The 115,343-nt window shown below is 35.3% G+C and carries 108 protein-coding genes and 1 other RNA gene (1 of these 109 running past the window's edge); 25 read left to right on the forward strand and 84 right to left on the reverse strand.

Annotated elements, in window-relative coordinates; translation table 11 throughout:
• Nucleotides 1-262: 262 nt before the first annotated feature.
• The 3 genes from ODR02_RS18895 to ODR02_RS18905 form a co-directional block, all read right to left on the reverse strand.
• Complete coding sequence (locus tag ODR02_RS18895; RefSeq protein ID WP_209784324.1) at nt 263-790, reverse strand: DUF1697 domain-containing protein; 528 nt, start codon at nt 788-790, stop codon at nt 263-265.
• Nucleotides 791-920: 130 nt separating this feature from the next.
• Complete coding sequence (locus ODR02_RS18900; protein WP_209784323.1) at nt 921-2,414, reverse strand: hypothetical protein; 1,494 nt, start codon at nt 2,412-2,414, stop codon at nt 921-923.
• Between the two features lie 88 nt (nt 2,415-2,502).
• Complete coding sequence (locus ODR02_RS18905) at nt 2,503-5,988, reverse strand: glycosyltransferase family 117 protein (RefSeq protein ID WP_309513168.1); 3,486 nt, start codon at nt 5,986-5,988, stop codon at nt 2,503-2,505.
• Nucleotides 5,989-6,210: 222 nt separating this feature from the next.
• Between ODR02_RS18905 and ODR02_RS18910 the strand changes: the two genes are divergently transcribed.
• The 5 genes from ODR02_RS18910 to ODR02_RS18930 all read left to right on the forward strand — a co-directional run bounded on the left by ODR02_RS18910 (nt 6,211) and on the right by ODR02_RS18930 (nt 12,871).
• On the forward strand, nt 6,211-7,248 hold the full coding sequence (locus ODR02_RS18910; protein WP_209784321.1) for a PLP-dependent cysteine synthase family protein: 1,038 nt from the start codon (nt 6,211-6,213) through the stop codon (nt 7,246-7,248).
• Between the two features lie 84 nt (nt 7,249-7,332).
• Nucleotides 7,333-8,604, forward strand: a complete 1,272-nt coding sequence (locus ODR02_RS18915) for an aminotransferase class I/II-fold pyridoxal phosphate-dependent enzyme (RefSeq protein WP_309513245.1) — start codon at nt 7,333-7,335, stop codon at nt 8,602-8,604.
• A gap of 65 nt (nt 8,605-8,669) precedes the next feature.
• Complete coding sequence (locus ODR02_RS18920) at nt 8,670-9,548, forward strand: DMT family transporter (protein WP_209784320.1); 879 nt, start codon at nt 8,670-8,672, stop codon at nt 9,546-9,548.
• Nucleotides 9,549-9,793: 245 nt separating this feature from the next.
• Nucleotides 9,794-10,555, forward strand: coding sequence for a polymer-forming cytoskeletal protein (locus ODR02_RS18925; protein WP_209784319.1), 762 nt, complete (start codon nt 9,794-9,796; stop codon nt 10,553-10,555).
• Between the two features lie 126 nt (nt 10,556-10,681).
• Nucleotides 10,682-12,871, forward strand: a complete 2,190-nt coding sequence (locus ODR02_RS18930) for a B12-binding domain-containing radical SAM protein (protein WP_209784318.1) — start codon at nt 10,682-10,684, stop codon at nt 12,869-12,871.
• Between the two features lie 358 nt (nt 12,872-13,229).
• On the opposite strand, the gene ODR02_RS18935 is transcribed toward ODR02_RS18930, so the two are convergent.
• From ODR02_RS18935 to atpD, 3 genes are all read right to left on the reverse strand, one after another.
• On the reverse strand, nt 13,230-14,048 hold the full coding sequence (locus tag ODR02_RS18935; protein WP_209784317.1) for a hypothetical protein: 819 nt from the start codon (nt 14,046-14,048) through the stop codon (nt 13,230-13,232).
• A 79-nt stretch (nt 14,049-14,127) separates the two neighbouring features.
• The gene (locus ODR02_RS18940; protein ID WP_103292663.1) at nt 14,128-14,409 is read right to left on the reverse strand and encodes a FoF1 ATP synthase subunit delta/epsilon; all 282 of its coding nucleotides are present in this window, start codon (nt 14,407-14,409) and stop codon (nt 14,128-14,130) included.
• 88 nt (nt 14,410-14,497) lie between these two features.
• On the reverse strand, nt 14,498-16,006 hold the full coding sequence (atpD, locus tag ODR02_RS18945; protein ID WP_105682200.1) for a F0F1 ATP synthase subunit beta: 1,509 nt from the start codon (nt 16,004-16,006) through the stop codon (nt 14,498-14,500).
• A gap of 288 nt (nt 16,007-16,294) precedes the next feature.
• Between atpD and ODR02_RS18950 the strand changes: the two genes are divergently transcribed.
• A complete protein-coding gene (locus ODR02_RS18950) occupies nt 16,295-17,215 on the forward strand; it encodes a bifunctional riboflavin kinase/FAD synthetase (protein WP_209784316.1) in 921 nt (306 codons plus the stop codon).
• Between the two features lie 40 nt (nt 17,216-17,255).
• On the opposite strand, the gene ODR02_RS18955 is transcribed toward ODR02_RS18950, so the two are convergent.
• Both ODR02_RS18955 and ODR02_RS18960 read right to left on the reverse strand, forming a co-directional pair.
• Nucleotides 17,256-17,747, reverse strand: coding sequence for a hypothetical protein (locus tag ODR02_RS18955; RefSeq protein WP_245169688.1), 492 nt, complete (start codon nt 17,745-17,747; stop codon nt 17,256-17,258).
• An 81-nt stretch (nt 17,748-17,828) separates the two neighbouring features.
• Nucleotides 17,829-18,182, reverse strand: a complete 354-nt coding sequence (locus ODR02_RS18960) for an MmcQ/YjbR family DNA-binding protein (RefSeq protein WP_209784315.1) — start codon at nt 18,180-18,182, stop codon at nt 17,829-17,831.
• A 119-nt stretch (nt 18,183-18,301) separates the two neighbouring features.
• On the opposite strand from ODR02_RS18960, the gene ODR02_RS18965 reads away from it, so the two are divergent.
• Nucleotides 18,302-18,958 (forward strand): NAD(P)H-binding protein, encoded by a 657-nt coding sequence (locus ODR02_RS18965; protein ID WP_309513169.1) that lies wholly within the window; start codon nt 18,302-18,304, stop codon nt 18,956-18,958.
• 4 nt (nt 18,959-18,962) lie between these two features.
• On the opposite strand, the gene ODR02_RS18970 is transcribed toward ODR02_RS18965, so the two are convergent.
• From ODR02_RS18970 to ODR02_RS19035, 14 genes are all read right to left on the reverse strand, one after another.
• The gene (locus tag ODR02_RS18970) at nt 18,963-19,868 is read right to left on the reverse strand and encodes an ADP-ribosylglycohydrolase family protein (protein WP_309513170.1); all 906 of its coding nucleotides are present in this window, start codon (nt 19,866-19,868) and stop codon (nt 18,963-18,965) included.
• Nucleotides 19,869-19,879: 11 nt separating this feature from the next.
• Nucleotides 19,880-20,455 (reverse strand): glutathione peroxidase, encoded by a 576-nt coding sequence (locus ODR02_RS18975; RefSeq protein WP_309513171.1) that lies wholly within the window; start codon nt 20,453-20,455, stop codon nt 19,880-19,882.
• Between the two features lie 34 nt (nt 20,456-20,489).
• Nucleotides 20,490-21,152, reverse strand: coding sequence for a histidine kinase (locus ODR02_RS18980; protein WP_209784312.1), 663 nt, complete (start codon nt 21,150-21,152; stop codon nt 20,490-20,492).
• Nucleotides 21,153-21,243: 91 nt separating this feature from the next.
• Nucleotides 21,244-21,966, reverse strand: a complete 723-nt coding sequence (gene kdsB, locus ODR02_RS18985; RefSeq protein ID WP_209784311.1) for a 3-deoxy-manno-octulosonate cytidylyltransferase — start codon at nt 21,964-21,966, stop codon at nt 21,244-21,246.
• Between the two features lie 141 nt (nt 21,967-22,107).
• Complete coding sequence (locus ODR02_RS18990; RefSeq protein ID WP_209784310.1) at nt 22,108-23,094, reverse strand: phosphatase PAP2 family protein; 987 nt, start codon at nt 23,092-23,094, stop codon at nt 22,108-22,110.
• Between the two features lie 326 nt (nt 23,095-23,420).
• A complete protein-coding gene (locus ODR02_RS18995) occupies nt 23,421-24,206 on the reverse strand; it encodes a GLPGLI family protein (RefSeq protein ID WP_209784309.1) in 786 nt (261 codons plus the stop codon).
• Between the two features lie 21 nt (nt 24,207-24,227).
• The gene (locus ODR02_RS19000) at nt 24,228-24,500 is read right to left on the reverse strand and encodes a hypothetical protein (RefSeq protein WP_209784308.1); all 273 of its coding nucleotides are present in this window, start codon (nt 24,498-24,500) and stop codon (nt 24,228-24,230) included.
• A gap of 405 nt (nt 24,501-24,905) precedes the next feature.
• Complete coding sequence (locus tag ODR02_RS19005) at nt 24,906-26,159, reverse strand: pyridoxal phosphate-dependent aminotransferase (RefSeq protein ID WP_309513172.1); 1,254 nt, start codon at nt 26,157-26,159, stop codon at nt 24,906-24,908.
• 22 nt (nt 26,160-26,181) lie between these two features.
• Nucleotides 26,182-27,093: a hypothetical protein gene (locus tag ODR02_RS19010; RefSeq protein ID WP_309513173.1), complete on the reverse strand. Its 912-nt coding sequence runs from the start codon at nt 27,091-27,093 to the stop codon at nt 26,182-26,184.
• Between the two features lie 16 nt (nt 27,094-27,109).
• Nucleotides 27,110-28,825, reverse strand: a complete 1,716-nt coding sequence (locus tag ODR02_RS19015) for a phospho-sugar mutase (protein ID WP_209784305.1) — start codon at nt 28,823-28,825, stop codon at nt 27,110-27,112.
• Between the two features lie 195 nt (nt 28,826-29,020).
• The gene (locus ODR02_RS19020) at nt 29,021-29,722 is read right to left on the reverse strand and encodes a GIN domain-containing protein (RefSeq protein WP_209784304.1); all 702 of its coding nucleotides are present in this window, start codon (nt 29,720-29,722) and stop codon (nt 29,021-29,023) included.
• Between the two features lie 190 nt (nt 29,723-29,912).
• Nucleotides 29,913-30,302 carry a hypothetical protein gene (locus ODR02_RS19025; RefSeq protein WP_309513174.1) on the reverse strand — a complete coding sequence of 130 codons (390 nt, stop codon included), beginning with the start codon at nt 30,300-30,302 and terminating at the stop codon, nt 29,913-29,915.
• Between the two features lie 285 nt (nt 30,303-30,587).
• A complete protein-coding gene (locus ODR02_RS19030) occupies nt 30,588-31,538 on the reverse strand; it encodes a glycosyltransferase family 2 protein (protein WP_209784302.1) in 951 nt (316 codons plus the stop codon).
• 16 nt (nt 31,539-31,554) lie between these two features.
• Nucleotides 31,555-32,157 (reverse strand): DUF4199 domain-containing protein, encoded by a 603-nt coding sequence (locus tag ODR02_RS19035; RefSeq protein ID WP_209784301.1) that lies wholly within the window; start codon nt 32,155-32,157, stop codon nt 31,555-31,557.
• 131 nt (nt 32,158-32,288) lie between these two features.
• On the opposite strand from ODR02_RS19035, the gene ffs reads away from it, so the two are divergent.
• Nucleotides 32,289-32,386: signal recognition particle sRNA small type (ffs, locus tag ODR02_RS19040), an RNA gene on the forward strand.
• Nucleotides 32,387-32,503: 117 nt separating this feature from the next.
• Here ffs and ODR02_RS19045 read toward each other — a convergent pair.
• The 6 genes from ODR02_RS19045 to gyrA all read right to left on the reverse strand — a co-directional run bounded on the left by ODR02_RS19045 (nt 32,504) and on the right by gyrA (nt 39,489).
• Nucleotides 32,504-33,190, reverse strand: a complete 687-nt coding sequence (locus ODR02_RS19045) for a metal-dependent hydrolase (RefSeq protein ID WP_309513175.1) — start codon at nt 33,188-33,190, stop codon at nt 32,504-32,506.
• Nucleotides 33,191-33,308: 118 nt separating this feature from the next.
• Entirely contained in the window at nt 33,309-33,755 is a 447-nt protein-coding gene (locus ODR02_RS19050; RefSeq protein ID WP_309513176.1) for an SRPBCC family protein, read from the reverse strand.
• 17 nt (nt 33,756-33,772) lie between these two features.
• Nucleotides 33,773-34,702 carry a 1,4-dihydroxy-2-naphthoate octaprenyltransferase gene (gene menA / locus ODR02_RS19055; RefSeq protein WP_209784298.1) on the reverse strand — a complete coding sequence of 310 codons (930 nt, stop codon included), beginning with the start codon at nt 34,700-34,702 and terminating at the stop codon, nt 33,773-33,775.
• Nucleotides 34,703-34,789: 87 nt separating this feature from the next.
• Nucleotides 34,790-35,626 (reverse strand): 1,4-dihydroxy-2-naphthoyl-CoA synthase, encoded by an 837-nt coding sequence (locus ODR02_RS19060; protein ID WP_047385243.1) that lies wholly within the window; start codon nt 35,624-35,626, stop codon nt 34,790-34,792.
• Nucleotides 35,627-35,845: 219 nt separating this feature from the next.
• Nucleotides 35,846-36,877, reverse strand: a complete 1,032-nt coding sequence (locus tag ODR02_RS19065; RefSeq protein WP_209784297.1) for a tetratricopeptide repeat protein — start codon at nt 36,875-36,877, stop codon at nt 35,846-35,848.
• A gap of 29 nt (nt 36,878-36,906) precedes the next feature.
• The gene (gene gyrA, locus ODR02_RS19070) at nt 36,907-39,489 is read right to left on the reverse strand and encodes a DNA gyrase subunit A (RefSeq protein WP_209784296.1); all 2,583 of its coding nucleotides are present in this window, start codon (nt 39,487-39,489) and stop codon (nt 36,907-36,909) included.
• Nucleotides 39,490-39,637: 148 nt separating this feature from the next.
• Here gyrA and ODR02_RS19075 point away from each other — a divergent pair, with 148 nt between their 5' ends.
• On the forward strand, nt 39,638-39,952 hold the full coding sequence (locus tag ODR02_RS19075) for a DUF4286 family protein (protein WP_209784295.1): 315 nt from the start codon (nt 39,638-39,640) through the stop codon (nt 39,950-39,952).
• Nucleotides 39,953-39,995: 43 nt separating this feature from the next.
• On the opposite strand, the gene ODR02_RS19080 is transcribed toward ODR02_RS19075, so the two are convergent.
• The 4 genes from ODR02_RS19080 to ODR02_RS19095 form a co-directional block, all read right to left on the reverse strand.
• Nucleotides 39,996-40,256 carry a hypothetical protein gene (locus ODR02_RS19080; protein ID WP_105682762.1) on the reverse strand — a complete coding sequence of 87 codons (261 nt, stop codon included), beginning with the start codon at nt 40,254-40,256 and terminating at the stop codon, nt 39,996-39,998.
• A gap of 77 nt (nt 40,257-40,333) precedes the next feature.
• Nucleotides 40,334-40,513 (reverse strand): quinol oxidase subunit 4, encoded by a 180-nt coding sequence (locus tag ODR02_RS19085; RefSeq protein WP_209784294.1) that lies wholly within the window; start codon nt 40,511-40,513, stop codon nt 40,334-40,336.
• A gap of 252 nt (nt 40,514-40,765) precedes the next feature.
• Nucleotides 40,766-41,257, reverse strand: a complete 492-nt coding sequence (locus ODR02_RS19090; RefSeq protein WP_309513177.1) for a GNAT family N-acetyltransferase — start codon at nt 41,255-41,257, stop codon at nt 40,766-40,768.
• A 5-nt stretch (nt 41,258-41,262) separates the two neighbouring features.
• Complete coding sequence (locus ODR02_RS19095; RefSeq protein ID WP_034697682.1) at nt 41,263-41,775, reverse strand: DUF421 domain-containing protein; 513 nt, start codon at nt 41,773-41,775, stop codon at nt 41,263-41,265.
• Nucleotides 41,776-41,893: 118 nt separating this feature from the next.
• Between ODR02_RS19095 and ODR02_RS19100 the strand changes: the two genes are divergently transcribed.
• Nucleotides 41,894-42,439 (forward strand): DUF3828 domain-containing protein, encoded by a 546-nt coding sequence (locus ODR02_RS19100; RefSeq protein ID WP_209784292.1) that lies wholly within the window; start codon nt 41,894-41,896, stop codon nt 42,437-42,439.
• A gap of 33 nt (nt 42,440-42,472) precedes the next feature.
• Here ODR02_RS19100 and ODR02_RS19105 read toward each other — a convergent pair whose 3' ends face one another.
• From ODR02_RS19105 to ODR02_RS19140, 8 genes are all read right to left on the reverse strand, one after another.
• Complete coding sequence (locus ODR02_RS19105; protein ID WP_105682170.1) at nt 42,473-42,607, reverse strand: bacteriocin-like protein; 135 nt, start codon at nt 42,605-42,607, stop codon at nt 42,473-42,475.
• 115 nt (nt 42,608-42,722) lie between these two features.
• On the reverse strand, nt 42,723-43,127 hold the full coding sequence (locus ODR02_RS19110; protein ID WP_105682169.1) for a hypothetical protein: 405 nt from the start codon (nt 43,125-43,127) through the stop codon (nt 42,723-42,725).
• A gap of 194 nt (nt 43,128-43,321) precedes the next feature.
• On the reverse strand, nt 43,322-44,263 hold the full coding sequence (locus ODR02_RS19115) for a hypothetical protein (protein WP_209784291.1): 942 nt from the start codon (nt 44,261-44,263) through the stop codon (nt 43,322-43,324).
• A complete protein-coding gene (locus ODR02_RS19120; protein WP_209784290.1) occupies nt 44,260-46,476 on the reverse strand; it encodes a hypothetical protein in 2,217 nt (738 codons plus the stop codon). Before ODR02_RS19120 ends, ODR02_RS19115 begins: the two co-directional genes overlap by 4 nt.
• Before the next feature lie 77 nt (nt 46,477-46,553).
• The gene (gene uvrA / locus ODR02_RS19125) at nt 46,554-49,385 is read right to left on the reverse strand and encodes an excinuclease ABC subunit UvrA (RefSeq protein WP_309513178.1); all 2,832 of its coding nucleotides are present in this window, start codon (nt 49,383-49,385) and stop codon (nt 46,554-46,556) included.
• Nucleotides 49,386-49,724: 339 nt separating this feature from the next.
• Entirely contained in the window at nt 49,725-51,608 is a 1,884-nt protein-coding gene (locus tag ODR02_RS19130) for a type VI secretion system baseplate subunit TssF (protein WP_209784288.1), read from the reverse strand.
• 24 nt (nt 51,609-51,632) lie between these two features.
• Nucleotides 51,633-52,073: a GPW/gp25 family protein gene (locus ODR02_RS19135; protein WP_105682166.1), complete on the reverse strand. Its 441-nt coding sequence runs from the start codon at nt 52,071-52,073 to the stop codon at nt 51,633-51,635.
• Nucleotides 52,074-52,234: 161 nt separating this feature from the next.
• Nucleotides 52,235-53,647, reverse strand: coding sequence for an APC family permease (locus ODR02_RS19140; RefSeq protein WP_209784287.1), 1,413 nt, complete (start codon nt 53,645-53,647; stop codon nt 52,235-52,237).
• Between the two features lie 142 nt (nt 53,648-53,789).
• Between ODR02_RS19140 and ODR02_RS19145 the strand changes: the two genes are divergently transcribed.
• Nucleotides 53,790-54,287 (forward strand): DUF4920 domain-containing protein, encoded by a 498-nt coding sequence (locus ODR02_RS19145; RefSeq protein ID WP_309513179.1) that lies wholly within the window; start codon nt 53,790-53,792, stop codon nt 54,285-54,287.
• Nucleotides 54,288-54,460: 173 nt separating this feature from the next.
• Here the strand turns inward: ODR02_RS19145 and ODR02_RS19150 are convergent, their stop codons facing one another.
• Entirely contained in the window at nt 54,461-55,570 is a 1,110-nt protein-coding gene (locus ODR02_RS19150; RefSeq protein WP_209784285.1) for a M14 family zinc carboxypeptidase, read from the reverse strand.
• A 970-nt stretch (nt 55,571-56,540) separates the two neighbouring features.
• On the opposite strand from ODR02_RS19150, the gene ODR02_RS19155 reads away from it, so the two are divergent.
• A complete protein-coding gene (locus tag ODR02_RS19155) occupies nt 56,541-57,077 on the forward strand; it encodes a helix-turn-helix domain-containing protein (protein ID WP_309513180.1) in 537 nt (178 codons plus the stop codon).
• A gap of 448 nt (nt 57,078-57,525) precedes the next feature.
• Here the strand turns inward: ODR02_RS19155 and ODR02_RS19160 are convergent, their stop codons facing one another.
• From ODR02_RS19160 to ODR02_RS19320, 33 genes are all read right to left on the reverse strand, one after another.
• Complete coding sequence (locus ODR02_RS19160) at nt 57,526-58,692, reverse strand: proline dehydrogenase family protein (protein WP_209784283.1); 1,167 nt, start codon at nt 58,690-58,692, stop codon at nt 57,526-57,528.
• Nucleotides 58,693-58,756: 64 nt separating this feature from the next.
• The gene (locus ODR02_RS19165) at nt 58,757-59,686 is read right to left on the reverse strand and encodes a UbiA family prenyltransferase (RefSeq protein WP_209784282.1); all 930 of its coding nucleotides are present in this window, start codon (nt 59,684-59,686) and stop codon (nt 58,757-58,759) included.
• A 10-nt stretch (nt 59,687-59,696) separates the two neighbouring features.
• Nucleotides 59,697-60,623, reverse strand: coding sequence for a mevalonate kinase family protein (locus tag ODR02_RS19170; RefSeq protein ID WP_209784281.1), 927 nt, complete (start codon nt 60,621-60,623; stop codon nt 59,697-59,699).
• Nucleotides 60,624-60,785: 162 nt separating this feature from the next.
• Complete coding sequence (locus tag ODR02_RS19175; RefSeq protein WP_309513181.1) at nt 60,786-62,951, reverse strand: M12 family metallo-peptidase; 2,166 nt, start codon at nt 62,949-62,951, stop codon at nt 60,786-60,788.
• 119 nt (nt 62,952-63,070) lie between these two features.
• Nucleotides 63,071-65,236, reverse strand: coding sequence for a M12 family metallo-peptidase (locus ODR02_RS19180; RefSeq protein ID WP_309513182.1), 2,166 nt, complete (start codon nt 65,234-65,236; stop codon nt 63,071-63,073).
• 126 nt (nt 65,237-65,362) lie between these two features.
• A complete protein-coding gene (locus tag ODR02_RS19185; protein WP_331835781.1) occupies nt 65,363-67,525 on the reverse strand; it encodes a M12 family metallo-peptidase in 2,163 nt (720 codons plus the stop codon).
• A gap of 177 nt (nt 67,526-67,702) precedes the next feature.
• Nucleotides 67,703-69,193, reverse strand: coding sequence for an MFS transporter (locus ODR02_RS19190; protein ID WP_105682157.1), 1,491 nt, complete (start codon nt 69,191-69,193; stop codon nt 67,703-67,705).
• A gap of 378 nt (nt 69,194-69,571) precedes the next feature.
• On the reverse strand, nt 69,572-70,750 hold the full coding sequence (locus tag ODR02_RS19195; protein ID WP_105682156.1) for an acetyl-CoA C-acyltransferase: 1,179 nt from the start codon (nt 70,748-70,750) through the stop codon (nt 69,572-69,574).
• Nucleotides 70,751-70,809: 59 nt separating this feature from the next.
• Nucleotides 70,810-71,220: a hypothetical protein gene (locus tag ODR02_RS19200; RefSeq protein ID WP_309513184.1), complete on the reverse strand. Its 411-nt coding sequence runs from the start codon at nt 71,218-71,220 to the stop codon at nt 70,810-70,812.
• A 2-nt stretch (nt 71,221-71,222) separates the two neighbouring features.
• Nucleotides 71,223-71,627: a hypothetical protein gene (locus ODR02_RS19205; protein WP_309513185.1), complete on the reverse strand. Its 405-nt coding sequence runs from the start codon at nt 71,625-71,627 to the stop codon at nt 71,223-71,225.
• 298 nt (nt 71,628-71,925) lie between these two features.
• Complete coding sequence (locus ODR02_RS19210; protein ID WP_309513186.1) at nt 71,926-73,308, reverse strand: nucleoside permease; 1,383 nt, start codon at nt 73,306-73,308, stop codon at nt 71,926-71,928.
• A 22-nt stretch (nt 73,309-73,330) separates the two neighbouring features.
• Nucleotides 73,331-73,930 (reverse strand): bifunctional nuclease family protein, encoded by a 600-nt coding sequence (locus tag ODR02_RS19215; protein ID WP_105682152.1) that lies wholly within the window; start codon nt 73,928-73,930, stop codon nt 73,331-73,333.
• Between the two features lie 189 nt (nt 73,931-74,119).
• On the reverse strand, nt 74,120-75,067 hold the full coding sequence (locus tag ODR02_RS19220) for an electron transfer flavoprotein subunit alpha/FixB family protein (protein WP_105682151.1): 948 nt from the start codon (nt 75,065-75,067) through the stop codon (nt 74,120-74,122).
• A 41-nt stretch (nt 75,068-75,108) separates the two neighbouring features.
• Nucleotides 75,109-75,855, reverse strand: coding sequence for an electron transfer flavoprotein subunit beta/FixA family protein (locus ODR02_RS19225; protein WP_105682150.1), 747 nt, complete (start codon nt 75,853-75,855; stop codon nt 75,109-75,111).
• A gap of 149 nt (nt 75,856-76,004) precedes the next feature.
• Complete coding sequence (locus ODR02_RS19230; protein WP_309513187.1) at nt 76,005-76,712, reverse strand: SDR family oxidoreductase; 708 nt, start codon at nt 76,710-76,712, stop codon at nt 76,005-76,007.
• 79 nt (nt 76,713-76,791) lie between these two features.
• Nucleotides 76,792-77,715 (reverse strand): T9SS type A sorting domain-containing protein, encoded by a 924-nt coding sequence (locus ODR02_RS19235; protein WP_309513188.1) that lies wholly within the window; start codon nt 77,713-77,715, stop codon nt 76,792-76,794.
• A 210-nt stretch (nt 77,716-77,925) separates the two neighbouring features.
• A complete protein-coding gene (locus tag ODR02_RS19240) occupies nt 77,926-78,846 on the reverse strand; it encodes a T9SS type A sorting domain-containing protein (RefSeq protein ID WP_309513189.1) in 921 nt (306 codons plus the stop codon).
• 207 nt (nt 78,847-79,053) lie between these two features.
• On the reverse strand, nt 79,054-80,433 hold the full coding sequence (locus ODR02_RS19245; protein ID WP_209784270.1) for a dipeptidase: 1,380 nt from the start codon (nt 80,431-80,433) through the stop codon (nt 79,054-79,056).
• Nucleotides 80,434-80,590: 157 nt separating this feature from the next.
• The gene (locus tag ODR02_RS19250) at nt 80,591-80,863 is read right to left on the reverse strand and encodes a hypothetical protein (RefSeq protein WP_309513190.1); all 273 of its coding nucleotides are present in this window, start codon (nt 80,861-80,863) and stop codon (nt 80,591-80,593) included.
• 140 nt (nt 80,864-81,003) lie between these two features.
• Nucleotides 81,004-82,152, reverse strand: a complete 1,149-nt coding sequence (locus ODR02_RS19255; protein ID WP_309513191.1) for a class I SAM-dependent methyltransferase — start codon at nt 82,150-82,152, stop codon at nt 81,004-81,006.
• A 33-nt stretch (nt 82,153-82,185) separates the two neighbouring features.
• Entirely contained in the window at nt 82,186-82,566 is a 381-nt protein-coding gene (locus tag ODR02_RS19260) for a GxxExxY protein (RefSeq protein ID WP_309513192.1), read from the reverse strand.
• 75 nt (nt 82,567-82,641) lie between these two features.
• Nucleotides 82,642-83,805 carry a methylmalonyl-CoA mutase family protein gene (locus tag ODR02_RS19265; protein WP_309513193.1) on the reverse strand — a complete coding sequence of 388 codons (1,164 nt, stop codon included), beginning with the start codon at nt 83,803-83,805 and terminating at the stop codon, nt 82,642-82,644.
• Nucleotides 83,806-83,913: 108 nt separating this feature from the next.
• Nucleotides 83,914-84,270, reverse strand: a complete 357-nt coding sequence (locus tag ODR02_RS19270) for an FtsB family cell division protein (protein ID WP_034697620.1) — start codon at nt 84,268-84,270, stop codon at nt 83,914-83,916.
• 4 nt (nt 84,271-84,274) lie between these two features.
• Nucleotides 84,275-84,889, reverse strand: a complete 615-nt coding sequence (gene udk / locus ODR02_RS19275) for a uridine kinase (RefSeq protein ID WP_034697618.1) — start codon at nt 84,887-84,889, stop codon at nt 84,275-84,277.
• 208 nt (nt 84,890-85,097) lie between these two features.
• A complete protein-coding gene (locus tag ODR02_RS19280) occupies nt 85,098-85,403 on the reverse strand; it encodes an ATP-dependent Clp protease adaptor ClpS (protein ID WP_105682141.1) in 306 nt (101 codons plus the stop codon).
• Between the two features lie 10 nt (nt 85,404-85,413).
• A complete protein-coding gene (locus tag ODR02_RS19285; RefSeq protein ID WP_209784264.1) occupies nt 85,414-86,772 on the reverse strand; it encodes a hemolysin family protein in 1,359 nt (452 codons plus the stop codon).
• Between the two features lie 264 nt (nt 86,773-87,036).
• Nucleotides 87,037-87,900 (reverse strand): ATP synthase F1 subunit gamma, encoded by an 864-nt coding sequence (gene atpG, locus ODR02_RS19290; protein ID WP_105682139.1) that lies wholly within the window; start codon nt 87,898-87,900, stop codon nt 87,037-87,039.
• A gap of 76 nt (nt 87,901-87,976) precedes the next feature.
• Nucleotides 87,977-89,554, reverse strand: a complete 1,578-nt coding sequence (gene atpA, locus ODR02_RS19295; RefSeq protein ID WP_209784263.1) for a F0F1 ATP synthase subunit alpha — start codon at nt 89,552-89,554, stop codon at nt 87,977-87,979.
• Nucleotides 89,555-89,570: 16 nt separating this feature from the next.
• Nucleotides 89,571-90,110 (reverse strand): ATP synthase F1 subunit delta, encoded by a 540-nt coding sequence (gene atpH / locus ODR02_RS19300; RefSeq protein ID WP_105682137.1) that lies wholly within the window; start codon nt 90,108-90,110, stop codon nt 89,571-89,573.
• 2 nt (nt 90,111-90,112) lie between these two features.
• Nucleotides 90,113-90,610 (reverse strand): F0F1 ATP synthase subunit B, encoded by a 498-nt coding sequence (locus ODR02_RS19305; protein WP_002979110.1) that lies wholly within the window; start codon nt 90,608-90,610, stop codon nt 90,113-90,115.
• Nucleotides 90,611-90,693: 83 nt separating this feature from the next.
• Nucleotides 90,694-90,888, reverse strand: a complete 195-nt coding sequence (atpE, locus tag ODR02_RS19310) for an ATP synthase F0 subunit C (protein WP_002979108.1) — start codon at nt 90,886-90,888, stop codon at nt 90,694-90,696.
• A gap of 47 nt (nt 90,889-90,935) precedes the next feature.
• A complete protein-coding gene (gene atpB / locus ODR02_RS19315) occupies nt 90,936-92,033 on the reverse strand; it encodes a F0F1 ATP synthase subunit A (protein WP_309513194.1) in 1,098 nt (365 codons plus the stop codon).
• Nucleotides 92,034-92,092: 59 nt separating this feature from the next.
• Complete coding sequence (locus ODR02_RS19320; RefSeq protein ID WP_047374405.1) at nt 92,093-92,464, reverse strand: hypothetical protein; 372 nt, start codon at nt 92,462-92,464, stop codon at nt 92,093-92,095.
• A 176-nt stretch (nt 92,465-92,640) separates the two neighbouring features.
• Here ODR02_RS19320 and ffh point away from each other — a divergent pair, with 176 nt between their 5' ends.
• Entirely contained in the window at nt 92,641-94,002 is a 1,362-nt protein-coding gene (gene ffh / locus ODR02_RS19325; protein ID WP_309513195.1) for a signal recognition particle protein, read from the forward strand.
• Nucleotides 94,003-94,071: 69 nt separating this feature from the next.
• Here ffh and ODR02_RS19330 read toward each other — a convergent pair whose 3' ends face one another.
• From ODR02_RS19330 to ODR02_RS19355, 6 genes are all read right to left on the reverse strand, one after another.
• Complete coding sequence (locus ODR02_RS19330; protein ID WP_309513196.1) at nt 94,072-94,734, reverse strand: porin family protein; 663 nt, start codon at nt 94,732-94,734, stop codon at nt 94,072-94,074.
• 72 nt (nt 94,735-94,806) lie between these two features.
• Nucleotides 94,807-95,469, reverse strand: coding sequence for an outer membrane beta-barrel protein (locus ODR02_RS19335; protein ID WP_209784260.1), 663 nt, complete (start codon nt 95,467-95,469; stop codon nt 94,807-94,809).
• A gap of 71 nt (nt 95,470-95,540) precedes the next feature.
• Nucleotides 95,541-96,197 carry an outer membrane beta-barrel protein gene (locus ODR02_RS19340; protein WP_105682132.1) on the reverse strand — a complete coding sequence of 219 codons (657 nt, stop codon included), beginning with the start codon at nt 96,195-96,197 and terminating at the stop codon, nt 95,541-95,543.
• A gap of 458 nt (nt 96,198-96,655) precedes the next feature.
• Nucleotides 96,656-97,156, reverse strand: coding sequence for a hypothetical protein (locus tag ODR02_RS19345; protein ID WP_079241869.1), 501 nt, complete (start codon nt 97,154-97,156; stop codon nt 96,656-96,658).
• A gap of 145 nt (nt 97,157-97,301) precedes the next feature.
• Nucleotides 97,302-97,964: a porin family protein gene (locus ODR02_RS19350; protein WP_309513197.1), complete on the reverse strand. Its 663-nt coding sequence runs from the start codon at nt 97,962-97,964 to the stop codon at nt 97,302-97,304.
• Between the two features lie 119 nt (nt 97,965-98,083).
• Entirely contained in the window at nt 98,084-99,043 is a 960-nt protein-coding gene (locus tag ODR02_RS19355; protein ID WP_309513198.1) for a PhoH family protein, read from the reverse strand.
• Between the two features lie 133 nt (nt 99,044-99,176).
• On the opposite strand from ODR02_RS19355, the gene ODR02_RS19360 reads away from it, so the two are divergent.
• The 7 genes from ODR02_RS19360 to rplI all read left to right on the forward strand — a co-directional run bounded on the left by ODR02_RS19360 (nt 99,177) and on the right by rplI (nt 105,084).
• A complete protein-coding gene (locus ODR02_RS19360; RefSeq protein WP_105682129.1) occupies nt 99,177-100,004 on the forward strand; it encodes an SAM hydrolase/SAM-dependent halogenase family protein in 828 nt (275 codons plus the stop codon).
• A 63-nt stretch (nt 100,005-100,067) separates the two neighbouring features.
• On the forward strand, nt 100,068-101,375 hold the full coding sequence (locus tag ODR02_RS19365) for a dihydrolipoamide acetyltransferase family protein (protein ID WP_309513199.1): 1,308 nt from the start codon (nt 100,068-100,070) through the stop codon (nt 101,373-101,375).
• Nucleotides 101,376-101,655: 280 nt separating this feature from the next.
• Nucleotides 101,656-102,252 (forward strand): hypothetical protein, encoded by a 597-nt coding sequence (locus ODR02_RS19370; RefSeq protein WP_331835782.1) that lies wholly within the window; start codon nt 101,656-101,658, stop codon nt 102,250-102,252.
• A gap of 42 nt (nt 102,253-102,294) precedes the next feature.
• Nucleotides 102,295-103,650: a chloride channel protein gene (locus tag ODR02_RS19375; protein ID WP_309513201.1), complete on the forward strand. Its 1,356-nt coding sequence runs from the start codon at nt 102,295-102,297 to the stop codon at nt 103,648-103,650.
• 143 nt (nt 103,651-103,793) lie between these two features.
• Nucleotides 103,794-104,135: a 30S ribosomal protein S6 gene (gene rpsF, locus ODR02_RS19380; RefSeq protein WP_105682125.1), complete on the forward strand. Its 342-nt coding sequence runs from the start codon at nt 103,794-103,796 to the stop codon at nt 104,133-104,135.
• A gap of 32 nt (nt 104,136-104,167) precedes the next feature.
• Nucleotides 104,168-104,470: a 30S ribosomal protein S18 gene (rpsR, locus tag ODR02_RS19385; protein ID WP_034706728.1), complete on the forward strand. Its 303-nt coding sequence runs from the start codon at nt 104,168-104,170 to the stop codon at nt 104,468-104,470.
• A 110-nt stretch (nt 104,471-104,580) separates the two neighbouring features.
• The gene (gene rplI / locus ODR02_RS19390) at nt 104,581-105,084 is read left to right on the forward strand and encodes a 50S ribosomal protein L9 (protein ID WP_209784254.1); all 504 of its coding nucleotides are present in this window, start codon (nt 104,581-104,583) and stop codon (nt 105,082-105,084) included.
• 268 nt (nt 105,085-105,352) lie between these two features.
• Here rplI and ODR02_RS19395 read toward each other — a convergent pair whose 3' ends face one another.
• Nucleotides 105,353-106,156 (reverse strand): helix-turn-helix domain-containing protein, encoded by an 804-nt coding sequence (locus ODR02_RS19395; RefSeq protein WP_209784253.1) that lies wholly within the window; start codon nt 106,154-106,156, stop codon nt 105,353-105,355.
• Nucleotides 106,157-106,370: 214 nt separating this feature from the next.
• On the opposite strand from ODR02_RS19395, the gene ODR02_RS19400 reads away from it, so the two are divergent.
• The 3 genes from ODR02_RS19400 (at nt 106,371) to ODR02_RS19410 (ending at nt 110,488) form a co-directional block, all read left to right on the forward strand.
• Nucleotides 106,371-107,627, forward strand: a complete 1,257-nt coding sequence (locus tag ODR02_RS19400; protein WP_309513202.1) for a TolC family protein — start codon at nt 106,371-106,373, stop codon at nt 107,625-107,627.
• Nucleotides 107,628-107,632: 5 nt separating this feature from the next.
• Nucleotides 107,633-108,679, forward strand: a complete 1,047-nt coding sequence (locus tag ODR02_RS19405; protein WP_309513203.1) for an HlyD family secretion protein — start codon at nt 107,633-107,635, stop codon at nt 108,677-108,679.
• Between the two features lie 246 nt (nt 108,680-108,925).
• Nucleotides 108,926-110,488, forward strand: a complete 1,563-nt coding sequence (locus ODR02_RS19410; protein WP_209784250.1) for a hypothetical protein — start codon at nt 108,926-108,928, stop codon at nt 110,486-110,488.
• A 2-nt stretch (nt 110,489-110,490) separates the two neighbouring features.
• On the opposite strand, the gene ODR02_RS19415 is transcribed toward ODR02_RS19410, so the two are convergent.
• Nucleotides 110,491-111,000, reverse strand: a complete 510-nt coding sequence (locus ODR02_RS19415) for a hypothetical protein (RefSeq protein ID WP_209784249.1) — start codon at nt 110,998-111,000, stop codon at nt 110,491-110,493.
• Nucleotides 111,001-111,016: 16 nt separating this feature from the next.
• Nucleotides 111,017-112,696 carry a hypothetical protein gene (locus ODR02_RS19420; protein ID WP_309513204.1) on the reverse strand — a complete coding sequence of 560 codons (1,680 nt, stop codon included), beginning with the start codon at nt 112,694-112,696 and terminating at the stop codon, nt 111,017-111,019.
• Nucleotides 112,697-112,884: 188 nt separating this feature from the next.
• Between ODR02_RS19420 and ODR02_RS19425 the strand changes: the two genes are divergently transcribed.
• Nucleotides 112,885-114,246, forward strand: a complete 1,362-nt coding sequence (locus ODR02_RS19425; protein ID WP_309513205.1) for an aldehyde dehydrogenase — start codon at nt 112,885-112,887, stop codon at nt 114,244-114,246.
• Nucleotides 114,247-114,559: 313 nt separating this feature from the next.
• On the opposite strand, the gene ODR02_RS19430 is transcribed toward ODR02_RS19425, so the two are convergent.
• A complete protein-coding gene (locus ODR02_RS19430; protein ID WP_209784246.1) occupies nt 114,560-115,126 on the reverse strand; it encodes a thioredoxin family protein in 567 nt (188 codons plus the stop codon).
• A gap of 81 nt (nt 115,127-115,207) precedes the next feature.
• Between ODR02_RS19430 and ODR02_RS19435 the strand changes: the two genes are divergently transcribed.
• Nucleotides 115,208-115,343, forward strand: the beginning of a protein-coding gene (locus ODR02_RS19435) for a lysophospholipid acyltransferase family protein (protein WP_209784245.1). 749 nt of this gene lie beyond the right edge of the window; only the first 136 of its 885 coding nucleotides appear in the window; it begins with the start codon at nt 115,208-115,210; the stop codon falls past the right edge of the window.

Raw genomic sequence — 115,343 nt, forward strand, 5'->3', positions numbered from 1 at the left:
AAGTTAAGATGGAAAACTTGAATACAATGTTTTCTTTAATGAATTGTTCATTAAATTTTTACTATAGAATAGATTCCTACGGAATCACAACCATGCATTTTATTCATTCCTTATAAAAAAGTCTGTGCAAATCTGTGCAATCTGTGGGCTAACCTATTACATTTAATCCATAAGAATTCAATAGGAACGGGCTTTAGCCCGTTTAATAAAAATAAAATACTCAATTGGCTTTAGCCAAAACCTAAAATAAGCAGAAAATATTTTAATTCATCTTTTTCAAAACCTTCTCAAACGTATTCACATTCCTGCTGGTAAACTGATCTTTAAGACTTTTTTTACCCAGTACTTTTCCAAAGGTAGAATCTAAGGTATTGCCCTTCGGCACCTGCCAGTAAAATATATCATTGATAATCTCTGCCTTTTCATTTTCTGCCTGTGCAGCTTTCTGAAACTCCTCCATCAGAACTTTTTCCACCCCTGGAATTCCTACAAAACCATAAATATGAAGTTCATCATTCTTTTCAAAAGGAATACTGTTCCAGAACACCTCAGTTTCTTCCTGAGATTTTACAAACAAAAAGGCTTCATAAGAAAAATGTTCTGACATTGCCTTTTCCAGAATCACTTTTAAATCCTGAGTCTTTTTATCGGAAGAAAATACAATATTTCCGGAAGCCAGTATTGAACTCACGTCTTTCATTCCGGCATCTTTAAAAACCTGGCAGACATCAGCCATTTTCATATTGGTTCCTTTTACGTTGACGCCGCGGAGAAAAGCACAGTATTTCATTTTTTTCAGGGATTAGGTTTTAGGTAATAGGTTGTCAGTTTGAGAGTTTGAGAGTTTGAGAGTTTGAGAGTGAAAAAGTTATAAGAACTTCTTATTTTTTTATCTTTAAATGCTTAAATTTTTCAATCTTTTAATCAATTCTAATGTACAAATTATAGTCTGTTCCTGAAGGTTTCAGGTGGTAAATTTTTTCTAAAATCTTATTGTCACTTTTCAGATGATCTTTCACTCTGAATTCTTTCAAAAGCCTATAATGGGTTTTATAATATTCTGAATTTGCCGTATTTCCTTCGTACAGATTCTGGTAAGAAAGAAGATATTTAGGCTTTCTTGTCTTTACGGTATTGATCCAGTAATTTACTTTGTCCTTTTTAATCTCTTCCTGAATTTGCTTATCTACCAATCCAACCTCATCAATCGTTTTTAATCCTGAAAAATAAGGAACATAACCAGCTGGTTCAAGCAAGATCCATTGATTTTTATCTTTTTCATATTGATGTAAAAATGTACCAATTGTTCTGCGGTAGTTCCATTCCCCGTTTCCTGTTGCAATACAGTGAACAGTCTGGAAAACAAGCATTGGGAAAATATAAAATATAATCAGTAATGACAGCCATAGATTTCTCTTTTCTTTCTGTTCCAATACAAAAATAAGAATAGGAACAAAAAGCAAAAGCTGCGGCACCCAGTAATACCAGTCGAACAAGCTTTTCTGAGAAATAAAGATCATTTGTTTTGCCCATCCGAAAAGAAAAATAATCCACAAAAAGTAGTTTCGCTTCTCTCGTTGTCTGATGAGATAAATAAAGCAAAGCAGTTCAAAAATCAAGACTACAATGGTGAGAGGATTAAAATCTCCCGGAACTTTCAGCATTCCCCAGAAGTTTCCGAAGCTTTTGAAAAAATATCCGATATGCTGCTGGATCGTAAAGTTCTCGCTATAAAGAAGTTTTTTTGCTGTAATGGTATTATTAACCAGTTCGCCAAAGTAAAACCAGTTGAAAGCAACCGTAGCTAAGACTCCAAGAGCTCCCCCAAAAATATAATTCCAACTGATCTTTTTATTCCAGAACAGATCTACAAGAAAGACAATTCCCAGGAATATTACCGTATCAATTCTTGTAAACATGATTAAAACGGGAAGAAGTGTCAGTACCCATTTTTTTCCTTTATGGAAACCATAATACAACAATGCCATCTCGAGGAAAAACAGAATTCCGTACTCCATTCCGAGAATTGAAATCTTAATAGATGGCGGCAAAATACCGATCAGAAATATAAAGATAGCTTTATGCCAGGGATTTTTAAGAACCAGATGAGAAAGCAATAAAGTTCCTATCGTAAACAGGATGGAATTGAAAATCAAAAGAGGTTCAATAAAGTTTTCTTTTCCAAAAACAAGGTTGAAAATATAAGATACAAAGACATACAGATGGGTTGTAGAAGCAGAAATCTTAGTATCTCCGTTGAAGCCGATTACTCCATAGTCCAACAGGTTCTGGGCAACCCTCCAGGTAATAAATGCATCTTCCTGAATATAGTGCGTTAATAAAAAAAGAAGTTTAAAAAGAACCGTAGCTATTACGGCATAGATTGGGAATTTGCTATTTTGTGTTTCGGACATTATGTATTTTTACTTTCACAAATATAACCTTAAAATTCAGGATTCCCAATAATAAAAAAACGGAACCGAAGTTCCGTTTTAAAGTATTTTATTTTGTTGCTTTGATAATCGCAGTGGTAATTTGATTTTCCTTTTCTTTTGAATAAGTGGAATCATAAGGCTCCATGACATCAAATAAGTACTGGTAGAATGGCGTGATCTGCTGAACATTTTCAGACTCTTTCATCGCCTTATCTCTGCCCATTTCCTGAAGATCTTTGATAAATACATTGAACTTCTTATCAATCGGCTCTATGGATTTTACCAGATAAGCATACGCTTTTTCTTTCTGTCCGATCTTAGTATAAGCATCTGTTACTGCTGAAACAACAAGAGAATATTCCATAGGTTTTGTTCTCATTTGTCTTCTCAGGTAGCTTTGGTCTGCTTTGGAAAGGCTTAAATAATAATCATACTCTTCAAAGATTCCTTTTTTAAGTACTTCAGCAATCTGAAGACCTTTCTGCTCCTGGCCTGCAATAATGTATCCCGATACAATTGAACTTAACGAACGAGGATCATTATATTTCTCTGCAGGAATTTCTTTTGCCGCAAGATCCAGAATTTCTATTGCTTTAGCTTTCTGTCCGCTTAATGCAAGTGCGGAAGCCGCTCTGCTTGCTGACATTCTGTAGCTGATGATATTGGAAGTAGCCGTTTCATCAAAATGGGCATTTAAGTTTTTGAAGTTCCCCCATCTGAAGCTTTTCACTACATTATAAAGAGAATTAGCATCTACTCTTCCCATATCACCATCTGCCGTTGGAGGCGTTTGGATAGGGATTAATCTGTAACTGAATCCGTCAAACTGAAGGTAATCGTTCAGATAGAAAATATTTTCGCTGTCATAAATACCTCCTGATGAGAAGTTGATTGGACGCTTCCAGTCGAAGTTCGCCAAAAGATCCATCAGGATAAGGTTGTTCTTATAAAGTGTGTTTCCTTTGTAAGTAATCATAATCTGATTGGCTACGTTTGGAAGATCTTCTTTATTGATGATTCCTGCTTTTAGAGCATTTTCTTTATTGACAGGAAGAATGAATTTGTTTACCGGAAGGATATTATATTTTTCAAATTTCTCTTCCCCGAAGTACATTTTTAATAATTCGTCTTTTTCAGGAGATTTGAATTTAATGAATTCGATCGCTTGTTTCAATGTTAAAGAATCCTGAGTAAGATATTTTCTGAAAGACTGGAATTCTGTTTCCGGAGCTCCCTGTTCTTTCAACATAGAGAAAACACCTTCCCAATCTTCCTTCTTCATCATATAGATCTGGTCATTTACTCCATCTCTGTAATCATCGTGTGTCAACTGACTAGGTATACCCATAGCGTTGTAAGTTCTTCTTTTTACCTGATCCAGATTCCATGGTGTTGAAGCAAGGGTAAAGTTTACCACTTTCACATCATCTCTGAACTGCTCTGTTTCCTGAATAGCCCAAACCGGATAAGTATCATTATCTCCGTACACGAAAAGGATATCGTTTTTCGGTAATGATTTTAAAACGGAATATGCATAATCGTAAGCTGTATATCTATTGCTTCTGTCATGAACATTGTAGTTCTGGAAGCCCATCATGAAAGGAACACCTAATAAAACCACTCCTAAAGCGATGTTCGCTCCGTTTGATTTTATTTTAGACTGTAAGAACCACAAGATTGCTCCGGCTCCCAAACCAATCCAGATGGCAAATGCATAGAATGAACCTACCATTGCATAATCTCTTTCTCTCGGTTCAAAAGGTTTTACCCCTGTATAGAAAACAATTCCTACACTTGTTAAAATAAATAAAGATAATAGTGCATAGAATCTTCCGAAGTCTCTGTTTAACTGGAAAAAGAATCCAATCAAACCTAGGATTAACGGAAGGAAGAAGAATTTTACAGTACTTTCATTCTTGAATTTAGCAGGCATTTTATCCTGATTTCCAACTACAGCATTATCGATGAAAGGAATTCCGGAAATCCAGTTTCCTTTTGTGCTCTCCATATTTCCTTCAAGATCATTCTGTCTTCCTACGAAGTTCCACATCAGATATCTTACAAAGTAGTATCCGTTCTGGAAAGTAATAAAGTAATCCATATTCTGAAGTAATGAAGGCTTCTGAACATTGATTAAGTTATAAGGTTTTACTTTCAGATAATCTGAAGCTGTAATGGATTTGTCTTCATATTTTGCTCTCAGCTCATCAAAGATCTGCTTAGCCTGTGGATTGTCTGCCACATCTTCGTTAGCATAATTGAAGGTAAAATCAGGAGCCCCATACATAGAAATATAGTTCGCCATTACATCCTTATCCTCATTAAACATTCTTGGCATTAAGCTTACCTGAGACTTATTGAATACGTAATTGAAGCGGTCTCCGGTTTTTCTGTACGTTCCGGTTTTTTCATCTTTTTCGTAGATCTCTCCGGTTTTTTGTGTTCTAAAACTTCCGTCTTCATTCTTTTCAATTCCGTTAGCATCAAGGAATGCCGTATAGTTTTGCCCGTAGATTGTAGGCCAGTCACCATACTGCTCTCTGTTATAATAATCCAGCATACCAATAGCCGTATCCGGATCATTAAGGTTCATCGGTGGATTTGCATTGGCTCTGATAGGAATAACCATCCAGCAAGAGAATCCGATCATCATGAAAACTACAGATAATGCAGCGGTCTGATAAATGTTTCTTTTGGCTTTTCTTGCATACTTAATTAAGAAATAGCAGATGGCTACCATCAGCACAAAAGCTACAATCGTTCCGGAGTGGAAAGGAAGTCCAAGACCATTCACGAAGAAAATTTCAAGTCTTCCGAACATGGTCATAATTAAAGGGAAGATAATTTTGAAAACAATAATCAAAATCCCCAGTGTAATAAGGTTTGCCCAGATAAAGTTTTTCCAGGTAAATTTGTAATTTCTTGCATAGTAAACCAAACACACTGCAGGAATCGCCAGCATACACATCATATGCACTCCCACAGAAAGTCCTAAAACAAAGAAAATAAGAATAATCCATCTTTCACTGTCTCCCGCTTTATACTCATTCTCCCATTTGGTAATCAACCAGACCAAAAGCGCGATAAACATTGAAGCCATAGAGTAAACCTCTCCTTCTACTGCCGAAAACCAGAATGTATCTGAGAACGTAAAGCAAAGTGCTCCTATTGCTCCGGCAAATAAAATAGAGATTTCCTGATGTTTTGTAATTTCTTCAAAATCTTTGTTTAGAAGTCTTCTCACAAAGTGTGTGATCGTCCAGAACAAAAATAAAATAGTCAGCGCACTGAACAATGCAGACATCGCATTGATCACGATAGAATAGTTTTCGCCTTTCCCTAATGCAAAAATGGCTGCCACGGCACCCACTATCTGGAATAAAGCAGCTCCGGGAGCGTGCGTTACTTCAAGTTTTACTGCAGAAGAAATGTACTCGCCACAATCCCAAAAACTGAAATTGGGTTCTATGGTGGACAAGTACGTGAAAAAAGCAATAACGAAAACCACCCATCCTGAAACGGTGTTCCATTGCCTAAAAGTCCAATTTTTCATAGTATTAAATCAATTATGCGAAAATAAGGCTTTTATCTTATTTTATGCGGGTTTTAACAAAATTTAAAAATTTTGGCGTAGTATTTGCGATTATACTGCTGTCAAAACTGAAAATACTAAAATTTTTTTTTACAAACTATGCCCTAGAAATCAAACAAAAGTTTAGTAATTATTTATTTTTTTGTATTTTTGCAGTCAGATTTTTATTGAAAATAACAAATAATGAGTAATGTTTACGATAATATTCTTGGCCTGATAGGACACACTCCGATGGTGAAGCTAAATACTGTTACAAAAGATATTCCAGCAACCGTTTACGCCAAGTTAGAATCATATAATCCTGGACATTCCACTAAAGACCGAATTGCACTTCATATTATAGAGAACGCAGAAAAGAAAGGCCTTTTAAAAGAAGATTCTGTAGTTGTAGAAACTACTTCCGGTAATACGGGGTTTTCTATTGCGATGGTATGTATCATTAAGGGATATAAATGTATTCTTGCAGTAAGTGATAAAACAAAACCGGAAAAAATTGCTTATCTGAAAGCGTTGGGTGCTGTAGTGTATATATGCCCGGCCAATGTACCGGCTGATGATCCGAGATCATACTATGAAGTAGCTAAAAGAATCGCTCAGGAAACTCCTAATTCTATTTACATCAATCAATATTTTAACGAGCTTAATATTGATGCACACTATCAGACAACAGGTCCTGAGATCTGGGAACAGACGAAAGGTAAGATCACTCACCTTTTTGCCTGCACCGGAACAGGGGGTACGCTGTCTGGTTCTGCCAAGTTTTTAAAAGAAAAGAACCCCGATATCAAAATCATCGGTGTAGATGCAGATGGTTCTATCCTTAAAAGCTATCATGAAACAGGAGAAATACACAAAGAAGATGTACATCCTTATCAGATTGAAGGAATGGGTAAAAACCTGATCCCTTCTGCCCTGCTTTTTGACAAGGTGGATGAGTTTGTAAGGGTAAATGATGAAATGTCCGCGTACAGAACCCGCGAAATTGCTTTGAAAGAAGCTATTATGGGTGGTTATACTACCGGAGCTGTAACACAGGGATTAATGCAGTATGCCCAGTCTCATGAGCTTACAGAAAATGACGTGGTTGTTTTAATATATCCTGACCATGGCTCCCGATACATCACTAAAGTGTACAGTGATAAATGGATGGCCGAACAGGGATTTGTCAACAACTGTGTTCACAACTATGACGAAGTTTTCAAAACTGAGTTTATCAAATAAGAACGAATAAAATCACGATACAAATAAAGCCTTTTGCGTATTCTGACAAAAAAGGCTTTTTTACTTAAAAATTACGATACAATGTTGGATATTTTTGAAAGAATAAAAGAAAATCCAGGACCACTTGGACAATTTGCAGATTATGGTGAAGGCTATTTTATTTTCCCAAGATTAGAGGGACCCATCGGCCCTAGAATGCAGTTTCAGGGTAGAGAAGTAATTTTCTGGAGTGCTAATGACTATTTAGGGCTGTGTAATCATCCTGAAGTTATTGAAGCAGATGCAAAAGCGGCTGCAGAATACGGAATGTTCTATCCAATGGGAGCAAGAGCAATGTCTGGAGAAACAGATCAGCACCTTCAGCTGGAAAGAGAATTGGCAGACTTCATACAAAAAGAATCAGCATACTTATTGAATTTCGGTTACCAGGGAATGGTTTCTACCATTGATGCGTTGGTAAGCAGAAATGATGTTATTGTTTATGATATGGATTCTCATGCCTGCATCGTAGATGGGGTAAGACTTCATGCCGGTAAAAGATTTACCTACAAGCATAACGATATGGAAAGTCTTGAGAAAAACCTTCAGAGAGCAACTAAGGTAGCTGAAGAAACCGGAGGAGGTATTCTTGTGATTACGGAAGGAGTTTTCGGAATGAGAGGTCAGCAGGGAAAAATCAAAGAAATTTGTGATCTTAAATCAAAATACCAGTTCAGATTATTGGTAGATGATGCTCATGGTTTCGGGACACTTGGTAAAACAGGTGCCGGTGTAGGTGAAGAGCAGGATTGTAACGATCAGATTGATGTATATTTCTCTACTTTTGCTAAATCAATGGCAGGTTTCGGAGCATTCCTTGCGGGTGACAAAGAAATCATCAGATATCTGAAATTCAACCTGAGATCACAAATCTTCGCAAAATCTCTTACAATGCCAATGGTAATCGGAGGATTGAAAAGACTGGAGCTATTGAGAACAAGACCTGAGATCAAAGCTAAACTTTGGGAGAATGTTTACAAACTTCAAAACGGACTTAAAGAAAGAGGATTCAACATTGGAGATACAAATACTTGTGTAACTCCGGTAATGATGCAGGGAACTCCGGTAGAGGCTACTCTATTGGTAAAAGATTTAAGAGAGAATTACGGTATTTTCACTTCTGTAGTGGTATATCCGGTCATTCCGAAGGGGATGATTCTTTTAAGACTGATTCCTACCGCTTCCCATACGGATTCAGAGATCAACGAAACTCTGGCAGCGTTTGAAGCAATTCATGACAAATTAGTAGGTGGCTACTACAAAGAGCAGGAACAAAAATTACTGCAGGAACAAGGATTAAGTTTTAAACCAATTTAATCTTAAAAATAAAAAAAAGCCACTGATTGATTCAGTGGCTTTTTTGTTTAATAACTATAAAGCAAATGAAACTTAGAGGTTACACGTTGGGAATTCTGTCGGCTGTTTCTTATGGTCTGATTCCGATTTTTATTCTGCCTGTCAAACAGGCGCACTTTTCTATGGATATAACCTTGTTTTACAGGTTTTTCTTTTCAGCTTTAATGGTGGGTGGTTATCTGATTTATTCCCGACAAAATTTCAGGCTCAATAAAAAGGAAACCCTTATATTGGCTATTCTGGGAATATGCTATGCGCTTTCTTCAGAATTTCTGTTTCTGGGTTATGATTTTCTGACTCCAGGGATAGCATCTACCGTACTGTTTATATATCCAGTCATTGTAGCCCTGATTATGTTTTTCTTTTATAAGGAAAGGCTTACCCGGCTCTCAGTATTTTCATTACTTCTTGCCTTTGCAGGAGTTATTGTTTTATGCTTAAAAGGAAACGGATTAGAAATTAATTTTGCAGGTTTAGGAATTGTAATGCTAAGTTCTCTTTTTTATGCACTTTATATGGTTATCGTGAATAAGTCAAATCTGAAAGTATCAGGATTTAAGCTTACTTTTTTTTCCATGTTTTTCACTTCCATGTTTTTCATGACAAAAGCAATGATCGGACACGAATCATTTGCTATTCCTTCAATGTCTGTCTTTTTAAGTTTCCTTATTTTTGCATTTCTCACTACAGTTATCTCCAGTCTTTGTCTGGTGTATGCCATTAAATATATAGGTTCTACACCTGTTGCAATCCTGGGTGCTTTGGAACCGGTAGTAGCAGTATTAATCAGTGTCTTGATATTTCATGAAAAATTCACCAATAACTTATTGATCGGGATAACACTAATCCTATTGGGAGTGACTTTAAATGTAATTACGGATCGTAAAAACCTGAACCACGCATAAATTATACTCCGGAATTCTTTAGTACCAGCATTTTTTTACTCGGCAGGAAATTTCAAAAATGATATAAATAAGATCATACAATCTGATTAAAAAGTAACCATTCATATCTATTGGTGTGATTGAAAAAAATATTCAATAATCCCTTCCGGCCTCTGGTATAACAAAATTTATCTGACTATATTGTAGCTGTCTATTGATAGGTGTTCCCCTTCTATAACAGATATATACATTTATTATAAAAGCCTATGAAAGAATTACAGAAACTTACTAAAGATCAATTATATAATAGAATTAAAGAGAAATCAGAAAACTTATACAACATCACCCATGAAGCTCTGGAAAATAATTTTTTCAATGAAAGCGCTTTAGATGAAGAAAGTCTTGCCGAATTTCTCGAAATGCTGGATGATGAAACCGCTGAAAAGTTAAAGGACGCTTCCCTTCACATCAATAATGAAGATGATGCTCCTGAAATTATTCTTATAGAGAATGAGAACAACCCATCTCTTGAACTGGTTACCCGTGAAGATGAAGGTTATAAAATCATTCTTATAGAAGGTAACCTTCACTTATCCAAAAAATTGTTTGTTGAAGATTACATTGTCCTTATTGTTACAGGGAATATACAGGCAGAAAATATTATTGTGAACGGTTCACTGTACTGTTCCGGAAATGTTACCTCCAAAGTAGTATTCGGAGCATCGGGCAATGATAATGAAACCTATATTGGAGGAAGTATTATGACCTCACTCATTGCTGAAAACGGGCATTATACAGTGGCTGAAGGAAATATATATTCCAGATACTTAATCAGTTTTCATAATGAGATAATCGGAAAGACCGGAAAATTTATCGAAAATATAAGTCTTGAGAAACCCAGCGAAATTGGATTATTAAAAGACGAAATCCTTGATGAAGACGGATATTTTGATGAAGATTCTTTTTTAAATTTTATTGACGGAAATTCTCCGGATGCTTTGTTTAATAAACCGACTCATTTGTTTTAGCAGAAACTCTTTGTCATTGAGAGGGTCATAAAGCAGAATCCTAAAGACTTTTTCTTCACTGTTTATAATCAGGAGAAAAAATTTTTTTCTAAAAAAACTTTAGAATAACTTTGCAAAAAATTTCTGTTGAAAGACCTGCTTCTTATTACTCCGCCTTTTACCCAACTTAATACTCCTTATCCTGCAACGGCTTATATTAAAGGATTTTTAAATACCAAAAATATTTCCAGCTATCAGGTAGATTTGGGGATCGATGTTATTTTGGATTTATTTTCAAAAGAAGGAATTCAGAAGGTTTTTAATAAAGAAATTGATCTTCAGAACACCTCTGAAAATTCTCAGAGAATCTATGCCCTAAGGGAAGAATATTTAAAGACTATTGATCAGGTCATCCCTTTTTTACAAGGAAAAACACCTACACTGGCAAGGCAGATCTGCAGCATGAACTTCCTTCCCGAAGCTTCCCGCTTCAACCAACTGGATGATATGGAGTTTGCTTTTGGAAATATGGGTCTTCAGGATAAAGCCAAACATCTGGCGACTTTGTATTTAGAAGATATTTCCGATTATATTGTAGAAAATATTGATGCTGATTTTGGTTTCAGCAGATATGCAGAACGCCTTGGAAAAAGTGCCAATTCTTTTGATGAATTATATTCAAAATTATCTGGTGAACCTACATTTATCGATGCATTTACCTTAAAAATTCTTCAGGAAAAAATAGAAACGGTTCAGCCAAAGCTGGTGTGTTTTTCAATACCATTTCCTGGTAATCTGTATGCCGGTTTCAAATGTGCCCAATGGATCAAAAAACATTATCCCCATATTAAAACGGCTATGGGAGGCGGATTTCCCAATACGGAATTAAGAGAAGTTAAAGATCAGAGAGTATTTGAGTTTTTTGACTTTATTACCTTAGACGATGGTGAACTTCCATTGGAACTTCTTTATCAAAATTTAGAAATTTCCGCTGAGAAAGGAGAATTTAAAAGAACTTTTCTTATCGAAAATAATGAAGTTGTTTATAAGAATAATTCCAAAAGGCACGATTTCAAACAATCTGAAATAGGAACGCCTGATTATACAAATTTAAAACTGGATCAATATATTTCTGTTATCGAAATCGCCAATCCCATGCATAGTTTATGGAGTGATGGCAGATGGAATAAACTGACAATGGCGCATGGATGCTATTGGGGAAAATGTACATTCTGTGATATTTCTTTAGACTATATCAAGATCTACGAACCTATTTCTGCTAAAATTCTGGTAGACAGAATTGAAGAATTGATCCGTACAACAGGGGAAACAGGATTCCATTTTGTGGATGAAGCAGCACCACCAGCTTTAATGAGAGAAGTAGCGCTGGAAATTCTCAGAAGAAATCTTGTTGTTACCTGGTGGACTAATATTCGTTTTGAAAAAAGTTTCACCCGTGATTTATGTTATCTTCTGAAGCTTTCGGGGTGCGTTGCTGTTTCCGGAGGACTTGAAGTGGCCAGTGACCGATTGCTGAAATTAATTGACAAAGGAGTTTCTGTGGAACAGGTTGCCAACGTAACAAGAAATTTTACAGAAGCCGGTGTTATGGTTCACGCTTATCTGATGTATGGCTACCCTACCCAAACGGTTCAGGAAACTATTGATTCTCTGGAAATGGTTCGGCAGATGTTTGAGATGGGAATTCTTCAAAGTGGTTTCTGGCATCAGTTTGCCATGACAGCCCATTCACCTGTTGGAATAAACCCGGAAGATTTTGGAGTGGTTCCGGTGAAGCAGGAAATTTTGTTTGCCAATAACGACATCGACTTTAAAGATAAAACAGGAATTGATCATAACAAATTTAGTTTCGGATTAAAAAAATCTCTGTTCAATTATATGCATGGAGTAAATTTTGAACTCCCTCTTCAGGAATGGTTTGATTTTAAAATTCCAAGAACATCTATCCATCCGGATTACATTCATGACTGTCTTTTGGAAGATGGGCAGTTTAGTCTGAAAGGAAATTCAAAAGTGGTCTTTTTAACCAAAAATGTAATCGCTGAGAATCGCGTAAAAAATAAAAAGAAATACTCTGGTACATATACGTTACTTACATTCCACTTAAAAACCAATATTGTGAAGGTTGAACTGGAACAGGAAAAGGCAGAATGGCTCATGAATGTGCTGGAAGAAAACGCTATTGAAAATTCAAAAAAACCTACTATTCAACAACTTAAGAATCAATTTGAGGAAAGTTTTGAAGATTTTGAGTTATTCTGGTTTTCAAAACCGATGCAGCAATTGAAGGAAAATGGAGTCATTTTAAGTTTATAAAAATTTTCATTTTTTTCTCAGGGATTTTTAAAATTGGTGAATTTTCCATGAATTCTTATTTTTCTGAATAAATAAGACGTGTTTTGATTACCCTATAATCTCTCACAGAGTTCACGGATTACACAGATCTTTGTTTTGATTTAAGAAAATAAAATCTTCTATTTTTCATACTGAAAGAATCAAATCCATATTTCTAACTACTATATATAAACCGACAAAATATTCCCCTCCTCCGGAGGGGTGGCGAAAATTCAAAGAATTTTTGACGGGGTGGTTTGTAAAGACTAAAGTGATATCTATAAGTTTTGGCTAAAACCCGTTTCTATTGATAATAAGCTATTCCTTTTTATCAGATAAACTAATTAGGCGTTTCTTTTGTTACAATACCTACAGATACTTTTTCCTGTATCTTAATAAAGTTTGGATCCATAATCGCCATACGTTCTGCCAATGCTTTATAGGTTGGAAATTTTAGAATAGAAGCTCTTCCTGACATTTCCTTGTAGAGGGTAAAAGATTTTCCTCCAGCTGTTTTCAGCTGTTTTGTAGTCGTGATATATCTTCCGATAAGCTTGCTTTTGGCATCATAGATCTCAATATCTATTGGAGTTTTATCCATGATCGTCTCTTCTGAACCGAAACTTACAGGTAAATTGGTAAAATATCCTACCGGAACACCATTACTAAGGATCTCTCCCACTTTATTAACCTCAATATTCATCTTATCGATCTTCTTTCGGATAGTATAAGCATCTTTCGTTTTAGAATCCAGCTTTCTCTTGGGTACATTCGAAAAAAGCTCATCAAGGTTTTTGACATTGATTCCTTTATTATCAATGATCTTAAGATCCTTCACTGACGTAAATACCGCAGATCTCTCTTCCCCGGAAAATGCAGAAGGTGATGAATAATCAATTTCGATGGTTTTGTCCCTGTTATATACCCTGTTGACACTGATATAGCTGTCGCGAACAGAATCAACGATACTTTTATCAATGAATTTTATAGTATACATCGGAGTTTCCTTCAGATCCATAAAAGTATATTCACTGGATTTGTTGGAAAGCTTAGCTACCGGAATACCGTCAAGATTAATAATTCCTCTCTTGGTTTTGATATTCTGGGCATGGAGGAAAACACCCAGAACTGTAAATAATATGATTATGCCTTTCTTCATACAATCAGACTTTTACAAATAAAAAAAAGTGTAACACAAAGTTACACTTTCTTGAAAATATATTTAGCTTTTCATTTAATTATTCACAAAGGATAATGCCTTTATTATGATTAAATTCTACAACACCGCTTTTGATAGCATAAGCAAAAACAGAGTCTTTTCCAGCTTCTTTAGTGAAATTTTTAGCAAAAGCCTCATCAATAGAATTAGCAAAAAGCTTTACATCACCTCCGATTAAAGAAGAAACAATTCCTGCGTGGTTTTTCATGATGTGAAATTCACCATTTTTTCCAGGCAATAATACTGAGTCTACTTCTCCTTCAAAAACTACGTATTCTGGTGTTAAAATTTTTATATTCATTTTAATTTAGATTTGAAGATTTCAGATTTCAGATTTCAGACAACCTTAAAGTCTCATGTCTGGTATCTTTTATCTTTATGTCTAATTATTAAGCGTTTTCAGCTAACATTTTTTGTCCTGCTTCGATAGCTTCCTCGATGGTTCCTTTCAAGTTGAAAGCTGCTTCTGGTAAGTGATCTAATTCACCATCCATAATCATGTTGAATCCTTTGATAGTATCTTTGATGTCTACCAATGATCCTGGGATACCTGTAAACTGTTCTGCTACGTGGAAAGGCTGAGATAAGAATCTCTGAACTTTTCTTGCACGGTAAACCACTGATTTATCTTCCTCAGAAAGTTCTTCCATACCAAGGATTGCGATGATATCCTGAAGTGCTTTATATCTTTGAAGGATTTCTTTTACTCTTTGAGCACAGTTGTAGTGATCGTGACCGATAACTTCCGGAGCAAGGATTCTTGAAGTAGAAGCTAATGGATCTACCGCTGGATAGATACCTAATGAAGCAATCTTTCTGTCAAGTACCGTAGTTGCATCCAAGTGAGCAAACGTAGTTGCAGGAGCCGGGTCAGTTAAGTCATCTGCAGGTACGTATACCGCTTGTACTGAAGTAATTGAACCATTTTTAGTTGAAGTAATTCTTTCCTGCATCGCACCCATTTCAGAAGCAAGAGTTGGTTGGTAACCTACCGCTGATGGCATACGACCAAGAAGTGCAGATACCTCAGAACCAGCCTGTGTAAAACGGAAGATGTTGTCTACGAAGAAAAGTACATCTCTACCTTGTCCGCTTTCTCCACCATCTCTGTAGTACTCAGCTAATGTAAGACCAGAAAGTGCTACTCTAGCTCTTGCACCTGGCGGCTCGTTCATCTGTCCGAAAACGAATGCAGCTTTTGAATCTTTCATAGCTTCTAAGTCTACTTTAGAAAGATCCCAACCTCCGTTTTCCATAGAGTGCATGAAATCATCACCATACTTGATAATACCTGATTCCAACATCTCTCTCAAAAGGTCATTTCCTTCTCTCGTTCTTTCACCTACTCCGGCGAATACAGAAAGACCTCCGTGTCCTTTTGCAATATTGTTAATCAACTCCTGGATCAATACTGTTTTACCTACTCCAGCACCACCGAACAATCCAATTTTACCTCCTTTTGCATAAGGCTCAACTAGATCGATTACTTTAATACCTGTAAATAAAACTTCTGCAGAAGTTGAAAGTTGATCAAATTTTGGAGCTGGTCTGTGAATTGGAAGACCACCATCCTTAGAAATATTTTGAAGTCCGTCGATAGCATCACCAACAACGTTGAATAGTCTTCCGTTTACAGCCTCTCCGATTGGCATCATAATAGGATTTCCATATCCAATTACGTCTTGACCTCTCTTAAGACCATCAGTAGCGTCCATTGCAATACATCTTACTGTATCTTCGCCAATATGTTGTTCTACCTCTAAAACTACTTTTTCACCGTTTTCTTTTGTAATTTCTAACGCGTCATAGATTGCTGGAACAGCTTCCACATCTGTGAAGACAACGTCGATTACCGGACCAATAATTTGAGAAATTTTACCTTTAATTTGGTTTGCCATTGCTAAATTTTTTCTTGGTGCAAATATAGTGATTCTTCATAAACCCGCAATTGGTAAAAAAAAGATTTTTATCATGCTTTTTAAGAGATGAATGAGTTTACGCTATACGATGTAAAATTCAATATTTATCATTATATTTAACAGCAAATTTGTAATTCAGCCGTTTGTCATTATTATAGTATAATATAATGTAGGATATTTTTCAAAATTTTTCATTTTCAAATTTTCAGATTCCCTCGGTTACATTAAAAATAAAGGTTTTATATTTGCAATCAAAATTTTTCCGTTTTGAAAGTTTTCAAGAATTTTACAGATTACTCCTCACAGAAGCCTCTAGCATTGTCTTTAGGTATGTTTGACGGGGTGCATCTAGGGCACAAGAGTATTATCGATGAACTGACTAAAATAGGTACAGAAAACAATCTGGAAACTGCTATCCTTACTTTTTGGCCGCATCCAAGATTTGTTTTTAATCCAAATGAAGATTTAAAGCTTCTGAATACGCTGGAAGAAAAAAAACAGCTGGTTGAGAAATATGGCATTGATAATTTGTTCCTGAAAGAATTTGATGAAGAATTCAGAAATCTTACCGGAGAAGAATTTGTACGTCAGATTTTAATTGATAAACTCAATGTAAAATACCTTATTATAGGATATGACCATTCTTTTGGAAAAAACAAAAGTGGAAATTTTGAGCTTCTTCAAAAACTGTCGAAAGAACTTGGTTTTGAGGTAGAACAAATGGAGGCAATCAATATTCATGAAAATAATATCAGTTCTACGAAAGTGCGTAATGCGCTTTTAACAGGAAATATTAAAGAGGCCAACGAAATGCTGGGGTACACCTACTCTGTTTCCGGAACTGTGGTTCACGGGAAGAAAATCGGAAGAACCATCGGATATCCAACCGCTAATATTGAAACAGAATCCATCAAGCTTTTACCTAAGAAAGGAGCTTATATTGTAGAAGTATTCGTAAAAGGCAACCAATATAAAGGAATGCTGAGTGTAGGAACCAATCCAACCGTAAACGGAGAAAAACTCACTGTGGAAGTTTATATCCTTGATTTTGATGATGATATCTATGATGAAAAGATTACAGTAAGCTTCAGAGATTTTCTTCATGATGAAATCAAATTCGAAGGTCTTGACAAGTTGATTGAAAGGCTGGATGAGGATAAAAGAATAACAGAGAAATTTAATTTTTAAGATATAAAAAAGGCTATTCAGTGATGAATAGCCTTTTTGCTTATTTTAATACTTTTAAGTAGATTTTCTGAGTCTCATTATTCAGTTTTACATTCGGGAACTGTTTGTCGTAATCAATAAAGATATCTCCTTTTTCATCTGCTTTTCCGTTTCCGTCAGAGTCCCAGCTTATAGTTACATAATATTTTGCAGGACCGGCAGGTTTTGGATTGATCTTGCTTTCAGCATCTTTTGGTACCGGAAGATCAATGGTAAATGGCACTGATTTCTGCTCAAATTCTTTTTCCGTAATTAAGCTGGCAGGTGCGTCAGCCAGTTTTTCATCCATTCCGTATAAACTTACTTTAAGTTTTGGATTTTTAATGGTAAAATTCTCTGTACCGGAAAATTCCAGTTTAATATTTTCGGAAGAAGTTTCAGAAGCTGAGACAGCCGAAGTTGGGTTGTCAGTAGTGCTTTTACTTTGTGGCTTGGTGCAGCTTGACAAGATTAATGTTCCTGCTGCGGCGAATAATAAAAGGTGATTTCTCATTTGTTCTTTATTTTATTACTATTAAATGTATATTTCACTGATAACAGATAACAAATTTCGTACCTCAATCTTTTTTATTTTTTATAAAGAATTCACTTCATTCTGAGCTTTCTTGGTCAGGGATTTAAAAACCAGATCATACGAGTGGTCAATCAGTTTAAAGATCAAATCTCTTTTTAATCCATCAACAGTTACAGAATTCCAGTGGGTCTTATTCATGTGATAAGCGCCTGTAATCTGAGGATATTGCTCACGAAGCTCTGCGCTCCACTCCGGATCTGTTTTTACATTAACACCTAACGGCTGTCTTTCAAGCCCCATCAGTAAAAACATTTTGGTGTCTACTTTCATCACAAGAGTTTCATTATCAAACGGAAAACTTTCCGTAACTCCTTTTTTGGCAAGACAGTAATCTAAAATTTCGTTGGCATCCATATTCAATATGAGTAATGAGTGGTAAATAATTAGTAATGATTAAATGATATAATTCTTTAATCTTTAATTCAAATTTAGTAAATTTAAGAAAGAAATAATCTCACAAAATCACAATTATTATGAAAGCTCTGGTAATAGGTGCTACAGGCGCTACAGGAAAAGATCTGGTGAATCAACTATTGAATGACAAAGAGTTTGATGAAGTGGATATTTTTGTCAGAAAACCTATCGATATTCAGAATGATAAGCTTAAAGTTCATGTTGTGAATTTTGAAAAACCCGAAGAATGGAAAGATATGGTGAAGGGAGATGTTGCATTTTCGTGTCTGGGAACTACTTTAAAGGATGCCGGAAGTAAGGAAGCTCAGAAGAAAGTAGATTTTGACTATCAGTATGAATTTGCGAAAGCAGCGAAAGAGAATGAAGTAGAAGATTATATTCTGGTATCAGCTTATGGAGCCAATCCACAATCCAAAATTTTCTATTCCAGGATGAAAGGTGAGCTGGAAGAAGCTGTAAAACAACTGCATTTCAATAAGATTACTATTTTTAAGCCAGGAATGCTTGAACGAAAAGACTCTGAAAGAACCGGAGAAGTATTGGGAAGCCGCATTATTAAATTTGCGAATAAATTGGGATTATTGGAAAGTCAGAAGCCTCTGCCGACTGATATTCTGGCAAAGGCCATGATTAATTCTTCGAAAATAAAAAGCAATGGTTATTCCAGCATCAAACTGGGAAATATTTTCTGTTTTGCTGAGAAAAGCAATGAATAATATTTTAACTGATTTTCTGTTTTGTTGTATCAATAACCTGCTTAATCCATTGGTAATCCGGTAATTTTTTTAGTTTCGAAATTAATTCATGAGGAATATTTTTAGTTCCAATCAATGTTCCCGCAATTTGTCCGGCAATTGAAGCATTGGTATCTGTATCTCCTCCAGAACTGATAATTTGTTTAAACATTTCTTCCATACCTAAATCAATAATTTTGGTTGAACAGTAAATTGCGAAAGGAACTGAATTAACAACATAACCATTATTGCCCAATTTTGATATTTCTGAAATTGAAGAATTATTTCCTACTGAATTAATTTCGATTAATCTGTCTTTTATATTTGTATCAGGAATTTCCGGAATAATAATATCAAAAAGATTATTGTTTCCATTCCAATCAGAATTTAGGATTGCTTTTATAGAAAGAAAAACAGCTAAAGCTCCAGAAAAGGCTTCATCATTTCTATGTGTAACCTTACATGCTTCGTAAATATTTTGTCTTGTAATATCTGAGAAAAAAGCAAAAGGAGCAATTCTCATTGCTCCTCCGTTTCCTGCGGCAAATTCTCCAATTCGTCCAGCCTGACTCCAATGAATACCAGCTTCAGTATCTAAAATTGCCTTAAGTGTGGAGGCGCCAATTCCTGTTAATTTACGGCTTCTATAATATTCTATAAATTTATTGATAAGATTTTCAGGGGTAAAGCTATTCTCAGACAAAACTTCACAAGTTGCCAAAGTCATTTGTGTATCATCCGTAATACTCCAGACTCTTTGCTTTATGCTCCTTTTTCCTAAATAATAAATATGTGAATCATCAGTTTCTACTTCATTTTCATAGCTGCTTCCCCATGCATCTCCAATTGCTCCGCTAATGATGCAAGCTTCAAACTGATCCAAAGAATCCATGTAATAATCTATTATTTCAGATACTTTGTAATCGCCACATCAGTAGGCTTTGTAGTACTAACAAAAGAATCAATCAGTTTTCCGTTTTCATCCACCAGAAATTTAGTGAAGTTCCAAAGGATACTTGTATTCTTTACACCGTTTAATTCCTGTTCTGTTAAATATTTAAAGATAGGCGCAGTATCATCTCCTTTTACAGAAACTTTAGCAGCCATTGGGAATGTTACTCCATAGTTTTTCTGGCAGAAAGTTCCGATTTCGGTGTTGGTTCCAGGCTCCTGTCCTCCGAAGTTATTAGCAGGGAAACCTACCACTACCAGTTTATCTTTATATTCTTCATACACCTTTTCAAGATCTGCATACTGTGGTGTAAATCCACATTCTGAAGCGGTATTGACGATCAGGATTTTCTTTCCTTTAAAATCTGCAAAATTGATCTCTTTACCATCAAGACTTTCTACTTTGAAGTCGTAAATTGTTTTTCCCATAAGTTCGTTGGTTTTGGCTTTTGAAATTTCACTTTTTTGATTGGTGCAGCTTTGCAGGCAAGCCATGAAAGAAAGCAGCATTAAAAAAATATTTTTCATTTTTTATTATTTTGTACCGCGAACTGCAGTTGTATTAAAACTTGAAAATATTAGCCGGAAATACTTTGTTGATGTCTATTCTGTTTAATAACATCACATAATCTCCGTCTTTTTTAGTACTGGAAGATTCTATTCTGAAAGGCATTGTAAGGCTTCCTACTTTTTTAAAATCAGAATAGACAAGCGTTTCATCTTTTTTCACTTCTTTTATCAGCATATAAGTCTTTGTATCAAAGTAATACATATTCTTATTAACATTCTTGGTAAGTTCCACTTTATGGCAGTAGATCTCTCCTACTTTTTCTTTTCCAAGGTATTTGGCATCAAATCCTTTATTTTCCCAGTCTATGAAGTCATTATCAAAACTTTCCGGCACATATTCAGGATATTCCTGAAGTTTGTTGGCAGCATAGTTCATGGCATATCCTTTGGAACCGTCAAAACCTTCAATAGCAGTTTCTTTTCCTCCGGTAGTAATCAATGTTTTAGTAAGATTTGGACGCTGTTGAAAAATTCTTATCGGATATTCATCTTTGATTCCCAATACTACTTTTCCCTGAAGCAATACTGAATTCAATAGTTTCCAATTGGTTAACCCTCCGGATAATTCAATGTTTTTATCTATAATTTCCTTTGCGGTCTGTCCGAATATCACATGTGAAAATATCAGTCCAAATACTAATAGTAACTTCTTCATTAATTTTATTTATAAATTCAAATATAGGGGGATTTATGTAAAATTGCAAAAAAGGCTGATGAGCAAATTTGCTCTGGTGCCTCTGATGGTTTTAAATTAACTTTCGGGCTTTTTCCAGATCTTCAGGGGTATCAATCCCTACTCCTACGAAATTGGTTTCTATCATTTTGATTTTCATTCCATATTCAAGATAGCGGATACATTCAATCTTTTCGGATATTTCCAAGGGTTTCATAGCCAGTTTTGAAAACTGCAGCAATGCTTCTTTTCTGAAAGCATATACTCCAATATGTTTAAAATAACTTACATCATAAGAAACCTCTCGGTGAAAAGGAATTACGGAGCGGCTGAAATACAAAGCGAAACCATTATTATCTGTAATAACTTTTACATTATTAGGGTTTTCAATTTCTTCTTTTTCATGCAGCTGTATTTTTAAAGAAGCTAAGGATATTTCCTGCTGAACATCATGTTTAAAAACTTCAATCAGCTGATGTAAAGGTTCCAGTTTAAGGAAAGGTTCATCTCCCTGAACATTGATCACGATATCACAGTCAATATGCTGTACTGCTTCAGCAATACGGTCACTTCCTGTTTCGTGCTGCCCTGTCATTACGGCTTTTCCTCCGTTTTTTACAATTTCATCAAAAATAATTTCGGAGTCTGTGGCCACAAATACCTCATCAAACAGCCCGGTTTCCACTACATTCTGATAGGTTGTGGTGATAACGGTTTTTTCTCCTAAAATCTGCATTAATTTACCCGGAAAACGGCTTGCTTCGTAACGGGCAGGGATAACAGCGATTATTTTCATTCAATACAATATTAAGTAATTCTTTTTAAATCAGCAGGTTTCATTCCGGCATGTACAAAAAGCCTGAATAATCCTTTTATCTTGAGATCAAATGTAGTGAAAAGTATCTTATTTAGTATACAAAACAGAGAGTTCAGCAGTTTAAAAAGAGAGTTTTACCCCTACCATATTGTATTCCCATTGCCGGGATGCGATAAAATTGAGATTATACTTGGTCTTACCTATAGTTCCTTCTGACGAAGTATATCTGCTTTTTGAGATTGTTTTACCAATAAAATATCCCATTAATAAGGCTAACGGATAGTCTGATGCCCAGTGAACCTTACTTTGCATCATTTGAAAGCATAATGCTCCGGCTAATGTATATCCTACCGGTTTGATCCATTTGGCATCCGGATAATTATCTGCTATCACAGTGATACCAGCCATAAAGGTTGTCAGGTGACCGGATGGCATTGCATCGTAATTCGAGGTATTTTTGCTGAATGCTGAAAAGCTTGGAAACGGATTCCATGCTCCTCCTTTATGTCCGTATTCTTCGGCAATAAATGGGCTTTCTCTTCCGGTGATTCTTTTAAGGGTCTGGGTGAACACTCCGGAAAGAATTAAACTTTCCATCAAACCGCTGGCGGTAGCCTGTGCTCTGTAATCATTTTTAATCAATCCATAGGTTCCGAAACCAATGCCTAACAATACTAATGTGGAACCGTTTCCGATCAGGTAGAGGGTAGATCCCACATCTTTTGGAATTTTAAATACTCCACCCACCTTGTTGTAGTTATTATCTTTATCCATTCCCCATTTTTCTGCCAGCTCCCTTGAATTATCAATCAGTTTCTGGTCAAACGGCAGGAGAATCACGGTAGCTGCTACTGCTCCTCCCAGATAATAAGCATGATCTTTGGCAACAAAATCTTTATTGGTATCGATAAAGTTTCTGGGTAGTTTGGTTACAAAATCTAATAATTTAGGTTTGGGATAGGTTCTGACAGATCCGTCTTTTAGGGTGTAAGTTTGTACTTTTGGCAATCCGAGTTCCTCTGGGAGTCCTTTTACCTTCAATGTATCAATCTCTTGTGAGCATACCAATATTGAAACTGGTAAGAGTAGAAATCTCAGTTTTTTCATCGTGTAATTTTCGACTTTATTATATTTAGGTGTGTAAAAGCCCCAAAGGTAATTCCTAGTTGAGTGTAGACAAAGTTATTATTTAACTTTTAATATTTATTTAATTTTTTATCGTTGTATTTTTATCAGTTTAAATATTTGATCAAAAAAATAATTCCGTACATCCAGGAAATATACAGAAAAGAATAAAAAAGTCCGAATCCAAGACTTTTTAATAAAGTCTCTTTACACTTTCCGGAATTTTTAAATATTAGGTAAAATCTTGTTTGATTGGTGAAATATAACTGATAAAAAATAAAGCTGTCTTTTTGGGGACAGCTTAACTTTTAATTTTCGATTGAATTATTATCTTTTTTAAAAGCTTCAATCATTTGATCTCTTCTTTCCTTTGTAAGCGTTTTACTTTGTGGATACGGATTATTTTTAAATTCTTCTCTTTTTTTAATATACTGTTCCTTTGTTACCGGAATTCCTTTCTGTAAAGGTTCAATTTCAACCGCTTTTTTTACAATTCCAACTGCTGTAAACGAATGAAATTTATTTTTATCACTAACTTCTAAAACCAAGCCTGTCAAACCTTTAAATCTATAGGGTCCCTCAGAAATTGGAATATCTTTTGTGTACCAAGCTGTGAAAACTCTATTACCGAATTTTGTGATAGCTTTATTACACTTATATCCAAGAATGGTTTTTACGTCTTTATAGTTAGTGTTCCAAGTCAAATAAGTATTTTCAAATGTAAAGAAATCGCGATTTATATTAGAAGTAAAATAAATTTTCGAATCTTCCCTATATACAGAATATCCAACTTTATATTTTGGTAATTCAGCAGCTTTAATTTCAACGTTACTTGATGTTTGGGCAGCAGCAGTTGCTTTTTTTACCGCCTCTCTCGCAGCTGCATATTGTTGGCTATAAAAAATAGAAGACTTGGAATTAAAATCTAAAAGCATGAGCTCTTTAAACCGATGATTTGGGTCTGTGTCTGTTGTGTCCCTTACAAAAGAATATTCATACTGAACTTCGAGTTCTGAAACAGACTTATTACTTTTTTCCTGGGAAAACAAACAAGTAAAAGAAAGTAGTACTATTATTAAAAAGTATTTACGCATCCTAAAGTTTAAATTATTCTATTACCACATTCCTGCCATAATAGGGTTAGTAAAAGGAGCAGAACATTCATCTTCCATTTGTTGCAAATCGGTCAAGTAACAATCTGGTGCGTCGTTTGCACCGACTTCAACAGTTTGTGTATATCCACAAGATGATGTAAGGGTAATTGGATGATAGAAAAACATTGCAGCAGAAGAAGCATTTACTTCTTTAGTTTCTGTTCTAACTTCGGTGCTCTTTGCACTTACTAATCCTGCAACACAAATTGTTGCTAATAAAATCATTTTTTTCATAATTGTTTTTTTAATGATTAGTTATTAATTAAAAAATCGACTTAAAAGTAAAAAAATAAATCAAACGACAAAGGATTTATTTTTTATGTTAAATCGCTAAACATCAATTACTTTCAACAATTATAAATAGTGATTTATTTTCGTTTACGTTAACCCTAAGGTTATAATAAAAGATTTTTTTAAAGTGTTTTCATCTGGGATTAAAACGTCATTACACTAAAAGAAACAGCCTAAGTGGATGCTTTATATGATTGTTTTAAAACTCATTTTTACAACTTTCGATTTTCGTGATCATCATTTAATAAAAAACGCTTCGACTCCGCTCAGCGTGACACCGTTAATACTATTGTTTATTTTAACGATGCCATGCCGGACAGAGTCGAAGCCTATATTTTTATTTAAAGATTACTTTAAATTATTCAAAGCACTTTCCAGTTTTGGAAGCATTACTTTGATCTCATCTACTGCTAATCCTCCTACAGAAGCACGGAACCAAGGTTCTGATTTTTCTTCTCCGAAGGCTGAGAATGGTACTAAAGCCACTCCTGCATCATTGATCAGGTAGAATACAAGGTCTGAAGAGTTTTCAATAACAGATCCGTCTAGTTTTGTTTTTCCGATATAGTCTAATTTAATGGTAAGATAAAGAGCTCCCATTGGTTCAATGCTGTCAACAGCAAGCCCTTTTGCTTTTAAATCCTGAACTCCGTTGTGAAGAACTTTTAAGCTCTCTTCAAGTTTAGCTTTAAAATCATCAACGAAAACATCTACATTCTCTGGATTTTCATAGAATTTAGCGGTTGCTTCCTGCTCCGGTTTTGGTGCCCATGCTCCAACGTGGGTAAGAAGCGCCTTCATTTTATCAAGGATATGAGCCGTACCAAATCCCCATCCAACACGTACTCCTGTTGCAGCAAGGCATTTTGAAATACCATCGATGTAGATCGTATAGTCTTTCAATTCAGGGAAAAGAGAAACCGGATCTACGTGCTCAGCACCGAAAGTAAGGTTAGAATAGATCTGATCATACATCAGGTACAATGGTTTTTCGTCTGCTCCTCTTTTTTTATTTTCAGCGATTACCAATTCACAGATTTCTGAAAGCTGCTCTTTTGTAAACATTGTTCCTGTAGGATTCAATGGTGAACAAAGTGCCAATAATACTGCTCCATCCAAATGAGGTCTTAAATCATCTGCAGTAGGAAGGAAATTGGTTTCTGGTTTTGTTTTTACTTCTACAGCGTTGGCTGAAGTAAGGTAAGCATAATGGTTATTATTCCATGATGGTGTAGGGTAAACTACTTTATCTCCTTCGTCTACGATGGTTTTGTATACGGCATAGATCAAAGGTCTTGATCCTGCTGTGATCAAAATATCCTCTGGAGAATAATCAAGATTCCATCTTTTTTTAAGGTCTTTGGAAACTTCTTTTCTTAAAGATAAAAGTCCGTTTGCAGGCGGATAGTTCGTCAGATTATTCTGATATGCTTTCTGAATCTCTTCCTTCAGCAATGCCGGAATAGGATAGATATTAGAATTCAGATCACCAATAGTAAGATTGGCAATTTCCGCTCCTTTTGCTTTTAGATCATTTACTTCGTTACCAATTTTTACAATTTCAGAACCGATCAGGTTCGCTGCTAATTTTGAAACTTTCACTTTTTCTTATTTTAAATTTATATTATCGTTCTCCATTGATCTTCTCATCTATCTGATCTACGGGCGTTTGCGCATCAAAAAGAAGGATTATTTCTTTTGCTTTTTTTGCCGTACCGGAATTTGGATATTTTTTGATAATCCTGTTGAATTCCGCTCTGTTTTCATCGTTTAGTTTTCCTGTTCCTTTGTCGTGATCTCTTTCATAAGTAGGAGTATTATCCATTCCTAAAAGATAATCAGACAGATAGTATTGATAATCCTGTTTTACCGTTTTTATCAGCTTGCTGCCAGGATATTTGTTCATAAAATTTTCCCAGAACATCAGTCTGTCGCCCAATTGTTCCCAGGTAATTATCAATCCTGCATCTGCGGCATAATTGGTTTCACTTTCTTTGTCAGTTTGTAAAATATAGGCCTCGTAATCCGGAGTCACTTTATTCTTAAAAAGGGAGGAATAGTATCCGGGAACCGTCCATATTTCGGTCATCCCTTCTCCAACTTCCCTGAATTCAAGATTTGCTTTCTTGAGTTCTGAGGCTATTTTTTTAACGTTATCCGGAAGATTATACTGATCCTTATCATAGTTATAATAATTCACGTATTTATCTAAAACATCAGCATGCAGGCTCATCAGACATTCTGTATACTTTCCTCTTATTTTTAAATAATCTTCGTATACTTTGTCGTTCTGTTCCGGACTGTTTCCAGCCATTTCTTTTTCGATTTTTGTCCGGTACCATTGAAGGGATGTGATGTAATCCTCAGTTTTATAAGAGGGAGAACATGCTGTATCTATCGGTTTGTACTGATCTTCTTTGGTTCCTGTTACCGCAATCGAGTCATTTTCCGGCTTTGTATCCGAAACTGCAGTTTCCTTTTTACAGGAAACTACGGCTGCAGACAGTAAGCAAACTGCTATTATTTTTTTAATCATCAGCTGTTTCAGAGAATTAATCCAGTTTCAAATCTGTTTTAACGGCTCCAATTTTAGCTTCCAATGATTTTAATTTGTCTCTGAAATCCGCTTCTGAAGTAATGGAATCTTTCACTGAAACATAGAACTTGATTTTTGGTTCTGTTCCTGAAGGTCTTACGCATACTTTTGTTCCATCCTGTGTGTAATAGATCAATACATTAGACTTTGGAATATCATTCATTACTTTTTTCTCATTGGTAGAAATGGTAAGGCTTGTCTGCTCTTTAAAGTCCTTAACTTCTTCCACCAGTGAACCTGCCAGTTCTTTTGGAGGGTTTTCACGGAAGTTTTTCATCATATCCTGAATCTCCTCAGCGCCTTCTTTCCCTTTTCTTACAATGTTGATCAATCCTTCATAATACATTCCAAGATCTTCATAAATCTCGATCATGTACTGATACATTGTTTTTCCGTTCGCTTTACACCACGCAGCAATTTCGCAGGCTACAAGAATACTTCCACAAGAGTCTTTATCACGAACGAAGTCTCCGGTCATAAATCCGAAACTTTCTTCACCACCACATACAAATTTCTGTGTTCCTTCTGCTTCACGGATCATTTTTCCGATCCATTTGAATCCGGTAAGACCTACTTTACATTCTACTCCAAACTTCTGTGCAATATCAAAGAAGATATCTGAAGTTACGATCGTAGAACCAATAAATTCTTTTCCGGTAATTCTTCCCTGCTTTCTCCATTCATTCAGGATGTAGTAAGTAAGGATGGTATTGGTTTGGTTACCGTTCAGTAATTGCATTTCACCCTCAAGGTTTCTTACTGCAATACCTAATCTATCCCCATCCGGATCTGTTCCGATAACGATATCAGCATTGGTAATTCTTGCCAGATCCAGTGCCATTTCCAGTGCAGCCGGCTCTTCAGGGTTTGGAGAATCTACGGTAGGGAAATTTCCGCTTGGGATCATCTGTTCTCTTACGAGATCTATTTTTTTGAATCCTGCTTTTTCTAACGCTTTAGGAATCGTAGTATAGGTAGTTCCGTGGATAGAGGTGAAAACAATATTTAAATTTTCTTTTCCAACATTCTGATACGTAGAGTTTTCAATACATGCATCGATATATACATCATCCTGCTCCTCTCCGATCCACTCGATCAGATCATCATTTCCATTGAATTTAATTTCTTCGAATTTTACTGAATAAACTTCGTTGATAATTGCTTCATCATTCGGTGGAACAATCTGTGCTCCGTCATTCCAGTATACTTTATAACCGTTATATTCCGGCGGGTTGTGAGAAGCTGTCAGTACTATTCCTCCGTTACATTTTTTATCACGAACGGTGAAAGACAATTCCGGAGTGGGTCTGTGATCTTTGAAAAGCAATACTTTAATTCCGTTGGCTGTCAGAACATCTGCTACCAGTTTTCCGAATTCTTTTGAGTTATTACGAACATCATAAGCAATGGCCACTTTAATTTCTTCTCCTTTGAACTGCTGCAGCATATAATTTGCCAGTCCCTGAGTAGCCTGTCCTAATGTATATTTATTCAAGCGGTTGGTTCCTACTCCCATTATCCCACGCATTCCTCCGGTTCCGAATTCCAGTTCTCTGTAGAAAGAATCTTCAAGATCAGGGGAATTGCTGTCGATTAATGCCTGTACAGCATCTCTCGTTTCTTTATCGAAGGTGTCACTTAACCAAAGTTTCGCTTTTTCTAGTGTATTCATAATTTATGTGTAAGTTTTTTAAGCTGGAAGAAGGAAGCTGGAAGTTATATCCTGCTTAGTTTCAAAATTCCTGCTTTGTTTTATTTATTTTATTTTTTATGTTTAAAACTGAGAAGAAAATATTCAATCTGGAAAACAAGAAGTATGAAAAACTAATATTACTCCCTGCTTCCAGCCTCCCACTTCCAGCTAAAATTACTCTAATTTCTTATTTTCAACCTTAGTCGTTTTATCAATTTTGAACGCTCTGATTGGGTCATTATAATAGATAAATTTTGCCGTGTTCTGAATATGCCCTTTCAACGAATCTTTTACATTTACTTCTGCATAATTTCCGTTTTTAGAATCGATATTCAGGTTCGTAATTTTCCAGTAAGGAGCAATTAAACTTGCTGTATCTGAAATCTTTATCACAGCATCTTTAGACAATCCAAGAAAATTTGCACGGCTTCTGTTATGCATTTCCACCTCTGCTCTTCTGGTGTTTACAGATCCCATAAAGCTTGCGTTATTTTTCATATTAAGTCTGAAATTGTCAGTTTTGATTTCACTTGAAATATTAACTTCAACAGAATCAGAAATAGCCACTTTTTCCAGATTATATTTTGAATAAATTGTCACATTATAGAAATCAACTCCCTTTGTTCCTCTTTTTTCTTTGATGAAAAGTGTTTTATCTTTTACATCCACATCCAGGTTACTGGCTACATTTGGATAGGTTTCAATTTCTACAAAATTTTTCGGGCCTTTGGCATAAAATACACGGAATTTCCCTTCCAGATCAAGGTTCACGAATTCCGATACATCCACATCTTTCTTTTCAATATTTCCTTTTGGAGAAACTTTTCCACAGGAAACTACTGCCATCAGCATCAATGTGTATACAACTTTTTTCATATTTAATTTAAAATATTCTATATTACAATCGCAACGATCTTTACTGAAAATCTCTGAAAGCTTTTTTCATGTCTCTCACAGGACTTTCAATATTATTTTGAACAAAAATAGGATTAAAATTTCTAAAAAACTTTGTCTTTTGACAATAAAATACCTGATAATTTTCAATTTTTTGCTTTTCAGGAAAAGACTATTTCTTATTCTCTCTTTCTTTTACTTTCTTGTAAAACCATGTTTTAGGACTACCGGCCATTGAAAATAGAAGCAGATTATCTTTACTGACTTTGGAAATTTTCATTAGGGTTACTTTTTCATCACCATTGTACTTCATTTTCAACAGATTTTTTTCGAGCTGATAAGTCCCGCTATTTCCCATGGAACTGAAAGTTTTATTTTGATTAAATGTGAGAATTCCTGTTCCGTATCTGGAATTGTTGGTCTTGGTTTTTAATGTATCTGTATTACGGATTTCTCCCTCATAGATATCTATAAATTCCCAGGAACCTGAAAGTTTATTGGATGAGCAGGAGGCTGTAAAAAGTAAAAGAAAATAAAAAAGAATAGGTTTGAGTTTAAACATTTAGGTTAAAAGTTTTTATAAAATTACAAAAAGCACCCTGCTGTAGAGTGCTTTTATTTATTAAGATGAAGTTATTATTAATTGTGTCTACTATCATTGAGCTTAAAAACCACTAAGTACACAAATTTTATACACTAATATCACAAATACCAATAGTGTCATTTGTGAAACATTAGTGCTATTAGTGTTTAAACTAAAACCACTAAGTATACTAAATTTTATCTACCAAATCACAAGCATAAATAGTGCTATTTGTGAAACATTCATGCCATTAGTGTTTAAAAATTATATCACTTCGTCAATATTATAATTCTTGTGTTCGCGGTTTGTTCTGATAATCATTTCTCCCAGGAATCCTGCTACAAACAGAAGACTTCCTAAAATCATCATGGTCAAAGCAATAAAGAACCAAGGATTATTGGTAATTAAATGGCCGTAAATTCCTCTTGCAACATCAATAAGTTTAGAAATTCCTAACCAAAGTGCAGAAAGAAAACCCACAATAAACATTAAAGTACCCACAGCTCCGAAGAAATGCATTGGTCTTCCTCCAAAACGGCTTACAAACCAAAGGGTAATCAAATCCAGAAATCCTCTGACAAATCTTTCGGTTCCGAATTTTGAAGTTCCGTAAGGTCTAGCCTGGTGCTGCACTTCTTTTTCCGTGATTCTTCTGAAACCCGCATTGGCAGCCAGTACCGGAATATAACGGTGCATATCTCCATACACATCAACCGATTTTACCACCTGTTTTTTATACGCTTTCAAACCACAGTTGAAATCGTGAAGATAAACTCCTGAAACTTTTCTAGCTGCTGCATTGAATAGTTTTGACGGAATATTTTTCGTCATTACATTATCAAAACGCTTCTTTTTCCAACCGGAAACGATATCATAATTATCATGAATCACCATATTATACAGTTCCGGAATTTCTTCAGGGAAATCCTGCAAATCGGCATCCATGGTAATCACTACCTCTCCGTTTGTTCTTTCAAAAGCAGCATGAAGCGCCTGTGATTTTCCATAATTTCTGGAAAATTTAATAGCGTGGATCTGAGGATGCTGTACTTTCATATTCTCAATAATGCTCCACGACAAATCCGTACTTCCATCGTCTACAAACCAGATTTCATAAGATAAACTGCTGGTTGTGCATACTTTATCAATTCTTGAAAAAAGCTCTTCCAGAGAGTCTTCTTCGTTCAGTAACGGAATAACTATAGATAAATTCATTTAATTTTAATAAAAATTAGGCTTGGTTTGTTTCTTCGGGCTGATGTATTGTTCTTGTTCTGAAAAACGCTCCGAAAAACACCGACAAAACTACGTAAAATATAAGAATTGCTGCAAAATATCCTGAAAAATGGCTTGCGGTAAGCATATCTTTTCCTTTAACCGCTTCAGGAGTGAAGCTTTGCAATCTTTCTTTGTACTTCTGATCCAGCTCGTCAATATCTTTCTGATGCTTCATGATTTTTCTTGCAGAAGTATATTCTGTATCCAGTTCTGATTTTTGTCTCTGAACATATTGGTAGTTCAACAGGCTTTTAGCAGCCGGATCTACAAAGGTTAAAAAAGCATAAATACTGAAGATGGAAAGAATTCCTCCGATAAACATCGGAACGAATGCTCTTTTGAAAGCGTCTTTGAATTTTACTACTCTATGGTTGTTCCAATAAGATTTTACAGACCAGAAAGCAGCTCCGGCATACAAAATAGGTAAAACAAAGGCATTGGCTTTCAAAGAGATATCAAAATAATTGATTCCTGAGAAAAAAGTATATACTACAAAGAAAACGATCATTGTAGCGATAAAAAGTATAATTCCTAGTGTTGATGGACTTTTCGTCATATTTAAATTTTTAAAAAAAAGTTGAAAATTTTTCCCTCTAAATGTCAGGCGTTTAGCTTTACCACTGCATTTTTTCAACTAATTTTCTTTGATAAAGTTTTGAAGTTTATAAAATATTCCTACCTTTGCAACGGCAAGTCCTAAACAACCAGCTCCTGAGAATCCTCCAGGGTGGGAACGCAGCAAAGGTAATCGGTCGTAGCGGTGTGATTTAGGTAGCTTGCCATTTTTTTTTGGTTTAAAGTAAGAAGAGAGGTAATTTGATAATTATCTTTTTTTGTTTTTAATACCTTATGCATCATTTTCATTTTTCTAATTTTCAGATTACCTCCGGGTTCGTTATTGATTAAAATTCGAATGTCTCACCTAGTTTTGGTAAAACAAGTTCTACATTTTTATCTGCAAAATGTTGCAATGCACTTTCATGATTGATTTCAATGGCAGGGAAAGTATCAAAGTGACATCCGATTACTTTCGGTGTTTTTAATAGCTCTGCTGCTGCAAAAGAAGCTTTTCTAGGACACATTGTATAATGGCTTCCGATGGGAAGGATAGATAGATCGATGTTTCCGTATAATCTTGGAAACAGCTCCATATCTGCCATTACTCCTGTATCACCTGCCAAATAGATGTTCTTACCTTCAGGAAGTCTGAAGATATACCCTACAGGAACGCCTCCATAGCTTCCATCCGGGAAAGAACTTGTATGGTGAGCCGGAACCATGGAAATTTTAAGATCGTCGATTTTTACCGACCCTCCTAAGTTCACATCGTCTTTATTTTTTGCCTGCTGGAAGTAACTGCATACTTCAGGAACTCCAATGATGGTAGCTTCGGGATAATGCTGCAATACTTCTGCTACATCCGCAATGTGATCACCATGTGCATGGGTCAACAGGATATAGTCGATTTTTTGAGCAGAAATCTCAAAACCTGATTCTGCTTTTTTGTAGTTGTAAAAAGGGTCACTCAAAATTGTTATGTCCTTGTAGGTAAACAGGAAACAATTTTGCCCTAAGAATTGTATTTTCATTTTAAATTTAGTTTCAATTATTATTTAAACACAAATGACTCAAATAATTTTACAGACATCACAATGAGATTAGTGACATCCGTGCAAACATTCGTGTCATCCGTGTTTTTTTAATCTATTATTTCGATGGGAATTTATCTTCGATAAGCCCAAGATTAATTCCATGTTCCAGATACGCTTTACAACCGTCTAAAACTGTTGTAAAACCTCCTGTATTGTCATTAATTACTTTTAACAGATCTTCGCCTGTCTGGCTGAATCCGTAGCTTTTAATCACAACAAGAGTTCCTTTTTCCATGGTCTTGAATTCATAGTCTACATTTGTTGAAGGATCTCCCCACTCTGTTCTGATCAGCTGGTTGGGAATGATCTGATGTACATTGACTACGTTTTTCACGTCATACATTTCCCATTCCCAGGTAACAGTCTTACCTTCTTCCAACTTTCCGGTAGATTTTGTAAACCAGAAATTGGTAGTCACTTCCGGATTGATGAACGCTTCGAAAACATCTTCAACCGGCTTTCTGATGAGCATTTGAGCTTCAACATAGATCGTAGAACTCATGATATAATATTTTGGATTTAGTTAAATAAATTAAGTCCGGCTGCCGTAAGAATTGCCATTACAAACGTCATGATTCCAACCTGCTTTAAATATTGGTCTAATTCTTTCGGTTCTTTTACGGATAAAATCTTTCTTCTTAGTTTTGATAGTGGAATCAACAGGATCATTACAATGAAAACGTAATAGTTTTGCTGCTGCATAAATCCGTTTACTCCCAAAAATGCAAGAATAAGCAATAATGGAAGCTGTAACAGCACCATTTCATAGATCATTGCATTTCTGAATCCGATTCTCAATGCAAAGCTGTTTTTCCCTGATAGTTTATCGCTTTCAATATCTCTCATGTTGTTTAGGTTAAGAACTGCCATACTCATCATTCCAACAGCTGTTCCGGGTAATAACATATCCCAGCTGAAAGTTTTTGTAAACAGAAAATAACTTCCACATACGGAAACAAGCCCAAAGAAGATAAAAACAAAAATATCTCCCAGTCCCATATATCCGTAAGGTTTTTTACCTACTGTATATCCAATTGCTGCAAGAATACATGCCACTCCTAATCCTATGAAGATATAAAATTCATTCATGTAGTTTGGAATGAAAGCCACGTACAACAACGCAATGGTAGCAATAAAAGACAATGCAGCGAAAAGTATTACTGCATTTTTCATCTGTTTTGCTGTAATTTTTCCTGATGCCACTGCTCTGGCTTCTGCCTCATTCATTCTTTTGGCATCGGTTCCTTTTACCCCATCTCCATAATCATTGGCATAATTTGATAAAATCTGGTATAAAAGCGTCACCAAAAGAGCAAGGGCAAGGATTTTCCAATCCCAGGTTCCGCCTTCTCCGTAAAGTCTCCATTTTGCAATGAAAGCCCCCATAATAATTCCGCTTAAGGAAAGCGGTAAAGTTCTTAGCCTTGCGGCTTTTATCCAATCAGTCATAATTTGTATAATGTACAGTGTATCATGTACAATGTAAACTGATTAATGGATATCATTAATACATTTTACATTGTACTTTTTACAATTTTAAGATATCCATTGATCTTCTCCGAAGTTGGGTTTTCTTTTTTCAAGGAAAGCATTTCTTCCTTCTTTAGCTTCTTCAGTCATGTAGGCTAAACGAGTTGCTTCTCCTGCAAAAACCTGCTGTCCTACCATGCCGTCATCTGTAAGATTCATGGCGAATTTCAGCATTCTGATAGACATTGGAGATTTAGCTAATATTTCCTGAGCCCACTCATAAGCTGTATCTTCTAATTCAGCATGAGGAACTACTTTATTTACCATTCCCATTTCAAAAGCTTCCTGAGCGGAATAATTTCTTCCTAAAAAGAAGATTTCACGGGCTTTTTTCTGTCCTACCATTTTAGCAAGGTAAGCAGAGCCATAACCCCCATCGAAACTTGTAACATCAGCATCAGTCTGTTTGAAAATAGCATGTTCTTCACTTGCTAAAGTCAAATCACATACTACATGAAGTGAGTGTCCTCCACCAACTGCCCATCCCGGAACCACTGCGATCACCACTTTCGGCATGAAACGGATCAAACGCTGAACTTCAAGAATATTTAAACGGTGTCTTCCGTCTTCTCCTACATACCCCTGATCTCCTCTTGCTTTTTGATCTCCTCCACTACAGAAAGCCCAACCTCCGTCTTTAGAACTTGGTCCTTCTCCTGAAAGTAAAACAACACCTATTGAGGGGTCTTCAGAAGCGTCATAAAAAGCATCGTATAATTCTGAAGTTGTCTTTGGTCTGAACGCATTACGTACTTCCGGTCTGTTGAAAGCAATTCTTGCTACTCCGTTAGATTTTTTATAGGTAATATCTTCGTATTCCTTGGCGGTTTTCCACTCGATCATCTTATAAAAATTTTTCTCAAAGATACGGAATTACAGAGAATTTATGAGGGTGAAATTTACTGATCATTACTATTGAGAAGAGAAATTTTGAATGATGAATTTCCGGCTATACATATTCAGCAGCAACTGCTTTTAGAATAAGCAATAGAGAATTATTGATTATAAAACAAAAGCCGGAGCATTTCTGTTCCGGCTTTTTATGATTGTGTTATTTAATGATTACTTTGCAGCTGCACTTAGTTCAACTTCTTTAGCTTTCATTTCTTTAACTTTTTCAATGTTTTTAGTTACTACATAAATTTCTTTTAATGCAGTAACAGCGTCAAGACTCTTTGGATTTGCTTTATACCATCCTTCAGCATATGGCAATGCTTTTCCGAATCTCTCTCTTCTTGCATCAATCAGCTTAGAAGCTTCGTCCGGCTTGTCTTTTCTCAGTGCATTAATTTCTCCTACCACCTTAGCATCATCTCCGATAGTAGTATAAACCAGGTTTTGGTATGCATCAGAGAAGTCTGGCTTAAGTTCAATTGCTTTTTTGAATGCCTCTATAGCATCATTAGCAGTAGCAGGGTTTTTAGCCTGCATTACTCCAAGATTATACCAGTTTGTTGCATCGTTAGGATTTTTTGCTAGCTGCTCTTTCAATCCGGCAACAAATTTATCCGTGTTTCCTGACTGAAGATATGCTGTAGTCTGAGCTTCTTTAAGTTTTGCACTGTTTGGGAATTTAGCTAATCCTTTTTCAATAACCGCAAGAGCTTCAGGTGCTTTTTTAGCATTAAGAAGTAATGAAGTTAAAGTTTCATATAAATCAGATTCTATACTTTTTGACTGTTCTGTTTTGAAATCAGTATAGTCTGCGTTCTTCTTCATAAGCTCCCAAGTTGCTTTATCAAGATTTACCACCTGACCTGTTTTCTTTTCTTTTGCAGTATAAGTAGTTTCCACACCTGTAAATCCTGAATTTACAAGGTCTGTATATATTTTGATAGACTGGTCACTGTTATTCGCTAACGCGTGGCTAAGTCCGGCATAATACATATATATTTTATTGTCCTGACCACTAGATTTTAATAAGTCATAAACTTCAATAAACTTAGGTGCTGCCACTGCATAATTTTTTGCATTATATGCATCCATAGCTGCTTTGTTGGCTTCCTGAAGCTTTGCATTCAGGGCATTCGCATCTTTTTGTCCGAAAACAAAAGCAGACGCTACGATAGCCATTCCTAAAATTAGTTTCTTCATAATAACTATTTTATATTTAATTGTACAATTTATTCTTCTGAATCAGAATTCTCATTTTCTGCCTGAGGTTCTGCATTGTCTTCCTGGTTATCAAATAGTGATCCTACTCCTTCTTCTACTTCTCCAATCTCTTCAGTTTCTTCAGAATCTTCTTCTACATCTTTATCCATTGCTACTTTTGCAATGGCTGCAATTTCGTCATTTTTCTTAAGGTTGATCAGTTTTACCCCCTGAGTATTTCTACCCATTACTCTCATTTCATCCATTCCCATTCTGATGGCAACACCGGATTTGTTGATAATCATCAATCCGTCTTCGTCTGTTACGTTTTGAATAGCAATCAGATTTCCTGTTTTTTCAGTAATGTTCAGCGTGATTACTCCTTTTCCTCCTCTGTTCGTAATTCTGTAGTCTTCTACTGCAGTTCTTTTTCCATATCCTTTTTCAGATACTACAAGTACTGTTTCGTTCTCTACATCGTTCACAACAATCATACCAATAGCTTCATCACCATCTTCAAGCAAGATACCTCTTACCCCGATAGATCCTCTACCTACTTCTCTTACTTTTTCTTCAGGGAAACGGATACATTTACCATTTTTAGTAGCAATCATGATCTGAGAAGTTCCGTTCGTCAGATAAGCTCCTAATAACTGGTCATTATCTCTAATCTCAATGGCATTCACCCCATTTACTCTTGGTCTTGAATATGCTTCTAATGATGTTTTCTTGATGGTACCGTTTTTAGTTACCATCACAACGCTCATTTGATTTACATATTCGGAATCTTTAAGGTTATTGGTTCTGATATAAGCTTTGATCTTATCATCCGGTTCGATATTGATAAGGTTTTGCACCGCTCTTCCTTTTGCTGTTTTGGAGCCTTCAGGAATTTCAAATACTCTTAACCAGTAACATCTTCCTTTTTCTGTAAAGAACAGCATGTACTGGTGGTTGGTTGCAGAAACAATATACTCAAGGAAGTCGGAATCCCTTGTTGTTGCTGCTTTATTTCCTACACCTCCTCTACTTTGAATTTTATACTCTGAAAGTGAAGTTCTCTTGATATATCCTGCGTGAGAGATGGTAAGAACTACAGATTCGTTCGGGATAATATCTTCGATAGACATTTCTCCTCCAGAATAATCAATTTCAGTTCTTCTTTCGTCTCCGTATTTTTCTTTGATTTCGATCAATTCGTCTTTGATGATCTGGAATCTTCTTGGCTCATTGGCTAAGATATCTTCCAAATTTTCAATTTCTTTCATGATGGCATCATATTCATCACGGATCTTATCAAGCTCCATTCCTGTAAGACGAGCTAATCTAAGATCAAGGATTGCCTGAGCCTGGATGTCTGAAAGTTCAAACGCCTCGATTAAGCCTTCTTTTGCAGCCTGAGGGTTGGCACTGTGACGGATAATAGAAATTGCTCTGTCTAGAGAATCCTGCGTTCCGATTACTTTCATGAATCCTTCAAGGATATGCGCCCTTTCTTTTGCTTTCTTAAGCTCAAACTGAGTTCTTCTTATGATTACTTCATGTCTGTGCTCTACAAAGTGATGAATGATATCTTTAAGATTCAATTGCTCTGGTCTTCCGTGTACCAATGCAATATTGTTTACACTGAAAGAAGTCTGAAGTGCTGTATATTTATATAATAGGTTAAGAACAACATTCGGAATGGCATCGTTTTTCAGTTCGTACACCACACGAAGTCCTTTTCTATCCGATTCATCTCTGATCTCGTGGATACCAGGAATTTTTTCGTCTTTTACAAGCTCTGCTGTTCTGGCAATCATTTCAGCTTTGTTCACCTGATAAGGGATTTCAGTAACGATAATAGCGTTTCTGTTTCCGATTTCGTCAAAGTTAACTTTAGCTCTTAAAACCACTCTTCCTCTTCCTGTATGGAAAGCATCTCTTACACCGTCATAGCCGTAGATGATCCCTCCTGTAGGGAAATCCGGAGCAATGATGTGCTGCATTAATTCATCGATGGTAATTTCTTTGTTATCGATATAAGCGCAGATGGCATCTACAGACTCAGATAAGTTATGGGGCGCCATATTGGTAGCCATCCCTACTGCAATACCAGAAGTACCGTTTACCAAAAGGTTAGGAACTTTCGTTGGCATTACTGTTGGTTCCTGCAAACTATCATCGAAGTTATTCTGGAAATCAACTGTTTCTTTGTCTAAGTCTGAAAGAACCTCATCAGAGATTTTTTTCAATCTTGCCTCAGTATAACGCATTGCTGCAGGCGGGTCACCATCCATAGAACCAAAGTTACCCTGCCCGTCTACCTGCGGATAACGCAAGCTCCAGTCCTGGGCCATTCTTACCATAGCATCATATACAGAGGAATCTCCGTGCGGGTGATATTTACCCAAAACATCCCCAACAATTCTCGCAGATTTTAAATATTTTCTATTAGAAAACACCCCTAGTCCATACATACCATACAGTACTCTTCTATGAACGGGTTTCAAGCCGTCTCTTACATCCGGTAACGCTCTTGAAACGATAACGGACATCGAATAATCGATATAAGACGACTTCATTTCATCAACAATGTTGATAGGAATCAGTCTTTCTCCTTCTTTTTGCATAAACAAATTTTATTATAATGATAGTCAGACCTTTAGCTGTAAGTCTGAAAATTATTTATTTCCAATTTTTATTAACGGGCTAATTTACGAAAAAAATGCCGATTTTTGCTGTAGAATTTATCCAAAAAATCTTAAAAATTCATAAAAAATGAGCGTATTAAGTATAACTTTCCACTGTACGAAAGATAACTTAGAAGAATGGGAAAATTATATTGATGAAACCCTGGTTTTAATGACTGAAAACCTGATGGATGTAGAAAAGTATATTCTTTCTGAGGTACACAGTGATTTTATTGAGGAAGGTAAAAATTATAATCTGCTATTAATCTTCGATAATGATGGATTACGTGAAGATTTTATAAAAAGCGAACTTTTGAATATTTCTGAAAGGATTGAGAAAAAGTTTGGACAGGAAGTTATGATTTTTAATACTTTCCTAAATCCGAAAAAATCGAGATTATAACTGATCATAAAAAAGCACTGAATTTCTTCAGTGCTTTTCTTTTTTATCTGTGATGTCCATGACCACGGCCTTTGTGATGATGGCCACGATCGTCATAAATATACACTTTCTTAACCTGACCCGGTGCATAATATCTTGCGCTTCCGCCATAATACCTTTTTGCATGCCCCGGTGGCATTCTTCTTCCATGTGGCTCGTGTACTATGCAAGAGGACAATAGTAACAGTACAGCGCCTGCCCCAACAATTTTAAACATACTTTTCATTATTTTCACTTTTTCAATTTCGATAGCGAAATATATCAATGTTAATGCCAAAAGAAATTGAAATTAAGCTAATGTATGTTAAAACCGACTGTTAATATTTTTATTTTACGTTGCTATTAATAGCCACTTCTCTTTTTCACCTGTCCCGGAGCATAGTCTTTTGCACTTCCTCCAAACACTTTTTTAGCCTGTCCCGGAGGGATTGTATTTCCTCTGGCTCCATTATCATGCACTACACATGATGACAACATCAGCATCACGATAAGCACACCTGTAATTTTAATCAAATTTTTCATTATTTCTATTTTTTCAACTTGATTTAATATAACAATGGTAATGCCAAAAGTTCAAAATTCAAGGTTCAAGGTTCAAGGTTTAAGGTTTAAGGTTTAAGGTTGGAATATAAAGCCTTTTATTGTGAATGGTCAATTTTGCTTCGCAAGTCAATGGTCAATTTGGTTAGGGAGGTCATGTGTTTACTGAATAAATTCATCATTCATCATTCATCATTCATCATTCATCATTCATCATTCATCATTTATAATTCTCTAAATGATTTCGCTTCTTTTTTCCATCAATATAAGATCTTTCCACTCCCCATTGAGCTTTCCAATTTTTTTACGGACTCCAACCATTCTGAACCCGTTTTTCTGATGAGACTTGATGGCCATTTCATTTTCGGAGAAGAGATTGGTCTGTAATGTCCAGAATCCGTGATCCTCACTATCCAAAATTATCTTTTTAAGCAATATAGAACCCAAACCCTTCCCCTGGTATTCTTTATCAAAATAAATGCCCACTTCTGCAACTCCTTTAAAGCTTTCCCTTTTGCTGACAGGTTTTAAAGCGCACCATCCTACGACTTCATTGTTTTCATTTTCCAGCACCCAGCGGCAGTCATTGAAATATTCCATGCTCCAGGCTTCAGCGGTAGGAACTTCTGTTTCCAAAGTGGCAATTCCACCCTCTACTCCCTGCCGGAAGATCTCCAGCACACGGTTTTCGTCACTGGGAAGCATTTCTCTTAATTCGTAATTCATTGTATTTAATGGTATTTTCTTTTGAGTTTTCTTTTAATTCTTGAATAGTGGGTTTGTTTGCTTTTTTCGTCCTGAGAAACAACACTGATGTTTCCATCCACTTCCAGAACGGAAAGCTTTACATTGTGTATGTTTTCAATTCCATGTTCTCTTATGGCTTCTTCCAATTCGCTTTCTGTAATTTTAACACGATTCAGAGCGGCCTGATCTGCTACTCCATCTCTGATAAGAATTACCGGTTCATCTTCCATAAAAGTCTGAAAGGAGCGACTGGAAAACATGATCCTTTTCAAGATAAAATTAGCAACAAACAAAACCAATGCCGCAATAATTCCTCCCTGAAGAGAAGTATCCGGGCCTACCATTGCATTCTGAACGGCATTTGAAATCAATAGCAGTAATACAACATCTCCCGCATTGAGCTGGGAAAGCTGATTTTTACCAAACAAACGGATAGCGATCACCATAAAAAGGTAAACGCAAAGGGAACGAACAGCGACGTTAAGTATAGGATCCACAATTTTTTATCTACTCAAATGTATTGATTTTTGTGATTCGTAAAAAATATTTTATTAACAGATTTTGGTATAAATTTTGACCTTGGGATTCTCATTACACCACAAAAAATAAACTTACATGAAAAAATTATTTCTCTATTTAGGAATCTTTCTGTTCTTTTTATCCTGCAAAAAACAAGAAACGCAACCCACTTTGTCTCCTGATGCTGTCATCCATGAAAAAGTAAACGAACTTTACACTCAGTATGGCAAGTCCAATGAGGCCATTTACAACCAGCCGATTTCTGAGGATTTGTTTTCCAAGGATTTAAAAAAAGTATTGGAAGAGGCTATCAATGCTTCAAAAGCGGATATTGAAAAAGTTAAAAAAAGTGATCATCCTGATGAAAAACCTTTAATTTTCGAAGGCGCTATTTTCTCCAGTTTGTATGAAGGATTTACCAGTTATAAAATTAAATCTGTCAAGATACAGGATAAAACTGCTGAAGCACTGGTAGCATTTGAATATAATTCCGCTACTCCTAAAGAAACCTGGATGGATACCGTACATCTGATCAATACGGAGAAAGGTTGGAAAATAGATAATATTACTTTTGATAAGATAGGAAATTCTAAAAATCTTAAAACAAGATTAACCGAATTTGTGCAAAGTGCACAGCAATAGAAAAGCCGCTTATAAAAGCGGCTTTATTTTTTTTTACGGACATTGAACGATTGGAATATCACTGCAAATTACTTTATTTGCCCATTCGCAAAATGTACAGTATTTTCTTGGCTCTCCTCCGTACACTGACTTCAAATCTGACTTTGTCAGTTTCTTTAAATTTTTCATATAGTTCTAATTTTTATGGTAGCCCAAAATTAAAACCTTGTCCTTTATTCTTTATTACAACTTAATCTGATAAGTTTTCATTATTCACACTTTCATGAATAATATGCAATCAATACTATCTGTTGTGAATCTCTACAGTCACAGGCATTACGTAAGTATAAGCAACCATATTTTCAGTCAGTTTTTTACGATCTACTTTATAATCAAGGTCGCTTAATACCATTTCAATTTCTTTGCTTACAGTTTTGCAGTCTCCTGTGGAGTGAACATTTACAATTTTACCATTTTTTGCAATATCAAACTTCACCACTGAGTTTACGGTTCCCTGCTTGTAATCAGGATTGGTAAGATCAAAGTTGGCTTCTAATTTATTTCTGATATCATTAAATGTTTCACTTCTATTCAACTGAATTTCCTGAATGGTATTATGATCTGTTGTCTGGGCTTTGGCAGTGTTCAAAACAGCAGCAAATCCACAAACGAAAAGTGAAGCCATCAATATTTGAATTCTATTTTTCATAACTAACTGGTTTTAAATGTTATACTAACCTATTTTTGTATCTCTTACCCAAAGTTATTAAAAATAATTCATATTAATTTTACATTCAGTTAACATTGAGTTAACATTAAAACTTAATCAATTGATTATCAACGTAATAAATTTTAAAAATAATTAAAAATTTAATATTGGGAGGTAAATTATAGTATATAAAATCAGGTTTTCCTTTTATAACCAATATCATCAATTAACAATATCTTGTCAATAATATCTTTTTTAAACTTGCTAAAGGGTCGTTTATGATAATTTTCTTCCTCTATTTCTATCCCAAAAACTAATCTATAAATTTCATCTTTACTAATTCTAAGTCCCATAAAAGCACTTTCTGATAAAATCTTGATATAATTACTAGAATACTTATATCTTAAATCTAATAAATCTCTTAATTCTTTTTCTGCATTAGCATTATACTTTTCTTTAATTTTATTAAACTCAAGAGTTTCTCCTGTTTTAATACTTTTTTTATATGCTTTCGCTTCGATTTTTAATGAATCTAATTTTTGATTATAAAAAAAATCAAAACTAAATCCTTCATCAGCTTCTTTGAAATAAGGATGAACAAATTTTTCTAAAGCTTTTGACCAATCTCCGGCTTTTCCTTTTATGTGATTGCAAGAATGACAACTAGGAATTAAATTGTGAAAGGATAATGCTAATAATGGAAACTCATTCTTCGGATACCAATGATCCAACTCTGCTCTTGCATGACTTTTACTGATATTTAAAGTATAATTTTTATTACAATAAATACATGTATCTATTCCTATAAAATTTAAAAAATCTTTCGAATGTTTTTTTTGAAAATTTTTATACCCTGTTTCTAATAAAAAACTTTTAATATTTTTATTCTCATCATTATTAAGTGTTAGCTTTTTAAATTCTTCATGTAAATTAAATAATTTAGTTGGAAGACCACCAATTAATTCGTCTTTATTTTCATTTAAAAAATCTAAAAAATCTGTATTTATATAAACTTTATTTCTATGCGTTCTATCTCCTCTCTCTATGTATTTTTTTGTTATGATATTATTAAAAATATCTTTTACAATTTTATTATGAAAATCAAAAGCTTTTTTCTTAAAATCTATATAAATCATGATCTTTCAATTTTATATCCCAATTCTTTCGCTAACTTCTTAAAAATTTTTTCTTTTTGATCTTCTTCAAAATCTTCCGGAAATAACTCGAAATATTTTTCTCTTAATTTGTAATAGATAATTTGTTCATCTATCATTTCAATAATTCTTTTATAACCATCTCTAGTTGAAGATTCTAGTTCTAAGTTGTTATTTTTTTTATATTCTTGATCATTTAACCATATTATTACTTCTTCTATTTTAGATTTAGCAAAACTTCCAGTCAACCCACTTAAAAAAAAACTATCCTCCAAGAGTTCAGAAATGTTGCCTGCAAAAGTATTTTTTTTACTAAAATCTTTAGAAATTGAAATATTATTTTCTACTTGAAGAAAAAGAACATTTTGTTTGGGAATATCAGATAAAATAAAAGGAGAATGAGTTATTAAAAGAACATTTAAAAATTCATATCGCAAATCAATAGCATTTAAACTATCTAGAAATCTTTTAATAAGTTCTTTTTGAAATTGAGGATGAGCATAAATTTCAATCTCGTCAAAAATTAAGTTTATATTTTTATAATAAACAAGCTTTTTAATTTCCTTTGGCTCGCTTTCCAAATCACCGTGTAAAGTTGTTACAGATTTTATATTCCTTAAATGATATAATACAGAATGAATTGAAAAAATAATTTGTTTTTCCCCAGAACTAAAATTTGAAAAATTATTTTCAGAATATTCTTTATTAAATAAATATTCTAAATTAAAAAATGAAGGCAAAATGTGTCTAATATTATAATTAAAATTAATTCCCAAACTTTCATTTTGGAACTTCTCTATATTTTTATAGGCAACTTTACCACTTTCTACAATCAGATTTGCCAAATCATCTATTTCTAAAATCAAGCTGTCTTCATTTATATAATGAGTCTTAATAAAAAAAAGTGCTTGATTAAACTTATCTGTATTATGGCTATTATCTCTATATAAAGCATTGATATATCTTTTAAACTTATTTCTTTTAAAATTTATTTTGAATGTTACAATTTCATTGCTATTGTTTTCTATAAATAAATCATTAAAGTCAGCATATACTAGATAATTTGTCATTTTTTTTAACTTTAGCAATATATAGTCTAAATTATAAGCAAAAAACTTTTTATCCTGAATTTCTAAAATATTATTATCCTCATCTTGAAAGAATACATCTAAAATTATTTTTAAGATTTCTATTTTCTCTAAATAAGGGATATCAATTCTTAAATCTCCTAACCTCTGATCATTCAATAAAAATTTATCCTTATTAAACTCTATATAGACATGAGAAATTTCTTTTACATCATTGACCTTTCTTAATACTTTTTCCTTTAATATATTTATTAAAAAACGTGATTTTGATAAATTTTTCTCAATATTAATATCAATATTTCCATTATTTCTATAAGGATTAATTACAACTGGAAGTTGATATCCATCATTTTTATGAAATACCCCTTTTATCCATTCGCCTATTTCGCTATTATTGAAACTATAATGTGAATAATTAATAACTAATGAATAAACAAAGTCTTCTAGAAAATTATATTTCGTATAATTATTTTCATATTCATCATCAGTTAATAAATCTATTTTGAATTCATTTACTTTTAAAAATTTTTGATCAAAATTTTCTTTATAGTCTGTGAAAGAAAATATATTATTTTTTATTTTCATTTGTCTAATAACCTCTACTCGTTCTTGAAATTTTATTTTTTTATTCTCTTCATAAAGATTATTACTATTAGTCAAAATATAAAACTCAATATTTATTTTTTCTAAATCTTTTTTAAGGCTATTTGTAATTTTACTAACATTGTCATGATAATTGGAGTTCTCTTTATCATACAAGTCCCCCGGAATGATGAAATCTTTTTTTATTTTTAATGAAAAACTTACAATCGAAGCTATTAAAATTTCTATCAAAGTGCTTTTTCCACTTCCATTTCTTCCAACAATAGCTGAGATATTAATATTCTTTCCAAAAAAGTCTTTTGGTAATGTTTCATCTATTTCAATTCGCTCAACATCTCTAATTGAATTAATATCTATTTCATAATCGAAATCATCAATCCTCTCTTTTCCATTATAAAATTTATAATCATTATAAAACTTATAAATTCTTCCTTCTTCTAAATTCTTAAGAAATTTTGGATTACAACCTTTCAATGGTCTAATCGCTAAAAGTTTAAAGCTCATGTATTATCGTTTTCTCCAAAAGTAAATAAAAAAACCACAATTTTCATTGTGGTTTTCCGTAATATATTTCTATCATTCTATTCCAATTCCCTCTTCAAGAACTTCCCAGTCAAGCTCTTCTTAGACTTCACAATTTCCTCAGGAGTTCCTTGTGCTACAATTTGTCCACCATATTTTCCTCCTTCCGGTCCAACATCAATAATATGGTCTGCTAATTTGATGACATCCATATTATGTTCGATGATGATGAACGAGTTTCCAAGTTCTACCAATTGGTTAATGGCATCCATCAGGATTTTCACATCTTCAAAATGGAGTCCTGTAGTGGGTTCATCAAGGATGTAAAGGGTATTTCCGGTTTGTCTTTTTGACAGTTCGGTTGCTAACTTGATACGCTGAGCTTCACCTCCGGAAAGCGTCGTTGATTGCTGTCCCAGGGTAATATATCCTAATCCAACGTCCTGTAATGTTTTCACTTTTGCAAAAATCTTAGGAATCGGCTGGAAGAAATCTACTGCTTCATCAATCGTCATATCCAGAACATCAGAGATGGATTTTCCTTTGTAACGCACTTCCAGGGTTTCTCTGTTGAAACGTTTTCCGTTGCAGGTTTCACAATGTACGTATACATCCGGAAGGAAATTCATTTCAATCACTTTCAATCCTCCTCCCTGACAGGTTTCGCATCTTCCGCCTTTTACATTGAAAGAGAATCTTCCGGGCTTATACCCACGGATTTTACTTTCCGGCAGTTCTGCAAAAAGGTTTCTGATATCGGTAAACATTCCGGTATAAGTAGCAGGATTCGAACGTGGTGTCCTTCCGATTGGTGTTTGATCTACATCTACAATTTTATCAATATTATCCAGCCCTTCGATCTTTTTGTAAGGTAAAGGTTCCTGAACCGCTCTGTAGAAATGTTTGTTAAGGATAGGATATAATGTTCCGTTAATCAAAGAAGATTTTCCACTTCCTGAAATTCCGGTTACTACTACTAACTTCCCAAGAGGAACATCCAGGGTAACATTTTTAAGGTTATTTCCTGTAGCGCCTTTTAATACAATATTTTTACCGCTTCCTGCTCTTCTTTCTTCAGGAATTGCAATCTTTCTTTTACCATTGATGTATTGAGCAGTGATGGTATCTGCTTTCAATAAATCTTTCGGTTTTCCCTGCCAAAGGATCTCTCCGCCGAACTTTCCGGCTCTTGGACCAATATCCAATACCTCATCGGCTTCCAGAATCATGTCTTTATCATGCTCTACCACCAATACAGAGTTTCCGATATCTCTAAGGTTTTTCAGAGAATGGATCAGCCTTTCGTTATCTCTCTGGTGAAGTCCGATACTTGGTTCATCAAGGATATACAATACATTCACCAATTGAGACCCGATTTGAGTCGCCAGACGAATCCTTTGTGATTCTCCTCCTGAAAGTGTTTTTGAACTTCTGCTCAGACTTAAATAATCCAATCCTACATCCAGTAAAAACTGAAGTCTGGTTTCAATCTCTTTTAAGATTTCATGAGCAATGATTTTATTTTTTTCTGAAAATTTATCTTTAACATCAGCTAACCAGTCTTTTAAATCTGCTAAGCTTAATCCATTAACCTCAGCAATATTTTTTCCGTCAATTTTAAAACTTAAACTTGAAGGCTGAAGACGGGTACCATGACACTCCGGGCAGGTTTCTTCTGTGGTGAAATGTCTTTCCAGCAAAATGGCTTCATAAGATTCTCTCTCATCGATAATTTCTTCCATGAAAGCAATAAGCCCGTCAAAACCAATTTTTATTTTCTTGGTAATTCCTGCGTATTTCAGGTCTTTATTAAATTCTTTGTGACAACCGTTGTAGATATAATCCAATGCTTCTTCCGGAATATCCTGAAGCGGAGTTGTTAATCCCAATCCGAAGATTTCAAGAATATTTTTGATCTGCGATAGAATCCATTTGTTGGACTTGATATCTTCCAACGGTAATAATCCTCCCTGATTGATGGATAATTTTGGATTGTCTATGAAATAATCCGTATTGATCTTTTTGATGGTTCCCAATCCTTTACAGTTCGGGCAGCTTCCTTTGGGTGAATTGAATGAGAATGTATTGGGTTCAGGCAAAGCCAGAGAATGTCCCGTTTCTGCATCCATCAGGTTTTTGGAAAAGTATTCGATGTTTGTACTTCCCAGTTTCTGAATTCCAATAATACCTTCTCCCATTTCCATTGCAGTACGCAATGATTTTTCCATTCTGCTTTCCGAAGCATTTTCACCGATAATCCAACGATCGATAACGATGTCAATATCGTGGGTTTTATAACGGTCAAGTTTTAAATCATATTCAATATCCTGTAATTCACCATCAATTCTTGCCTGTCCGTAGCCCTTTTTAGCCATCTGTACAAAAAGTTCATGATAATGCCCTTTTCTGGAACGCACCACTGGCGCCAAAAGCATGATCTTTTCTTTTTTATAGTTTTCTTTGATGGTTTCAAGAATCTGATCTTCGGTATAGCTTACCAATTTTTGTCCGGTAGACAAAGAGTACGCATCTGAAACTCTTGCATACAAAAGACGCAGAAAGTCGTACAGCTCGGTAACTGTCCCCACAGTAGAACGTGGATTTTTATTGGTCGTTTTCTGCTCAATAGCAATTACCGGAGAAAGTCCTTCAATTTTATCTACATCAGGACGCTCCAGCCCGCCTAAAAACTGACGCGCATAGGCAGAGAATGTTTCAATATAACGGCGCTGGCCTTCTGCAAAAATAGTATCAAAAGCCAATGACGATTTTCCACTTCCGGAAAGGCCTGTAATAACGACCAATTCGTTGCGTGGAATTTTAACATTAATATTTTTAAGGTTGTGTTCACGTGCTCCGTAAACTTCTATATATTCTGTTGATTTGCTCATAATCCGGAATGATTTTGCCTGAAAATCACAACGTGCAAAAATACGGAATTTTATGCAATTTTTTTGAATTTAAAAGGCATAAAAGTTTTATAAAAAAAACCTAATGTATGTTGGGAATGAATATTTTTTTATTCCATATTGAAATTAACAGGATTGAATTTTTCCGAAAATGATTTGATATTTCCGGGTAATTATGATTGGGTTAAAGCTTATGCGAAATCTTATGTAATAAAAAACGGGCTAAAGCCCGTTCCTATAGATATAATTCAATATTACATTAAAAATGCCGTATCTGTTACGGCATTTATATTTTAAACGAATGGTGTGTTCCCAAAAGGTTTACATATCCTGGAAATCAACATCTTCATTATTTATTCTTACAATATATTCAATTCCGTCAATGGCTTTGGCAATGATCTGGTTTCTGATAATGTTGGCCATATTTTCCCAATAGGCTCTTCCATAGAAAGAATAGTTCTGCGGAATAATCTCTACTTCTACTGTTCTTACAAAACCTTCTTTAGGCTTGTTGCTGATCATTGTTCCTCTTCTTACTCTTACTTCTCTTACCTCATCTTTCAGAATCATGCGGCAATAGTTTTTAACGTCTTCCAAAGAAATGATTTTATCCCTGGTTGTCAGTGCGTATTTGTAAGCCTGAATACTGTCTGTTCCCTTCTGTTCTTCAGCTCCTCCCAATGTCTCGGTAAGCAGTACCACAGTTTGTGACTTTAATTGATTGGAAAGTTCAGTTCCCGGACGCATATGATTGGCAAGCGTACAGTGCGTTATCCAAAAAGCAGCATAGGTATGGTCTGTTTTTTCTACAGGTTCCATGATCACATAATTCAATTCCTGCCTGATATTCCTTTTGGCATTGTTCACTTTCTGAACCATGGTTTTCATTTTGTCAGACATTTCGCTGAGAACTCCTTTTACATTATCTCTGTTCAAAAGGGAAAATGCGGCAATTTCATCTCTTGTCAATTCCAGAACATTGGCAATCATATCCACAGCATTTCTGCTTGTGAAACGTTCCATGCCTCCTTTTCTTACGGTATACAAACCTTTTTTAAGATCATCAGCCGGAGTAAAAGGAATTTCGGTATACTTTCTTCCGTCACCATCCTGTACCTCATCTACATAAAGAAAATGTTCACCCTCATCGGTTACCAAAGGAATATTATTTCCCATGATATCAAGGCTGTATTCTGTTTTTTTCCAACCTCTGTTGTATACCGGAAAAGCATTCAGAACAAAGGAAAAATTGTCAAGTATTTCTGCCGAAAATTGTGGTGGAAACTCAAAGGTAAGCCACAGATAGCTCTTATTATCCAGGAATTTGGTAATTTCTTCTTTTCCTGCAAGAAAATCAAGATTCTGAGGAAGCTGTCCCGGTTCTGAAAAAAGACTTTGAGAAATTCCTGTTACCTCAATAAATTTATGACGATAGATACTTTTAATATCTTCAATCACTTTATTCCGGATGGATTGCTCTTTGAACATCTGTTCGTAGCCATCATTTTGGTTTTCTGTTAAATAACTCAGTCCTTCTCTCACAAATAAAGGATTACCATTGCTTGACACCGTGATATACGGCAATAATTTATAAACAAAATCAAGGTGTTCAAAAGCAGGATTAGAGCAGAAAATGCTCAGATATTTTGGAAAGTTTTCACTTACATATTTGCTTACATCCACTCCTATTGTGATTTTTCTGTAATCTTCAGGCCTTCCCTGAAATCTTGCAATAGGAATTTTATTGAATCTGTCATCAATACTGTAGCAGGTATTTCCTACAAACATGATGGACGTGTGAACTTTATTAATTCTTACATTTCCTACCGGAGTAAAAGGAATATTCAGCTGTTTATCTGATTCTGATTTTATCGTAGAAGTCATCTGCTTACGGAAGAAAAACTCCGTGTGTTCCAATAAAACTTCGGAAGACTCATAAGGCTGTGTAAAAGCCACGGAATGAGCCGGAATAGGATGGGTATAAATAGACGGGGTAAGAAGTTTTGCCAGTTTTTCCAATATACGGGCATTTACTGTCTGTATTTCATTATTCGCTTTGAAAACTTCTGTACTGAAAGCATCTATCAACAGTTTTACAAAAGGATCTAAAGACTGCGGACTTCTCAATCCCCATACTTTAGTTGCATTCTGCAGCATTCTTGCTTTTACAGATTCTTTGGAATAAATATTCTGATCTAAATTCATAATTTTCTTTCGCTGTTAAAAATATTAATCAATAGACATTGGACTTAGAAACAACTCTGTTGAAAAACTGAAACGTTCCCCTGATTCTTCCATTTTTGCATTGATGGCAATTCTTACTTTCTTTTTAATTTCGGTGTGTTCTTTAGTATCGTAGCTGTGCTCTACAAATTGTATATGAGCATCAATCTGCGGGTTGACGATTCTGGGTTCATATTCCTGAATCTGCCTCCTTAAGCTTTTGATAAAAACGCTTTCCCAGATGGCACTTGTGACTCCATTATCGAATTCAAGGTTCCAAACATCGTTTCCATAGTTTTCATCATATCTGTTCTCCCCTTTTTTGGTGGTGATCAGCAGCATAATATTGTGGGCAATACTTTCCCCCATATCGCAGGTATCGATACTTCCGCCTTCGGTCATTAAAGTAGACGGTACGAAAGGCATTCTGTAATTTGGTGTATCCATAACTTATTGTTTTTACTTCATGGTTTCCGCTTATCTAAAAACGGAATACCAAAATACGCATTTTCACCAAATAATGATGACAATACTTTAAAATATTATTCAAAAAAAGAGCCTTCAAACTGAATTGAAAGCCCTGTAATCTTTTATATTTTTATTTTACTTTAAGCATCCGCTTTTTTCCGGTTGATAAAATAGTATACCGGAAGTCCCAGCAGTACCAAAATAAAACCAGGCCATGTATATTGTTGTTTATAGATTAACAGTAAAATACAGAAACAGGTTCCTATTAAAAGGTAGATAACAGGTGTTACCGGATAAAGCCATGTCTTATAAGGTCTTTCCAGTTCTGGCTGTTTCATTCTTAAATAAATAACTCCAAATACGGTAATCATGTAGAACAGAACAATTACGAAAGAAATCATATCCAATAAATTCCCGTACTGCCCACTCAGACAAAGAATTGAAGCCCACACACCCTGCATCCAAAGTGCATTTTCCGGAACTTCATTTTTATTATTTTTTTCGGCAGATTTAAAGAACATTCCGTCTTTTGCCATAGTCTGAAAAACTCTTGCTCCCGCCAAAATCAATCCGTTATTACATCCAAATGTGGAAATCATTACTAATAGAGCAATGATAATAGTACCAGCACTTCCAAAAATATTCTGTGAAGCCGCTACTGCTACTCTGTCATTCGCTGCAAAAGCAATTCCGTCTCTGTCCAATGCATTTAGGTATACATAGTTTACCGCTATATAAAGGATCATAACAGCGGAAGTACCATAAATCATTGATTTTACTACATTCTTTTTAGGGTTTTCAATTTCCCCGGAAACAAATGTTACACTTTCCCAGGCAACAGAACTGAAAACAGAACCTACCATCGCAGCTGCAATTCCACCTAAAAGAGTCATTCCACCAATGGGTTCCCAGCCTTCTTTGAGAAAATTACCACTTATATCTTTTTTCAGATTATTAAAAGAATCTGTACCCCAGCTAAAGTTTTCTGCTAAATGAGAGATATCTACCAATATAAAACCGGCAGCAATCAAACCTATTAATGCAATAATTTTGGATCCGGTAAAGATGTTCTGAAGGATTTTACCACTCTCTACTCCTCTGGTATTAATATAGGTAAGCAGCAGAATTACACCAATGGCCAGAATCTGTATCCAAGTAATTTTAAATTCACCGCTTTGAAAAATAGGTGCAGCATCGTTAAGTGAAGGAATCAGATACGCTGTAAATTTTCCAAAAGCCATTGCCACTGCAGCAATTGTTCCGGTTTGTATTACCGTAAACAATCCCCATCCGTAAAGGAATCCCATTCTTTTACCAAAAATTTCCTTGAGATAGGTATATTGCCCTCCGGCTTTCGGAAATAATGCGGACAATTCTCCATAGCTTATGGCTGCGGCTACCGTCATTATTCCTGTAATGATCCACACCACAATCAGCCAGTATCCGGATCCCAGATTCCTCATCATGTCAGCACTTACAATAAAGATCCCGCTTCCGATCATGGATCCCATCACAAGCATAATGGCATCCCATAGTTTCAGTTTTTTTTGCATAGTCAAGTATAGGAGTCAAATATAATCAAATCTGTCTTTGATTTTGAATTTTATTGAAAATTCCTTAAAACAGCTGTTTTTTGTCATTTTTTATTCCGTTATGATTCAATTTTAATTAGTATTTTTGGAAAAAATATTAAACATGAAATTTAAAGCGATATTATTTGCAGCAGCTTTAACAGCTTCTTCGTTAGCATTTGCCCAATCTGGTCCACCGGAAGGAAAAGCCCTGGTAGGTGATACATACGGAGATCAGGTTAATTCTTCTGCTGAATCCAAAGCAATCACAGTAGAAAAACTGAATAAGCAGCTTAAAAAAGATAACAAAAAAGTTGAAAATGTATCTGTTAAAGGAAAAGTAACCGATGTTTGTGATAAAAAAGGATGCTGGCTTACCATCCAGACAGAAGACAATTCTAAGTTTTTTGTAAAAATGAAAGACTATGCTTTCTTTGTACCTACAGCCTTAAAAGGGAAAAACGTTGTGTTAGAAGGAAATGCAGAAAGAAAAGTAACTTCTGTGAATGAGCAGAAACATTATGCAGAAGATGCTAAGAAGCCACAAGCTGAAATTGATGCGATTACACAGCCTAAGGAAGAGATCAGGTTTGTTGCTAATGGAATTAAAGTTGTGAACTAAGCTTTAATCATTGAATAAAATCTAAATTTTATATTTCCAAAGTTAGGTTTTGGCTAAAGCCATATGAATTTTCATTTAAATTAAATGGGCTAAAGCCCATTCCTATTGAATATAAACTTTTAGAAATTAGATAAAAAAATAAAATCGGCTGTCCTTCGGGGCAGCCGATTTTATTAGTCTTCTATTTTAAAATCCACAACAGTATCCAGTTTCGGATATTTAGTTGCAGAAATAAATTTCTTTCCGGTACAGTCTATTTCCAGCCAGCCTTTTCTCTGCTTTACATCTCCTGCTTCCATTACGAAAGGAATAAATGAGATTTCACCTTTTCCTTCTTCTTTTATTTCTCTAAACTGAACCGCTATATCCAAAATACATTCATGTTCTGTGTTTAGTTTTACATTTCTGTAAATAATATCATAATGCGTTTCTTTATTCTCGGGAATTTCAAGATAATTTTCCCATCCAGTAATATCAGAGTTCAGTTCACTGATTGCTTTCAAGGCATAATAAAGAGCAATTGTATAATACTTTCTTGTTCCTGTTCTGGTATAATCATCCACAAAATGTCCGCCTTCAAATAGAATTGTCGGCATTCCGGCTTTTATAAAGTTATCTCCTGTAGAAGTCGGATAGAATTCATCAGAATATCTTCCAATCTGATGAGGGATCATTTCCTTTAAATGGTTGTATACACTTCCGATCACAGCCATACATTTCTTTCTATTTTCTGTAACGGTACGTTCTACATTTTCAGAAGGTGCCAGAAAGGAAAGAGTGGCAGGATGAATACCATCGGTTGTAAAAATGGTTCTCTGCTCATGAAGATTTAATGCATAATCGTACTTTTTAGAAGCAGCAGCTTTTTTCAGAAATTTAATCTCCTTACTAGCCTCATTATGAAAATCTCTGTTAAGATCAATATCGGCTGCATTCAGTCTGGTCCATCTCTCCGATCCGTCCGGATTCAGCATGAATATAAAATCCAGTTTTATTTTACCGAATAAATCCTCTTTCATTTCAGGAGCTTTATCAAGACTCACCAAAAGATCAAGCATGGCATGCGTAGCATTGGATTCATTGCCGTGCATTTGTGACCAGGCCAATACATTAATGTTTCCGGTTCCGATGCTTAACTGATAAATAGGTTTATCTAAATAGGATCTTCCGATCTCCTGAATATAATCGCTGAGATTGTTCTGTAGGTAAGAAAATAATTTTTCAGGGGAAATATAGCGATTTGAGAAATCGGGGTTTTGAGAATAGATCTGTTCAAAATTCATTTTGGGAATTGTTTACAAGATTCAAATTTAGCCATTTTTGGGCAAAAATTTAAATTAACATTTGTAAATATTGTGAAAATACAAAAATTTACATTTGACATCTGTTTTGAAATTTGTTTACAAGATTTAAATCCTATTCTTTTAGAGGTTTAGAAATCAATTAACACCTGTAACATTATTAAACACCCTCAAAAGACAAATTGTCTGTGGATAAAATTGTGGATTGCGAATAATTTAATATCATATATTTAAATAATTAAAAGTCAGCAAGTTACGAAATTTATCTAAATACTATTTGCAATAGTACTTTAAGGCTTAAAATTGCTGTTTTTTACCCTTTGAGGGGTATTTTATTAAACATAAAAATTGTGGAAAGCTTAGATATTTAACGTTGTATACATTTGTAAAGTGCATAATGAATCAGATTGGAACCTCAATTTTTAATCCATTCGCTTAATTTTGACCATTTTTGTTCACCATAAAAATAGTTGCTTAACAGAAATACTAATTCTCTCCTATTACTCCATTATATTGGCTTAAAATAGTGTATTTACATCAGTAATTTACCTATGTAACATCTTTAAAATAGCCTTTACATGGCTTTAATTTGATATTTATTGGAATAAATCATTCAGGAAACAGATTTAAAGAGATTAATAATGTAAATAGTGAAAAGGAAGTGGTTTAAGGGACAAAATAAGCTGTGAAAAAGCCTAAATTTACATTATTAAACTAATATTTTAGGAAAAAGAAAGTCAAATAATAAGGTCTGGATGCATATTACTAAATCTTATAGCAGCCTCAGATAATTATTAAATACAATTGTAATTTAACTATAATACATTGATTAATAATATTTTATTTTCTTGTTACAAATGTATATTAAAAATATTTATATTTATTTACATTTGTGTTTTGCATTTGTAAATTATATATGTTACATTTGTAAAATAATTAAAGGCTTATTTTTATGAGTTTAAATGAAAGAATTTCCAAAATTATTGAGTATTCCAATCTGACCCCTTCTGAGTTTGCTGATGAGATTGACGTACAGCGTTCATCCATTTCGCATATTACTTCAGGAAGAAACAAGCCGTCTCTTGAGTTTATCATAAAAATAAAATCCCGTTTCCCGGAACTTCTTTGGGACTGGCTGGTTACTGGAGAAGGTGAGATGCTGAAATCCCAACTGCCAGAAATCGAAATTAGTGAAGATCAAATAGAAGAAGAGAAAATAAAAACAACTCCACTCCCCGACCTTTTCACCATGATGAATGATGATGATGAATTTGGAAGTGATGAAACGGAAATGGAAACTCCAAAACCAAGTCCTGGAGAATCGTTTATACCAACCCAAGATAAAGCACCAGAAAAAATATCAGATTCTCAGCGATTAGAAAATAACAGCGATCAATTGTTAGGTCAACTATTTGGTAATCAACAAAGTAAGATAAAGCGTATTGTCTTGTTCTACGAAAACGGAAAATTCGAAAGTTTTGAGCCTTAAAAAAACCTGATCAAAGAAAATGATCAGGTTAAAAAAATATTTGAAGAAGAAAACTAAAGCTATTGCTTTATTTTATTTTTAAAAATTTTGACGGGTATAAGCTGATGCAATTTTATCTTATTATAATCATCTGCTCCCATGCTATATTTTTATAATTTCGGTTATTTATAAGGGTGATATTATTGATTATCGTATTGATGAAGTTCTCTCTTATGGCGGAGTTATAACAGTAAATGAAAATATTATTATACGTTAGTTTTTATGGCTCTATCAAATATAATTATTTAAAATCAAATCAGCAATAAAAATCAGATTATTTTAACATATGATTAACCCATAATATAATTGTGTTGATTATTGTTAATTTCCCATAAAATTCCCCCCTATTAATTCCAACAAAAAGACCTGCAAAATTGCAGGCCTGATATATTTATTGAAAACAATATTATTATTTCTTTCTTCTTTCAAGTTCTTTTTTAATCAGTCCAAGCTCTCTTCCGGTTTGTCCGGCCACAGAGGTATTTTCCTGAGCTCTTCTCGTCAAATAAGGAACAACATCCTTTACAGGTCCATATGGAAGATATTTAGCTACGTTATAGCCTTTATCTGACAAATAGAAGGTAATATTATCACTCATTCCGTAAAGCTGTCCGAAATAAACATGCGGATTCCCGTTTTCAAGAGATTTTGCTTTCATTTTATCCATAATCAATTCAGAAGAGATTTCGTTATGGGTTCCGAAAAATGCTGAAACCTTATCCAAATGATCCATTACAAAGTCAATTCCTGCATTGTAGTTTTTATCTGAAGCCTCTTTAGTGGGTTGGATAGGATCTGCATATCCTTTTTCCGCAGCTCTTGCTCTTTCTTTCTCCATGTAAGCACCACGCACGATTTTGTAACCGATGTAGTAGTTCTTCTCTCTTGCTCTCTGAAGATTAGCTTCCATATATTCCAGCCTGCCGGTTCTGTACATCTGGATGGTATTCCAAACGATAGGCTTTTGCTGGTTATATTTCTCCATCATCTCTTCGCAAAGGTGGTCTGCCGCATCCTGCATCCAGGTTTCTTCAGCATCTACCATTACTTTTTTATCATGCTCGTGGCAAAGACTGCAAACTTCATCAAATCTTTTCACTACTCTTTCCCATTCTTCTTTCTGGCTTGTAGTAAGCTCTGCACCTTTTCCAACAGCTTCATACAAATCAATTCTTCCGAAGGCAGTAGGTTTAAATACAATAAAAGGGATTGCCGGATTTCCTACTGAGAATCTTACAATATCCTTAATTTCTTTGCAAACAGCATCAAAAGTTTCCTCATCTTCTTTCCCTTCGATAGAATAATCGAAAATACTTCCAACTCCTCTTTTAAACAGCTGCTTCACAACTTTCATACTTTCTTCACGGGTTTCTCCACCACAGAACTGTGCAAATAAGGTATTTTTTACAATTCCGGTAACGAAAGGAAAATTGTTGTGTACTGTGAAATTCAGAACAGATGTTCCAAGGCTTGTAAGAGCGGGCTGTTCAATCATTTTAAACATCCAGTAAGCCTTTCTCAATTGTGCATCAGACTTGTCTGCAAATGCAATTTTAGTATCATTAAAAATGGGCATTCCTATTTATTAAATTTAGTTATGCAAAGGTAATAATAACCACAGTTTATTTAAAGAATTTTTTTTACAATTTATGTTCTATCCCGTTTAAAAGCATTGCTATGATTCCAACGAAAACCCAAAACCGTAATATATTCAATGTAAAGAAGTTAGTTCTTCTTGATGCGTTTAAAAGAAGGTAAATACAGACTATCATTACAAAAAGTCCTCCTGCAAAATAGTAAGCCATGAACCCGGTAATACCAGTTTTTGTAATGATATTCATAGAAACTGCCATGGTAACAGCTAATAAAGAAGTCAGAATTATCTTTGTATTCCGGCTTTTAAAATAATTGGGAATTGTAGTATATCCAAATGCTTTGTCTACACTTCTGGTAAGGGTATCTTTCACAATATCAATACACAAAAGGATAAGAAATAGAAAAACAGCCATCAGGAAAACCTTTTTTGAAAAGGTTTCATAGTATACCATCATTCCAAAGAACGGATACAGGGTGAGGCTGACAAAAGTAAGATTATTTAAGATCAGTATTCTGCTCAGTTTATGACTATAAAACCACATAAAGAACTGATATACAACAAAAAAAACAAATACATTATGAGAAATCATCCAGGCTACTCCTAAAGAAATAACACTGAGTGCCAGATAGGCATATAAAAAATATTTCTGTTTGATGAAGCTCTGAACTCTGGTTCTGAAAGGTTTTACTACATGATCTTTCTCCAGGTCATAAAATTGGTTGATAATGCCGCCCGCAAGAATGGTAAGGACGGTGCAAAAAATAATACCGTGTACTTTGAAATCGAATACGAATTTTCTGAAAGATTCATCCTGATTGAACAGGAAAAAAGTAGAAACATAGAGCGCAAATGTCAACAAAGCAGCCACAAAAAAGCGTGCTCCGAGTAAAAACCCCACGAATTGCGAAAATCTGTAAAATAGAGATTTTGAGATATAGTTTTTAGATTGGAAAGTTTCTTTTTCAGAATTCATTCCAATCTATTTAAAATCTGTAAATCACTTCTTTTTGGAAGCCTTCAAGCATTTTTTCTGCTTTTGCGTAGTCTTTGGTAAATCCTAAGATGTAACCGCCTCCACCGCTTCCACACAGTTTCAGATAGTAGGCATTAGAATCCAGTCCTTTTTTCCAGATATTAAAAATACTTTCAGGAATCATAGGGCGGAAATGTTCATAAGCCCAGTGAGAAAGCTTTTTAAGATTTCTGAAGAATGGATTCATGTCTTTTTTAAGGAAAGATTCAATACACGCATTATTGTAGCGGATGAACTCTTCCTTCAGGGTTTTACGGAAACCTTCTGTTTTCATTTTCTCAAAGAAAATCTGAATCATGGGTCCGGTTTCACCCGTCATTCCTGAATCAATCAGAAAAATTGCCCCTTTTCCTTCTTCTCCTTCGGGAATATTTACCCTGTCTAGATTTTCTTTATTTTCAATGAGAATGGGAAGATTCATGTAACAGATCAATGGATCCATTCCTGAACTTTTCCCATGGAAATAGCTTTCCATTTCTCCAAAAACAGCTTTTAATTTCTTAAGATTATCTTTTGAGATATTCTCAGGATTAAGTTTGCTGACTGAATATTTTTCGAAAATAGCAGCTACCAAAGCACCGGAACTTCCTACTCCATATCCTTGAGGAATATTGGAATCAAAGAAAAGTCCGTTTGAAATATCATTTTTGAAGCTCTCAATATCCAACTTAAAATCATCGGAAAGATCAAGGGCTGTAAGAAAGTCTGAATATTTCTGCAGATGTCTGTTGGAATTACGTTCAAAATCAGAACTTAAATCTGAAAATTTTAAAGTTCCCTTATAGAAACTGTAAGGTACTACAAGTCCCTGGGAATCTTCAATCATTCCATATTCTCCAAACAGAATTATTTTTGCATAAAATAAAGGGTTGGTCATATTGACAATAAATCTTTTTGCAAAGTTAAAAATTATTCCGCTGAATATAAGCAAAACTCAGACCGAAATATGAGTTATTTAGGTTTACAGCATTCTTTTACCGATTAAAAATAAGAAAAAAGCCTGAGAATATCAGGCTTTTATAATAAATTTATTGAGAAATTACTGTTTGATCAATTTTTTGTTGACCGTCTGCTTCTCTGTTTCAATGCTAATGACATAATTTCCTGTTTGTATGGAAGATAGATTGATCTCTGTTTTACTTCCTTTCAGAGAAGAAGCTGATGTCACCAATCTCCCTGCTTCATCAAATATTTTATAGGATTTTAAATTTTCTTTTGATGAAATGATGATCATTGTTTTTGCCGGATTCGGGTAAATTGAAACGGTATTGTTATTTGTTTCAATATCTTCAACTCCTAAAAACTTGCATAAAAATCCTGCATTCCATCCATTTGCCGTACCTGATTCATTGGAAAAAAACTCAACGGTAATAGCTCCGGTAGGATCTGTAGATACAAATGGGCCGGGAACCAAAGAACCCGTAAGGTTATTTCCATTCGGAAACAATGGAGATCCGGCTGTAGGTCCATTATATACATACATATAGTCTTTAAAACTTTCTAAATTAAATTCACTGAAATACAATGTCAGTTTGGAATTGGAAAGTGGATAAAAAGTTTTGGTTAACTTTTCGTTATTACTATATCCTCCGGAAAGACCTCCGGAATCTGTAAACCGTGCTCCTGAGCACCAGTTTCCATCTGTTAAAAATGTTCTGTGTTTCTGAAATGCCAATGGACCTGAGCATTCGCTTCCTACAAATAAATTGTAATAGGTGTTCGCTTCAAGGTTGTTTATTATAAAGCTATTAGAATTAGTAGTTCCTGATTGTACAACTGTGCCGTCAATTTTACAAAGTCTGTATCTCCAGGATGACAGACTTCCATCCATAATAAAAATATCTGCTGAGTTTTGAGTTACGTCAGAAACACTGACATCTAGGACGGTGATCTCACATGAAGAAGTACAGTTTGTTCCAAGACAGGATTTAGAATTAATGATACTTCTTATAAGTTCTGCAGGTTGCGCCCCAAAACCATTACTAAAATTGACTCCAGTTCCGGAAACCAAATGACAATAGCTCATTATGGTTCCTCCTGAGCTTCCCGGAATTGGTCCGGGGCATGTACTTCCTTGAGATCCGGCCTGAGCTCCACATCCATCAATAGCAGTATTATTACCATTCCACGCACAGGCGTGAGTATGGGGAGATCCTAAGCCATGTCCCATTTCATGGGCAATTATAAAAATATTCCAGGAAAACAATGGAAACTGTTCATAATAGGAACGAACGGGAGAAAAACAATATTTCAAATCTGAGCAAAGAGAATTAAGATAGGCTACTCCTCCACTTGAAGGTGAAATTATTAAACTGGCAATATCTCCGTTAAACAGAGGCCTGTTATTGCTAAACATTGCTAAATTCGCATCAGCTCCTCCTGTATATGGATCAGGTGTTGTCCAGACATAAATTTCACTTAATGATATCCGGATATCATCATTAAAATATAATGTTTCGACATTATTATGCATAGCAGTCATCCAATTAACGGTGGATGTGATATTAAAACCATTATTTTCGTAAGGTTTATATCCTACTTCATAATAAGTTCTTACACAATTATCAGTTATTGTCTTTTGGGTAAGCTGATCAGGCTGAAGAGAGTTTTTTTGCCCTTTGTTTCCCATCATTTCATCTGCCTCGCAAACAAAACTGTTTTGTACTGTTAGTTTATTTTCTGAATAACTTACAAAATCTTCGGAGTTTTTAAGCTTTCCTACAACAACATTCCCCAGAGCAGGAGTTGAAATAACTCCGACAACATCATTGTCAAAAAAACTAAAAGCTGCAAGAGATTCATCATTCCCTTTCACAATACCCCGATAATAGATTCCCGGCTTGTAAGGAACCCGTTCATCTTTTTTCGTTTTTACATTAAAGCCTTCGGCAAAGATTGATTTTTTATATAACTGAACTGTTATTTCTTTATTTCCATCAAAGGGAAAAGATACTTCAAGAAACTCGGGGTTCTCAAGAATTAGTTTTTTAAGCTGAGCTTGATCAAGTTTAAAAACAGCTGCATCGGTTGCTATCCTCCTAAGATCAGACAAATCGCCCGTATTTTTTAGATTAAATAAGTCATAGGTATGGTTACGAACCTTTAATTTTTCATACTCATGGATTTTCCGGGCTAAAGGTTTTACATTTTGGGCAATACAAAAGATGCCCCATAAAAAGGAGCTGAATAAAAGGAGTTTTCGCATTATTAATTTTTCATTAAAAATACTACAAATACTTTAATTTCCACCAAACAACCATGAAACATAAAAAACCACAACAGAATATCTGCTATGGCTTAAATATGTATTATTTTTTTTTATTATTACTGTTTAATCAGCTTTTTGTTGATCGTCTGCTTCTCTGTTTCAATACTAATGACATAATTTCCTGTTTGTATGGAAGATAGATTGATCTCTGTTTTACTTCCTTTCAAAGAAGAAGCTGATGTCACCAATCTCCCTGCTTCATCAAATATTTTAAAGGATTTTAAATTTTCTTTTGATGAAATGATGATCATTGTTTTTGCCGGATTCGGGTAAATTGAAACGGTATTGTTATTTGTTTCAATATCTTCAACCCCTAAAAACTTGCATAAAAATCCGGCATTCCATCCATTTGCTGTACCATATTCATTGGAGAAAAACTCAACAGTAATAGCTCCGGTAGGATCTGTAGAAACAAATGGCCCGGGAAGTAAAGTTCCAGTAAGGTTATTTCCATTTGGAAATAAAGGAGATCCGGCTGAAGGCCCGTTATATACATACATATAGTCTTTAAAATTCTCTAAATTAAATTCACTGAAATATAATGTCAGTTTGGAATTAGAAAGTGGATAAAAGGTTTTGGTTAACTTTTCATTGTTACTATATCCTCCGGAAAGACCTCCGGAATCTGTAAACCGTGCTCCTGAGCACCAATCTCCATCTGTTAAAAATGTTCGGTGTTTCTGATAAGCTAAAGAACCTGAACATTCACTTCCAATAAATAAGTTATAATAAGTGTTTGGATCCAGATTATTTAAACTAAAACTGTTGGTATTCGTTGTTCCTGACTGTACAATTGTTCCATTTATTTTGGAGAGTGTATATTTCCATGCTTGTGAAGCTCCATCTATAATAAAGACACTTGCTGAGTTTTGTGTAATATTATCAATACTGAGATCCATTACCGTTACTTCACAGGAGGAAATACAATTAGTGCCCAGACAAGCTTTTAAATTAATGGTTTTTCTAATCAATTCGGCGGGTTGTGGACCAAATCCGTTACTGAAATTGATTCCAACTCCGGAAATTAAGTGACAATAACTCATTATAGTACCTCCGCCATTACCAGGAATTGGCCCGCTACATGCATTTCCCTGATTTCCACTTTGGGCACCACATCCATCAATAGCGGTATTATTACCATTCCACGCACAGGCATGGGTATGCTGAGAGCCTAGATTATGTCCCAATTCATGGGCTGTAACATTGACTGTCCAGGAATACATAGGAAATTGCTGGTAGGTTACCGTAACGGGTGAGTAACAGTATCTCACATCTGTACAGAGTGAGTTAATATTAGAATAACCGGTACCAGTAGGCGAGATCACTAAGTGGGCAATATCCCCATTAAATATAGGCCTGCTATTGCTAAATACCCCTAAGTCCGGATTATAGTTACCTGTATAAGGATCTGGTGTAGTCCATACATACATTTCACTTAAAGCTATCTTAATATCATCATTAAAATATATTGTTTCAACACTGTTATGGATAGCGGTCATCCAGTTAACAGTAGCAGCCACATTATAACCATTCCCCTGATAGGGTTTATAACCTACTTCATAAAATACCCTTACACAATTTTCAGTCATGGTTTTATTGGTAAGCTGTCCCGGATCAGGTGGTGGTAATTGAGTTTTGTTTTCTTTCAATTCATCTACACTACAAATGAAACTATTTTTTACCGTCAGCTTAGACTCTGAATAACTTATAAAATCACTCGAATTCTTTATTTTTCCCAGTATAATATTTCCCAAAGCTGGTGTTGAAATAATTCCTACCACATCATTATCAAAAAAACTAAATGCTACTATAGACTGATCATCTCCTTTAACAATTCCGCGATAGTAAATCCCGGGATTATAGGATACAACTTCATCTTTTTTCGTTTTTACTTTGAAATCATCAGTGAAAATTTGCTTTTTAAAAAGTTGAACAGTGATTTCTTTATTGCCATCAAAAGGAAAGGATACTTCAAGAAATTCAGGGCTTTCAGCAAGTAATCTCATGAGTTTGGGGATATCCAGACTTAAAGCAGTAGCATCAGTTGCTGTTTTTCTTAAATCAGAGATATTATCCGTGCTTTTCACATCAAATAAATCATACTTAGGAGCACGGTAGTTTAGCTTTTCATATTCATGGATTTTTTGGGCTACAGGTTTTAGATTTTGCCCAAAACAAAAGATGCCCCATATCAATGAGCCAAATAGTAAGAGTTTTCGCATTATTAATTTTTAATAAAAGTAATACAAATACTTTAAGTTTTTACAAAACAATCATAAAATATAAAAAAAACCATAACAGAAAGTCTGCTATGGTTTAAATAAATATATGTTATTTTTAATTATTAATTACTGTTTGATCAGCTTCTTGCTGATGGTCTGCTTTTCTGTTTCTATGGTAATTACGTAGTTTCCTGTCTGAATTGAGGAAAGATTTATTTCCTGTTTATTTCCTTTTAAAGAAGAATTAGCAATCACCAGTCTTCCGGCTTCGTCATAGATTTTATACCCTTTTAGTCTTTCTTTTGAAGAGAGCATTATCATATTTTTGGCAGGATTCGGATATATATCTATTGAGTTATTTTTTATGTTGATGTCTTCTACTGCTAAAACATTGCAAGAGAAATTCACATTCCATCCATTCCCTGTAGCGGCTCCATCTGAAACAAATTTTACTGTTATTGCCCCTGAAGGATCTGTGGATGTAAATGGACCTGGCACTGTATTTCCACTCAGATTATTTCCGTTGGCAAATAATGGTGAAGCTGTAGATGGACCATTATACACATACATAAAGTCATAACCCTGTTCGAGATCGAATGCTGTAAATGTCATTGTCATAGCGGAACCAGGAGTAGGATAAAATGTTTTTACAATTTCTTCATTATCTCCATATTGACCTGTTGAACCTCCTGTATCTAAAAACTGAATTCCGTCACACCAAGCTCCATCAGTTAAAAAGATTTGTGATAGCTGGAATGCATTGGGTCCGCTACAATCTGTTCCTACACTTAATCTGTAATAAGTGGCTGGCTGAAGGTTGGTAAAGTTAACAGATGGCGTAGTTGTATTTCCTGATGATACTGCTGCTCCATTAGCAGTAGTTAATTTATACTTCCATGAAGTTGAGGATGCATCTGTAAAATTAGCATTTGCCGAAGTCTGTGTGATGTTGTTAACTTTAAAGTTGGTGATGGATGTAGCACAAGATGCTGTACAGTTGGTACCAAGACACCCTTTTGAATCTACTGTATTTTTGATTAATGTTCCTGGCTGTACACCAAAACCATTCGCAAAATTAATCCCTACACTGCTTACCAAATGGCAGTAGCTCATAATCGTACCACCACCTGCCGGAGGAAGGGCCGCTGTACATCCTTCATTATTTCCTGAAGCAGGGCCGCAGCCGTCAATAGCTGTATTATTACCATTCCAGAAACAAGAGTGAGTATGTGGTGACCCTAAATTATGCCCAAGTTCATGGGTCATAACTTCTATATTCCAGGAATAGGTAGGTACATTTTGATAGTTTAAATTCATCCCACAATAAGAATACTTATAACTGGTGCATAATGAATTAACATACGCAATACTTGTTGTAGCCGGATTTCTTAATAACTGTGCCACATCCCCATTAAAAGTAGTTCTGGTAGTTCTAAACTGATTTAAAATTGCACTTGGTGAACCTGAATAAGGATCAGTAGTTGTCCAGACAAAAACTTCACTTAATGCTACATTCACATTCTCATTGGCATATAAAGTGGTAACATTATTATGCATAGCAGTCACCCAATTGGTGGTAGTTGTAGTATTGCTTCCGTTTTGGGTATAAGGCCCAACCCCTACTTCATAGTATATTCTTACGCAGTTATCCGTTTTTTTACTGGTAGTATTATTAGGATTAAAAACAGGTCTCTGAGTCTGGTTTTCTTTCAATCCGTCTACCCCACAGGCAAATGGATTGGCACCTGTTAATTTAGCATCTGAATAGTTTACAAAATCTTCAGAATTTTTAGCTTTTCCCAGTACTATATTTCCTAATTCAGGGGTAGAAGCAACTCCTACGATATCATTGTTAAAAAAGCTAAAAGCAGCAATAGATGCATTATCACCTTTTACAATACCCTGATAATAAACTCCCGGTGTATAGTCTACTGCTTTACCTTTCTCTGTAACTACTTTAAAATCGTTGGTCAAGATCTGATGTCTGTACATTTCAACGGTGATCTGCCTGCCTCCGTCAAAAGGAAAAGATATTTCAAGAAACTCAGGTTTTTCGGTGATTAATCTTTTCAGTTCTGCAGGCTTTAGAGACATAACCGTGATATCTGTTGCAGCCCTTTTATATTCGGCTAATTTATCTGCATTTTTATCTATCTCAAATAAATCATAGCTTTTAAGCTCCGATTTTCCATTATGATATTCCGAAACTTTTTGCGCAACCGGTTTTAATTTTTGAGAAAAACCCATAACACAACATTGTAAAAAACAAACTAATAGAAACTTTTTCATGATTTTGACAATTTATCATTTTTACAAATAAACAAAAAAAATCAAAACATAGTGAAAAATCCTTATTGTATTCTATTATTTATGGAAACCATAAAAATAAATTTAACCAAATCACTAAATAAATGTTTTTAATTCATTAAAATAAAAAAAGACGTTAAAAATAACGTCTTTTAATTTTTATAAAGTTTCTCTATCGGTTCTCATTTTGACCTTCAGGAATCGTATTAAAACTAATCCTGCAGCAAAAAATATGGTCATTGATAAGGCCGCGATACGCATATTATTGAAATGTTCAATTAATGTTGCAAAGATGAACGTTCCGATGATAATGGCAATTTTCTCCAATACGTCATAGAAACTGAAGTACGTTGTATTTTCCATGGAGTTTTCCGGAAGAAGTTTTGAGTAGGTAGATCTTGACATTGCCTGAAGACCTCCCATTACCAAACCAACTACGGCAGCTACTCCATAAAACTGGTATTCTACTGTAGGATTTTCTTTGTTCAGGAAATAAGCCCAAAGACAAGCTACAATCCAAAGGATGATGGCAATTGAAATCACATTTTTATTACCGATTCTCTTGGATAATCTTGAGAAAATAACCGCTCCGATGATCGCCTCGATCTGAATCACCAAAAGGGTTCCTATCAGTTTATCCTGAGCAAGATTGATCTCACTCTTTCCGAATAAAGTTGCCATAAGGAAGATTGTCTGCATTCCTACACTGTAAAAGAAGAAACTTGACAGGAAGAATTTCAGATTTTTATCTTTGAAAAGCTCTCCTCCTACTTTAAACAGTTCATGAAAACTTTCTTTTGCAATATCTTTATAGAAGCTCAGATTATCTTTAAACACCTCAAAGAATCCTCCCTGCTCTTCATGTTTTTTGAAGATATTCTTATAATTAAGTAATACTAAGTCTTTAGGAAGTTTATCTTTCACATCCCCAAATTGAGGAAGGTGTTTGAATGTGTATTGAGAGAACCCAAACCACCATGCTCCCGTTAACAGGAAACTGATTCTTGTAAACAATAGCTGCTGGGCTGCTCCTTTGGCAAAAACCTGAATTAAAACCAAACAGATTACCACTAAAACTACGGAACCAATATATCCGTACACATATCCTCTTGCAGAGAGCGCATCCTGCCTGTCCGGTGTGGCAATATCAGGAAGAAAAGAATTATAAAATACCAAACTTCCCCAAAAACCTACACTGGCCGTGATACTGAATAAAAGCCCCAGAAATACGTTATGCATCCCTGTAAACATAGCTAATCCCATACATGATGTTGCACCAAGATAGCAGAAGAACTGCAGGAAAGATTTTTTGTTTCCAATGGTATCAGCCAAAGAAGATAAAAACGGTGACAGTAATACTACAATAAAGAATGATATGGTAAGTGAGTATCCATATACAGCATCCGGCTGATATTCTTCCCCGAAAATTTTGATCATATGTCTTACCGGAACATCTATCCATGTTTTTGTTTCCGCCACATATTCTTTTTTCTCGTAAGCAGTGGTAAGGATGGAGTAATAAATGGGAAAAATGGTAGAGGTAATAACCAGGGAATAAACGGAGTTTGCCCAGTCATATACAGCCCAGGCTTTCATAATCTTAGGATTATTCTTTATGTTTTTAGGCTGTCGATTCTCAGTTTCAGACATTTCAAATATATATTAGTAGCACAAAAATAGAAAAACTACGGAATATTCGACGGTTTTTAATTTTATTTTGAAAATAATAATTGTAAGCCATTGAAATAATTCAGCAAAGTTTTCCTCTTATTCCGTTTAATTATACTGAACAAAAACCTCCAATAACAAGATTCTGTATTATTTTTTTTCAATAGACTCTCTTTTTGGGCAGCATTCATAATCAGAAAAAGCTTTTCTGCTATAAGAGATATCTGACCGGAAATTTTATATCATCAACCTGAAGACATCGTTGGAAGACAGCAACGTACTATTTTATAACCAAAAAATCGGGGTCCAAGAACCCCGATTTTTATATCTGAAACCACAAAATATGGCTGTATATGTCAATTATAAGTTTTCAATTACAATTGCAGAAGCTCCACCACCACCGTTACAGATAGCAGCAGCCCCATATTTTGCATTATTTTGCTTCAATACGTTGATTAATGTAACGATGATTCTTGAACCCGAACTTCCCAGTGGGTGTCCTAATGCTACAGCACCTCCGTTTACGTTTACTTTAGCAGCATCTAATCCTAAGATTTTGTTGTTTGCCAATCCTACTACTGAGAAAGCTTCGTTGAATTCGAAGAAATCGATATCAGAAATCTCTAATCCTGCTTTTTTAAGAGCGATAGGTAAAGCTTTTGCCGGAGCCGTTGTAAAGTTTTCAGGCTCATGAGCTGCATCAGCATAAGAAACGATTTTAGCAAGAGGTTTTAATCCCAATTCTTCCATTTTTTCTTTGGAAACAAGGATCAATGCAGAAGCACCATCGTTCAGTGTAGAAGCGTTTGCTGCTGTTACTGTACCTTCCTCTTTTTTGAAAACGGTAGGAAGTGTTGAAATTCTGTCAAAGTTTACTGCTTTATACTCTTCATCTTCAGCAAAGATTACAGGCTCTCCTTTTCTCTGAGGAATAGAAACCGGTACAATTTCTTCGCTGAATTTACCTTCGCTCCAAGCTTTTGCTGATCTTTTGTAAGATTCTACAGCGAAGTTATCCTGATCTTCTCTTGTGATGTTATAATCTACGGCACATTTTTCTGCGCATACTCCCATATGTACTTTGTTGTATACGTCTGTAAGACCGTCAAGCACCATACCGTCAAGCATTTTGATGTCACCTAATTTTGTAGCTACTCTTGCATTGTAATAATGAGGAACTAAAGACATATTCTCCATACCTCCTGCCACAATTACTTCTGCATCACCAGCTTTAATTGCCTGAGCCGCCATTGTTACAGCCTTCATTCCTGAAGCACAAACTTTATTTACGGTAGTAGATGGCGTATTGATTGAAAGACCTGCTCCTAAAGCAACCTGACGAGCCGGCGCCTGGCCTTCTCCTGCCTGAAGAACATTTCCCATATAGATTTCCTGAACATTATTAGGATCCATACCGATTTTATCTAATGCACCTTTTACAGCAGTTGCTCCCAATTTTGTAGCCGGAACTGTTGATAAGCTTCCCATAAAACTTCCCATTGGTGTTCTTACTGCGGAAACAATGAATACTTCTTTCATGTATATAATTTTTATTTTAAGCTAAAACGGAACAGATGCTCCCTTTTTATAATTAGAATTTATTTCACTTTTACGTATACTATATCAAATTGGGTTCCTTCAATTTTAGTATTTACTTTCAGAAGATTATCCTGGGTAGCTACTATTTTATTGTTGAAGACATCCCCTATTTGTGCGGGATCATTTTTATCGGATTTCTCCATGACGATTGCTTTGTAGTTACAATCATCTATAAAAACCAATGTGGATTTGATATAATCTTTTCCATTATTAAAATATTCAGTCTGAACATTATCTTTAATGGTCATATGCCATATTGCTTCCGGGTAATTGGGTCTTAGGAACTTTCCTTCTTTTATATTAGCACATTTCGGCGGATTATCCGGTTTTTTCTGTTCTGTTGCCTGGGCATGAACCTGCGTGGCTGCCATCAACAAAATTCCTATTGAAAATATTTTTAAGGAGTTCATTTTTATATTTGTGTTCTATTGTTTATTTTTTTGTTTCCTCCTGCAATTACCATTAGAAAAGCGCCTAAAAACTCTACGGCCCAGCCCCATTTCAATTTGACGATTCCTGCAAAAGTTTCCTGCCATGATTTGAATGGTAAAAAGCTAAAATATTGGAGCGACTGCATTTTCACAGCAACCAAGGTAAATCCGAATAAAAGAATAAGCAGAATACCAAAAAATCTAACGATTCTGACACTGTTATTTACAATTCCAAAAACGGCACATGCTGAAAAAATCCAGCAGGCAATAGCCAGATAATGATCAAGCTTCCAATAGTTCCAGTTCCCGATGACAGGCACATGTACCAAGGGTAAAAAGCTGCCTACAATGACTAACAGCAAACCTAATAACTGAATATTTTTCATATTTACTAAAGTGCCAAAATACAAAAAAAAACACACTTTTAAATAGTGTGTTTTAAAAATAGGAATTCCGCACCCGAACACTTGTTAGCTATAAAAAAGCTTCGATATTTTTAATTATTACACAAAGAAAAAAGGAATTTATTATCAAATTAAAAATGAGTATTTGTTATTTCTATATCGATCTGAAGTCCAAATTTTTCTTCAGTTAACCTTTATTTTATAAAAGGATATCTGAAAAATAAAAAATTGCATCTTTTTTCAAAAATGCAATTTAATATCTTAAGAATGTTAGTTTTAATTAATGTTTAACTGATGAAACATCTTCCGGGTTGTGTTTATGTTTAAACAAAACAGCAAAGAAAATCGCCAGTATTAATGAATAGATTGCAAAAGAAAGCCATATCTGCTGCCAGTCTTTCACCATCACTATAGAGGAAAGGGTTCCGTCTGAGTTCACCGCTGCATTGAAACTATTCTTTAAAATGCCCAGGAAAGTAGGATTATCAGGTGTTGTTTGCAGATAAGCAGACAGATCTGAAGCCGTTGTAAACTTATGGGTAAAGAATTTATCAATAGCCCATCCTGCGGCATAACTTCCGAAAACTGCCCCAAACCCGTTAGTCATCATCATGAATAATCCCTGAGCCGAAGAACGTATCTTTTTATCGGTAGTCGTTTCTACGAAAAGTGACCCTGATATATTAAAGAAATCGAAAGCCATTCCGTATACGATACATGAAAGAATGATTAATGAAAGTCCGAATCCGTCCGGAACACCATACGCAAAGAATCCGAATCTTAAAACCCATGCTAACATAGACATCAGCATTACTTTTTTAATTCCAAATTTCTTAAGGAAAAAAGGAATTGCCAAAATAAACAGGGTTTCTGAAACCTGAGAAATTGACATAATGATGGTAGATCTCTGTACTACAAACGAGTCTGCATATTTAGGAAAATGAGCAAATTCACTTAAGAAAACATCTCCGTATGCATTGGTAAGCTGAAGTGCAGCTCCCAAAAGCATTGAGAATAGAAAGAACAATGCCATTTTATAGTTTCCAAACAGTTTGAATGCATTCAAACCTAATTGCTCGGATAATGGGGAGTCTTTATCAATTAGTTTTTGAGGCGGACATTTAGGTAATGTAAGCGCATAAATTCCTAAGAAAATCGCTACAGCACCTCCAATATAAAACTGTCCTTCTGTTGCTTTGTTTCCACTAAGGTTTGTGATCCACATGGCAACAATAAAACCAATAGTTCCCCATACACGAATCGGTGGAAAGTCTTTCACCACATCCAGATTATTATTTTTCAGGATTGTATAAGAAATTGAATTAGCAAGTGCAATAGTAGGCATGTAGAAACACATGGCCACAAGCATTACTGAAAAGAAGGAATTTGGATCTGCAGAATGAGGCAATATGAAAAGAATGACCCCATAAAGAATGTGTAATACTGAAAATATACGTTCCGCATTTACCCAGCGGTCAGCAATAATTCCAGTAATGGTTGGCATAAAGATAGAAGCAATTCCCATTGTTCCGAACACAGCTCCAAACTGAGTTCCTTCCCAATGTTTTGTGCCAAACCAGAAGTTTGCCATCGTAATCAGCCATGCACCCCAAACAAAAAACTGGAGAAAACTGAGGATGGTCAGTCGTAATTTTAAATTCATAGTTTATATAAAAAGTATCTCTTTAATCAATTTTCTTTTTCCTCCTCTTGATTTCTTCCTGGATTTCAAGAGCGGTATCATAGTCTTCTTCTTTAACGGCTTCATCTAATAATTTCTGAAGCTCTTCCATAGAAAGAGATTTCAAGTTATCTTCTGTCTGTACAGTTTCTGAGAACGATTGATCTTCTTTGGCAACATCTTCCAGTTCCAATAAAATCCCGGCTTCATTCAAAACCTGTTGTGTTGTAAATATAGGCGCGTCAAATCTTACGGCCATCGCAACAGCATCGGAAGTTCTGGCATCAAGGATCAGTTCTTCTTCCGTTACTTTATTTTTAAAGTTGATATTTGAAAAGAAAACTCCGTCTACAATCTGATAGATAATGACAGAAATTAGCTCATAATTGGCAGAAACTATAAACTTAGTAAATAAATCATGAGTAAGAGGACGCGGTGGATGAATATCTTTTTCCAGCCCAAGAGAGATAGACTGGGCTTCGAAATTTCCTATAACAACAGGTAATTTTATGTGTGTTTCTTCATGCTCCAGTAACAATGCGTACGCCCCTGATTGAGTCTGGCTGTACGATATTCCGCGAATAATTAGCTGTTTATAATCCATAGCTACAAATATAGATTAATTTTTTATTGTGTTTTCACTTTTTTACGCAAAAATAAAAGCCCGGAAAGCCGAGCTTTTATCTGTATTATTGATGATTGTCAAACGTCAATAGTGAATTTTGCTTCGCAAGTGAATTATTTACTTAAAAATTGACGAGCAAAGCGAATTGACTATTCACAATTCACTTTCTTATCCTTTTATTGCTTTAATTTTCTCTGTTAATGCAGGAATAATCTGGAAAGCATCTCCTACTACTCCGTAATCAGCAGACTTGAAGAATGGTGCTTCAGGATCACTGTTGATAACAACAATCGTTTTTGAAGAGTTTACTCCAGCAAGGTGCTGAATTGCTCCTGAAATCCCTACAGCAATGTAAAGGTTGGGTGCAATTGCTTTACCAGTTTGTCCTACGTGCTCTGTGTGAGGTCTCCATCCGATATCAGAAACTGGCTTAGAACATGCTGTAGCCGCTCCTAAAACGTTTGCTAAATCTTCAATCATTCCCCAGTTTTCAGGACCTTTCATCCCTCTACCAGCAGAAACAACAACTTCAGCTTCTTTAAGGTCTAGTTTACCTGAACTTTGCTCGTGAGAAATCACTTTAGTATCTTCATTTGCAACCGATAAATTTTTCACTTCTTCTGAACCTGATACTGCATTTTCTTTAACACCAAAAGCGTTTTGAGAAACCGTAACAATTACTCCGTTTCCTTCAGCTTTTGCATGCATGAAACCTTTTCCTGAGAATGCTCTTCTCTTTACCTGGAAAGGAGAAAGGCTTTCAGGAGCTTCCAATGCGTTTGTAATTAAAGAGTAATTCTTCATTACAGCAAGCATAGGAGCAATTGAAGAAGCATCAGTAGTGTGAGGGAAGACAATAGTATTTCCGTCTGCTACTTCATTTACAGCCTGAGCAAATGCTTTTGCAGAGAAGTTTTTAAGACCTTCGTCTTTGATATTGATAACGTTTGATGCTCCATATTTGTATAATAAATCTGAAGAATCTGTTGGGTTTACAGAGATTGCCGTAACGGTATCTCCCGCTTTATCAGCGATAGCTTTAGCGTAAGAAACTGCTTCAAAAGCTGCTTTTTTGTAAACTCCGTTTATATTTTCTGCGTATACGAATACTGCCATTGTTTTAAATTTAAAAATTAAAAGATTGAAAAATTTAAAGATTAGATTACTTTAGCTTCTTCGTGAAGTAATCTTACCAATTCATCCAGGTTGTCAGGAGAAACCATTTTCACAGCAGCTCTTGGAGGAACGCTGTCATAAGATACTCCCTGAACTTTTACTTCTGAAGAAGAAGGCTCTACTACCTGCAGAGGTTTTGTTCTTGCAGACATAATTCCTCTCATATTCGGGATGATAAGGTCTTTTTCATCTACTAATCCTTTCTGACCTGCAATAACTGCCGGTAATTTCACAGAAATAGTTTCTTTCCCTCCTTCAATTTCTCTTACTGCCGTAGCTTCGCTTCCGCTTACGTCTAATCCTACTGAAGCGTTTACGAAAGGCTGGTTCAATAACTGAGCCACCATTCCCGGAACTGAACCTCCGTTATAATCAATAGATTCTTTTCCACAAAGGATAAGATCATATCCTCCGTTTTGCGCTACTGCTGCAATTTCTTTTGCTGTAGCATAGCTGTCTTTCGGATCAAGATTTACTCTTACTGCATCGTTAGCACCAATAGCTAAAGCTTTTCTGATTACAGGTTCTGTAGCAGCATCACCTACGTTGATTACTGTAACTGTTGCTCCCTGAGATTCCTGAAGTTTAACCGCTTTTGTCAACGCAAATTCGTCTAGAGGGTTGATTACCCACTGAATTCCGTTCTTGTCGAAAGCAGATTTATCTGCTGTAAAGTTAATTTTGGAAGTAGTATCCGGAACACTACTAATACAAACTAATATTTTCATGTGTACTATTTTATTTTTTCCCTTTAATGCATAAAATCATGACAGTTTATGCAGAGATTTTGTTTGAATTAATTTTTGCTAATATAAATAAAAAATATATTATGCATGCATAATACTTATTAAATTATTATTCAATACATTAGATGTAGTTACTTAGCTGGTTTCGTTGCCCTAAACTCTATTTTACTTGGTAAAACTCTTGGATTCATCTTTAAAATATCCAATATAAGATTCCCCATATCTTCCGGCTGAATCTTCCAGCTGTCTTTTTCGGATGGAATATTTCCATTAAAATGAGTGGCCACCGATCCAGGCATAATCACTGCAGATTTAATATTGTATTTTCTTAAATCAATCATGGCAGCCTGTGTGAAACCTACTACTCCAAATTTGGAAGCGTTGTAACCTGTTCCGTTTTCAAAGAAATTAGCTCCTGCCAGGCTGGAAATTGTAATATAGTAACCTTCCGTCTTTTTCAGTTCTTCTACGGATGCTTTTAACGTATAAAAAACACCTGTCAGATTTGTTTCTATCATATCATTCCATTCTTCTGCAGTAAGTTCATCTACAGGCTTAAAAATCCCTAATCCTGCGTTCGCAATGATATAATCTAATCTTCCGAATTTTTCAACGGTATATTTTATCGCTTCCTGCTCGCTTTCAAGGTTTCTTACATCGGAAACAATTCCCAATACGTTTTCTGAATATTGTTTAAGCTCTGCTTCTGCCTTCATGACATCTTCTCTTTTTCTTCCAGAAAATGCTACAGAAATCCCATTCTCTAGTAAAATTTTCGCAATTCCGAAACCTATTCCTTTGGTTCCTCCTGTTATATAAGCGGTTTTATGATCTGACATATGATTGAAATTTTAATGCTCTAAAATAACAAAAACGCTCCAATTGGAGCGTTTTGCTAATCCTAAGATTTATCAGGATTTATTTTTTAATGAACTTCTCTGTAAAGTTTCTTCCTTCTGTTTCCACATTCAGTAAATAAGCTCCGGAAGATAGGTTTCTTACATTTACCTGATCTCCGTTCAGGGTTACATCTACTCTTTTTCCTGACATATCATATACTTCAACGTGCTTGATTTTGTTAGGCGTTGTGATTTTTATCACTTCGGTAGCCGGGTTTGGATAAATAGATAGTTTCACATCATTCTTTATCGCATCTTTTGTAGATAATGCCGCTTCATTATTGATTTTGATATTATCGATATAGGCAGAGCCTCCATAATTATCATGCACAAAATCCATCCTGTTGATATTATTGTTACTGAACGGCTGTCCGGTGTAGATCAGAGCATCATTCAGGAAATACTGAATTCCTGTAGCCGTAGAAACTATTTTTACTCTGTACCACGTATTGGCATTCCAGGTTTGATTGGTATTTACTAAATTATTTGAACCGGCTGTTGCAAGTAAAATTGTACCATCGTAAGAAAAATCAATATAAGTAACGATTCCTCCAGCTCCTGTAGTACTCACTGTTCTAAAAACAAAATCTGAGCTTGATGAACTTTTTTGTGTAAGTCTTACATCGAATGACTGTGTGAAGCTATTATATGTTAGCGGTGTTGCAAAAGTATAAAACCCTCCCATAACAGGGCTTTGCTGCGGCCCATAAGGCACATCTGGTGTTATTTTAAGACTGTTTGAACCTTGAGTTGCCATTTCAGCTGAAACCAATTGAGTGGTCAAATATACTGGCGGCGTAGCCCCATTACTTGTAGAAATCCAACCCTGCTGGCCATTAATATTTCCTGTTGTAAATCCTTCACTGGCTTCAAAAGAAATAGTCTGCTGGGCAAAAGATGTTATGGAAATCAACGAAATTGCGAAAATGTAAAGTTTCTTCATGATATTTTTTAGTTTTGAGCAAATATATAATTTTTAAATCTAAAAAGCAAAATGAGTGAATATTTTACACATATTAACCAAGTAACATAATATATTTTAACCAAATTAAATAAAGATATTAAATCTAAAGAAAGCAGTATTCCCAAAAATTCATCCTTACCTACAGCAGCAGACTAAAAAAAACACAAGTTTTACAATGAATAAAATAATTTATCTGATGATCACTTTTTCAGTAAAATTTCTAGCTTCCGTTTTTATATTGACCATATATACTCCTTCGGACAAACCTTTTACCTCTATTTTATTATTGTTTACTTCCGTCTTTATGAGCTTTCCTGTCTCATCATAGAGCTGTATACTTTTCACTTTGGCAGCAGAATTGACAGTAAGGAAATCAGTAGCAGGATTAGGATAAAGCGATATTTCTTTAGAAGTTGCTTTGGAATCTTTAACGCTCATTACCCATAGCTCGCTATTAATTTTAATATTATCAATGTAAGCTGATCCCACTGAATTATTATGTACGAAACGAAGCTGATTTATATTCAGAGAGCTTGTAGCTGCTCCTGTATAGATCAGCACATTATTGAGGTAATATCTGATCTCTGTGGCGCTTCCTACTACTTTTAACCGATACCAGGTATTGGGCAGCCAGGTGGAAGGTGTAGAAATAAGTTCCTGTATACTAGAGGCTAAATTAAGAATCTTCACTAATCCGGTTTTTTCAAAATCCAGTCTCACAACAAACTGATCATCAATACTGTTTATTGCCTGAAAACCAAAATCAGAGCCGTTGAGCTGTGATATATTGATGTCGAATGATACAGAGAAATTAGTGTTGGCGAGCGGTGCTGACAGGTTATAAAATCCTCCGATAACAGGGTCAGTCTGGGTTCCGTAAGTATTTTCTTTTACAATTTTCAGGGCACTGCTTCCATCACTGGCTTTATCTGTACTGATCATCTGATGGGTTACATTTTCAGGAAATCCACCTGTAGGCGTACTGATCCACCCCGCTTGTCCATTGATATCTCCAACACTGAATCCTTCGGTGGATTCAAAGGAGATGGCTTGCTGGGCAAAAACACACATTGATAATAGTAAAAATGCAATTGAGTAGTATTTTTTCATGGTAAATCAAGTTTTGTATTAAAAATATAAACTTTCCATGAATGGTGAAATAATTTATTGCAAATAAAAAATAACACTTTTATTTTCAGTTAATTTAATTTTAAAATTGTTTAAAAAGCCTTCTGAAAAATGACAATGGTACGATATAAAACAAAAAAATAAGGTATCTCTTTTGCAGAAATACCTTATTGTCTATTATTTTCGTAATTATTTTGAATAATTTTCAAAAAACAACGGGATACTCTCAATTCCTTTATAGAAATTGAACAATCCGTAATGCTCGTTTGGAGAGTGGATTGCATCAGAATCCAATCCGAAGCCCATCAATACAGATTTAGCTCCTAAAACCTGCTCAAACATCGCTGTAATAGGAATACTTCCTCCTCCTCTGTATGGAAGAACTTCTTTTCCGAATGCTGATTCCATTGCCTGTTTTGCGGCAGCAAATTCTTTTGTATCTGTTGGTAAAACATAAGGCATACCTCCGTGATGAGGGGTAACTTTAATTTTTACTGTATCCGGAGCGATCTTTTCGAAATATTTCGTGAATTTTTCTGTGATCTCCTGAGGAGTCTGGTAAGGAACCAGACGCATTGAAATTTTAGCAAAAGCTTTTGAAGGAATTACCGTTTTAGCCCCTTCTCCTGTATAGCCACCCCAGATTCCGTTGCAGTCTAATGTAGGACGAATAGAGGTTCTTTCTAAAGTTGTATATCCTTTTTCACCTTCGATATTGCTTAATCCGATTGATTTTTTGAATTCTTCAGGATTGTCTTTCAATTTGTTCATGTCTGCTCTGTCTGCATCAGAAACGGTTTCTACATTATCATAGAATCCGTCAATGGTAATATGACCGTTTTCGTCAATAAGATTTGCGATCATTCTTGAAAGAACGTGAATAGGGTTCGGCACAGCTCCACCATAAAGTCCTGAGTGCAGGTCTCTGTTTGGACCTTCCACCTCTACTTCTACATAGCTTAAACCTCTTAATCCTGTTGTAACAGTAGGTTGTTCGTTACTGTAGATATGAGTATCGGAAATTAAGATACAATCACAAGCTAATTTCTCTTTATTTTCATTTACCCAGTCTCCTAAGCTTACAGATCCTACTTCTTCTTCTCCTTCTAAGATAAATTTAACATTGCAAGGAAGAGCATTGGTTTTCATCATAGCCTCAAAAGCCTTCAGGTGCATGAAAAACTGTCCTTTATCATCAGCAGACCCTCTTGCGAAGATTGCTCCTTCAGGATGAAGTTCCGTTTTCTCAATATAAGGCTCAAAAGGCGGCTTTGTCCATAATTCCAACGGATCAGCCGGCTGAACATCATAGTGTCCATATACCAATACTGTAGGTAAGTTTTTATCTAAAATTTTCTCCCCGAAAACAATTGGATATCCTTTGGTCTGGCAAACTTCAACATTATCAGCGCCTGCATTTTTAAGGTGTGCTGCCACTACATCTGCACATTTCAAAACGTCTTCTTTATACGCGGGATCTGCAGAAATAGAAGGAATTCTCAATAACTCAAATAATTCATCCACGAAACGCTGCTTGTTTTCGTTAATGTAATTTAATGTCTCTTGCATTGTAAAAATTTATTTTGTTAAAATTAAAAAAAATGCCTGGCAGGGGCAAACAAAAAGAAAGGATTTTCCCAATGTTATGCTAATGAGCTCTATAGCGATCTTTTTTAATAAAAAATGCCCTGCAGAAACAGGGCACTTATATATTTTGTACTTCTAATTAGTGTTCAGCTTTTGGAGCCTTTTCAGTTTCAGCAGGTTTTGCCGCCGCAGTACTGTCTGTTTTTGGAGCAGCAGCTTCTGGTTTTGCGTGAGCTTCTTCCTTGTGCTCTGTAGCAGCAGCTTCATGTCCGTGAGCTTCTCCCTGAGAATCATCAGAATATCTTTCTACTCCTTCTTCAAGTTTCAAAGTACCTTTGTTTCCTCCTTGCGGAACTTTCTTACAGCTTACCGCAACCGTTGCAATCGCTAAACATATAACTAATTTTTTCATATGTAAAATTATTTTTTTTAAAAGGTAATATGAAGCCGCCCTATTTTTAGTCTATTCCGATCATCCAAACAGTAAGCGATTTCATGCTTAAATTTTTGATTGCCCAAAAGTAAGAAATCCTGCTTTTTTCGGCAACATTTTTATACTGATTTTAATATTATTTTCCCTTTTTTGGATTGGGTAAAAATAAGATACTGGTCGCCTCCGTCTTTTAAACCATATTTCTTTTTGATTTCTTCAGGTTTTAGAGGGTAATTTTTTGAAATGATATTATACTGTTCTTTTTTCTTAATATTTTTAGAGTCAACGAGTTCCACTTCCAGAATTCTCCCGGGAAAGTCTCCTTTCTTTTGATTGGAGGTATAAAAATGACTGTTAGGGTGAAGCTTTTTTAACCCGAATTTCTGTGAAATCAAATTAAAAACTCCTGCTTTCAAAATAGAGTTATTGGGAATGTAAATGTATTTTTCAGGCTCAGAATATTCAGACTCGGCATTTTCTTCTTCCCCAAATCTGAAAGTAAAGGCAGATTCGACACTCTCAAGGTTCACACAGTGGCAAATAATCTTCTCTGTATTTTCGTTGGAAAGAAATACTACAACTTCTTTAACATCATTTTTCAGGGCAATAATATCAATCCTTGAAATCCCATCTAATACTGAAACCAGATATTTAAGATCAATAAGTGGAGATAGCTTAATCACTACCTGATCGGAAATAGATCTTAATTTCGTCTGAATCTCAAGAATGTCTGGAGACAAATCTTCTAACAGAAATACTTTATTTTTTTGCTGGTCTCTTCTTGCAGGATCCAGATAGATAACATCAAAATGTTCCTTATTTTCCTCCAGAAAATCTTCGAGTTTTTTATTAATAAATCTTGCCTGGTGACCCAAAGTATTCCAATTATGGGTGACAATCTCCAGGAGCTCTGTATTTTGCTCTATTAATGTAACATCGTTAAAGTTTTGAGATAGATAATAGGCATCAATACCAAAACCGCTTGTCAGGTCAATGAATGTATTACCTTTTAAAATTCCGGATTTATAAAGGGCTGTTTTTTCAGATGACGACTGCTCCAGATTAAGCTGTGGCGGAAAAAGGATGCCTTCTTTTAAGAGAAATGGAAATTTTCTTTCTGCAACCTGTTTTCCTTTGATCTGCTGTACAATTTCATGCATGGAAACCTCCGGAAATGGAGATTTTTTCAACAGTAAGGTGTGTAAATCTGTATTCAGATTTGCATTGATGTAGTTTTGGATTTCTTTATTTGATAGTTTATTTCCCACAGATTTCACAAATTGCACAGATTATGATGCTTATTAAATGTTTCCGTTTATTTTTCGAATAATACTTTTATCAATATAATCAGTATTGAAATTAACCAGTATTCCTAATTTCAGTTTGGTTAATTTTAAATAAGTTAACAGTTGCTTGTGATGAACATTGATTATTTCAGGAATTGATTTTATTTCGATGATCACTTTGTCTTCAACAATGATATCCGCAATAAAGCTTGAGTCAATAGAAACTCCTTTAAATGTTATGGGAATTGGAACTTGGGTTTTAACGCATAAACCGTTATTTTTTAATTCAAGTGCCAAGACTTTCTCATAAACTTTTTCCAATAAACCTGGTCCCAACTCATTATATACAGAAAAAATAGATTTCCTGATATAAAAACTTATCTCATTTTCTTTCATTTGTGTATAATTTAGTTTCTACAGTTCACCTGTAAAAATCTGTGTCATCTGAGAAATCTGAGGGAACAATACAGTTTATTCAAACATTTCAGCCCAACGAACCGCTTTTATCTCTTTTTCGGTGTAAAGATCTCCAATAGACTTTTTAACGTCTAATTTAGGGTATAAATTGACTCCGATAAGCTTTATTTTCCCTTCTTCGATCCATTGCTGCTCTTCAATGGCGTGATCATAAATCTTTTTCTGAACAACTCCTTGTTTCAACAGCTCAAGATAGCCTCCTGCTTCTTCTATTTCAACAAATAAAGCCCATGCTTTTTCAGCAAACTGCCGGGTAATATCTTCAACATAATAACTTCCATTAGAAGCATCTTCAAATACATTGATAATACTTTCATAAGCTAAAACAATCTGTTGCTTGAAAGAGATTTCCTCCGAGTTATCCGTACTTCTGGCTACAAGATAATTATTGGAGAAAACAGCGTCTGCCCCACCGATCATTGCAGAAGCAAGCTCCAGTGTAGAGCGGATCAGGTTGTTTTCATTATCAGAAACGGCTTTATTTCTCAGCGAAGTCTCCGCGAAGATGTAAGGAACTTCATCCAGTCCGTACTCTTTTGAAAACTGATTAAAAATGATTTTAAAAGCTCTCAGTTTGGCCATTTCAAAGAAATAGCTTCCTCCTACTGCTATTCTGAAGATCAGTTTATTTAAAATTTCAGCTCCGTAAGCTTCCACTAATTCCTTAGCTTTTGCAAGGGCAATACCAAGCTGCTGATAGATAGCAGCTCCGGCATTCTGATGCAGAGAAATATCAACACAGATGTTTCTTTTAAAGTCTTTTGACAGTAATTCTTTAACCAGCTGATCATCAATACTTCCTTCTTTTTCATTAAAAACATCAATCAATGAAAAATACTGATCTTCTTCTTTAGGACTGATGTGTCCTGCAAGATCTTTATTATTAACAAAAAGAGTTTTCTGATCAAGGTTTTCTACATTCTGATCCAGAATAAATGCAAATACTTCATCTTCTAAACTTTCATGGTATTTTGCTACCAAATGGGTACTTTCTTCCACTCTGGGCAGGTTTACCAAAGGCTTCCGAACCTCCGTATAAAAAGGCTTTACCTCTACTCCTTCCAGATTCTGTTTTTCTAAAACGGGGTAAATATCCTCTGTTTTAAGCTGTTTTTTGACTAAATTTTCCCAGTTTGAAAGTATATCTGTATTTGACATTAGTTTTAGTTTAAATTGTGAATTGTCAATGGTGAATTTTGTTTCACAAGTGAATAGTACTATCAAACAAGCTGAATTACCTATTCATTATTGACGCTTAGCATGCTCTTATTTCTTAGCAACTTTTGTACTGTCTACGACCAGAATGAAGATCTCTTCATTTGGTTTTTTCATAAAATAATTTTCTCTTGCATACTTTTCTTTTTCTGATTTGTTGTTCATCAGTTTTTTATAAAAAGCATCATTTTTCTCATATTCTTTTTTATAATAATCCAGCTGGTCTTCATATTTATGAATCTCACCATTCAGTTCATTAATTACAAGAAATGAGGTTTTATCGAAAAAAATCATCCATACCAAAAACAGACAGATCGTAATGGTATACTTATTCAAAACATATTTCTGGATAAGTTTGAATGTTTCAGATTTCGGCTGAATGTCTTTGATAAGGTTGTTTTCTTCCATTTTTTTAATGTTTTTTCAACGAATTTTTAATAACAGTAGTTAAAAAATCAATCGCTACGGAATTCTGCTTCATGTTGGGAATAATAAGATCCGCATCATTTTTAGAAGGTTCAATGAATTCCTGGTGCATTGGTTTCAATGTGGTCTGATAACGGTGCAATACTTCGCTCAGATCTCTTCCTCTTTCCTGGGTATCTCTTCTGATCCTCCTGATCAGTCTTTCGTCAGAATCTGCATGAACAAATACTTTCAGATCAAATTCTTTCAGTAATTCTTTGTTGGTAAGAACAAGAATTCCTTCTACTACCAATACATTTTTAGGTTCTACAGTGACATGATCTCCTGTTCTGGAATGTGTAACAAAGCTATAAATCGGCTGTTCAATAGACTCATTGTTTTTTAAAGCTTTTACATGTTTTATCAGTAAGTCAAAGTCTATAGATTTCGGATGGTCATAGTTTAGAGCTTCTCTTTCCGTCAATGTAAGACCTTGGTTGTCATGATAATAATTATCCTGAGAGAGGATATTCATTCCCTCAATATCAAGCTGCTGAAGTATTTTATCAACAACTGTAGTTTTGCCGGATCCTGTACCACCGGCAATTCCTATTACAAGCATTGTTTTTTTGTTTCTTTATAGTTGGTACAAATATACTATTTTAGATAAAATGTGACAATGTAAGAATATTGAGAAATTAAAAGATTAAAGCATTTAAAGATTAAAAGATTTCCCGGAATGCGACGGTTCTTTGTGATCTATTGTTATTCCTCGATTTTCACCTCCGGATTTAATAAAAAAATCCGACAATAATTTGTCGGATTTTATTTTATACGATTTCGCTTGTTAATTCGCGTGAAATTAATTTTTCATGCATAGGCTTCAATACATCCATTGAGCCTGTTTTTACGGTACATTTGCCTTTGTAGTGAACAAGTATTGTACATTGCTCTGCCTGTTCAAGGCTATGTTTACAGATTTCGATCAGGCAGTCTATTACATAATCAAATGTATGAATATCATCATTATGCAGTACCAGTTTATATACATCATCCGTATCATCCAGAACGAGGACTTCTTCCTCATACTGACGTTTTGGATTTTCGTAGTCTTTTATGCTGTTGTAAAAATTCATTCTAACTCTTTTAAACTTCTCCGATTTTATCTGCTAAATGATCAATTGCATTAGGTTCCTGATAAACCAGTTCTACCAATTCTACACTTTTATTATTCATTTTCAGAATTTTAAAGTGATAGTCCTCAAGAACAAACTCCTGGTTTTCTTCAGGGATTTCTTCCAGTTCATAAAGGATAAATCCGGCTAATGAGTTGTACTCACTTTCTTCGGAAAGAGGAAGTTTTTTAGGTAAGAACTCATTGATTTCGTCCAGTGGCTGTGTAGCCTGTACCCAATAGGTATTATCTGCTATTTTATCAACGATTTTCTCTTCATCATCTTCTTCATCCTGAATTTCTCCTACCAGTTCTTCCAGAATATCTTCCAGGGTAATAATTCCTTCTGTTCCTCCAAATTCGTCAATAACGATGGCGATATGTTGTTTTTTCAGCTGGAACGTTTTCAGTAAGTCTGAAACTTTTTTACTTTCTACTACGAAAAAGGCATCACGCATTAGATCTTTAAGGTCTTCATGATCCAGATCTCCTTTTCTCTTCACAAATTCTCTTATAATTTCCTTTGTGTAGAAAATTCCGATTATGTTGTCAATAGAATCAATATAAACAGGAATACGGGAATAACCGCTGTCCATAATTTTATTGATGATATCGTTAACATCTTCTTCAAAGTCTATGGAAGTAATATTTTGTCTTGGAACCATGATCTGCTTGGCAGAGTGATCGGTAAAATCAAATGCATTTTTGATGATCTCATAGTTTTCTTCCTCAATTTCTCCACTATCAGCACTTTGTTTTACCAAAAGCTGAAGTTCTTCCGTAGAGTGAATTTCCTGCTCGGAAGCCGGGTGAATTTTAACCAATCTAAGGAATCCATTTGACATTGAGTTCATCAACCAGATAAACGGTTTGAAAACCGTGTAAAAAACTCTCAACGGAACTGCTGTTGCCATTGTAGTTGCTTCAGATTTTCTGATTGCGATTGATTTTGGAATAAGCTCACCAAATACAATATGCATAATGGTAATCAGGACAAAACTTGTAACCACCGAAATTGTGGTAATGGTTGTCTGAGTCAAATCAATACTCAAAGAGGTGAAAATATTTTCAACAATATGATGCAGGGCACTTTCTCCTACCCAACCAAGGGCAAGGGATGCCAATGTAATACCTAACTGTGTAGCGGAAAGATATTCATCAAGATGTTTGATGATATGTTCTGCCTGTTTAGCCATAGAGTTTCCTTCTGCGGCTTTTAACTGAATTTGTGAGTAACGAACTTTAACAATTGAAAATTCTGCGGCTACGAAAAAGCCATTTAGTAAAACAAGAAATAAGGCCAGCAAAAGCCTGACTATGTCCGAGTCCATTTAGAAGTTGTAAATTTTATTAGCTACAAAGATAGGCAAAATAAAAATAACCTGAATCGGGATAGATTATTTCAATGGAGGATTTTTTCAAAGAAAAAAATGAAGGGATAAGACATGGCTATTTTTGAATAAAAAAAATAACCGAAGGGTATTCTCAAATTTCTAGACAAAAGAGAATTTTGAGCAACTAACAGCGGTTTTACCCTTATGTAAATAAAAAGCACCGATAAATTCGGTGCTTTAATGGTATGTTAAAATAATTCTTTATGAATTTTTCAAAGCTTCTGCTCCAGAAACAATTTCCAGGATTTCGTTGGTAATTGCTGCCTGTCTTGCTTTGTTATAGAAAATCTTAAGATCATTTCTCAAAGCTTCTGCATTATCTGTTGCTTTGTGCATTGCTGTCATTCTCGCTCCGTGCTCAGATGCTACTGAATCAAGGATTGATTTGAAAACCTGCGTTTTGATAGACTTTGGAATCAAGTTATCCAAAATCTCAGCCCTGTTTGGTTCAAAGATATAATCTGTTTCTACCTGTGGCTCTGTATTCTCAGGCATTGAGATGGGAAGAAGTTGTTCTGTTGTTACTTCCTGAGTCGCTGCATTAACGAATTTATTATAAATAACATATACTTCGTCAAATTTACCTTCTCTGAAACTTGTCATTACCCCTTCAGTGATATGAGCAACAGCATCAAAGTTCAGATTATCATAAACAGAGCTTCCATTAGCATATACTGAACGGTTTCTTCTTACAGCATCAAATGCTTTTTTACCTACAGGAAGAACTTCGATCTCATATTGAGACTTGTTCTGGAACTGAAGATTAAGCTCTTTTACAATTGAAGAGTTAAAAGCTCCCGCAAGACCTCTGTTTGAAGTAACAGCGATGAAAAGTATTCTTTTAACCTCTCTTTTCTGAGCATATACAGAAATCTGATCAGGATCTGAACTAGAATTTACATTCTGGATAAGTTCCTGTAATTTTTCAGAATATGGTCTTAGCATTACAATTGCATCCTGTGCTTTTTTAAGTTTCGCAGCGGAAACCATTTTCATAGCACGGGTAATCTGCATCGTAGATGAAATTGACGTAATTCTGCCTCGTATTTCTTTTAAGTTTGCCATTAATTTGGGTTCAAAGTTTAAGGTCTAAAGTTTAAGGCTTAAAACATTATATTTTAAACCTTAAACATTGAATTTTTTAGTTGTATTTAGAAGCTAAATCATTAGCAGCCTGCTTAAGAACACTTGTAATATCGTTATCGATTTTTCCAGCCTTAATAGCAGCCATAGTATCAGGGTGCTTAGATCTTAGGAACTCGATATATTCGTTTTGGAATTCTTTGATTTTTCTGATAGGAACGTTTCTCATTAAGTTTTCTGTTCCAGCATATACGATCGCTACCTGACTGTCTACAGGAAGTGGTGCATTTACCGGCTGCTTAAGGATTTCTACGTTTCTTTCTCCTTTAGAGATCACTGCTAAAGTAGAAGCATCAAGGTCAGAACCGAATTTAGCAAATGCTTCCAGTTCTTTATATTGAGCCTGGTCTAATTTAAGAGTACCAGAAACTTTTTTCATTGATTTGATCTGAGCATTACCTCCTACTCTCGATACAGAGATACCTACGTTGATTGCAGGACGAACCCCTGAGTTGAATAGATCAGACTCCAAGAAGATCTGTCCGTCTGTAATAGAGATTACGTTTGTAGGGATATATGCAGAAACGTCACCCGCCTGAGTTTCAATGATTGGAAGGGCAGTTAATGAACCACCTCCTTTCACGATTGGTCTAAGAGACTCTGGCAAATCGTTCATTTGCTTAGCAATGTTATCATCAGCGATTACTTTTGCTGCTCTTTCCAATAGTCTTGAGTGAAGATAGAAAACGTCTCCAGGGTAAGCTTCACGGCCCGGTGGTCTTCTCAATAGTAGAGAAAGCTCACGGTAAGCAACAGCTTGTTTAGATAAATCATCATAAACGATAAGCGCTGGTCTACCAGTGTCTCTGAAGAACTCACCGATAGAAGCTCCTGCCATTGCAGAATATACCTGCATTGGAACTGGATCTGATGCGTTAGCTGCAACGATTACCGTATAAGCTAAAGCTCCTTTATCAGAAAGTGTTTTAACGATTTGTGCAACGGTAGATGCTTTCTGACCGATTGCAACATATATACAATATACAGGGTTACCTGCATCAAAAAATTCTCTTTGGTTGATGATCGTATCAATCGCAACAGTAGTTTTACCTGTTTGTCTGTCACCAATGATAAGCTCTCTCTGACCTCTTCCTACAGGAATCATCGCATCAATTGCAACGATACCAGATTGTAAAGGCTCGGTTACAGGCTGTCTGAAGATAACTCCAGGAGCTTTTCTTTCCAATGGCATTTCGTATAAATCCCCAGTAATAGGACCTTTACCATCGATAGGGTTACCAAGAGTATCAACTACTCTTCCTAACATTCCTTCTCCTACTTTGATAGAAGAGATTCTGTTTGTTCTTCTTACTGTATCACCTTCTTTTACTAATTTACTTTCACCAAGTAGAGCAACACCCACGTTGTCTTCTTCAAGGTTAAGTACAATACCTTCTACATCACTAGAAAATTTCACCAACTCTCCGTATTGTACGTTTTCTAACCCGTATACACGAGCAATACCATCACCGATGGTTAAAACTGTACCTACTTCCTCAACGTTTGATTGAGTATCGAAGTTGGCCAATTGCTGTTTTAAGATCGCAGATACTTCTGCCGGATTTATTTCTGCCATTGTATGGTTGTTTTTCTTAATTTAATTGGAAATCTTTTTTAACTTGGTTCAATTTTGTCTTCACAGACGCGTCTACCTGCTGGTCACCTACTCTTAGAACATATCCTCCAAGAATTTCAGGCTTCACATTTACTTTCAGATCAAAGTTCGAATCAGCATTTACAAGATTTGTAGATCTTAAAATCTGGTCAAGGTTCTCTTTTGAAAGCGGAGTTGCTGTAGTAAGTGTTACTCTCTGTACACCACTAAGGTCTTCAACTTTGTTGATGAATTCCTGAGCGATATTTTTCAATTGGGTTTCACGTCCGTGTTTAATCACCAATCTGATCAGATTTTGAGAAGAAACAGATAAACCTTTGAAAATTTCGTTTGCTACTTCTATTTTCTTTTTTGAATCGATATAAGGAGTCATGAAAAATTTATTTAAGTCCGCAGACTCTTTCATGATCTTCACTACATCTTTCATTTCAGAAAATACAGTAGCCGTTTGACCTGATTCATTGGTAAAATCAAGTAAACCTTGTGCGTATCTTTTAGCTACTTTAGATGTAAGCATTCTTAGTTAAGGTTTGATTTGTTTAAATAATTTTGAACTAATTCGTTTTGAGCTTCGCTGTTGTCTAATTTTTGTTTCAAAATAGACTCAGCAATGTTTACAGATAAAGTACCGATTTGAGTTTTGATGTCTGCCATAGCAGCATTCTTCTCAGCATTGATAGTCTGTTTAGCAGCTTCGATCATTTTGTCTCCTTCAGCTTTAGCAACATCTTTAGCTTCTCCTACGATTCTGTCTTTAATTTCTCTAGCTTCTTTAAGGATAGCATCTCTTTCGATTTTAGCTTCACGAATGATTCTTTCGTTATCCTCTTTTAAAGTTTCCATTTCTTTTCTTGCTAATTTAGCTTGATTAAGAGCGTCAACAATAGATGTTTCTCTGTCATTGATAGACTTTAAAATAGGTTTCCAAGCGAATTTACCTAACAAAAATAATAATGCTAGAAAAATAACAGACTGGATAATAAATAATCCTGATGAAAACTGATGAATTAATTCCATTATATAAATGTATAAATAATTATTACTTTTTTTAAAGAACCATTACCTGTAACCAACCGTCACAGATAATGGTCTGATTTTAATTAGTTTACCGCGAATAGAGCAGCAAACGCAACACCTTCTACAAGTGCAGCTGCGATAAGCATAGCTGTTTGGATTTTTCCAGATTGCTCAGGTTGTCTAGCGATAGCTTCAAGAGCAGCAGCTCCGATTTTACCAAGACCGATACCTACACCTAGTACTACGATACCAGCACCTACAATTTTAGGGATTTCCATAATATATAATTTTAAAAAATTTGTTTTACTTTAATTTATAATTTCAATTAGTGAGCAGCATGATGTTCGTGCTCGTGCTCTTCTACCGCCATTCCGATAAACAGAGCTGATAACATCGTAAAGATATAAGCCTGTAGGAATGCTACCAATACTTCCAGTAAATAAATTACCAATGTAAGGAACGGGAATGCAACCCCTGCAATAAAATTCTTAAATACATAGATCAATCCGATCAAACTCATTACTACGATGTGACCTGCCGTCATGTTGGCAAAAAGTCGGATCATCAAAGCGAATGGCTTAGTGATTGTTCCTAACAATTCAATAGGAAGCATAATCAACTTCATTGGAACTGGTACTCCCGGCATCCAGAAGATATGTTTCCAGTAATCTTTATTTGCTGAGAACGTTGTAATCAAATAAGTAAGGATAGCAAGGAAGAATGTCATGGTAATATTACCTGTAACATTGATTCCGAAAGGCATTAATCCAAGAACGTTAAGGAAAAGAATAAAGAAGAATACAGTTAATAAATAACCCATAAATCTTTTATACTTATGTCCGATGTTCGGAATAGCAACCTCGTCTCTTACAAAGATGATTAGGGGCTCTAAGAATCTTGCAACACCTGTAGGAACTGCTGATTTCTTATAAGATTTAGCCATTCCAACAAATAATACAAACATAAAGATTGACACTAATAAAATGATCAATACACTTTTTGTAATAGAAAGATCTAAAGGCTTTACATTTGTAGGATGACCATCTTCACCAAGTGTTAAAGTTCCGGCAGCATCAGTCTTATAGATTTTCTCATGGTGCAATACATAAAAAGAACCGTCTACTTCAGTAGGCTCTCCGTGCATGAACCCTTCTTTGTTACTCATGAAAGAGTGGAAACCGTTATCATAGATAATAACAGGAAGAGGGAAACCAATGTGATGACCTTCTTTATCAACCATCAATGTGAAATCATGTGCATCCAACAAGTGATGATCGATGAACTCTTTGTTTTCTTTGCTTACTTTGTCTTTCTCTGAAAGCTCTTGAGCAGGAGCTGCCCCAGCAGGAGCTTCACCGTGCTGTGCAGACACTAAGTTTAATACAAAAATACTGTAGAATAAAACTGCGAATTTCTTAAACATTGATAGGTTTTTTTCGTTGTGCAAAAATATGATATTTTTTCTAGTTTCAATAAATTATTTTACTGTTTTTTATCATGATTAATCAGCTTGATCGCATAGTATGTAAGCAGTGCTGTCAGGACAAAATAGGGAATAATAAAATGAAATTTATAGCCAGGAATCACTTCAAAGTTCAGTTTTTTTCTGATTAAGTACATTAAACCGAATTTTAAAAGAATCAAACCAATAACAGACAATCCTAAAAATTCCGGTGCTACTCTATTGATTAAGATGATCAGCGTAATCATCATCATAAACATGACACTCAGAAAAAGGTAAAATTTTATGATCACAATTTCATCCAGGTGAAAAACAAATTTCCAAAGAGAAAAATGTACAAGGAATGTCAGAAAGAATAAAATGACAACAAGAATATTGGGATTGATTTTCATTCTATATTTTAATTGATCGCAAAAATAGACTTTTTCTATCGGATTATACCATGATTTGATATTTATCATTTTTCTTGTCTATAATAATATTACGTATATATATAATATTACGTGTTCAAACACTTTGGATATGCTAAAAATTCCTTATTTTTGCAAACCTATAATTTACAATAAATATGTTTAATAGTTTACAGGATAAATTAGACAAGGCATTACATAATATTTCCGGTAGAGGAAAAATTACTGAAATCAATGTAGCGGAAACCGTTAAGGAGATCCGTAGAGCATTGGTGGATGCCGACGTTAACTATAAAGTTGCAAAAGATCTTACAAAAAGAGTTCAGGATAAAGCATTAGGAGAAAACGTTCTTACTTCCCTTACTCCGGGACAATTGATGACAAAAATTGTTCATGATGAATTGGTAGACCTGATGGGAGGTTCTCAGGAAGGAATTAATCTTTCAGGAAAACCTACTGTAATCCTTATTGCGGGTCTTCAGGGTTCTGGTAAGACTACTTTCTCAGGAAAGCTTGCTAATTATTTACAGACAAAAAGAAATAAAAAACCTTTATTGGTAGCATGTGACGTTTACCGTCCTGCAGCAATTGACCAGCTGAAAGTGTTGGGAGGACAGATCAAAGTTCCTGTTTACACTGAAGAAGGATCTAACAATCCGTCTACCATTGCTGAAAATGCAATCAATTTTGCAAAAGCCAACAACCATGATGTTGTCATCGTGGATACAGCAGGTCGTTTAGCAATTGATGAGCAGATGATGAACGAGATCAAATCCGTACATTATTTCATCAAGCCGGAGGAAACTCTTTTCGTAGTAGACTCTATGACTGGTCAGGACGCGGTGAATACTGCAAAAGCATTCAACGATGCTTTGAACTTTGACGGAGTTGTTTTAACGAAATTAGATGGTGATACAAGAGGAGGAGCTGCATTGACAATCCGTTCTGTTGTTGAAAAGCCAATCAAATTTATCTCTACAGGAGAAAAAATGGAAGCTTTAGATCTTTTCTACCCGGAAAGGATGGCAGACAGAATCCTGGGAATGGGAGACGTTGTTTCCCTGGTAGAAAGAGCTCAGGAGCAGTTTGACGAAGAGGAAGCTAAAAAACTTCACAAAAAAATCGCTAAAAACGAATTCGGTTTTGATGATTTCCTTAAGCAGATCAACCAGATCAAGAAGATGGGTAATATGAAGGATTTGATGGGAATGATTCCGGGAGTAGGAAAAGCCATCAAAGACGTAGAAATCAGTGATGATGCATTCAAACACATTGAAGCCATCATTTATTCTATGACTCCTGAAGAAAGAAGAAGACCTTCTATCATCAATACACAGAGAAAAGGCAGAATTGCTAAAGGTGCCGGAAGAAAAGTGGAAGATGTGAATCAACTGATGAAACAATTCGAGCAGATGGGTAAAATGATGAAGATGATGCAGGGACCGCAAGGAAAGCAAATGATGCAGATGATGAGCAAAATGCCAAATATGCCTGGAATGGGTGGAATGTTTGGAAAATAAGAAAGAAAAAATCATTCATAAAAAAACTCTCAGGAATTCTGAGAGTTTTTTGTTTTTATGATGATCTGTTTATTTAAACTTATACCCTAGTCCAAGCTGGAAGAAATTCATTTTTAAAGTCTCTCCATCTACAGGATTTTTGATCATATTGGTAAGACCAAAACTATAGCGTGCATCTACAAATAACCCTTTATGAATAGTGTAATCAGCACCTAAGAATAAACCGAAATCAGTGGATTTTAAAGTATCATTCAAATATCTTTCTACATAACGTTCTCCCTCTCTGATTCCTGAAAGATCCGCCATCCCTGCATTCGGACCGCTCATTTCAAACTTCACTTTATTATTCGTCTTAAAACTTACATAAGGACCTGCATAAATACCGAGTTCCGGAGTTACATAATATCTTGCAGAAACAGGGATTACGATTCTGTTAAGATTCATCTTTTCAGTTACTGTAATGCCAGGCATTGAAACTTCTGCTTTTCCTCCAAGATTGGCATATTCAAGCTCTCCCTGAATAGCAAACTTGTTATTGAATTTATGCTCAACCAAGCCCCCAACATAAAACCCCGATTTAGATTTCATACCGCCTTCAATTCCGCCAAACTCAAAGTCTCCTTCACTGGTATTCAGTTTTGATAAAGCATAGCCTGCTTTTAACCCGAATGTAGTTTGTGCGTTTAAACCTGCAAATAAAGCGATTGCAGACGCTAATAAGATTTTTTTCATGATTATTAAATAGTTTTATAATAAAGAAGTCCTAAGACAATTATCTCAGGACTAATGTATATATTTTATCTATTATTTTGCAAATACATATTTAACTCCAAAAGTCACGGAAGTTAAACTGATGCCAAATTTGTAATCATCAGCTCTTCTTGCTCCGTCAATATCTCTTTTGTAAGTATTGTATCCAAACTCTCCTATTGTTGCTTCAATTGACCAGTTTTTCGTCAGGAAATAATCCAGTCCTGGTTTGATATTCACTCCAATGTTCGTATAGTTATTTTTTTGTGCAAATGGAGCGGAAAGTATAGGATCTCCACCATCACCTTCACTGTTAAAATCCACTTTTTCCTTTCCAAACTCTAACGGAACCTGTAATTGTCCAAAGATGTATAATTTATCGGATAAAGTCCAATATTTCCTCACGAATGGAGCAACAACAAATGCATTATCCGTATCTTTAATCTCAACGGTATTAAAGAATCCAGGACTACTTACTTCATATTTTGTAACGGCATTTTTATAGCCTATACCAAGTCCTAATGCTAAGTTGTTATTAACGAAATAACCCACCGTAGGAAGGATTCTGATCACATCATCCTTTCTCTTGGTTTCAAATTCATTTTTCTCACTGTGATAATATCCTACCTGACCTGAAAGATAAGAAGTTCCTTTTGCAATCTGTGCATTTGACAAACCGAAAAGCGCAACAGCGCCCATCAATACGATTCTTTTCATGATTATATTAGTTTTCTATAAAAAAAAGCCCTAAGAGTTTCTCAGGGCTTTCTTGCTATATGCTTTGTTTATTATTTTGCAAATACATATTTAACTCCGAAAGTTACAGAAGATAAATTCAATCCGAAGTTATAGTTGTTTGTAGCATCACCATCTTTTGGCTTGTAGTTGCTATAACCGAACTCACCGATAGTAGCTTCGATAGACCAGTTTTTGTTTAAGAAATAATCTAAACCTGGCTTCACAGTAACACCGATTTTAGTGTATTTAGCTTCAGTAGAAGTAGAGTTTGTAACCACTGTATTTCCAGAAGTAGCTACAGAGTTAGTTTCAGTTTCAGTTTTTCCAAACTGCATTGGCACTGCTAATTGTCCGAAGAAATATAACTTGTCAGATAAAGTCCAGTATTTTCTTACGAATGGAGCAACAACAAAAGCTGGAGTTTTAACGATGCTTTCGTTTACAACTGTAGTGTTTCCTAAAGTTGCAGTAGTAGTTGCTGTATTTTTTTCAGTTTGGTAACCAATTCCTAATCCAACTGCTAAGTTAGTGTTTACGAAATATCCAACTGTAGGTAATACGTTGAAGTTTTCTTTTTTAAGATTACCGTTGTTAGATTCTTCTTGAGAATAACCAACAGATCCTGATAAATATGTAGTTCCTTTAGCAATCTGAGCATTTGATAAACCGAAAAGTGCAACAGCACCCGCTAATAATATTTTTTTCATTTTAAAAAATTTTAATACTTTCTGAGGGCAAATTTACAGTGGTCCCCACTAATATTAAAATTTGTTAATGTGATTAATATCATTGTTAAAATTTAGAGTTTTGTAAAAATAAATCCTAGTTCAGAGAAGTTGTTAAGTTTTTCACAAAATTATGAATAAAAAAATCATTTTTTTTCAACAGGAGACAAATATATTTGACTTTTTAAATTTTGTGTTTTTTTGCAAAACCCCATGAATTCTGGAAGAATGCTAAAATAAATTAACCTAAACCATTAATTTTAAAGTTATTAACTCTTAAAATTCAAACAAATGTTTATTATTTAAGGTTATTTTTCCTTATTTCTAATCGTTATAGATCTACTCTATTAAAAATTCCTGATCAGGAATCCATACAGTCTATATATAACTAATCAAAAAACTCCGGCCTTCGGCCGGAGTTTCATATGCAATTGCTTTTCTTATTTCAAAAAGAAATTATAACCAATGTTAACCGCTCCTACATTCCAGCTATAGCTTCCCCATCCTGGAAGGTCACGCTTGTTGCTGATAGATTGATATCCGATGTACAACTCTCCTTTAGACATTTGATATCCAAATTTAGGCTGTGCATAGAAACCACCATCTACACCATCTTTTGTAGAAATACCGTATCCAAGGTCTAATCCTACAAAGATAGGAGCTCCTTTAAATCTATATTTCCCTGAAACAGCTACAGGAACAAATCCAAAATCATCAAAGTGATCTTTTCCGAAGAAATGAGAATATCCTGTGGTTACCCCAAGGTCAAGACCTTTAGCAATATTCCACATATAAGCTGCATCTACCCCTAATGTAAACGAAGATACATCACTTGCATCAGATACAGGAACACCAATGTGTCCACCAATTTTAAAACCTTCCTGCGCTTGAGCAGCACCTCCTAAAAGTGCAAAAGCACCTAGTAATAATAGTTTTTTCATTTTTTTAGTAGCTTTGAATTACCCTGCAAAAATACTAATTATTTTTCATCATAAAGAGAGTTTAAATGAATGAGCTATGGTACAACAAAAAATCAGGACAAAAATTGCCCTGATTTTTTATTATTTCTTTATAAAATTTTCAGAATTAGTTTCCTCCGAATTTGAAACCTACTCCCACCTGAGCAAAGCTGTTTTTCACAGAACCTCCGCTGTTGTCGTTAGATAGGTTGGATACTCCTAAACTGTATCTTGCATCAAAGAAAAGTCCGTTTTCCAACATATATTCCACTCCTAAGAAAGGAGCAAGGTTAAGGGATTTGATATCTTTTTTAATATCTACATCACCACCTTCGCCTTCCACTTCTACATCAAGGAAGTCTGATCCGATCACCGTCTTTTGCTTAGCAGTAAGGATAAGCCCTACGTTAACACCTGCCGCTAATGAGAAGCCTTCTGTAATGAAATATTTTGCAGAAACAGGAATTAAAAGCGTTCCAAAAGTAATCTTAGTCGACTCACCAAAATACATTCCTCCGGCATTTACTCCATCAATTTTTTCTTTAGCCCCAAGTGGTGAGTATAAAACCTCTACCTGAACAGCAAAGTTATCATTGAATTTGTACTCAGCCATTCCTCCGATATAGAAGGTATATTTAGCAGACATTTTTCTTCCGTCAAGATCGTCTTGCTTATCATCCAGTTTAATAGTTGACATTGCGAAACCAGCTTTTGGACCAAATCGAAATTCCTGTGCATTTGCGGAAATTCCCATAACAGCAACTGCTGCCATAAGTAAAAGTTTTTTCATGTTTAATTAGTTTTTACATTTAAGGTCTGCAAAACTAATTATTTTTTTCAAATTAACAAATTTTAACTAACCAATTTAAGGTTAATAAAAGGTTAATAGAAACTTTTACTCATCCAACCTTAGTCGTTTCTTAGTCTTTTCTCTTCATCATTATAAGCAAGAATAATTTTTCTTACCACAGGATGTCTTACTACATCCTCTTCTGTAAGATGCACAAACCCGATCTCCTTCACTCCATGTAAAATCCTCATTGCTTCTTTCAACCCGGATTGCTGTTTTGGTGGTAAATCGACCTGGGTAGGATCTCCTGTGATAATAAATTTAGCATTCATACCCATTCTGGTAAGAAACATTTTCATCTGTGCATGGGTAGTATTCTGCGCTTCATCAAGAATCACAAAAGCATCATCAAGCGTACGTCCTCTCATGAAAGCCAATGGTGCTACCTCAATTACTTTTTTCTCCATGAAACCTTCCAGTTTTTCATGCGGAATCATATCACGAAGTGCATCGTATAAAGGCTGTAAATACGGATCCAGCTTTTCTTTAAGGTCACCCGGCAGAAATCCTAAACTCTCTCCTGCTTCTACAGCTGGTCTTGTCAAGATAATTCTTTTTACTTCCTTATCCCTTAAAGCTCTTGCTGCCAATGCCACACTGGTATATGTTTTTCCGGTTCCGGCAGGGCCAATAGCAAAAACCATGTCCTTTTTCTCTGTTTCCTTTACCAGCTTTTTAAGATTGGTCGTCTTGGCCTTAATCACTTTTCCATTGACACCTTTTACAATAATATCCTGGTCAAATACCAGTTGTTTCTCATTTTCGTCTTTAATATTCAATATATTTTCAACGTCTTTCAGTCCTATTGAATTGTTTTTAGAGATAAAACTGACAATATCATCCAGTTTTTGTTTCAGTATGTCTAAAGCTTCCTGATTTCCCATGGCAAAGACGAAATGATCTCTTCCTGTAATTTTAATGGTGGGAAAGCTTGATTTTATTAAGTTGAAATATTGGTTATTAACTCCATAGAAGATTTTCGCATCGATATCTTCCAAATCATATGTTAATTCAAACATGCAGTATTTTTATTTTTAGATTTTAAAATTAAAGCTTTTTTTCAAATTTATATCAAATTCTTTTCAACAATCTTTCGGGCTTTCTTTTTATTTTAAATAACTTTGCAATACTACACTATTCTATAAATTGCTCATGTCAATTATTACCCTTACTTCGGATTTCGGAAATTTAGATTACAGAGTTGCCGCTGTGAAAGGCAAAATTCTGTCTCTAAACCCTGAGGTTAATATTATTGATATAACCCACGACATCCAGGCATTCAACCTTATACAAACTTCGTATATTGTAAGAAATGCCTATAAATATTTTCCAAAAGGAAGCATTCACATTCTTTCTGTAGACAGTTTTTATAACAAATCCAGAAAGAATATCATTTATAAAGCTGACGGATCCTACTTCCTAGCTGCAGACAACGGCCTTTTAAGCCTTATATTTTTTGATATTAAGCCTGAGGCAATCTATGAGCTTACATTGAACAACCGTTTTGATGACATCATCGACTTTACCTCTACAGACATTTTTGTTCCTGCTGCAGTGCATCTTGCCAACGGCGGACTTCCGGAGGTGATAGGAAGAAAAATACAATCAGCAAAACAATTAATGTTCCCAAGAGCGGTTTATAACGAATCGGAAGGAATGATCATTGGAGAAGTCACGTATATTGATAATTTCGGAAATATAATATCAAATATCAACAAAGATTTTTTTGAAAACATCAGTAAAGGCTATACCGGTTTTACCATAAAATTCAGAAATCTAAGCCTTTCACGAGTATTTTCCAGCCATACGGAAGTGGTTTCAGACTGGGAAAGGGAGACAGAATTCCATGGACAGTCTGCTGCAATCTTCAATGATAGTCAGTTATTGGAGCTTACCATTTATAAAGGAAGCAAGAAAAACGGTGCTAAAAGCCTGTTTGGATTGAATGTAGGTGAAAATATTTATATCGAATTCAGCTAAGATTATATATTTCTTAAAAAAACCGATTTTTTTTATATATTTGTCAAAATCTAAAAATCAAAAATGGCAGAATACAAATTATTGCTTCCTTCCATGGGAGAAGGTGTTATGGAAGCGACAATTATCACTTGGTTATTCAATGAAGGTGATAACGTAAAGGAGGATGACTCCGTAGTAGAAATTGCAACAGATAAAGTAGATTCAGACGTACCGACACCAGTTTCGGGGAAAATTGTAAAAATTTTAAAGCAAAAAGATGAAGTTGCAAAAGTAGGTGAAGCCATTGCTATTTTAGAAATTGAAGGAGAAGGCACAGCTTCAGAAGAAGTAAAAACTGAAACTCCGGCGGCTACTCCGGATGCTGACACTTTAAAAGCGATTGAAGAGCCTTTACAAACAGTGGCTGCTTCAAACGTAGAATTCTCAGGAGATCTTTATTTATCTCCACTTGTAAAATCTATCGCACAACAGGAAAAAATTTCTGAAACTGAACTGAAATCTATCAAAGGAAGCGGTTTGGAAGGAAGAATTACCAAAGAAGATATATTAGCTTATGTTGCTAACAGAGGAAGTCAGCCGGCTCAGCAGGCAGCACCTGTACAAGCAGCTTCTGCACCAAAACCAGCAGTATCTGCACCAGCAGCTACGATTCCGGTAAATGCAGGTGATGAGATCATTCCAATGGACAGAATGAGAAAGATCATCGCTGAAAACATGGTAAAAGCAAAACAAATTGCTCCACACGTAACATCTTTCATTGAAACAGACGTTACCAACGTTGTAAAATGGAGAAATAAAAACAAAGCGGTATTCGAAAAACGTGAGGGTGAAAAACTGACTTTCATGCCGATTTTCGTAAAAGCTGTAGTGAAAGCAATCCAGGATTTCCCAATGATCAATGTTTCTGTAAATGGTGAAAACATCATCAAAAAGAAAAACATCAACATCGGTATGGCTACTGCCCTTCCGGACGGAAACCTTATTGTTCCTGTAATTAAAAATGCCGATCAGTTATCACTTTCTGGTCTTGCAAAAGCCATCAACGATTTAGCTTACAGAGCAAGAAACAAAAAATTAAGACCTGAAGATACTCAGGGAGCAACTTATACAATTTCTAACGTTGGAAGTTTCGGAAACCTTATGGGTACCCCAATCATTCCTCAGCCTCAGGTAGCTATTTTAGCGATCGGAGCTATCGTTAAGAAGCCTGCAGTTCTTGAAACAGCGGACGGTGATGTAATCGCTATCAGAAACCTAATGTTCATGTCTCACTCTTATGACCACAGAGTGGTAGATGGTTCCCTAGGTGGAATGATGCTGAAACATGTTCACGACTACCTTGAAAACTGGGATCTGAACACAGAAATATAAGTAATGAGCAATAAATAATTTTGCTGACTTTACATACTAAACCTCCGATTTTTGGAGGTTTTTTTTATTTTTCAATCGTTAAATTATACAAAATTTCAAAAGCACAAACATCACATGAAATAAATTATAAATACGCAATAAAAATACAAATTAATTATCAAATATTTAATTAAACAAACCTAGTATTTTATTATCAAAACTTTTTTGGAAGTTCTATTTATTAGCATTATTTTTAAACAAATAATACTCAATAATGGATTTGGATTACAGAAAGTATGACATGACAAAATTTTCTGCCTTCACTGAGCAGGATGAAAAACTCATTACTGAAGTTTACGATCAGCTTTCTATAGATTATGATATTTCAGTGATTGATATTGAAGACTCTCCCTATGAACAATTCAGTTCGCATGATATATATCCATTATTCATCCCCCAAATTTGTTACCGGGTAAAGGACATAAATAATAACAGTTCTTTCTACCTTTTTGTTGTCAGTAAAGTTGGGGTTACATCTAGAGGTGGTCGCTTAGGCCGTAAATTTGATACCATTCAACTTTGGGGATTAAAAAAACTTGAAGAAGATTTTGGGTATATTTCCATTAACAAGAAAAGATTGATGGATAAGATTGCAGGAATTTTCAGTAGTTTTAATGTCAATTTTAAAGATCATGATTTCAAAGATTTTTATGTTTTGGGAAGTGATCAATATAAAGTCATGAATTTTTTAACCCCAAAGAGAAAAGAAACAGTAAAAAATTTTCCTAATGAAGATTTTAAACTTGAAGTCAGAAATTCTATTTTGAGTTTCGGAATCCCGGAATCCCTTACCGTTGAAAACGCTGAAATGATCTCAAAGTTTTTAGAAAAAATATAAAATCTGCAAAAAACACGTATTTTTACTCCTCTAAATTAATAAATGCTGAAAATTTTCATCCTTATTAAAAAATCCATTAAAAATTCCTTCGACAATATCAGGAATGAGCAGCTGAAGCACAATCTCCTTCAAGCCATTCCTTTTTGGATAGGATCTGTGATTACAGGTTTCTTTGCCGTTATGTATGCGCAGATATTTGCCTGGGGTGAACATTTGATGAATTTTATTTTTGACTGGCATGCATGGATGATTTTCATTATTGCTCCTGTCGGATTTGTACTATCCTGGTGGCTGGTGAAAGAATTTGCACCCAATGCTAAAGGAAGTGGTATTCCACAGGTGATGGCAGCTGTAGAACTTGCTAATCCGAAAGAACACCGTAAAATCAGAAATCTTTTAAGCATCAAAATCATTTTTTTCAAAATCCTTTCCTCTGTCATTCTGGTCATCGGTGGAGGCGCTGTGGGACGTGAAGGACCTACCATTCAGATTGCAGGCTCTGTTTTCAGAAAAGTCAATGAATATCTTCCGGAGTGGTGGCCGAAAATTTCCAAAAAAAATATGATTATGACAGGAGCAGCAGCCGGGCTCGCAGCTGCGTTCAACACTCCGCTTGGTGGAATTGTTTTCGCTGTGGAAGAACTGTCAAAAACCCATATCAATTATTTTAAAACAGCTTTATTTACGGCTGTAATTATTGCCGGCCTTACCGCACAAACCTTGGCGGGATCTTATTTATATCTGGGATATCCTAAAACCAATGATGTTTCCTTAATGGTTATGCTTCCCATTATACTTGTTGCAGCCACTGCCGGTATCCTTGCCAGTCAGCTCTCTGTGGTTATGCTTACACTCAATAGCTGGAAAAAGAAAAAACTGAAAACAGATAAATCGAATGTGATATTCCTGATTATTTGCGCATTGATTATTGCTTCAATCGCTTATTTCATCAACAGGGAAATTTTGGGTTCGGGAAAAGAAATCATGGAACGGGTTCTTTTTACCAAAGACAAGCATGAAGACTGGTACGTGCCTATCTTAAGAATGCTTGGCCCTGCCCTTTCATTCACTTCGGGAGGTGCTGGCGGAATTTTCGCTCCGGCTCTTTCTGCGGGTGCCAGTATAGGTTCTGTTATTTCGGGAGCAATTCATTTAACCCCTAACGAAACGAATGTTGTCGTTCTGGCCGGAATGGTGGCTTTTCTTACCGGAATTACCAGAGCCCCGTTTACTTCAGCAATTATTGTTCTGGAAATGACGGACAGGCATTCATTAATTTTCCATCTGATGCTTGCAGGAATGGTCTCTTCTATTGCTTCTATTCTGGTGAGCAGACATTCTCTGTATGATGTATTGAAGGTGAATTTTTTAACAGAATTAAGGGGAAAAGATTCATAATAAGATCGCCTGTCTTAAAAAGCATTCCTATCAATTGTTGGATGAGAAGATATTTTCGCTCAATTTTCGCGAGTACTCTTGCATATAAGAAATATATTTTCTACTTTTGCACCTCGAAATAATTAACAAATTCATTTAACATTATGAACAATTACGAAACTGTTTTCATTTTAACTCCCGTTCTATCTGAGTCGCAGGTAGAGGAAGCAGTGAACAAGTATGTAGATCTTATCAAAGAAAAGAACTGCGAAATCGTTGCTAAAGAAAACTGGGGATTAAAAAAATTAGCTTACCCAATCCAATTGAAAAAGAATGGGTTCTATACTTTAATCGAATTTAAAGGAGAAGGTACTGTAGTAGCTGACTTAGAATTAGCATTCAAACGTGACGAGAGAGTAATCCGTTACCTTACTACAAAACTTGACAAGCATGCTATTGAGTACGCTGTAACAAGAAGAGCTAAAGTAAAAGCAGCTAAAGCTTAATTATTAACCCTATTTTTTAAAAAAGACAAGACATGGCAATAGATGAAATGGCTAAACAAGCCTCTGCAGGAGGAGAATCAGAAGTAAAATTCCTTACTCCACTTGATATCAATACAAAATCTGAAAAGAAATATTGTAGATTCAAAAAATACGGAATTAAGCACGTTGACTACAAAGATGCTGACTTCTTATTACAATTTGTAAACGAGCAAGGTAAAATCTTACCAAGAAGATACACTGGAACTTCTTTAAAATACCAAAGAAAAGTTTCTGCTGCTATCAAAAGAGCAAGACACCTTTCTTTACTACCTTACGTAGCTGACTTATTGAAATAAGACAAAAAATAAATAAAAGAAGAGAGCAATCTCTTCTTTTGTTGCTGAATAAATAATTAATTCTAACTTGATTTTAGAATATTCTAAAATCTTAAAAAAGGACAACAACAATGGATATCATCCTAAAACAAGACGTAGAAAACTTAGGACTTGAGTTTGATACAGTAAGCGTAAAGCCAGGTTATGCTAGAAACTTCTTAATTCCTCAAGGAATTGCTCTTTTAGCTACCCCAAAAAACAAAGCTGCTCTAGAGGCTACTTTAGAAGCTAGAAAAGAAGAAGAAGCTAAATTAATCGCTGCTGCTAACGCTGTAGTTGAGCAATTGAAGAAAACTTCTATCACTATTCCTGCAAAAGTAGGTTCTGGTGACAAATTATTCGGATCTATCAACAATGCAGATCTTTCTGCTGCTCTTGCTAAAGCTGGAGTTTCTGTAGAGAAGAAATATATCAAAATCCCAGGGAACACTATTAAGAGAACTGGTAAAGTAACTGCAAACATCAGACTACACAGAAACGTTGAGTACAATTTCGAATTCGATATCGTATCTGACGCTCCAGTTGTAGCTGCACCAGCTGCTAAAAAAGAAGAAGTAAAATCTGAAGAAGCTTAATTTTAAGCAACTGAGATTTTCTCACAATACAAAACCACTTCAATTTATTGAGGTGGTTTTTTTATTGAACTACCCCGTCTTTTTGCTATGCAAAAATCCACCCCTTCAGGGAAGGGGAATGTAGGAAATCCTAACTGATATTACTCGTTAAATTAGCTTTTTAACAACCTTATACGTAAGAACAGGCAAGAATCTTTATCCCGCATTATAAAACCCGTTACCTCGTAACACGTACCCCGAATCTCAAACTCTCAAACACTCCCACTTCTTACTTATCCCCTCTCAGTTTATGCTGATATTCCGTAGGGGCAATACCGATTACTTTTTTGAAAATATTGCTGAAAGACGACAAGCTGTTGTAGCCTACCATCATGGCGATTTCGTACATATTATATTTTCCTTCCAGCATCAGTTCAAGAGAACGGGTAATTCTCAAAGCTCTCAGGAACCGAATGTAATTCATGCCCAGAATTTCTTTAAATTTCCTTGAAAGGGTTCTTGTACTCATTCCGAATTCTTTGGCCGTAGATTCGATGGTAAGAGGCTTTTCAAGGTTAGCATGGATGTATCGTGCAATCTTTAATAATGTTTCATCCTTAGGAAAAGGATGCTGTATGGGAAACGCCAGATGTTTATGTTTTTTTTCCTGTAAAACGCCTTTAAGTGCTTTGAGGAAAAAATATTTAGACGTATCATTTTTTGTGATTTTCCCATCCCATTCTTTAGTATACAAAATCATCTCCCGAAGCAAATTATTCACAGAATAAATGTTGATTTCATCAAAAAAGACACTTTCATTTTCTTCTTTCTTGAAATAAAAATTATACAGATCCACCTTTGGACTGGTAGAAAAAATATAATGAGGTGTTCCCGCAGGAATCCACATAAAGCATCTTGCAGGCAGATACCAGTGCTTCTGATCTGTAAAAACATGTACAATACCACCTTCTGCATATACTAATTGTGCAGAACTGTGATAATGAATCTCCGTAGTTACATTTCCGGTAAGGACATGATAAACGTAAAATTCAGCATCATCTTCTTCTACTTCTTTAAAATGGCTGTTGTTCATCCCATAAAGGTAAGAAGAATTTTCAAAATGGCGTAAATGAGCAAATCTTTTTCTGTTTTCACAAATCAGGTACTATGCTTGTCGCCGTAACTTTGCTGCATCAAAATCATTTTAGCAAAAATCCTTTAATTAATTTATGAATATCATATTTAACGCATGCCGATATCTGTGCATTGCGTTGTGCTTATTATTGAGCAACTTTTCACATTCACAGATGATAGACTACCAACATCTCGGCTTACAGCAGGCTGTAGAGATTGGTCTGAAAAACAACAAAAGCATACAGATAAGTCATCTAAAACAGGAAATGTCCGTTACCAAAGAGAAAGATCTCAAAATGGAAAAACTTCCGGACATTGAGTTTCATACAAGCTACACCCAGGTAACCAACCTGTTTCAACATCAGAACGGGGTATTTAATAAAGCTACAAAGTATGATGCCATCAATGGGATGTATGATTTTACATTATCCGCTTCCATTCCGGTATACATGGGTGGCAAAATAAAAAATACAGAGAAAAAAGCAGCTATTGATACTGAAATTTCAGCTTTAAAGACTCATCTGGATGAGAGACAACTTAAAATGGAAATCATTACCGCTTTTCTGCAGATTCATCATTTAAAAGAGCAGCAAAGTCTTATCAATGATAAGATGAAGGAAGATTCTGTTAATATCAAACAGGTAAAAGCTCTGAAAGCGAATGGTGTTGTAACGGTAAATGAAGTGTTAAGAACTTCACTGCAGCTTTCTAATCACAAAATGAGCTGGACGGAACTGGATAATGATATTCAGATTGCAGAACACAAACTGAAAACAATTCTTTCACTGCCGGAAAATCAGGAAATGCATGTGAATACGGAGGATCTTATCTCGGATAATGCAGCAATCCCTTATGTAGATGAACTTACGGAAACAGCTTTAAATAAGAATGAATCTGTCGAAATCACCCATAAAAACCTCTCATTGAAGGAACTGGATCAAAAAATTATTAAAGCCAATTATTTACCCAAAATTACAGCGGGTGGAGAATATTTTTTAAAGTATCCGAATATGATGTTTTTTCCACCTGAGCCCTATGCCTACCGATTGGGAATGGTTGGAGTAAACCTAACCTATCCTATTGAAAATCTGTATAAAAACAAATACAAAATGCAGGAAGGAAAGGAAAATATTGATCTGGCAAAGCTTCAGATAGAGGAAAATGAAGAAAAGATCAGACACAATGTATATGAAGCTTACAAAAAGTTTGAGGAAACAGATCAGAAGGTAAAAATTGCTGAAGAGGCCATTAACCAGGCTAAAGAGAACTATCGTATTGTAAGAACAAAATACGTTAATAAGCTAAGTCTTATCACCGAATTAATTGATGCAGACAATACCTATCTGGAAGCTGAATCTAATCTTATTTCCGTAAAAATTAACAGACAACTTAAATATTATCAACTCCAATATACGATTGGAAACTTATAAAAACTATGGCACAGAAACAATTGACACAAAAGGAAAAAAGAATCAACAAGTCTATTACTTTACTGGCCTGGATCCTGATTATAAGCGGAATCACAGGAATGGTAAGCTTCTATCTTTTTTCGAGAAAAAATGTGACTACGAATGATGCACAGATTGAACAATATATCACGCCTGTATCCAGCAAGGTTTCAGGGTTTATCAAAACAATACGATTCAATGAAAATCAGTTTGTACATAAAGGAGATACATTAATTGTCATAGACAACAGGGAATTTGTGAATCAGGTACACATGGCAGAAGCCAACCTTCATGCCAATACGGCAACAATCAGCACTATCGAAAGTGGTGTCAATACCAAAGAAAGTGATACCAAGATTATTGATGCGAAAATTGCTTCCGCAAAAATTGACATCTGGAAAACGGAACAGGATTATAAAAGATACAAAAACCTTTTAACAGAAGATGCAGCAACAGAACAGGAGTTTGAGAATGTGAAAGCTTCTTATGAACAATCAAAGGCTAATCTTTTAGCATTGGAGCAGCAAAAAATTGCAGTAAAAGCCGGAGCCAATGAACAACAGACTAAAGTTGCCCCTGTGAAGAGCCAAATCCAGCAGAGCTCTGCAAGCCTTAATAATGCTCAACTTTATCTTTCTTATACGGTAATCACCGCTCCTTATGATGGATGGGTAGGAAAAAAGACCATTCAGGAAGGACAACTGATCAAAGAAGGCCAGGCTTTGGTACAAATGGTCAGCAAAGAAAAATGGATTATTGCCAATTACAAAGAAACGCAACTTGGGCAGATAGATCAGAGCCAGGAAGTAATTATTACCGCAGATGCCTATCCCAATGTTGAATTTAAAGGAAAAATACTTTCCGTTTCTCCTGCATCAGGATCACAGTTTTCATTAGTAAAGCCGGATAATGCAACCGGAAACTTTGTGAAAATTGAACAGAGATTTCCAGTAAAAATTATTCTTGATCAAAATAAAGACAACGAAAAACTACTTTCCGGAATGAATGTTCTGGTAAGTGCGAAGAAGATATGAGTTTGAGTGTGGGAGAATATTAGAGTATTAGAGTATTAGAGTATTAGAATACAAAATTATTCAATTGAAAATTACCTTCCAGTTAACACCTTTCAGACTTTACCATTAAATTATTTTTTTAGCGAAAAGACAAACTGCGAAATAGCGAATCTGCAAATTTTTTCTTACGCATATTTGCCATTTTACCTTTTACTTGTTTAACACCTTTGCCTTTTGTCTTTTCGCTTTTTCATTCTCAAAAAAATTATGCAGCACAATACAGTTTATCATAAATGGGTACCACAATGGCTGAAGCTGCCTCTTCTGATATTGGCATTGTTTCCCCACCTGATGTTGTTGTCGCTTTTACATTCGAACAGCGCCTTCACCTCTTCTTTTATGGATGTTGATTCAGACGACATCCAGTATTTAATGATTTTGATGTATGGGACATTTGTGGTTACCCTTTTAGTTTTACAGCGGTTTATGGCTTACTTCAGTGTGAAATATTATGTATTGCTGATGGCCTCTATTTCTGTAATTATTCTTTATGTTTTATCCGTCACCCATGATTATCATGTGATATTGGTCATCCGTTTTTTGGAAGGCATTTTCGGATTACTGGAAGGCGCTATTTTTCTTCCCCTGATTATTGCGGAATTAAAAACAAGACACGCCAAGGTTTTGGCTTATCTCTTTATGTATACCATCATGCTGACCGGAGGAACAATAACCACATCCCTTTTAAAATCCAGTATTGAAGATTACAATTTTCAGCATATGATCCTGATGATGGTGTATTTTCATGTATTTGTACTGATCATTGGTATTGCGTTATTCAACAAAAACAGATTCTTTCCTAAAAAACCTTTGTATCAATTAGATATCACCAGCTGGTTTTTACTCTGGGTATGTCTGCAGGCCGGCGGCTATGCCATCATCTATGGTAAAAGACTGATGTGGTTTGAATCTGATACCATTATCATGTGTCTGTTTATATTCCTTCTTTCAGGAGGTTTATTTATGCTTAAACAAAGAAATTCAAAAAGACCATTATTTCATTTTGAAGTTTTCAGTTCCAGAAATGTGATTGCAGGAATGATTCTGTTTTTCATTTTTTATCTGATCCGTTCGGGATTGAATAATGTATACAGCATCATGGCTACAGTATGGAAATGGCCATGGGATTATATTGTGAATATCCAGTACTGGAATGTGGCAGGAACTCTTTTGGGAATATTATTATCAGGAATCTGCCTTGTTCGCGGAGTCTCTTCAAGGATTGTTTTCTTTACAGGATTTCTGCTGCTTGCTATTGATTGTGCGTGGTTTACCTATACTTTTTATCCAGACACTACCCTTTCCACAATCTGTCCGCCTTTATTCCTGCAGGGCGTTGCTCAGGGATTATTATTTACTCCCCTTGTATTCTTTTTAATTTCAGGAACTCCGGAAGAATATGTTTCCAATGCAACAGCTTTAGGAACGACAACCCGTTTCTGGACAACCGCTATCGGATATGCTTTGATGCAGAACCTGATGCTTTTTTTAACCTTAAAACATTCCGATACACTCAGTGCGAATCTTACAGACACCAATCCTGTTTTTTACAGTCAGTGGAACCAGCTTTTCGGCAGTACGATGTCCAGACTTTCTGTCAATGATTCTCTCTCTGTTACAGCAGGAGCTTTTAAGGCTAAAATTATGGCACAATCCATCCTTCTTTCCAATATGGAAATTTTTACAGGTCTTTTCTGGTTGGCGTTAATTACTGCCATCTGTTTATTACTTTATCACCCTGTAAAAATAGCGGTAAGGAATATCATGTAAGATCAGTTGCCCCAGAAAGACCATACTGTTCCGTTGAAAACAGCCAGTTGCTTTTTTTGCGTGTCATACACCATCATACCAGCTGCAGGAGAAATAATATTGAGGTGGGGAGAGGCTACCTTCGGTAAAATCATAGCTTTATTATCATCTTCCAAAACCAAAATTCCTGAGACTGATGATGGTGTTCCTACTGAAACTTTTGCATCCGGATGATCTGTTAAACTATCCTGCAGACTAGTATCGGCCGTGCCTGTTGTATCTACTGAAAGATCCTTCCAAAGGTTATTCTGATAAACTTTCACCTTCATATCCGAAGTATCAAAAACCATAGTGCCGTTCACAACATTCTGAATACCTGATGTATTGGTTACCCAGGGAAGAACAAGCCCGCGGTTCTCATTTCCAAATTCAATAGATGATGAAGCTGACTCTAAAGTAATTTTCCCTAAAGCAACCTGAGCATTACAACACCCGTAAGCAATAATACCTATAATTAAAGTAATTCTTTTCATTTTATTCAGTTTTCTGTTAATCCGGACAGGTTTGAGTAGTAAAGCATTTCCAGCCCGCAGCTGTTCCGTCAATATTAGCCTGCAGACAATGTTGTGTCATATTATAAACCATCATGCCTTCTTTAAGATCTGCCTGTGGAATGGCTGCTACCTGAGCATCTGTAAGCCTGTTCAGGACAAAGCCTTTATTCTTTGATTCTAATACGACCCACGCTCCTTTCCTTGCGCCCGGCCAGTTGCTTGCTCCACTGTCTGCCCTGCTCAATGAAGTAATTCCAAAATCTGAAGAAAGAATAGTTCCTGCGGTTACAGCAGGCTTATAGCAAGGTACAATTCCTGGGACTGTAACGGTAACCGTTGCAGTATCGCAATTTGATGGAGATGCTGTCTGGCAGATCTGATACACCAAATTGTACGTTCCGGGAGCTGTGCCCGGAGCTGCGATGATATGCCCATCCGCAGTATTGACTGAAATATTGGGATTTGAAGTTGATACCTGAGATAAAATAATATTGGAAAGAGTTGCCTGTGCTCCTCCATAGGTTTCAAAATCATTATCAAGTACAATTCCTGCTGAAGATCCTCCTGCAGCAATAGTATAGGTATCGTCTACCGCCATTGGGGGTAAATCTCCATTGATTGCAGGACAAAATCCGGGATTAATGATCAAAGGAGCACTGCAGCTGTTGGTAGAAGCACAATCATACGTAACATTTGTCAGGAAATTTGGGTTACTGTTCATGAAAACCGTACCTGGATCAGATGCACCAGTGGTTCTCTTAAAATCAAGATTTGGCCCTACAGCTGCATTTCCTACCTGAATTGGGTTTTGCAGGACTATATAGCCTTTTTTTGTGGATGAAGATGGCCCTTGGATGGCAGCATTTCCTCCCTGAAACTGATTTAAGGCCAATTGGCCCTCATTATAAATCACCGCATCAGCAGGAGCATTATTCATATTCCCGTTAGAGGTAAAAAGACCAAAATTATAAATTTCACTGCTGCTTCCTGATAAATTAATATCACCTCCTACGGTAAAAATGCCGGTATTGATTATTTTACCGCCATTAATATTAAATCCATTCTGAGATATAATGGTACCACAATTCACATACACACTCTGCTCATTATTCCCATAGTTACCACCGATGAATATCAACCCGCCACCTTCGTTCCTGAATAAAGTGGTAGCAGAACTGCTCATGTTCAGGTTTCCATTGATATTGAGATTTCCAAAATTATCAATCCTATTCGTGGAATTATCCCCTAATTGCAACACTCCCATTTCGATAAGGCCCTCATTGACAATTTCGTTCACCTGCCCGCCAATGGTAAGATTTCCATTTCCTCCTCCTACTGTTATATTTCCTGTATTATAAACATGAACATTCAGGTTGGCAACACTCGTTATGGTCTGGTTAAAACTGAGTGTTCCATGCACTTCAAAGCTTGCAGGTGCATTGGTGGCTCCGCTTATACTATTCTGAAACTGCAGTGTAACTCCCGAAGCAATACAAATCTTGGAGTTGGTTCCAAAAGTTGGATTATTAAACGTCATATCAGCAGTGAAACAAACCGTTGTATTATCGGGAAAATGAAAATCAGGGTCTGTAGGATTTTGAACACCGCAGCTTGTACATTGTGCGTAACTGAAATAATGAAAAAATAAAGGTAATAAATAGAGTAATTTTGTCATCCTTACATTTTTATACAATAAAACTACAATATTTTTATCACCAAACAATGATTTCTTCAATATTTATTATTTTGTTAATAATTATAGGATATTATTTTGTTTTTAATTAAATTAATCCATCATTATTATGTATAAATTTCTCAGTCATACGATGCTGGAAATAGGAACGATTAATAAAAACCCACCCAATGGAAATTGAAAGAATTTTACAGAGCCAAAGAGATTTTTTTAAAACACAGCAAACCAAAAGTCTTGCTTTCCGGAAAATGTATCTCGAAAAGCTTAAAAGTCTCATTATTTCTAATGAGGATATGCTCTATGAAGCAATTAACAAAGATTTCGGGAAATCAAAATTTGATACTTTCACCACAGAATTATCCTTTATTCTGAATGATATTAATTATTATATCAAAAATTTAAAAACGCTTTCAAAACCTAAAAAAGTAAGTACTAATCTTGTTAATCAGCTGGGAAACAGTAAAATTTATGCTGATCCACTGGGATGTATACTGGTAATCGGGGCATGGAATTATCCTTATCAGTTATCCCTTTCCCCTATTATTGCGGCAATGGCGGCCGGAAACTGCTGTATTCTAAAGCCTAGCGAAATAGCTTCAAATACCATGAAAGCTATGATTTCTATCATCAATGAAAATTTTCCCCCTGAATATCTTTATGGGTATGAAGGCGGTATTGATGAAACGACCGCTCTTTTAAGGTTAAAATTTGACAAAATATTTTTTACAGGAAGCACAAAAGTGGGAAAGATCGTTTACAAAGCAGCAGCAGAACATCTTACCCCAGTAACCCTTGAGCTGGGAGGAAAATCTCCGGCAATTGTCACCCAACATGCGAATCTTGAAATGGCAGCCAAAAGAATTGTCTGGGGGAAATTCCTCAATGCCGGACAAACCTGTGTAGCTCCCGATTATCTGTTGGTAGAAGAAACCATTCAGGAACAATTCCTGGAAATGCTTAGGAAATACATCAAACAATTCAAATATGAGATGGATTCTGAGCAGTATACAAGAATTATTAATCAAAGAAATTTCCAGCGCCTTATACGTCTTATAAATCAAGAAAAAATTTATTCCGGTGGACATTTCGATGAAGAAAAGCTATACATTGAGCCTACCATTCTCAACTCTATCGACTGGAATGATGAAATTATGCAGGAAGAAATTTTCGGTCCTCTTCTGCCGGTTATTAGCTTTCAAAATTATAATGCAGCTCTAAACGCCATTATAGAACTTGAAAAACCTTTAGCAGCTTATCTTTTCACCAATGACTCCGAAGAGAAAGAAAACTTTACACGGAAACTTTCTTTCGGAGGAGGCTGTATCAATGATACGGTAATGCATTTAAGCAATGATCATCTTCCGTTTGGAGGTGTTGGCAACTCAGGAATAGGAAATTATCACGGAAAATATGGTTTCGAAGCTTTTTCACACCAGAAAGCAGTTCTTGAAAAAGCAACATGGGGTGAACCTGATATCAAATATCCGCCTTATTCGGAAAAAAAATTAAGCTGGATAAAAAAATTATTATAATTTCTCCCTGATAAGGGATTTTAATTGAAAAAAACAATATATTTATGCCCTAAAACTAAAATCAATATCCATGAAAAATTTGAAAAAATTATCAAGAGAAAAATTAAGTAAGTTAAAAGGAGGAGTATCATGCGCTACATCTTGCTCGGATGGAAGTATGGTATATATCAGTTCTTGTACTTCGTGTATTGAGTATTCAGGCGCCGCAGCTTGCTATGACGCTAATGGAAAAGGCGCAATACGCATGGAGTTCTGTGCTGGTTCTTAAAATATTAAAAAACAAAAACCCGTTCTTAATGAACGGGTTTTATTTTTAAAGAACCTTTCCTTTTTCCAAAAATTCTTTTACTTTTTCTTTGCTATAGCCTTTTCCTGATTCTAAGACTTCACTCTGCTGAACATGGATCTTTTTACCATCTTTATCTAAAATGATGAAGAAAGGATAAAATTGCTGCTCCTTAATATTAATATATTGAGCAAAAACTTTCTCATTCTTATTGTCCGGAGAATAATTCAGGTGATAATACAAATAATTTTTGTCAACAATTTCCTTCAGTTCAGGGGTCGTCTGTACAAAATTATTAAAACGAAGACACCAGATACACCAGTTACCACCTGCCTGAATCATTATATTTTTGCCTTCCTTCTTAGCCTGGGCAACCAGTCTATTAATATCAGCCTGAGCATCAGCTTTTGGGTCATAAGGTTTAGGAAGCTTCGCTTTTTCTTCAGCTGCCTTTTTCTGAGCCTCTAATTTAGCCTGCTCTGCAGGAACTATAAGCGCTGTTTTTTGTTTTCCTTTATCAGGGGAATTCTTTACATCTTGCGAAAAAGCGAAAGTACTTAATCCCAGGAAAGCGAATATTATCAATCTTTTCATAATATAAAAGTAAAAAAAATAACACATATCCTTCTGCAAAAATAGAACCATAATTTTATTATCACTAAATTTGCGTGTTTTATGAATTTTCTAATCAAAATATTATATCTGATCTCCAAGCTTCCGCTGAAAATATTGTATATTTTTTCGGACGTCATCTTTTTCCTAAACTATTATCTCGTAGGATATAGAAAAGAGGTCATTACTCAGAACCTGA

The sequence above is a fragment of the Chryseobacterium sp. CFS2 genome, from assembly GCF_036543225.1.
GTDB classification, from domain to species: Bacteria; Bacteroidota; Bacteroidia; order Flavobacteriales; family Weeksellaceae; genus Chryseobacterium; species Chryseobacterium culicis_A.

What these genes read in the sequence shown, in the direction of transcription:
- kdsB (WP_209784311.1), bottom strand. Translation starts at nt 21,966, where the DNA reads ATGAAAATAATCGCTGTTATCCCTGCCCGTTACGAAGCAAGCCGTTTT.
- ODR02_RS19045 (WP_309513175.1), bottom strand. Translation starts at nt 33,190, where the DNA reads ATGAAAATACAATTCTTAGGGCAAAATTGTTTCCTGTTTACCTACAAG.
- ODR02_RS18975 (WP_309513171.1), bottom strand. Translation starts at nt 20,455, where the DNA reads ATGAAAAATATTTTTTTAATGCTGCTTTCTTTCATGGCTTGCCTGCAA.
- ODR02_RS19400 (WP_309513202.1), top strand. Translation starts at nt 106,371, where the DNA reads ATGATAGACTACCAACATCTCGGCTTACAGCAGGCTGTAGAGATTGGT.
- ODR02_RS19060 (WP_047385243.1), bottom strand. Translation starts at nt 35,626, where the DNA reads ATGATCGAGTGGAAAACCGCCAAGGAATACGAAGATATTACCTATAAA.
- ODR02_RS19350 (WP_309513197.1), bottom strand. Translation starts at nt 97,964, where the DNA reads ATGAAAAAACTTTTACTTATGGCAGCAGTTGCTGTTATGGGAATTTCC.
- ODR02_RS19425 (WP_309513205.1), top strand. Translation starts at nt 112,885, where the DNA reads ATGGAAATTGAAAGAATTTTACAGAGCCAAAGAGATTTTTTTAAAACA.
- ODR02_RS19420 (WP_309513204.1), bottom strand. Translation starts at nt 112,696, where the DNA reads ATGACAAAATTACTCTATTTATTACCTTTATTTTTTCATTATTTCAGT.
- atpG (WP_105682139.1), bottom strand. Translation starts at nt 87,900, where the DNA reads ATGGCAAACTTAAAAGAAATACGAGGCAGAATTACGTCAATTTCATCT.
- ODR02_RS19085 (WP_209784294.1), bottom strand. Translation starts at nt 40,513, where the DNA reads ATGAAAAATTTGATTAAAATTACAGGTGTGCTTATCGTGATGCTGATG.
- ODR02_RS19075 (WP_209784295.1), top strand. Translation starts at nt 39,638, where the DNA reads ATGAGCGTATTAAGTATAACTTTCCACTGTACGAAAGATAACTTAGAA.
- ODR02_RS19265 (WP_309513193.1), bottom strand. Translation starts at nt 83,805, where the DNA reads ATGTCAAATACAGATATACTTTCAAACTGGGAAAATTTAGTCAAAAAA.
- ODR02_RS19245 (WP_209784270.1), bottom strand. Translation starts at nt 80,433, where the DNA reads ATGCAAGAGACATTAAATTACATTAACGAAAACAAGCAGCGTTTCGTG.
- atpA (WP_209784263.1), bottom strand. Translation starts at nt 89,554, where the DNA reads ATGGCAGAAATAAATCCGGCAGAAGTATCTGCGATCTTAAAACAGCAA.
- atpE (WP_002979108.1), bottom strand. Translation starts at nt 90,888, where the DNA reads ATGGAAATCCCTAAAATTGTAGGTGCTGGTATCGTAGTACTAGGTGTA.
- ODR02_RS19015 (WP_209784305.1), bottom strand. Translation starts at nt 28,825, where the DNA reads ATGAATACACTAGAAAAAGCGAAACTTTGGTTAAGTGACACCTTCGAT.
- ODR02_RS19170 (WP_209784281.1), bottom strand. Translation starts at nt 60,623, where the DNA reads ATGACCAACCCTTTATTTTATGCAAAAATAATTCTGTTTGGAGAATAT.
- ODR02_RS19105 (WP_105682170.1), bottom strand. Translation starts at nt 42,607, where the DNA reads ATGAAAAATTTAAAGAAACTGACAAAGTCAGATTTGAAGTCAGTGTAC.
- ODR02_RS19035 (WP_209784301.1), bottom strand. Translation starts at nt 32,157, where the DNA reads ATGACGAAAAGTCCATCAACACTAGGAATTATACTTTTTATCGCTACA.
- ODR02_RS19240 (WP_309513189.1), bottom strand. Translation starts at nt 78,846, where the DNA reads ATGAAAAAATACTACTCAATTGCATTTTTACTATTATCAATGTGTGTT.
- ODR02_RS19195 (WP_105682156.1), bottom strand. Translation starts at nt 70,750, where the DNA reads ATGAAAGAAGTATTCATTGTTTCCGCAGTAAGAACACCAATGGGAAGT.
- ODR02_RS18955 (WP_245169688.1), bottom strand. Translation starts at nt 17,747, where the DNA reads ATGAGAAATCACCTTTTATTATTCGCCGCAGCAGGAACATTAATCTTG.
- ODR02_RS18980 (WP_209784312.1), bottom strand. Translation starts at nt 21,152, where the DNA reads ATGAAGAAGTTACTATTAGTATTTGGACTGATATTTTCACATGTGATA.
- atpB (WP_309513194.1), bottom strand. Translation starts at nt 92,033, where the DNA reads ATGTTTAAGAAATTCGCAGTTTTATTCTACAGTATTTTTGTATTAAAC.
- ODR02_RS19355 (WP_309513198.1), bottom strand. Translation starts at nt 99,043, where the DNA reads ATGTTTGAATTAACATATGATTTGGAAGATATCGATGCGAAAATCTTC.
- udk (WP_034697618.1), bottom strand. Translation starts at nt 84,889, where the DNA reads ATGCTTGTAATAGGAATTGCCGGTGGTACAGGATCCGGCAAAACTACA.
- ODR02_RS19020 (WP_209784304.1), bottom strand. Translation starts at nt 29,722, where the DNA reads ATGAAAAAAGTTGTATACACATTGATGCTGATGGCAGTAGTTTCCTGT.
- ODR02_RS18960 (WP_209784315.1), bottom strand. Translation starts at nt 18,182, where the DNA reads ATGGATGCCAACGAAATTTTAGATTACTGTCTTGCCAAAAAAGGAGTT.
- ODR02_RS19150 (WP_209784285.1), bottom strand. Translation starts at nt 55,570, where the DNA reads ATGAATTTTGAACAGATCTATTCTCAAAACCCCGATTTCTCAAATCGC.
- ODR02_RS19205 (WP_309513185.1), bottom strand. Translation starts at nt 71,627, where the DNA reads ATGAAAAATATTCAGTTATTAGGTTTGCTGTTAGTCATTGTAGGCAGC.
- ODR02_RS19365 (WP_309513199.1), top strand. Translation starts at nt 100,068, where the DNA reads ATGGCAGAATACAAATTATTGCTTCCTTCCATGGGAGAAGGTGTTATG.
- rpsF (WP_105682125.1), top strand. Translation starts at nt 103,794, where the DNA reads ATGAACAATTACGAAACTGTTTTCATTTTAACTCCCGTTCTATCTGAG.
- ODR02_RS19120 (WP_209784290.1), bottom strand. Translation starts at nt 46,476, where the DNA reads ATGAGCTTTAAACTTTTAGCGATTAGACCATTGAAAGGTTGTAATCCA.
- ODR02_RS18905 (WP_309513168.1), bottom strand. Translation starts at nt 5,988, where the DNA reads ATGAAAAATTGGACTTTTAGGCAATGGAACACCGTTTCAGGATGGGTG.
- uvrA (WP_309513178.1), bottom strand. Translation starts at nt 49,385, where the DNA reads ATGAGCAAATCAACAGAATATATAGAAGTTTACGGAGCACGTGAACAC.
- ODR02_RS19030 (WP_209784302.1), bottom strand. Translation starts at nt 31,538, where the DNA reads ATGAATTTATCTATAGTTATTCCGTTACTGAACGAAGAAGACTCTCTG.
- ODR02_RS19130 (WP_209784288.1), bottom strand. Translation starts at nt 51,608, where the DNA reads ATGAATTTAGATCAGAATATTTATTCCAAAGAATCTGTAAAAGCAAGA.
- ODR02_RS18920 (WP_209784320.1), top strand. Translation starts at nt 8,670, where the DNA reads ATGAAACTTAGAGGTTACACGTTGGGAATTCTGTCGGCTGTTTCTTAT.
- ODR02_RS19000 (WP_209784308.1), bottom strand. Translation starts at nt 24,500, where the DNA reads ATGAAAAAAATGATTTTATTAGCAACAATTTGTGTTGCAGGATTAGTA.
- ODR02_RS19185 (WP_331835781.1), bottom strand. Translation starts at nt 67,525, where the DNA reads ATGAAAAAGTTTCTATTAGTTTGTTTTTTACAATGTTGTGTTATGGGT.
- ODR02_RS19235 (WP_309513188.1), bottom strand. Translation starts at nt 77,715, where the DNA reads ATGAAGAAACTTTACATTTTCGCAATTTCGTTGATTTCCATAACATCT.
- ODR02_RS18940 (WP_103292663.1), bottom strand. Translation starts at nt 14,409, where the DNA reads ATGAATATAAAAATTTTAACACCAGAATACGTAGTTTTTGAAGGAGAA.
- ODR02_RS19025 (WP_309513174.1), bottom strand. Translation starts at nt 30,302, where the DNA reads ATGTTTAAACTCAAACCTATTCTTTTTTATTTTCTTTTACTTTTTACA.
- ODR02_RS19320 (WP_047374405.1), bottom strand. Translation starts at nt 92,464, where the DNA reads ATGAAAATCAATCCCAATATTCTTGTTGTCATTTTATTCTTTCTGACA.
- ODR02_RS19375 (WP_309513201.1), top strand. Translation starts at nt 102,295, where the DNA reads ATGCTGAAAATTTTCATCCTTATTAAAAAATCCATTAAAAATTCCTTC.
- ODR02_RS19305 (WP_002979110.1), bottom strand. Translation starts at nt 90,610, where the DNA reads ATGGAATTAATTCATCAGTTTTCATCAGGATTATTTATTATCCAGTCT.
- ODR02_RS18895 (WP_209784324.1), bottom strand. Translation starts at nt 790, where the DNA reads ATGAAATACTGTGCTTTTCTCCGCGGCGTCAACGTAAAAGGAACCAAT.
- ODR02_RS19180 (WP_309513182.1), bottom strand. Translation starts at nt 65,236, where the DNA reads ATGCGAAAACTCTTACTATTTGGCTCATTGATATGGGGCATCTTTTGT.
- ODR02_RS19415 (WP_209784249.1), bottom strand. Translation starts at nt 111,000, where the DNA reads ATGAAAAGAATTACTTTAATTATAGGTATTATTGCTTACGGGTGTTGT.
- ODR02_RS19410 (WP_209784250.1), top strand. Translation starts at nt 108,926, where the DNA reads ATGCAGCACAATACAGTTTATCATAAATGGGTACCACAATGGCTGAAG.
- rpsR (WP_034706728.1), top strand. Translation starts at nt 104,168, where the DNA reads ATGGCAATAGATGAAATGGCTAAACAAGCCTCTGCAGGAGGAGAATCA.
- ODR02_RS19155 (WP_309513180.1), top strand. Translation starts at nt 56,541, where the DNA reads ATGAGTTTAAATGAAAGAATTTCCAAAATTATTGAGTATTCCAATCTG.
- ODR02_RS19220 (WP_105682151.1), bottom strand. Translation starts at nt 75,067, where the DNA reads ATGGCAGTATTCGTATACGCAGAAAATATAAACGGAGTTTACAAAAAA.
- ODR02_RS19135 (WP_105682166.1), bottom strand. Translation starts at nt 52,073, where the DNA reads ATGGATACACCAAATTACAGAATGCCTTTCGTACCGTCTACTTTAATG.
- ODR02_RS19140 (WP_209784287.1), bottom strand. Translation starts at nt 53,647, where the DNA reads ATGCAAAAAAAACTGAAACTATGGGATGCCATTATGCTTGTGATGGGA.
- ODR02_RS18965 (WP_309513169.1), top strand. Translation starts at nt 18,302, where the DNA reads ATGAAAGCTCTGGTAATAGGTGCTACAGGCGCTACAGGAAAAGATCTG.
- ODR02_RS19330 (WP_309513196.1), bottom strand. Translation starts at nt 94,734, where the DNA reads ATGAAAAAAATCTTATTAGCGTCTGCAATCGCTTTATTTGCAGGTTTA.
- ODR02_RS19200 (WP_309513184.1), bottom strand. Translation starts at nt 71,220, where the DNA reads ATGAACTCCTTAAAAATATTTTCAATAGGAATTTTGTTGATGGCAGCC.
- gyrA (WP_209784296.1), bottom strand. Translation starts at nt 39,489, where the DNA reads ATGCAAAAAGAAGGAGAAAGACTGATTCCTATCAACATTGTTGATGAA.
- atpD (WP_105682200.1), bottom strand. Translation starts at nt 16,006, where the DNA reads ATGGCAAACCAAATTAAAGGTAAAATTTCTCAAATTATTGGTCCGGTA.
- ODR02_RS19160 (WP_209784283.1), bottom strand. Translation starts at nt 58,692, where the DNA reads ATGCCCATTTTTAATGATACTAAAATTGCATTTGCAGACAAGTCTGAT.
- ODR02_RS19250 (WP_309513190.1), bottom strand. Translation starts at nt 80,863, where the DNA reads ATGAAAAAATTAGTTATATGTTTAGCGATTGCAACGGTTGCGGTAAGC.
- ODR02_RS19430 (WP_209784246.1), bottom strand. Translation starts at nt 115,126, where the DNA reads ATGAAAAGATTGATAATATTCGCTTTCCTGGGATTAAGTACTTTCGCT.
- ODR02_RS18995 (WP_209784309.1), bottom strand. Translation starts at nt 24,206, where the DNA reads ATGCGTAAATACTTTTTAATAATAGTACTACTTTCTTTTACTTGTTTG.
- ODR02_RS19285 (WP_209784264.1), bottom strand. Translation starts at nt 86,772, where the DNA reads ATGGACTCGGACATAGTCAGGCTTTTGCTGGCCTTATTTCTTGTTTTA.
- atpH (WP_105682137.1), bottom strand. Translation starts at nt 90,110, where the DNA reads ATGCTTACATCTAAAGTAGCTAAAAGATACGCACAAGGTTTACTTGAT.
- ODR02_RS18925 (WP_209784319.1), top strand. Translation starts at nt 9,794, where the DNA reads ATGAAAGAATTACAGAAACTTACTAAAGATCAATTATATAATAGAATT.
- ODR02_RS18990 (WP_209784310.1), bottom strand. Translation starts at nt 23,094, where the DNA reads ATGAAAAAACTGAGATTTCTACTCTTACCAGTTTCAATATTGGTATGC.
- ODR02_RS18970 (WP_309513170.1), bottom strand. Translation starts at nt 19,868, where the DNA reads ATGGATTCTTTGGATCAGTTTGAAGCTTGCATCATTAGCGGAGCAATT.
- menA (WP_209784298.1), bottom strand. Translation starts at nt 34,702, where the DNA reads ATGACTGATTGGATAAAAGCCGCAAGGCTAAGAACTTTACCGCTTTCC.
- ODR02_RS19345 (WP_079241869.1), bottom strand. Translation starts at nt 97,156, where the DNA reads ATGAAAAAACTATTATTACTAGGTGCTTTTGCACTTTTAGGAGGTGCT.
- ODR02_RS19225 (WP_105682150.1), bottom strand. Translation starts at nt 75,855, where the DNA reads ATGAAAATATTAGTTTGTATTAGTAGTGTTCCGGATACTACTTCCAAA.
- ODR02_RS19100 (WP_209784292.1), top strand. Translation starts at nt 41,894, where the DNA reads ATGAAAAAATTATTTCTCTATTTAGGAATCTTTCTGTTCTTTTTATCC.
- rplI (WP_209784254.1), top strand. Translation starts at nt 104,581, where the DNA reads ATGGATATCATCCTAAAACAAGACGTAGAAAACTTAGGACTTGAGTTT.
- ODR02_RS19260 (WP_309513192.1), bottom strand. Translation starts at nt 82,566, where the DNA reads ATGAAAGAAAATGAGATAAGTTTTTATATCAGGAAATCTATTTTTTCT.
- ODR02_RS18900 (WP_209784323.1), bottom strand. Translation starts at nt 2,414, where the DNA reads ATGTCCGAAACACAAAATAGCAAATTCCCAATCTATGCCGTAATAGCT.
- ODR02_RS19370 (WP_331835782.1), top strand. Translation starts at nt 101,656, where the DNA reads ATGACAAAATTTTCTGCCTTCACTGAGCAGGATGAAAAACTCATTACT.
- ODR02_RS19010 (WP_309513173.1), bottom strand. Translation starts at nt 27,093, where the DNA reads ATGATTAAAAAAATAATAGCAGTTTGCTTACTGTCTGCAGCCGTAGTT.
- ODR02_RS19050 (WP_309513176.1), bottom strand. Translation starts at nt 33,755, where the DNA reads ATGAGTTCTACGATCTATGTTGAAGCTCAAATGCTCATCAGAAAGCCG.
- ODR02_RS19395 (WP_209784253.1), bottom strand. Translation starts at nt 106,156, where the DNA reads ATGAACAACAGCCATTTTAAAGAAGTAGAAGAAGATGATGCTGAATTT.
- ODR02_RS19190 (WP_105682157.1), bottom strand. Translation starts at nt 69,193, where the DNA reads ATGTCTGAAACTGAGAATCGACAGCCTAAAAACATAAAGAATAATCCT.
- ODR02_RS19270 (WP_034697620.1), bottom strand. Translation starts at nt 84,270, where the DNA reads ATGGAAGAAAACAACCTTATCAAAGACATTCAGCCGAAATCTGAAACA.
- ODR02_RS19165 (WP_209784282.1), bottom strand. Translation starts at nt 59,686, where the DNA reads ATGAATTCTGAAAAAGAAACTTTCCAATCTAAAAACTATATCTCAAAA.
- ODR02_RS19090 (WP_309513177.1), bottom strand. Translation starts at nt 41,257, where the DNA reads ATGAATTACGAATTAAGAGAAATGCTTCCCAGTGACGAAAACCGTGTG.
- ODR02_RS19210 (WP_309513186.1), bottom strand. Translation starts at nt 73,308, where the DNA reads ATGAATTTAAAATTACGACTGACCATCCTCAGTTTTCTCCAGTTTTTT.
- ODR02_RS18910 (WP_209784321.1), top strand. Translation starts at nt 6,211, where the DNA reads ATGAGTAATGTTTACGATAATATTCTTGGCCTGATAGGACACACTCCG.
- ODR02_RS19230 (WP_309513187.1), bottom strand. Translation starts at nt 76,712, where the DNA reads ATGTCAGATCATAAAACCGCTTATATAACAGGAGGAACCAAAGGAATA.
- ODR02_RS19215 (WP_105682152.1), bottom strand. Translation starts at nt 73,930, where the DNA reads ATGGATTATAAACAGCTAATTATTCGCGGAATATCGTACAGCCAGACT.
- ODR02_RS19065 (WP_209784297.1), bottom strand. Translation starts at nt 36,877, where the DNA reads ATGAAGAAACTAATTTTAGGAATGGCTATCGTAGCGTCTGCTTTTGTT.
- ODR02_RS19405 (WP_309513203.1), top strand. Translation starts at nt 107,633, where the DNA reads ATGGCACAGAAACAATTGACACAAAAGGAAAAAAGAATCAACAAGTCT.
- ffh (WP_309513195.1), top strand. Translation starts at nt 92,641, where the DNA reads ATGTTTAATAGTTTACAGGATAAATTAGACAAGGCATTACATAATATT.
- ODR02_RS19110 (WP_105682169.1), bottom strand. Translation starts at nt 43,127, where the DNA reads ATGAAAAATAGAATTCAAATATTGATGGCTTCACTTTTCGTTTGTGGA.
- ODR02_RS19115 (WP_209784291.1), bottom strand. Translation starts at nt 44,263, where the DNA reads ATGATTTATATAGATTTTAAGAAAAAAGCTTTTGATTTTCATAATAAA.
- ODR02_RS19280 (WP_105682141.1), bottom strand. Translation starts at nt 85,403, where the DNA reads ATGAATTTTTACAACAGCATAAAAGACTACGAAAATCCAAAACGTCAG.
- ODR02_RS19175 (WP_309513181.1), bottom strand. Translation starts at nt 62,951, where the DNA reads ATGCGAAAACTCCTTTTATTCAGCTCCTTTTTATGGGGCATCTTTTGT.
- ODR02_RS18935 (WP_209784317.1), bottom strand. Translation starts at nt 14,048, where the DNA reads ATGAAGAAAGGCATAATCATATTATTTACAGTTCTGGGTGTTTTCCTC.
- ODR02_RS19340 (WP_105682132.1), bottom strand. Translation starts at nt 96,197, where the DNA reads ATGAAAAAAATATTATTAGCGGGTGCTGTTGCACTTTTCGGTTTATCA.
- ODR02_RS19145 (WP_309513179.1), top strand. Translation starts at nt 53,790, where the DNA reads ATGAAATTTAAAGCGATATTATTTGCAGCAGCTTTAACAGCTTCTTCG.
- ODR02_RS19335 (WP_209784260.1), bottom strand. Translation starts at nt 95,469, where the DNA reads ATGAAAAGAATCGTATTGATGGGCGCTGTTGCGCTTTTCGGTTTGTCA.
- ODR02_RS19360 (WP_105682129.1), top strand. Translation starts at nt 99,177, where the DNA reads ATGTCAATTATTACCCTTACTTCGGATTTCGGAAATTTAGATTACAGA.